This window comes from Pseudomonas sp. OTU5201 (genome assembly GCF_038440135.1).
Taxonomy (GTDB): Bacteria; Pseudomonadota; Gammaproteobacteria; order Pseudomonadales; family Pseudomonadaceae; genus Metapseudomonas; species Metapseudomonas resinovorans.
Genome location: NZ_JASATC010000021.1, coordinates 1 through 100,215 on the forward strand (window position 1 = coordinate 1; position 100,215 = coordinate 100,215).

A 100,215-nucleotide genomic window follows, 5' to 3' on the forward strand; every position below is an offset into this window, starting at 1 on the left:
GGATTCAGCAGTGTGGGCTATCTCAGTCCTCACGGCATTTGGCGTTTGTAGTGGTCTACTGATCCCGGACACCGATTTAGGCGAGAATCCTCGCCGTTAGAGAGTAAGCGCTCTGAGCAGATAGCTGAGTTGCTGGACGCGATCAGAGACTGGTGCGAGAACCTGAATACCGAGCTTATGATGCTGATTTGCCTTGCCACCGGAGCGAGGTGGTCCGAGGCCGAGAACCTGACTCCGAATCGACTCCAGGGCAACATCGTTACCTTTGCTCAAACCAAGTCGGGCAAGGTCCGCTCGGTGCCGATCGCGGCAGACCTGGCTGAATGACTCAGGAAGCATTGGCGAGCTGAAGGACATTTCACCTCCTGCATCACCTCTTTCCGCCGTGCACTGGAGCGAACCACCATCCAGTTACCGCAAAGCCAAGCCAGCCATGCCCTGCGGCACTCCTTCGCCAGTCACTTCATGATGAATGGTGGGAACATACACACGCTGCAAAAAAACCTGGGGCACTCCACGCTGGCGATGGCGATGGCGATGGCGATGGCGATGCGGTATGCGCACCTGTCGCCTGATCATTTGCAAGATGCCGTCAAGTTCGGTCCGTTGAGTGATAGCCGCGTTAGCTGAAGGTAAGCTTCCAGAGGCTCAGTGCAAAGAAGCCTATTAGCGTAAAGGCTGCACCGAGACCGGTAAGGACCGTTGGAATTAGGAAGAATATCCAGACGGTACCCGTTCGCTGCTGGTTTGAGGCGTATGCAGCTTGGTACTGCGCGACGATATGAGGGCCTTTCTGCCCCTGTAGCAGCTTGTCGATGCGTCGCATGTGAATGGCACCCCACACCATCTTGCTGATTTCCCAGCCGATGAACAGGGTCAGGGAGGTCAGGATCAGAAATCCGGTGAGGGAAAAGAGCCAAGCTGGCACCTTGCCTGATACGGTCGCCCAAAATGCCAAGTAACCACCGTATCCGGCGGCCAGGATCAAGTTGGTATAGCTAATGGCGCTGCTTGCCAGCTTCTCGTAGAGCTGTTGGATCGCTTCGATTTGCTTATCGATTTCGTGGCTTTGCTGGAAGCGCTGGAGCTTCTGCATTTGACGGTTCATCTCGTTGACGTTGTCGGTCACAGCGTTACACCACCTTTCCATTTCCCTATCCAAGGTTGCTGCTCCAGCGTACGAGGTTACTTCGAATGTTAGGGGCTTGGTGTGCGCTGGTCGAATCGATCGAACCTAGGCGGGGGATTCGACACTTCTTCGACACATCAAGGCAGAAAAGAAAAAGCCCCCGAAATTCGCTAGGAAAATCAGGGGCTTAGTCTTGTTTTTTGGTGGAGCCGGGGGGATTTGAACCCGATTTCCCCGCTATCCATTAATGACCTTTGCCGGCCAACGCCAGCCAATGCACGCCTTTTGGATTGATCGACTTGGCTAATGCTGGTCATTGTCGGCCCGTGGCTTCGACACTTTTTCGACTGCTTGTGTCGTGTACCCAAGGTTCGGTTATGCGAATTTGCGTGATACCTGAAACGCCATAGGCTCAGATACCCAATCATCAATGTCCCAGTAGAGCAGGGCCTCGACTTCGCCATCGCTAGCTGAGGGGGTATCGCTGTCACGGAAAAGCTTGATCCTGGAAACGATTAGCAGACCGGTTTTCCCTTTGTGTTCTCGGTGAAGGTCCACTTCATTTTTGGTCATCAGTACCGAGTTGCATAGGTCGCTAGTCGTCCCCTTCACCTCAACCATCATCTCCTCATCCGCCTTTGTGGCGAGGACGTCGAATGACTGAGTAGCCGAAGTGTCCTTGCAGTTGTAACCCAGCCCTTTCAGATATTGCATGGCCATGAACATTGCTTGCCGGTCGACTGCCTGTCGCTCCTTTGCAGTGAGCCCGAAGCCTTGCTTTCCTGACCGTGCTTTCAATGGCTTAGCAATGGCAACAACTGATGCGGCGTCCTGGTCACCTGGTGACACGTCGCGCTGTTCCCGCTGAGCAAGATAGATTTCATTGAGGCGCTCAGCAGCACTGAACAGCAATTGGTCCAAATCAGCGTTTGGTAAGTCTGAGGCGGGGATGCGCTTCGCGAATGCTGTCGCCTTTTCGAACGTTCGTGGTAACGGTGCTTTCGCGCCTAAGACAATTTCGTCCTCAAACGGACTCAGTGTTTTCCATCTCTGCTGAACGACGAAGCGAGCCCATGACGTTCGTGCCTTAAGTTCATCGTCAGACACCGCTCGAAGGTCACCCCCCCGCCAAATGGTGCTTCCACAACCAACCGTAAGGAAAACGGTGGAGCCGTCAGCTGCAAAGTGAATCACCAAGTAGAACCCTTCTCTCGGGTTCGGTGACATCGCCTTTGAGAATAGGCGTACCCAAGGTGCTTCTGTTTTTCTGCCTATGCCATCTGATCCCTCAACGGCGAGGTCGTCAAAAATGCTATCAAACGCCTGCTGTAGGGATGGCAATCGAACACGTAGTTCCTCTGCCAACTTTGACCGAATAAGGTACCCCCGTTCCTGCATTTCGGGGGTGTTGGTCGAAGAATACATTGGCTGCAATTTGCATATTTTTCGGAGGATGTCTTGCACCAACGCGGGCTCCCAGTTTTTATGTGCGCTCTCTAGGTTTTACTGCACGCAAGGCAGATAGTTGCTCGTGGAGTTTGGTTAGAGTGGCGATAATGAAATAATCCCCATTTTTGATTTTCGCGCGCCTTGCTAACCATTCTAGAGATCGCTTATTAGAGATATATGAATGTCCCATGTTATTTGAGGTTATTGCTCTAGGAGGTTTTCTATTTCTAAAGCGATATCGGGATCAATAGCGCTGGAGATGTCTACGTGTCCTAGTGCTCCTTGCGATTTATTGAACGAGTCTACTTCAAGTTCATTTAATCTGAAATAGTTGTAAGTGAAGTGTCCTTTGTTGCTGTCTCCAGATATTGTGTATTTGATCATGGTTTCAAGGTTTCTAATGCTAGCGTCGTAATGTAGATGGTGGAAGTAGTTGTCTACGTTTGGATGTATTAGCTTGTAGTTGTCGCTTAGGAAGGGGTCTTTAGAAAAATCCGCAGTGTCCGAAATAAAAGATATGTCGTCCTTCTTTACTAGCATGTTGCATCTTTTGCATGCCACGCTTAGGTTTGTAATGGTGAACATGAATTTTTTGAATTTTGAATTTCCTTGTGGTAAGACGTGTTCGATGTCTAGAACCATGTTGAATTCGCCTTTAAAGTTTTTTCGGCAATAGCAGCATTGCTCTCCCTGTATTGCTCGATAGTGATCTTTTATTTTTCTTTTTACATCTGAAACGTGTTTTGATTCCCATATCTTGCCTCCCTCTTTTATTGCTAGCTTTATTGCGTCAAAGTCCTTGCTGGTGAAATTTAGCCCCTTCATTATTGTTCTTTCCTGGACTCAATTTTATTGGCAATCTCTCGGACGCCTGCAAGGGTTTCCTTTTGCTTTTGATCGTAACTGCTTTCTTCGAAGTGGGAGACTATTTTTAGTACTTCGTTGATGCTTATTTTGTTTTCTGACAGGTCGTTAAGTGTTCTTACAAAGAAGCTTGATACGTAATTGCTCTCGGGGGTCGCTACGCCAAACAAAGACCACAGTAAAGACTCTAGGTTATTGGATTTATGATCAATTTTATCAATTATGCTGTTCTCTGATTTAAATATGGTTATTGATTTTTCCGTGCTTGTTGCTCCAGAAACGATAAGCGGGGAGTGTGTGGCTATTATTATTTTTGGTTCGTAGAGGTAGAATAAGTCCAATATTTTTTCTAGGTACTCTTTTTGCCATGAAGGGTGGAGGCTGTTCTCTGGTTCGTCAATCAGTATGACTGTTTCTTCATCTATTGCTGTGGAGAGATAGATCATTGAAGTTATAAATGACAGCTCTCCGGAACTGGCGTGAGATAGAGGTATTACATTGCCATTCTTTCTTAGAAAAATATCAACTGATTTTAAGAATCCGATCTCCTTGAGTTGTGGTTCATGCGCAAGTAGTCTGGGAAAAGTGGATTTATTAATTCTGTCAAAACTAACTTCTTCGGTTTCTAGCCATAGTGTATCGCTATCTATTAGGCGGCTTCGTTTGGCCATGCTTAAATATTTTTTGATTAGTGATTCAATATCATTTTTGACGTGTGTGGATAAATATTCAGCTTCGTGAAGGTCCTGGAGAGCGGTCGTATTTACTCCTGATAGTCGAATGCCAATTTCGCCAGAATACCCAACGTATTTTAGTATTTGCGATATTCTCTTGATTTGTATCGGGTCGGTGCCTGAAGTGTTTTCAATCGCTTTTTTTATCGTCTTCTTTGGTGAGTTTTTTCCGTGGCGAGCTCCGAGTAAATGGAATTTTTTGCTCCTTAGGTTGAATTTGTCATAAATCGAACTGGCAATGCCAATTACATTTCTACCGGAAGAGGTGTGTAGTTTGGCTAGTGTGTTTAATAAATTGCTTTTTCCACTTCCGTTCTTTCCGATTATTATTGAGGTTCCAGCTTCGTTGTCTGACAGCCCGGCCGGGATTTCATGCATAAATTTCAAGTCTCTAGAATGTTTAGGAGAAAAATAATTAGCTTGCCAGAGGGAGATTGCCCCATGTGGCCGACTGTTTCTGAGCCCGTCACGAGTGCTAACCCATAGGGCTAAAACTACTCGCCGCCGAGCAATACCTCTGCTTCATACGGTCGCTTCGAGGCTCTCGGTCGTTCTGCGATCGCTCCCCCCAAACACGGCATTCATCTTTGAAGAACTGCTTAGCACCCTTGCGGCACTCCCGATAATCAATCGACCCACGCTTGTGGTTGCCGCACACACTGCCGCCGTCGATGTAGTTATTCACAATGGTCCAGGTGGCGTAGTAGCGGGCACCGCCGCTCCACTTGTCTATCCACTCGCCATGCTTCTCGATGGTTCGGCTGCGTGTGGTTGTCTGTTGGGTGGGTTGTTGATAGGCAGATGACTGCCGCACGCCCTCCATGCTCACCACATTGTCGGGCTGGCGCGGTGTGTAGTTTTGGTCGTTGTAGTCGGTTTGCTTGGTGCGAGCTTTCTGTTCTTCTTCTCGCTGCTTGACGCTGGACCAGAACATTTCTTCAGCGGTCGGCTGATTCGGGTCCGGTTCTTCGAATGGAGGGAGGGAGGACGGTTCATCCTGCAGCTGCTCAAGCTGCGCCGTTGGGCTGGAATCCTGTAGGAAGGGAATTCGGGCGTCGGCAAGGTGAAGCAGACCTGCCGTGATGCTGGTGCCGATGAGGCCGGCAATAATCCACTTCCCGATTTCACTGGAGCCCTTGGAAGCCTTCAGGCGAGGCGGGGCGTCATCCCAATCCGATTTCATGTTGAGCTCCTTGCTATTTCTCTCTGACGCTAGATGTCAGGCAAATAAATCTGTCCCCTTTGCACAGGAAAGTGGCCCACTAGTCCGCTTGGCTAGTAGCGCTATTATCTTTTTCGGTTTTTTCAGGCCCGCTGTTCCTCAGTTCCCACCACGCTGAAAATTTCTTTGTTTGATCTTTCATTATTTTCTCAACCAAACCATGGACATCCGGAGAAACTAGCCCGCCAATATAGAATATTCTTTTGAAGACTTCATATGCTAAATAGAGAGAACCACCGAAAAAGGCTGCCAGAAGCTGCGGCCTTGCAAGCTCATGTACCACGTAAGTGGTAATGGCTGCTCCTACCATGGCGACAAAGAATACTGAGGAGAAAACCAAGAAAGCTGCGCTAACAATCACGTAAGAAATGTATTTCTCACTTTCCTTTCCCATTAGGGAGATTCTTAATTTTTCTCCTTGCTCATAATGTAGTGCAAGTGGGAAGAGTGCTCTGATTATTATTTTTTCTTTGCTTTCGGATAATTTATGCCATATCCGCTTTAGGAGAAATATTAAGATGGAACCTATGATGCTGCCAATCACGCCTAACAGTAAGACTCCCCAAATGGTTCCGAGAAGCCATCTCTGAATGCTTTCATAGTCATACAATTTACACCCCCTCTCCCTACTGTCCTTGAAAATCCTTCTTGACTTCCTGTGCTCGGGCAAACCAGCGCCTAGTCACTTCCGTTGTGATCGCTATCCCGCGTTTTGTTCGGTCAAGTTTCGGTTCGCGTCTTCGTAATCGGGGCTTACCTGGCCTATCTCGGGCATTACTTCGCCTGTAAGGAGCCACCAGCGGAACTGCGGAAAAACCTTTGCGATCGCCAAGATTTCCTCCTCCTTAATTTCCCTGCTCTTGGAGGGATTCTTAAGGTTGCTCCAGGTGTAACGGCTAATGCCGGTCAGCTCCTCAAGCTTCGGCAGCCTGATGTCCGACCACGACAGGATGGTTATAACGCGCTCTTTGATCATTCCAAATGCATCTAAATGGACTATAGTCAATATGACTCAAGTCAAATATGCTTCAAACCAGCTAGAGTCAAATTGACTTTAGCTGATGACCAGTAATGACCAACATAGTGCAGCAAAGGCCATGGATGTGGAAGGAATCAACCTGTCGCTTAAAGACCTGCTCAGCCCGCCCCCTGTAATGCCCTGGCGAGAGTTCGCGGACTGGATTCGCATGGGCAATGACCACGATGTGGTGTGGGGCTGGATTCGCAACGGCTACATCCCGTCCCACAAGGTGGGGAAGTACGTGATGGTCAACGTGGCGCTCCTGACTCAGCAGATGCTGGAGAAGGAATGGGCGGTATGAACCATGAACACACTCGACCTCTACCGCCGCCTCGCCCACGCCGACAACTGCGACTGCTCTGTCTGCTGGTCCCGTCGCGAACTGGCGAACAGCGCGCCCTCCCGGTCCACGTCTTGCGAGCACTGCCGCCCCGCGCAGATATCCAAGGTCGCTGGGCGGTGGGTCTGCCAGCCGGCCTCGTTCTGCGAGAAACACAGGCCCGCCCGCCGCGCCCCGACGTACTGGAACGTTGTGTACGACAGCGGCAAGCCCACGCCCTTCGTGCCCATCTACGAACCCTTCGAGGACTGAGCCATGACTGACGCCCAATTCATCGCCGTAGTCCTGGCCCTGATTGGCTACCTGACCTTCCGGTTGGCCAAGGCCCTCGGGCTTCTCCCACGCCGCCGCCCCCACACCGGCCCCGCCCCGGTCCAGGGCCGCCGCACCGGCTTGTCCGAACACGCTTCACCGTTCGGTCAAACGGAGCGCCGGGCGAAGCGAACCCTTGACCGCGCACCACCCTGAAAAGCCTCGGCTTGGGAGAGAGGGGCAGCTCCACCGCCCCGCGCTCCCGAGCCCTCGGCGGCAAGAGCGGGATGACAAGGGCAGAGCCCTTGGTGTTGACCAACTGACCGGCCGCGCAGGCCCACGTTTTTAACCCCTCGGTAGACCGAGACAGCACTCGGGCGAAAACAAGAGTTCGCCCGTGTGGGATCGCTCGGCCTACCGAAAGGCAAACCGCGCATATCGCGCACCTAAGTGAGGAAACACAAATGGCACGTTCGACTATGGAAGTTGCATTCCTGGGCACCCAGAAAACTGAGATGGAAGGCGCCAAGTACGTGAAGGTCTTCTACGGCGATGAGCCGGACGGCAAGACCGAGCACGGCCTCTCCATCATCGGCATGGCGGTCGCCGACGACTTCGCGGATGAGGTGTTCGCCTCCGGCGCCCAGTTCTCCCCGCTGGAAATGGTCCGCATCACCTTCGAAGTGGACCGAGGCGGCCAGAACAAGGGCAAGAACCTCGCCCTGCACATCGAGTCGGCCAAACCGCGTCCGGCTTCCCAACCGTCCCGCCAGTCGCAGGCTGCCGCTCAGCCCTCGGGCGAGCCGGCCAAGTCCTAACCAGCCGCCGCCTGCCTAGGGAGATAAGCCCATGCGCGCAGTCTTCTTCGCCGCCGCCCTGGCCTTCGCAGGCGGCTACATGACCGGCGTCTCGGAGTCGATCACCGTGATCACTCCGGTCGCCCAGCAAGCTTCGGTCGGTGTCCGCTGATGGTCACCGCTGAGGGTGTCGCGTCGGTATACGGCCTCGGGTTCTCCATGACCCTCGGCATCTACCTGATCGCGCTTAAGGTCGGTATTGCCGTCTCGGCAGTCCGGAAAACGTAACCAACTGGAGTAAGAGCGATGGAAGCAATCTTCGCCGCAGTCGACTTCGCAGGGGTGAACACTCAGGTCGTGGCCTGGGGTGTCCTGATCGTCGGGATCGCGATGGCCTTCAAGGGCATCGACCTCAGCAAGCGTGGTGTACGCAAGGCCTAACGGCCGGGAGGGAGGGGCCGAAAGGCCCCTTCAACTTTATGGAACAGATTGCATTCACTTCCGAAGACCTCGCCATGCTCGTGTACGCGTTGGTCTTCCATGCAGGAGTCCTGGGCGGATGGGCAGCTATCGCTGGGTACAGGTCGCGGTTCTGACCGCACTGATGATCGGGGCGGGTGCGGTCCAGGCGGCCACTCGGGTGCCGGTTAAACCGCTGTCCCACGACGTGGCGGTGTCGAACAAGTCGGTCGTAACCAAGGGCACCGACACGGTGAAGTTCACCGTCCATGAAGGCGAGTACATCCCTGGTGTGAATGGGCGGAAAACGCCGGTGCCGGTGAGCAAGAGCCTGATTCAGTCGATCCCGCGCACCATCGAGCACACACGCAAACTCGTCTCTCTGCCCGACATTCTGTTGACCGGCACCATTGCGGGCCTGATCGCTGGCCTCGACTGGGTGATGGATGAAGGCGGGGAGATCAAGAAGAGGGAAGACACCTACCAGAATCTGCCAGTAGCTGGAGAAGGCACGTTCAATCCGCAGAGCATCTGCGCGCTCTATCCCGCTTCGCAGACGATGAACAAGATCACCGTGACCAACCAAGGCGGCATCATCTACGCGGTCGGCGTATGGCCGTCCACTGACGTGCCGGGTGGAGGACGCCCTGCGGATTTCAACCAGGCCGTGAACAACTGCACCCAGCGACACCTGGGGTACACCTATAACCAGTACGGCTACTGGCCGCAGTCCGGGGCCAAGGTCATCAGCCTGGCAGATATCGAAACCACCCTTACGCCGCTGACCACCCTCGACCTCGATCGTATTGCTCCCTATGTGAACGGCCAGACCGGGGAGTGGATTCGCGACCTGATGCGCGAAAGCTGCGCTCAGTCACCAAGCCCCGGAGCCTGCCTGGAAAGCTTGCAGGAGGGCGGCCCTCAACTCAGCGGTCCCGCCAGCGTCCAGGGTCCAAAAGAAGTCACTACCGGCACCTATACGCGCCCGGATGGCACCACCGGCACGACCAAGACCGAAACCAGCACCACCTACAACATCAAGTACGGCCCGACCTACATCGACATCACCAATAACAAGACGGTGACCACCTACAAGGACGACCAAAAAGTCGGTGAAGAAACCAGCACGGATGGTGAAGAGGTCACCGAGGAAGTCCCGCAGGAAGAGAACGAGCAGGACTACAGCTTTCAGGATGCCACCTTCCCCGAGGTCGAACCGTTCTACGAGCAGCAGTACCCTGACGGCCTGAACGGCGTGTGGAATCAGCGCAAGCAGGATTTCGACAACAGCGCCTTTCTGGCCTTTCTACGCTCATTCATCCCCAGCTTCTCCGGTAGCTGTCCGGCCTGGGCGATGTCGTTCGATCTGCGGGCATTCGGCAACTTCTCGTCGCACGGTTTCAACGTCGGCTGCTACGTCTTCGACTTCATCGGCGTGGTGATTCTGGTAACGGCGCTGTTCACCGCCCGCATGGTCACCTTCGGGGGTTGATGCCATGGCCGGAATCTTCCAGTTCTTCACCTCTCTGCTGGCCAAGATCGCGGCGTTCGCCCAATGGCTGCTGGCGGTTGTCACGCGCATCTTCAAAGACCTGTGGAACATGTTCACCGACGTGTTCTGCTGGGCTTTCGATTCGATCCTGGGCATGGCTGCTGCCGCTCTGAACGCCATTGATATCCCGTTCAACCCCAGCACCTACTACGCGATGATCCCGCCCGAGACGGCCAACATCCTCGGCCTGATCAAGCTGCCGCAAGCGATCTCCATCATCGTCGCCGCCCTGGTGATCCGCTTCATCCTCCAGACCATACCGTTCGTGCGCTGGGGGTCGTAAATGCAGAACCTGCTGATCGGCCCATCCGGTGGCGGCAAAAGCTATGAGGCGGCGGCCTTCCACGTCCTCCCAGCGGTGAACAAGGGGCGCAAGGTCGTCACCAACATGCCGCTCAACGTGGACTACTACAACGCCCTGTGCCCGGGTGCTTCCGACCTGATCGAGATCCGTCGCGACACGGGCGGCCAGCGTTACTTCGCCACCGTCGATGCCTTCGGTGATCCCTGGCGGCATCCCGAAACCGGCGCCGGTCCGCTGTACGTGATCGACGAATGCCACAAGTACTTCCCGCGCGGGAAAACCAACGTGGCGGTGGAAGAGTGGTTCGCCGAACACCGCCACGAAACCGCCGACATCCTGCTGATCACGCAGAGCTACGGCAAGATCAGCAAAGCCATTGTCGACAACATGCAGCTCGTCTACCGGGTGCGTAAACGCACGGCCTTCGGCGACAACCACAAGTACGTCAGGAAGGTGCAGGACGGCATCCGGGGCGAGGTGGTGAACACCGATATCCGCACCTACGACCCGAAGTACTTTGGCCTCTATCGCTCGCACACCAAGGGCGGTGGCGAAGAGTACGGCGCCTCGGACGTTAAACCGCTGTGGCAGCACTGGACCTTCAAGGGTGCGGCGCTGATGGTCGGCCTGTTCGTGGTTCTCCAGCTCTGGGCGGTTTTCGGTGGCGAGAAGGAAGAACCCAAGCCCAGGCCTGCCCCCGCGGTGAAAGTCGTTGAAACCGCAGCCGCGGAACAGACCCCTTCCCCGACACCGGCTCCGGAAGTCGCAGAGCCTCGCGGCCCGGAAGCCAAGCTGCATCCCTATCAGGGTTACTCCCTGCACCTTGCTGCACTGGCGACCGGAAGCAAGACCTACCCCGGCGAAGACAGCCCCCGGCCCTACCTGAACGGCTTCATTGTCATTGCGAAGGACGGCAACCCCATGAACCGGGTGTCATTTCAGGAGCTGCGGGAGGCGGGTTACCAGATCGACTACGTGTCGCTTGGCGTGGTGTCAGTGACCTACAAGGGCCTCGACATCGGCTATGTGATTTCCGACATCCCCAAGGTATCGTTGGTGAAGGCGGTATCCAAGGATGGCTAAGGAGGGCGTATGGGTCTCGAAGACCGCGACTGGTTGCACGAAGAGCGTGCCAAGAAGGAAGGCAAGACCTGGAAGCGTCCGGGTCGCTTCATGCCGCCGTCATCTATCCCTCAAGACAGCAGCTCGGTTGAACGTATCAGCCGCCCGGTCAAGCCTCGCACTTCGCCGTCCTACGTGCACCTGCAAGCCCAGGAAATTCTCGACGCCCGCAACCGCAAATCTCCGCCGCCTATCTCCCTGGCCGTCTTGCTGTTCGTGTGCCTCTCCGTCGCTGTCGTGGCGCTCTACCTCTACTTCTAACGATTTCTATCGCCTCCAGCTCCATGGCCACACATGCCATGGGGTGAGGCTTTCTGCCGTCTTCACACAACGTTTTGCCGGGCCGGCGCACAAGCGGGAGGGCTCCCGCGCGCGGGAGGGACCCGCTGGGCGCCGGCGCGCTGACGTCCCTGTAACACGTCAGATAAACCAAGTTCGAATCGGCAAATACAGGCAAGTAATGGAGATTGGGAAATGAAGGCTAAGGACCTGTTGCGGGTTGATCCGCTTTTCAATGAAGACCCGAAAGGGCGTGTCTTTTTCGATGCACACACCATGCGAATGGTCGATCTGAGCAATGTCCGTTTGCTGCGTTGTGGCGTGGATACCGTGCGTCAGCTCTATCGCGGGTTGATCCGCCCTGGTGTGATTGAGCTGTTCGACAACCCGGGCACCATCGTGGATTTCGCGGGTGAGCGTTGGCACTCCGGGCGAGTGGGCAAGGACTCGGGCTACCAGTACAAGCTCCAGAATGCTGACCTTGGGTTCATTCTGCTGGTGAAGAACTTCAACGTGAAGGTGGATGCGATTGGCCCACACGTGAAGATCGAGGTGTCTCCTCACGCCATCGACGCCCTGAGCCCTGAACGCCTCCAGGCCCGCATGGATCGCTACGCCGAACACCTGCTCTCCCATGTCGAGGTGAACCAGTGCGCGGTCCATCTGGCCCTCGACCTCCAGAACTGGACCCCACCCGCCGACTTCGTTGCCCGCATGCATTGCCGTGCCCGGACGCGCCGTGACATTTCCGGCATCAACGAGATTCAGTGGGACACCAAGTCCTCCGTCTACGGGCGTGGCGAAACCTACATGTTCGGCTCGGCCAGCGGTATTCAGCTGTGCATCTACAACAAGACCGAGCAGGCCAGGGCGACCGACAAGCTGGATTACTGGGAGAGCGTCTGGAAGCGTCGAGACTCCTTTTGTGACGACGACCCGTACAACTACAGCCCGGAGCAAGACGTGTGGCGGATCGAGCTGCGTTATCACCACTCCATCGTCCAGCAGTTCGCGTCTGGTTCGATTGACGCCCGTTCCGGCCAGGCCATTGAAACCAAGACCTTCGAAGCCTTCTGCGGGCATCTGGACGGCCTGTGGCGGTACGGCCTGGGGCAATTCAAGCTGCTGGCTCGGCCTGGCTATTTCGAGCCGATCTGGTCGCTGATCCGCAATGACGTGGTGGTCGATCTGCCGGTGGATTCACTGCTGGAGGAAACCGAGTACAAGCGCTACCACAAGACCAGCCGGGGCTTCTCCGGAAAGAACGTGGAGCTGTTCCTGGGAAACTTCGTGAGCCTGCTGGCAAGGGAGCGGGTGGGCGCAAAAAAGGCATTTGATCGGCTGCAAACCTGGGAATGCTGGCCGGTCATTCGGGATCACTACGCCGCCAAGGAGATGAGCGAGCACGACATCTACAAGCACATCAAGGACCTGCTGGAGGAACGTCATGTCCGGTGGGGGAGGGCGGTGTAGGTGGCCATCGTCCAGTTGCCCGATGGTCGTTGGCACGTCGATGTGGAGCCAATCAAGGGCAAGCGATTCCGCAAGACGCTGAAGACCAAGGGCGAGGCCCAGCGCTTCGAGGCTATATGCCGGTCCAAGTGCATCGAGACGCCTGCCTGGAACCCAATACCGAAAGATCGTCGCCGCCTCTCCGAGCTGATTCGTCTCTGGTTCAACCTGCACGGCCACTCGCTGCGTGACGGCAAACGTCGCCTCTCCAAGCTGGAGAAATTGGCCAAGCGGTTACGTGATCCGGTGGCAAGGACACTCGATCCGTCCTCCTACTCGACCATGCGGCGCAAGCGCCTGGATGCCGGTGTGTCACCCAAGACCATGAACAACGAGCTGGGCTATATCCGGGCCGTGTTCAATGAGCTGCGGGACCTGGGGCAAGTCGATTTCGAGAACCCATTGGTTGGCGTGAAGCCGCTGAAGCTGCAAGAGCGGGAATTGTCCTGGCTGACGAATGAGCAGATAGCTGAGCTGTTGGAGTCGATCAGGAATGGCTGTGAGAACCCGCATACCGAGCTTGTGACGCTGATTTGCCTTGCCACTGGTGCCAGGTGGTCCGAGGCCGAGAAGCTGACGCCAAACCGGCTCCAGGGAAACATAGTCACCTACGCGGGGACGAAATCGGGAAAGGTCCGTTCGGTGCCGATTCCCAAGGAGCTAGCTGACAGACTTAGGAAGCACTGGCGAACCAACGGGCAGTTCACCTCCTGCATCACCTCCTTCCGCCGTGCCCTGGAGCGCACCACAATTCAGCTACCGAAAGGACAAGCTGCCCATGCTCTCCGGCACACGTTTGCCAGCCATTTCATTCAGAACGGCGGCAACATCGTGACCCTCCAGAAGATCCTGGGGCATTCCACTTTGGCGATGACCATGCGTTACGCACACTTGGCGCCTGATCACCTACGAGATGCTGTGCGATTCGGACCGCTTACGGTGATGCAGGGTAGCGACACTAGATGTAGTGAGTAGGAGTTATCCCCAGAGCGTCTGTTCAAATAATGATCAATGATGTAATTCTTGAATCGCACTTCACTGAAAGCCGCGCCGCTGGAGGCTTAGACTACTAAAGGGATTCGAGGATGATGCACAAAATACTCACAACTTATCCACAGGTTGTGCGCATTCGGTTGTCTTGCATTATCCAAAATGAGGGCATATCTTGTGCCCAGCTTTGATCGATATGGCAATTTGCTGGCGATCAACAAAGGGAATTGTGTTGGGAAATGCCCTATGCCCATGTAGGGATTAGGCACTCAATCTGCAGGGTAATGCTTGACTGCCCTTTTTTGGGGCTTTAGCATGTAAATTGCTGGATTTATATCCAGTAGAAGAACGCCCTTGCTACCTTTCGGTAACAAGGGCATCCAGATCGCTCTGACGGGTCGGCCTAGGAAACTGAGCCCTTCAGCGCGTGATCCTCAAGCCAGCTAGGACAGGAGGTGGGGCACTAATATACGGATCAGCGCGCAGTTACACAATCCACTTGTAGGCCCTTTGGGCCTGAGTGGTCAAGTGTGCTGACCATTTTTTTGCTCTGCCTCTCGTCCTAGTGGGCTTCTCGCTAGGAGACGTCCAATGGACATCAGCGACGACGAGTTTGAGTACGTATTCTGCCGTTATAGGAAGTGCGGCAATCGCATCCTGGATGCTCGGGCTTACGGCCTGAAGGCTTGGAAGCTCCGCGTTCGCCGGAAGAAGGAGAAGTGACTATGAGTGCTTCTCGTCTGCGGTTCCAGCGACTCAGGGCTGTATACGTGCATCAATACCGGAGGTTCCGCTTTGGGCAGTGGGAGAATGTGTGTGCCCACTACAGGAGCCACCCCGGTCAGCTAGCGTTTGATTTCTAGCTGCTCAAATAAGGAAAGGAGATGGGAAACCATCTCCTTTTTTTGTTCGCCATTTTCGACACTTTGTCGACAGTACAGCTTGAAAAGCAGAAAGCCCCTGAAATTCGCTAGGAAAATCAGGGGCTTACCTTTTGGTTTTGGTGGAGCCGGGGGGATTTGAACCCCCGTCCGCCAGCTCTCCGCTTTCGGGACTACATGCTTAGCCAAGTCTACTGAGTTAGCTCTTTGCGGCCCGACTGGCAGGGTGCTCAGAGCGAGCTGTATGAGTTTTAGCCGTTACGTCTACAGCGAACTTGGCGGCGATCCTGTTCTATCTGACAGTCGTTTCGGGTTTACAGGCATCCCCTAATGACTGCTGGCAGCCGAAGCCGCCAGAAGGGTTAGGCCGCGAGGGCCGCCCCGTAGTTGTCGTCGTTGGCAACTAATGGTTTGCAGCAACTGATTTACGAGGTTTGCTGCCAGCTCGGCATGCCCCTAGAGTTTTGTTACCGGCGTCGAATCCTAATCGGCCCCAAATACTGCAGGGTGTACAACGGAGCGTAGTCTACGGCAAAGGGGCCAAAGCGTCGACCACGCTTTTGACCTAATGTCATGGGTGCTTGCTATATGATTGCAGGCTATTGTCAGGAAGACCTTTGAGCCGAGACGTCGCCATGCCGCGTTCTGCCCGAACCCCCTTGCGCCAGTGGATCTGGCGTGCCTTCGTACAGAGTGCCTTGATCCCGCTGATTCTGGTCGAATCGGTGTTGATCACGGCTTATCTGTTGACCAACAGTGCGATACGCGATGCCCAGGTGGACTACCTGCAGCAGAGCGCTCTGGAAGACCTTAGCAGCGCAGTTGTGCGCGAAGGCAAGGTGATTGATATGCGCCTGCAGGGCATCGAGGTGCCCACGCGGCTATTCCGCGACGCGGTGGGCCGGGCGTTGCAGGATCGCAGTTTCAAGCCTGATGAGCTGGAGCGTCAGCGACATGTGCTGAGCTCCGACGGTGTCTACTACACGCGCACCGACGACGGCCGTGCCGCGTCCTTCTATGCCAGCAGCACACCGGTAGAGCGCCAGGACCACGAGAAGGCTCTGCGCCTGTCCCAGGTCGACCCGCTGATGCGCTCCATACGAGAGTCGAACCCATTGGTGGCGGCGGTCTACTTCAACAGCTGGGACAGCTACAACCGCATCTATCCCTTCTTCATGACGCCTGAGCAGTATCCCCATGACATGGTGATACCCAACTACAACTTCTATTACCTCGCTGATGCCAAGCACAACCCGCAGCGCAAGACGGTATGGACTGACGTTTACCTGGATCCGGCCGGCCTTGGCTGGATGATGTCAGCCATTACACCTGTCTACCGCGGCGACTTTCTCGAAGGGGTGGTGGGCCTGGATATTACCGTGGGGCAGATGCTCGGCGAGATCGGTAGCCTCAAGGTGCCCTGGCAGGGCTACGCGATGCTGGTGAGCCGCGACCACAGCATCATGGCGCTGCCGGAGGCGGGCGAGCGTGACTTTGGCTTGCGTGAGCTGACCCGTTTCTCCTACGACGAGGCGGTGCGTCGCGAGGTGCTCAAGCCCGAAGACTTCAACCTGGCTCGCCACCGCGAGATGCAGCCGCTGCTGGAGGCTATGGCTGTCGGCAAGGGCAATGTGCAGGAAGTGGAGTTGGGTGGACGCAAGCAGTTGGTGGCCTGGGCCGAGATTCCGCAGACCGGCTGGCGGCTGATGATGGTGGTGGACGAGGCCAACATCTTCAAGGAAACCAATCGCCTCGCTGAGCGTTACCAGCAGATCGGTTACCTGCTGATCGCCGGCCTGGGCTTCTTCTACGCACTGTTCTTCGCCTGGATGTGGTCGCGTTCGCGGCGCCTCAGCGGCGAACTCGCAACGCCCATGGCCGCCATCATGGGCATGATGAAGCGTATCGGGCAGGGCGACTTCCGCCCGCCTGCGCCGAGCAGTCGCATTGCCGAGCTGCAGGCCCTGGCGGAGGCGGTTCAGCTCAGCGGCGCCCAGCTGCAGGCGAGCGAGGAGGAACGGTTGGAGGCCAGGCGCAACCTTGATCTGGTGCTGGAGAGCACCACGGAAAGCCTCTGGGAAGTAGACGCCATCACCCTCTCCATCAAAATGAGCGGGCGCTTCGTCAAACGCTTCGGGTTGCGCAGCGACAGCATCACCTTCGCCGAATTCAACGAGCGCGTGCACCCGGATGACGTGGAGCGAGTGCGCCGCCTGCGCATGTTGTTCTCGGTGAGTGACCAGGACAACTTCGACGCCGAATACCGCTTTGCCGATGTCGAGGGCCGTTACTCCTGGCTGCTCAGCCGCGGCAAGGTACTGGAACGGGACTCCGACGGCCGTGCCCTGCGGGTGGCCGGCACTCATGTGGACATCACCCGGCTCAAGCAGGTGGAGGAAGAGCTGCGCGTTGCCAGTCGCGAAGCCCAGGCTGCCAGCCAGGCCAAGAGCCGCTTCCTCTCCAGCATGAGCCACGAGCTGCGTACGCCGCTCAATGCCATCAATGGTTTCGCTCAGCTGATCGCTCTGGAAGCAGAGGGGCAAGAGGACCGTAAGGTGGAGGGCGATTACGCTCAGGAGATCGTCAACGCCAGCCGTCACCTCACCTCGCTGGTGGACGACATCCTCGATTTGTCGAGCATCGAGAATCGGCGCCAGAAGCTGCAGCTCAAACCCGTGGATATTGGCCCACTGCTGGCTAGCTGTGCTGAGCTGATCCAGCCCGAGCTGCAGGCTCGTCACCTGCAGTTGCAGCTGGCGCCTCCACCTTCGCCGACGCTGCATGTGATGGCCGATGCCCGACGTCTGCGCCAGGTGATGCTGAACCTGCTGTCCAACGCGGTGAAGTACAACAGCCCCGAAGGGATGGTGAGCATGGGTTACGAGATACGCCCGGCCGCCGTGCGCCTCTGGGTGGCCGACAGTGGTCCGGGCCTCAGTCAGGAGCAGCAGGCCATGCTGTTCCAGCCCTTCCAGCGACTGGGCCGGGAGAATTCCACCATTCCGGGCACTGGCATCGGCCTGGTGCTGTGCCGCGAGCTGGCGGAGTTGATGGGCGGCGAGATGGGCTTCAGCAGCGCGCCCGATATCGGTAGTCGCTTCTGGATTGACCTGCCAAGCATCGCTGCGTCGGATGACTACGAGCCACCGGTGCTGGCCAAACTTGAGGTGGAAGAACCGCAGGTACTGCCGAAGGTGCTCTGCGTGGAAGATCACCCGGCCTGCCTCAAGGTGCTGCAGGAGGGCCTGCGGGACATGGCCGACGTGCGTGGAGCGGGTTCGGTGGGCAAAGCGCTGGGACTTCTGGCGGACATCACCCCGTCTCTGTTGCTGCTGGACCTGGATCTGCCCGATGGCGATGGTCTGGATGTGCTCGACTTCGTGCGCTCCAGCCCCCGTCTGGCAATGACGCCGGTGCTGGTAGTGAGTGCGGCGGTGGATGAAAAGATCCTGGCCGAAGCACGTCGTCGCGGTGCCGACGCCTGCCTGAGTAAACCTGTGGACCTGAAGCAGGTACGCCGAATGGCACTCTCGCTGCTTGGCCAGGAGGCGTGACGCTCAGGATCCAGCTTGCGCTGGATCCTGAGCTGCTTTCTATTCGCTGGACTGCAGCAGGTTCAGTGCTTCAGCCAGCACCTTCTCGGACTCGGCGTGATCGCCGGACTTATGTAGCTCCTCGCCCTCGACGCGAAGTTTTTTCACTTGCTCGAGTACGGTGGGGTCTGCGGGTGGATCGGTTTTCAGTATCTGGTCGATCTTCGCCATGTCCGCTGGGCAGTGTGAAGCGAGAACCGGGGCACTGAGCAGGGCGGCAGCAAGCAGAAGGGCAATACGGCGCATGTCGGACCTCCTTTTCGGGTTGACCGCTGGAGTATAGGAAAGCTCCAGCTTATGAGGTGGACTGCCCTGATGCGAGTGGGGTTCAGCCTATATGGCGCCGCGGTGCGCTGAAGGCCTCACCACAGGTGGAGGTCCGGTTTTCGCCTTAGAACGCTGTGCGAGCACGTGTCACGCGGTCCACCAGGTAGACCAGTCCGTGGTAGTCGATACCGCCGTGCTGTGTCAGGCCGACTTCGCAGGTGCGGCTGGTCGAGATGCCTTCCTCGCAGATTTGTACTGCGTCTTTCAGCGAGCGCAGCGAATGCGCGTTCAGTTCTGGTGTGGTGAAGCCTTTGTCGCCTGCGAAACCGCAGCAGTGGATGCCTTCCGGCACCACCACTTCCCTGGTGCAGCGCTTGACGATGTCGATCAACCCTTGAGCTTCCCCCAGGTGCTGGGTGCTGCAGGTGACGTGGATGGCCACTGGTTTGTCCTGGGGAGTGAACTCCAGCCGGTCCATCAGGTAGCTGCGGATGAAACGCACCGGATCGAACAACTGCAGTCGCGAGTCCAGGCCGTCCTGCACCAGGCGCAGTGTGCAAGGGCTGGTATCGCAGTAGATGGGGTCCAGGCCGCCACGGCTGGCAGTCAGGAGCGCGTCCACCAGTTCGCGGCGCTTGTTTTCCGCTTGTTCGGCGTACCCCTTGGAGGCGAAGGGTTGACCACAACAGAGGCTGTCAAGGTTTTCGGGGAACACCACCTGGTAGCCCGCCTTCTCCAGCAGCATGCGGGTCTTGTCGATAAGCGGCACCTGTTCGCGGTCACCCGCGGAGGGGCCCATGGCGCGAGAGACGCAAGCTGCGAGGTAAACCACGCGAGGTCGTGCATCGGCGCTCGGCGGCGTGAAGTGGATGGGCGCTGCGGCCTGGGGCAGGGCGGGCGTCCATTGTGGCAGACGGTTGCCTGAGAGGTGGCGCAGGGCGCCGGATGTCTTCTCCAGCAGCGGCGCTCCGAGTACCTTGCGTGCGCCATTGGCGATCCGCAGGGTCAGGCGTGCGCCCTTGAGGGCGGTGGAAAAGTGGTCGGCCAGCCAGGTCGCGCTACCTGCATGGTGGGCGCTTTTCGCGCGCAGCTTGCGCACAAGGTCGCCCGTGTTGATGCCCACTGGGCAGCGCTGGGCGCAGAGACCAGTGGCGGCACAGGTGTCTATGCCCTGGTACTGATAGGCCTGTTCCAGCTCCTCGGTATCGACCCCAGCGCGTTGCTTGGCCTGGATGTCGCGCCAGATCACGATGCGTTGGCGGGGGCTCAGGGTCAACCCTTTGGACGGGCAGACCGGTTCGCAGAAACCACACTCGATGCACTTGTCGACGATCTCGTCCGCGGCCGGCAGCGGTTTGAGATTTTTCAGGTGGATGTCGCGGTCGTTGCTGAGGATCACGTCCGGGTTGAGGATGCCGCGTGGGTCCAGCAGGCGCTTGATCTGCCACATCAGCTGGTAGGCATCGCTGCCCCATTCCAGTTCGACGAATGGCGCCATGTTGCGGCCGGTGCCGTGTTCGGCCTTGAGCGAGCCGCCGAACTCCACCGCCACCAGTTGTGCCACGTCATGCATGAAAGCTTCGTAGCGGGCGACCTGTTCGGGGCTGTCAAAGCCCTGGGTGAAGACGAAGTGCAGGTTGCCTTCCAGAGCATGGCCGAAAATGATCGCCTCATCGTAGCCGTGCTTGTCGAACAACTGGATGAGGCGATTGACCCCTTCGGCCAGTTGTTCGATGGGGAAGGTGACGTCTTCGATGATCACGGTGGTGCCGGTCTGGCGCACGGCGCCGACGGCGGGGAAGGTGTCCTTGCGGATTTTCCACAGCAGGTTGTAGACCGCCGGGTCTTCGCTGAAATCGACCTTCTGTTCCAGTGGGAAGTGGGCGATGGACGCCATGATCCGGGACAGCTGTTCGCGCAGAAGGCTCTGGCTGGCTGCGCGCGACTCGATCAGCAGGGCGCAGGCGTTGGTCGACAGGCCCTTCACCCACTCGGGCATGCCAGGCTTGTTTTCCACCGAGCGCAGGCTGCGACGGTCCAGCAGTTCCACCGCTGACACTGGCTGGCTCTTCAGCAGGGTAACGGCCTTGCAGCAGCTTTCCACGTCGGGGAAGACGATCAGCGCGCTGGCCTTGTGCGGGTGGTCGGGCACGGTGTCGTAGGTCACCGCACTGATGAAGCCGAGGGTGCCTTCGGAGCCCACCAGCAGGTGGCTGAGGATGTCCAGTGGTTCGTCGAAATCCACCAGGGCGTTGAGCGACAGGCCGGTGGTGTTCTTCAGCCGGTACTTGTGGCGGATTTTCGTGGCCAGCTCGGTGTTGGCGCGGGTCCGGCGGCCCAGCTCGGCCAGCTCGGCCAGCAGCGGGCCCTGGCTCTGGCGGAAGGCGGCAACGCTGGCAGCGTCTTCGGTGTCCAACAGAGTGCCGTCGGCCAGTACCAGACGCAGACCAGCAAGGGTGTGGTAGCTGTTCTGGGCGGTGCCACAGCACATGCCGCTGGCGTTGTTGGCGACGATGCCACCGATCTTGCAGGCGTTGATAGACGCCGGATCGGGGCCGATCTTGCGACCGAAGGGTGCCAGCCAGGCGTTGGCCTGGGCGCCGATCACGCCGGGCTGCAGGCGGATCTGTGCGCCTCCCTGGCGGATGTCGCGGCCGTTCCAGTTGTCGCCCAGCACCAGCAGGACAGAGTCGCTGATGGCCTGGCCGGAGAGGCTGGTGCCGGCGGCGCGGAAGGTCACCGGCACCAGCTCGGCGTGGGCGGCCTTGAGCAGGGCGATGACTTCGGCCTCGCTCTCGACACGGATTACCAGCTTGGGAATCAGCCGGTAGAAGCTGGCATCGGTGCCGAAGGCCAGGGTCGATAGCGGGTCGTCGAAACGCCGCTCATGGGGGATCAGGTGCTCGACGGTATTCAGGAAGGGGATCGGCAGGCTCATACGGTGTCCCGTCTATTGTTGCAGGCCGCGGTCGGCCCGCCGGGTTGTGTCGACCGGTCAGCGACCGAGTTCGCGTACCAACGAGTCGGCGCTGATGTCGCCAATGGACTTGGCGCCGGTGAGCACCATGGCCACGCGCATTTCTTTCTCGATCAAGTCCAGCAGGTTGCTCACGCCTGCGCCACCGGCCGCGGCCAAGGCATAGACGAAGGCGCGACCGAGCATCACGGTGTCGGCGCCGAGCGCGAGCATGCGCACTACATCCAGGCCGGTGCGGATGCCGGAGTCGGCGAGGATCTTCAGTTCGCCCTTCACGGCGTCGGCAATGGCTGGCAGTGCACGGGCGCTGGAGAGCACGCCGTCGAGTTGGCGGCCGCCGTGGTTGGAGACGACGATGCCGTCGGCGCCAAACTTCACCGCATCCTTGGCGTCTTCCGGGTCGAGGATGCCTTTGATCACCATCGGGCCTTCCCAGAAATCGCGGATCCATTCCAGGTCTTTCCAGGAAATCGATGGATCGAAGTTGGCTCCCAGCCAGCCGATGTAGTCCGCCAGTCCAGTCGGGTTACCGCGATAGGTGGAGATATTGCCCAGGTCGTGAGGTTTGCCGAGCAGGCCGACGTCCCAGGCCCAGGCCGGGTGGGTCATGGCTTGCAGTACACGGCGCATCGCCGCGTTGGGCCCGCTCATGCCGGAATGGGCGTCGCGGTAGCGGGCGCCCGGTACCGGCATGTCGACGGTGAAGACCAGGGTGGTCACGCCGGCGGCCTTGGCCCGTTCCAGGGCGTTCTTCATGAAGCCGCGGTCTTTCAGCACATAGAGCTGGAACCACATGGGCCGGTTGATGGCCGGTGCCACTTCTTCGATCGGGCAGACCGAAACGGTGGAAAGCGTAAAGGGAATGCCTTTGGCTGCGGCCGCCTTTGCCGCCTGCACCTCGCCACGGCGGGCGTACATGCCAGTCAGGCCGACCGGGGCCAGCGCCACGGGCATGGACAGGGTCTCATCGAACAGCTTCGTCTCCAGGCTCAGCTCAGACATGTTCCTGAGCACGCGCTGGCGCAGGGCGATGCTGGCCAGGTCTTCAACGTTGCGGCGCAGTGTGTACTCGGCATAGGCGCCGCCATCGATGTAGTGGAACAGGAAAGGCGGAAGCTTACGCTGGGCGGCGGCGCGGTAGTCGGTGGAGGCAGAGATGATCATGGATTCGAACCGATTATTGGCTTCAGGGCAGCGAGAAGAGACCGGGCTGCACCATTGCGCAGCCCGGAGAGGCCATTAGTGCACCAGCATGCCGGTGAACACGTAGGCCTGGGCCAGGGTGATCAGGCCGACCATGGCGGCGAAGATCAGGCTGTGTTTCAGGGTGAAGCGGAACAGGTCGGATTCCTTGCCGACTATGCCGGTGGCGGCGCAGGCGACGGCGATGGATTGCGGCGAAATCATCTTGCCGGTCACGCCACCACTGGTGTTGGCGGCGACCAGCAGGGTGTCGTTGACGCCGATCTGGTGTGCGGTGGTGGCCTGCAGGGAACCGAACAGGGCGTTGGAGGAGGTGTCCGAGCCGGTCAGGAACACGCCCAGCCAGCCGAGGAAGGGTGAGAAGAACGGGAAGGCTGCACCGGTACCGGCCAGGACCAGCGCCAGCGTGGTGGACATGCCGGAGAAGTTGGTAACGAAGGCGAACGCAAGCACCATGCCGATGGACAGGATCGGCCACTTCAGCTCGACGAAGGTCTCCTTCAAAGTGGTCAGACCAGTTTTTAGGTGGATTGAAAGAATGGCCATGGAGATCAGCGCCGAGAAGAAGATCGCGGTGCCGGTGGCCGATACCGGGTCGAACTTGTACACGGCCGGGATGGCGGTGGCGGCGGCGACGATCGGCGCGCCCTTCATCACCAACTGGTCCAGGTGCGGGATGGCGAACAGGAAGACGAACTGCTCCAGCGCGCCGCCCGGGGCGAACAGGGCCTTGAAGGGCTTCAGGGTCCAGATGGTCACCAGCACGGTGAGCACCAGGAAGGGCGACCAGGCCTTGAGGATCTCGCCGAAGCTGTAGGGCGAGGGGGTGGTGCTGCGCGGGCCGCCGAAGCCGCCCATTACCGCTGTTCCGCCGGATATGCCGACCACGTCGGTGTCTTCGGCGCGCTTGGGATGCCAGACCTTGAGGAACAGGGTCAGGGACACCAGGCTCACCAGGGCGGAGGTGATGTCGGGCAGTTCCGGGCCAATGAAGTTGGAGGTGAAGTACTGGGTTACGGCGAAGCTGGCGCCGGCTACCAGGGCTGCCGGCCAGGTTTCCTTGATGCCGCGCCAGCCATCCATCATGGCCACCAGCCAGAAGGGCACGATGATCGACAGGAACGGCAGCTGGCGGCCGGTCATTGCGCCGATCTTGAAGGCGTCGATGCCGGTCACCTGGCCGGCGACGATGATCGGGATGCCCAGCGCGCCGAAGGCCACCGGCGCGGTGTTGGCGATCAGGCACAGGCCGGCCGCGTAGAGGGGGTTGAAGCCAAGGCCGACGAGCAGGGCGGCGGTGATGGCCACCGGCGCACCGAAGCCGGCCGCGCCCTCGAGGAAGGCGCCGAAGGAGAAGCCGATCAGCAGCACCTGCAGGCGCTGGTCGTCGGTGATGGACAGCACTGAACTGCGGATCACCTCGAACTGGCCGCTCTTGACCGTGAGTTTGTAGAGAAACACCGCCGCGACGATGATCCAGGCGATCGGCCAGAGGCCATAGGCGAAGCCGTAGCCGGCGGCGGCGAAGGCCATGTCGGCGGGCATCTGGAAGGCGAAGATGGCGACTGCGATCGACAGCGCCAGGGTGATAGTGCCGGCGATATGGCCCTTCATGCGGAACACCGCCAGGGCCAGGAAGAAGAACACGATGGGGATCAGTGCGACGAGCGCCGACAGCCCGAGGCTGCCGAGGGGGGTATAGAGCTGCTGCCAGGTTTGCATCGTGGGGTGGCTCCCTAATTGTTTTTGGAGTGCCTGTTAGCCGGATCGGGCGAAAACCGCAGCGCTTGTGGCGTGGCGGCAGGCGAAGACCGAGTCGGCGCTGCTTGTCGATTAAATTGGTAAGACCAATTTACAAAAGCGACGGCTCAGGGTAAAAGCCGAGCTATCCTTGTGTCAATTTGCCGCGTTGCGACTTTGGTCGATGGGCGGGTGAAATCTGTGCTTCTTGTGCAGGGCGGGCGGGGTGGTTAGGCTGCCGCGTCACGCGCCGCAGGCGCCGTTCCAGAAGGCCGCGCGAGGTGGCGTGAAAGGGTGGGTACAGCTATGGGATTCGGTCAGGTACGTCAGCGCCGTTTGTCGGACGATATTGTCAGTCAGCTGGAAGCGATGATCCTTGAGGGCACCTTGAAGGCGGGTGAACGGTTGCCGGCTGAGCGCGCGCTTGCCGAGCAGTTCGGCGTGTCGCGCCCCTCGTTGCGCGAAGCGATCCAGAAGTTGGTGGCCAAGGGCTTGCTGGTGAGTCGGCAGGGCGGCGGCAACTATGTGGCCGCCGAACTCGGGGCGACCTTCAGCGATCCGCTGCTTCAGCTACTGGAAAGCAATCCGGAAGCTCAGCGTGACTTGCTGGAGTTTCGTCACACACTGGAAGGTTCCTGCGCCTACTACGCGGCGCAGCGGGCGACGCCGGTGGATCATGAGCGGCTGACCGAGGCCTTCGAGACCCTACAGGCCTGCTACGCGCCGGGTAGCAAGGCAACTCGCGCAGAGGAGGGGGCGGCGGACGCGCGCTTCCACCTGGCAATTGCCGAAGCCAGCCACAATGCCGTGCTGCTGCACACCATTCGTGGGTTGTTCGACCTGCTCAAGCACAACGTCGTGACCAACATCGGCGGGATGTACCTACAAAGGGGCGAGACCCGCGAGATGCTGACCAAGCAGCACCTCGCGCTTTACGAGGCGATCATCGAGCGGCGCGCCGAGGAAGCGCGGGAGATTTCCCATCTGCATATTCAATATGTGCAGGAGGTGCTGGAGGAGAGTCAGCTCGAGGTTCAACGGCTGGCGCGTTCACAGCGACGGCAGGGCATCTGAGGCAAAAAAACGCCGGGCATTGCCCGGCGTTTCTTGGGGGGCTTATTCCTTGCCCTTGGTGCGCATGGCTCGCGCAATTTCGCGGTCGGAGTCGCGTTCCTTTTCCGTGGCGCGCTTGTCGAACTCCTTCTTGCCCTTGGCCAGGGCGATCTCGCACTTGATCAGGTGCTTCTTCCAGTAGATCGACAGCGCCACGCAGGCGTAGCCCTTCTGTTGCACCGCGCCGAACAGCTTGCCCAGCTCGCGTTTGTGCAACAGTAGTTTGCGGGTACGCACCGGGTCGGCAATCACGTGAGTGCTGGCGGTCTTCAGTGGGGTAATGTGGCTGCCGAGCAGCCAGGCTTCGCCGTCCTTGAGGAGCACATAGCTGTCCACCAGCTGTGCTTTTCCGGCGCGCAGACTTTTCACTTCCCAGCCGGCGAGAGCCAGCCCGGCTTCGAATTTCTGTTCGATGGAATAGTCGTGCAGCGCCTTCTTGTTGAGGGCGATGGTGCCTTCCGGATGTTTCTTTTGCTTAGCCATAGGCGGCGCATTATAGGGAGTCGCAGACGTCGCGGCTACGGCGGCGTAGGCTTGAGCGATGTTGGCGAATCCCTGACAATGCGGCACTTTTTTGACCGGTCCGGCCCGACGCATCCTTACGCTGTGCGGCTCGGAACCCTGTTCGAGGCCAAGATGACAACGCATATCCAGCGCTCCGCCCTGTTGCCGTTTCCTGCCAAGGCGCTCTACGACCTGGTCAACGATGTGGCGCGTTACCCGGAGTTCCTGCCCTGGTGCTCGTCTGCAACCGTGATGGAAGTGAGCGAGAGTCATATGCTCGCCAGTCTCGAAGTCGCCAAGGGCAGCCTCAGCCAGCGCTTCGTCACCCGCAACAAGCTGGACAACGGGCAGGCCATCGAGATGAACCTGGAGGAAGGCCCTTTCACTCAGTTGCACGGTGTCTGGCACTTCAAGGCGCTTGGGGACAAGGCCTGCAAGATCAGTCTGGATCTGCGTTTCGATTACGCCGGCCCGATCATCAAGGCCACCTTGGGGCCCTTGTTCAATCAGGCCGCCAACACCTTGGTGGACGCGTTCTGCCAGCGGGCGAAGCAGCTTTATGGCTGATGTGATCCAGGTCGAGGTGGTCTATGCGCTGGCGGGCTGTCAGCATTTGCTGCGCCTGACCTTCCCGCGCGGCATCAATGCTCGCGATGCGGTCACGCACTCGGGGATGGAGCTGCATTTTCCCGAGCTGGACCTGGCCAGCTGTCCGCTCGGTATCTTCGGCAAGGCACTGCCCAAGCCGGAGGAGCGTCTATTGGATGAGGGTGATCGGGTGGAGATCTACCGGCCTCTGATTGCGGACCCCAAAGAGGTGCGCAAACAGCGTGCGGCGAAGGCCGCCCAGGTTCGTGCGGGTGAGCGGGACGCTTGAGTCCCGCTCATGAAAAAGCCCGGGACCAGCCCGGGCTTTTTTGTTGCCGCAGGTTATTGCGGCGAGGTTTCCAGTGGTTCCGGAATCGGGACTGGTACAGGTTCTGCGCTATCCACTTCTTTCTGGATTTTCTCCAGCAGGGAGCCAGGTGTTGCCGGCTCTTCAGCCTTGGGCTGCGCTTGCTGCTCAGGTTTGGCTGGGGTGGTCGTGGTAGAGCTTTCGCCGCCGAGAATTGCTTCATCACGGCTCACGCCGGGCATGAAGTCGCCGGCCAGGCCGATCAATTGGTCGTTGCTGTCGAACGCCAGGCTGACGCGTTCCTGGAAGCGTTGGCCGCCACCCGGCTGGATGCTGTAGAGGTAATCCCAGCGTTTGGCGTGGAACGTGTCGGTGATCAGGGGGTTGCCCATGATAAACCTCACTTGACGCCGGGTCATTCCGGGCTTCAACTGGTCTATCATGTCCTGCGTAACGACGTTGCCCTGCTGGATGTCGATTTTGTAGACCCCGGGGAACGAGCAACCGGCGAGTGCGAGCAAGCCTGCGAAGGAGAGGCTGGTCAGCAGGAGCTTGGTGTTTTGCATCGGTGGGAGACTTCCACTATCTTGGACGGGCATCAAAAGTCCCGATCATACCTGCATTAAGGGAAGCTGCGAAAGCTGCATTCCTCGAGAAAGCTGACCATGGTTGAAAACAACGAACTGCGTAAAGCCGGCCTGAAGGTGACCTTGCCTCGGGTCAAGATCCTCCAGATGCTCGACTCCACCGAGCAACGCCACATGAGCGCGGAGGACGTTTACAAGGCCCTGATGGAAGCTGGCGAAGACGTCGGCTTGGCCACTGTCTACCGGGTTCTGACCCAGTTCGAGGCGGCGGGCCTGGTAGTGCGCCATAACTTCGACGGCGGTCATGCGGTGTTCGAGCTGGCTGACAGCGGCCACCACGACCACATGGTGTGCGTCGATAGCGGCGAAGTGATCGAATTCTTCGATCCGGAGATCGAGAAGCGCCAGAAAGAGATCGTCAAGGAGCGTGGCTTCGAGTTGGTCGACCACAATCTGGTGCTCTACGTGCGCAAGAAGAAGTAAGCAATTCGCGCACAAAAAGGCGACCTCCGGGTCGCCTTTTTCGTTTCGGGGATCAGCCCTGAGCGCTAGTCACCATCTTTCTCGCGTGGGCCAGGGACTCCTCGGTGAGGTCGACGCCGCCCAGCATGCGGGCGATCTCTTCGATGCGTGGTGCTTCCTGGAGCTTGGCCACCGCCGTGCGGGTTTCCTGGGTGCCACGTTCCTTGTGTACGAAGAGGTGGTGATGCCCCTGGGCGGCCACCTGCGGCAGGTGGGTAACAGTGAGTACCTGGCCGCGCTCACCCAGCCGGCGCAGCAGTTGGCCTACCACTTCGGCTGTTGGGCCGCCGATGCCCACGTCCACTTCGTCGAAGACCAGGGTGGGCACTCGTGAAGTCTGCGCAGTGATCACCTGGATGGCCAGGCTGATGCGGGACAGCTCGCCGCCCGAGGCGACCTTGGCCAGTGCCTTCAGTGGTTGGCCGGGGTTGGCGCTGACCAGGAACTCCACCTGCTCCAGGCCATATTGTTGAGGTTCATCGACCTGGCTGGAATGCAGCTGGATGTTGAAGCGTCCGCCCGGCATGCCCAGGCGCTGCATTTCGGTTTCCACTGCGCCTGACAGGCGGCCGGCCGCCTCGCCGCGCAGCCTGCTCAGTTCCGCGGCTTTCTCTTGATAGTGACGTGCGTAGGCGGCCAGCTCCTCGGCCAGGCGTTCAGCGGCTTCGTCGTCGGCATTGAGGGCTTCCAGTTCGTCCAGTAGCTTCTGCTGCAGCTCGGCCAGCTCGCCCGGCTGTACCCTGTGCTTGCGCGCCAGGGTGTAGATGGTGTCGAGGCGCTCTTCCAGTGCCTGCTGGCGCTCGGGGTCGGCGTCGAAGTGATCGAGAAAGCGGTTCAGCTCTCCCATGGCTTCCTCGACCTGGATCTGCGCGCTGGACAGCAGGTTGACCGCTTCGGCCAGGGCGCCCGGCTGAGAGTGGAAGGCAGTGAGGCGGTTGAGGCTGGCGGTCAGCGCACTGAGCACGTTGCCGGCATCGCTCTCGCTGCACATGTCCGTGACCTGCCGGCAGGCAGCCAGCAGGCTTTCGGCATTAGTCAGGTTCTTGTGCTCCTGCTCCAGCTGGTCCAGCTCGTTCTCGCCCAGGGCAAGGTTTTCCAGTTCGTCCAGTTGATAGCTGAGCAGTTGGTGGCGGGCGCGCTGTTCGTCGCCGGCACGGGACAGGCGTTCCAGCTCCTGGCGGGTTTGTCGCCAGCGCTGGGCCGCTAGCTGCACCTGGCGAGCCAGGTCGCTCGCGCTGGCGAACTCGTCCAGCAGGCGACGATGGGTGTCGGCTTTGAGCAGGGACTGGTGTTCGTGCTGGCCATGGATATCGATCAGGAGCTCGCCGAGGCTCTTCAAGTCACCGAGCGGGCAAGGGGTGCCGTTGATATACGCGCGTGAACGACCCTCGGCTGTGATCACACGGCGCAAGATGCAGGGGCCGTCCTGCTCGAGGTCGCGTTCATCCAGCCAGTCGCGGGCTTCGGCAATGTTACTGACATCAAAGCTGGCGAGGATGTCCGCCTTGTCGGCGCCGGGGCGCACGACGCCGCTGTCGGCGCGATCACCCAGGGTCAGGCCCAGCGCATCGAGCATGATCGACTTGCCGGCACCGGTTTCGCCGGTGATCACGGACATGCCGCCCTCGAGCTCCAGGTCCAGGTGCTCGACGATGGCGTAGTTATGGATCGACAGATGTACCAGCATGGTGCGACTCCCGCGCTGAGGTGGCTGTGTATTTATACAGTGTTTGTTTTCTGGCTGACAATTGCCTCTCCCCCTTGAACCGACAAATTGCGGCCCCATATAGGCGGACATATCAGCGGGTCTTTACCCGCAGCTGTCTTGTATGAGGAGGAAGGCATGGCCGACGAACAGACCCTGGATAACCAGACCCCCGAAGCGAATCCCGCTGCCGAAACCGCATCCGGTGACGATCTCGCCACCCGTGTGCAGGTGCTGGAAGAGCAACTGGCCGCGGCCCAGGATCAGTCGCTGCGTGTTGCCGCCGAGCTGCAGAACATCCGCCGCCGCGCCGAACAGGATGTAGAGAAGGCACACAAGTTCGCCCTGGAGAAATTCGCCAACGACCTGCTACCGGTCGTCGACAGTCTCGAGCGCGGCCTGGATTTGACCAGCGCCACCGATGACTCGATCAAACCGGTGCGCGAGGGCATGGAACTGACCCTGAAGCTGTTCCACGACACGCTCAAGCGTTACCAGTTGGAAGCTGTCGATCCGCACGGTGCGCCCTTCAATCCTGAACACCACCAGGCCATGGCCATGGAAGAAAGCACCCATGTCGAGCCGGGTAGCGTGCTGAAGGTGTTCCAGAAGGGCTACCTGCTCAACGGCCGTCTGCTGCGTCCCGCCATGGTGGTGGTCAGCAAGGCGCCGAGTGCGCCGCCGCCGTCGATTGACGAGCAGGCTTGAAATCCGGGCTCGGGCCCCCATCTGTTAGATCAAGCGTTTATGTGCTGCCGCGGTCCGTGAAAAACGAGGCCGCGGAGAATCCAAAGTTTCGGGAGAGAGAATATGGGCAAAATCATTGGTATCGACCTGGGGACCACCAACTCCTGCGTGGCCATCCTGGAGAACGGCAACGTCAAGGTGATCGAGAACGCCGAAGGCGCTCGCACCACGCCGTCCATCATCGCCTACACCAACGACGGCGAGACCCTGGTGGGTCAGTCCGCCAAGCGTCAAGCGGTTACCAACCCGCAGAACACCCTGTATGCAGTGAAGCGTCTGATCGGTCGCCGCTTCGACGAAGACGTCGTGCAGAAAGACATCAAGATGGTTCCCTACAAGATCGCCAAGGCCGATAACGGTGACGCCTGGGTTGAGGTGAAGGGCCAGAAGATGGCGCCGCCGCAGATTTCCGCGGAAGTGCTGAAGAAGATGAAGAAGACGGCCGAAGACTACCTCGGCGAGCCGGTGACCGAAGCGGTGATCACCGTTCCGGCCTACTTCAACGACAGCCAGCGCCAGGCCACCAAAGACGCCGGTCGCATCGCCGGTCTGGACGTCAAGCGCATCATCAACGAACCCACCGCGGCCGCACTGGCTTACGGCATGGATAAGGCCAAGGGCGACCATACCGTGATCGTCTATGACTTGGGCGGCGGTACCTTCGACGTGTCGGTGATCGAGATCGCCGAAGTCGATGGCGAGCACCAGTTTGAAGTGCTCGCCACCAACGGTGACACCTTCCTAGGTGGTGAAGACTTCGACCTGCGTCTGATCGACTACCTCGTTGACGAGTTCAAGAAAGAGTCCGGAATGGACCTGAAGGGCGATCCCCTGGCGATGCAGCGCCTGAAGGAAGCCGCCGAGAAGGCCAAGATCGAGCTGTCCTCCGCTCAGCAGACCGACGTCAACCTGCCGTACATCACTGCAGACCAGACCGGTCCGAAGCACCTGAACGTGAAGATTTCCCGCGCCAAGCTGGAAGCCCTGGTGGAAGACCTGGTTGCTCGTACCATCGAGCCTTGCCGCATTGCCCTGAAGGACGCCGGCCTGGACGTATCCGACATCCAGGAAGTGATCCTGGTCGGTGGCCAGACCCGTATGCCGCTGGTGCAGAAGCAGGTTGCTGACTTCTTCGGCAAGGAGCCGCGCAAGGACGTGAACCCGGACGAAGCCGTTGCCATTGGTGCTGCCATCCAGGGCGCCGTACTGGCCGGTGACGTGAAGGATGTGCTGCTGCTTGACGTATCCCCGCTGACCCTGGGTATCGAAACCCTGGGGGGCGTGATGACCGCGCTGATCGAGAAGAACACCACCATCCCGACCAAGAAGTCGCAGGTGTTCTCCACTGCTGACGACAACCAGTCCGCCGTGACCATTCATGTGCTGCAGGGTGAGCGCAAGCAGGCTGGTCAGAACAAGTCCCTGGGCAAGTTCGACCTGGCCGAGATCCCGCCGGCTCCGCGTGGCGTACCGCAGATCGAAGTGACCTTCGACATCGACGCCAACGGCATCCTGCACGTGTCCGCCAAGGACAAGGCTACCGGCAAGCAGCAGTCCATCGTGATCAAGGCCAACTCCGGTCTGTCCGAGGAAGAAATCCAGCAGATGGTGCGTGATGCCGAGGCCAATGCCGAGGAAGACCGCAAGTTTGAAGAGCTGGCTGCTGCTCGTAACCAGGGTGACGCGTTGGTCCATGCCACTCGCAAGATGATCGCCGAAGCTGGCGACAAGGCCACTGCCGAGGAGAAGGCTGCCATCGAGAAGGTGCTGGGCGAGCTGGAAGTGGCTGTGAAGGGCGATGACAAGGCTGAAATCGAAGCCAAGATGAACGCCCTGTCCCAGGCTTCCACCCCGCTGGCACAGAAGATGTACGCCGAGCAGCCCCAGGCGGGCGAGCAGCCGCAAGCCTCTACTGCGGACAAGGCTGGCGACGATGCCGTCGACGCCGAGTTCGAAGAGGTCAAGGAAAACAAGTAAGTGTCACGCTTGCTTCCGCTCCAGCGTGCGGGGCTAGTCGCCCCGTACGCCTGATCCGCCACGCGGGAGCTTGCTCCCGCGTTGGCGTGTCTGGGGCTGGTGAATTTGAGAGTGCAGGAAACCTATGGCTAAACGTGACTTTTACGAGATCCTCGGTGTCGAGCGTGGCGCCAGCGAAGCCGACCTGAAGAAGGCCTATCGCCGTCTCGCCATGAAATACCACCCGGACCGCAACCCGGGCGACAAGGCTGCGGAAGAGCAGTTCAAGGAGGCCAACGAGGCCTACGAGATCCTTTCCGATGCCAGCAAGCGTGCTGCGTACGACCAGTACGGCCACGCCGGCGTCGACCCGCAAATGGGGGCGGGTGCTGGCGCCGGTTTCGGCGGTGCCAGCTTCTCCGATATCTTCGGCGACGTGTTCAGCGATTTCTTCGGTGGTCAGCGTGGCGGTCAGCGTGGCGGTCCGCAGCGCGGCAGCGATCTGCGCTACACCCTGGAACTCGACCTGGAAGAAGCGGTGCGCGGGACTACCGTGACCATTCGTGTGCCGACCCTGGTCAACTGCAAGACTTGTGAAGGCTCGGGTGCCAAGAAGGGCACCAGCCCTGTCACCTGTACCACCTGTGGCGGCATAGGTCAGGTGCGCATGCAGCAGGGCTTCTTTTCGGTCCAGCAGACCTGTCCGCGCTGTCACGGCAGCGGCAAGATGATCAGCGACCCCTGCGGCAGCTGCCATGGTCAGGGGCGCGTGGAAGAGCACAAGACCCTGTCGGTGAAGGTGCCGGCTGGTGTCGATACCGGCGACCGCATCCGCCTCTCTGGCGAAGGCGAGGCCGGTGCGCTGGGTGGTCCGGCCGGCGACCTCTATGTGGTGGTCAATGTACGCGAGCACCCGATCTTCCAGCGCGACGGCAAGCACCTCTACTGTGAAGTGCCGATCAGCTTCGCGGATGCGGCCCTGGGCGGCGAGCTCGAAGTGCCGACCCTTGATGGTCGGGTCAAGTTGAAGATTCCCGAAGCGACCCAGACCGGCAAGTTGTTCCGGCTGCGTGGCAAGGGCGTCGCTCCGGTGCGTGGCGGCGGTGCCGGCGACCTGATGTGCCGGGTCGTGGTGGAAACGCCGGTCAACCTGGACAAGCGCCAGCGCGAGTTGCTTGATGAGTTTCGCAAGACGCTACAGAGCGACGGCTCCCATTCGCCCAAGGCCAGCAGTTGGTTCGAGGGCATGAAGCGCTTTTTCGGCGATCTTTAAACGACGAGCTGGAAGGGGGCGGTGAAGTGCTTCAGGCTTTCCATGCCGCCTTCCAGCTCCAGGCTTACAGCTTGGAGCTTTTTTATGCGACGTATTGCTGTGGTGGGCGCCGCCGGGCGCATGGGCAAGAACCTGATCGAGGCAGTGCAGCAGGCGCAGGGCGCTGGCCTGACCGCCGCCATTGATCGTCCGGATAGTACCTTGGTCGGCGCCGATGCCGGTGAGTTGGCCGCGCTGGGTCGAATTGGCGTGCTGCTGTCGGGCGATCTGGCCAAGGTTGTCGATGATTTCGATGTGCTCATCGATTTCACTCACCCATCCGTGACCCTCAAGAACCTGGAAGTCTGCCGCCAGGCGGGCAAGGCTATGGTGATCGGCACTACCGGTTTTTCCGCTGAGGAAAAGGCCTTGCTGGCGACTGTTGCCAAGGAAATCCCGATCGTCTTCGCCGCCAACTTCAGTGTCGGCGTGAATCTTTGCCTCAAGCTGCTGGATACCGCCGCCCGCGTGCTGGGTGATGAGGTGGATATCGAGATCATCGAGGCTCATCACCGTCACAAGGTTGACGCGCCGTCCGGTACCGCGTTGCGCATGGGTGAAGTGGTGGCTGATGCACTCGGCCGCGACCTGTCCAGGGTGGCCGTCTACGGTCGCGAAGGCCAGACCGGCGCCCGCGCTCGCGAGACCATCGGCTTTGCCACCGTGCGTGCTGGCGACGTGGTGGGTGATCACACGGTGCTGTTCGCTGCGGACGGCGAGCGCGTTGAGATTACCCACAAGGCCTCCAGTCGTATGACCTTCGCTCGTGGCGCTGTGCGTGCGGCGCTATGGCTGGAAGGGAAGGAGGCGAATCTGTACGACATGCAGGACGTGTTGGGATTGCACTGAGTCGTTATTCGGGATGTCTTTCGGGTGGACCGAAATGACGCATTCCTGTAAACTGCAGCTTTAGTGTGTCCACTAAAAGTTACGCAGAAATGGCTCAGATAAAAAAGCGGGGTGACGGTATCAACGTCATCCCGCTTTTTTACAACCTGCGTTTGCTTCAGCCTTGATCTACGGGAGGTCTTCTTGACTAAGCCAGCCATACTCGCGCTTGCCGACGGCAGCATTTTTCGCGGCGACGCCATTGGGGCCGATGGCCATACCATCGGTGAGGTAGTGTTCAACACTGCCATGACCGGCTATCAGGAAATCCTTACCGATCCTTCCTATGCCCAGCAAATCGTTACCCTGACCTATCCGCACATTGGCAACACCGGCACCACGCCGGAAGACGCCGAAGCCAATCGCGTATGGGCCGCCGGCCTGATCATTCGCGACCTGCCGCTGCTGGCCAGCAATTGGCGTAACAAGCAGTCGCTGCCGGATTACCTGAAAGAGAACGGCACCGTTGCCATTGCCGGCATCGATACCCGCCGCCTGACCCGCATTCTGCGTGAAAAGGGCTCCCAGAATGGCTGCATCCTCGTCGGTGACGACGCCACTGAGGAGAAAGCACTGGAGCTGGCGCGCAGTTTCCCCGGCCTGAAAGGCATGGACCTTGCCAAGGTGGTGTCCTGCGAAAAACGTTACGAGTGGCGTTCCAGCGTATGGAACCTGGAATCCGACAGCCATCCGGAAATCGCTGCCAGCGAGCTGCCCTACCACGTGGTGGCCTATGACTTCGGCGTGAAGCTGAACATCCTGCGCATGCTGGTCGCTCGCGGCTGCCGCCTGACGGTAGTGCCGGCGCAGACTCCGGCAAGCGAAGTGCTGGCGCTGAATCCGGATGGCGTATTCCTCTCCAACGGCCCCGGTGACCCCGAGCCGTGCGATTACGCCATCCAGGCCATCCGCGAATTTCTCGATACCGAGATCCCGGTCTTCGGCATTTGCCTTGGCCACCAGTTGCTGGCCCTGGCCTCCGGCGCCAAGACCGTGAAAATGGGCCATGGCCACCACGGTGCAAACCACCCGGTGCAAGACCTGGATTCCAGCGTGGTGATGATCACCAGCCAGAACCACGGATTCGCTGTGGATGAGTCGACCCTGCCGGCCAATCTGCGTGCCACCCACAAGTCGTTGTTCGACGGTACCCTGCAGGGCATCGAGCGCACCGACAAGGTCGCCTTCAGCTTCCAGGGGCACCCGGAAGCCAGCCCTGGTCCGCACGACGTGGCGCCGCTGTTCGACCGCTTCATCGCGGCTATGGCCGAGCGTCGCTGAGACCGCTGAAGAGGCTAGCGAAGATGATGCCGACCCTGGGAATCACCGACCTCTGGACCTACGTTCTGGGCACGCTGTTCATCGTTCTGCTGCCGGGGCCGAACTCGCTGTTCGTGCTCGCCACCGCCGCCCAGCGCGGCGTGGGCGCCGGCTACAGGGCTGCCAGCGCGGTGTTCCTGGGCGATGCGATCCTGATGCTGCTGTCGGCACTGGGGATCGCCTCGCTGCTCAAGGCCGAGCCGATGCTGTTCCTCGGCCTGAAGTACGTCGGCGCGGCCTACCTGTTCTATCTGGGTGTCGGGATGCTTCGGGGTGGCTGGCAGAAGTTGCGCCAACCGGTCGAGCAAACCGTTCCAGTGAAGGACCTGGACGTCAATCAGCCGTTCCGTAAGGCGCTGCTGCTGAGTCTGTCCAACCCCAAGGCGATCCTCTTCTTCGTGTCCTTTTTCATCCAGTTCGTCGACCCGGGATACGCCTACCCCGGAGTGTCGTTCCTGGTACTGGGTGTGATCCTCGAAGTCATCAGCGCCCTTTACCTGAGTTTCCTGATTTTTTCCGGTGTGCGTCTGGCGGCTTGGTTCCGCCAGCGGCAACGGTTGGCTGCCGGCGCCTCAAGCGGCGTTGGCGCCCTGTTCGTCGGCTTTGGCGTGAAGCTGGCCACCGCAACCTTGTCCTGATTATTGCAACGAGAGTCCCATGCCCAAGCGTACAGACATCAAGAGCATCCTGATCCTCGGTGCCGGCCCCATCGTGATCGGCCAGGCCTGCGAGTTCGACTACTCCGGCGCTCAGGCCTGCAAGGCCCTGAAGGAAGAAGGCTTCCGCGTCATCCTGGTGAACTCCAACCCGGCCACCATCATGACTGATCCGTCCATGGCCGATGCTACCTACATAGAGCCGATCAAGTGGGCGACCGTCGCCAAGATCATCGAGAAGGAGCGCCCTGACGCCCTGCTGCCCACCATGGGTGGCCAGACCGCGTTGAACTGCGCCCTCGACCTGGAGCGTCACGGTGTGCTGGCGAAGTTCGGTGTGGAAATGATCGGCGCCAATGCCGACACCATCGACAAGGCCGAAGACCGCTCGCGCTTCGACAAGGCCATGAAAGATATCGGTCTGGCCTGCCCGCGCTCCGGCATCGCCCACAGCATGGAAGAGGCCTACGGCGTCCTCGAGCAGGTTGGTTTCCCTTGCATCATTCGTCCGTCCTTCACCATGGGCGGCACTGGCGGCGGTATCGCCTACAACCGTGAAGAGTTTGAAGAAATCTGCGCTCGCGGCCTGGATCTGTCCCCAACCAACGAGCTGCTGATCGACGAATCCCTGATCGGCTGGAAGGAATACGAGATGGAGGTTGTCCGCGATAAGAAGGACAACTGCATCATCGTCTGCTCCATCGAGAACTTCGATCCCATGGGCGTGCACACCGGTGACTCCATCACCGTCGCGCCGGCCCAGACCCTAACCGATAAGGAATACCAGATCTTGCGCAACGCCTCGCTGGCGGTGCTGCGTGAGATCGGTGTCGAGACTGGTGGTTCCAACGTGCAGTTCGGTATCTGCCCGGACACCGGCCGTATGGTCGTGATCGAGATGAACCCGCGCGTATCGCGCTCCTCGGCCCTGGCTTCCAAAGCCACCGGCTTCCCGATCGCCAAGATCGCCGCCAAGCTGGCCGTCGGCTACACCCTCGACGAGCTGCAGAACGACATCACCGGTGGTCGTACCCCGGCGTCCTTCGAGCCGGCCATCGACTACGTGGTGACCAAGGTTCCGCGCTTCGCCTTCGAGAAATTCCCGAAGGCCGATGCCCGCCTGACTACCCAGATGAAATCCGTGGGCGAGGTCATGGCCATCGGCCGTACCTTCCAGGAGTCCGTGCAGAAAGCCCTGCGTGGCCTGGAAGTGGGCGTTGCCGGCTTTGATCCCAAGCTGGACCTGAGCGATCCGGAGGCTGAAGGCATCCTCAAGCGCGAGTTGACCGTGCCCGGCGCCGAGCGTATCTGGTACGTCGCTGACGCCTTCCGCGCCGGCAAGACCATCGAGCAAGTGTTCGAGCTGACCAAGATCGACGAGTGGTTCCTTGTGCAGATCGAGGACCTGGTCAAGGACGAAGAGAAAGTCAAGACCCTCGGCCTGTCCGGCATCGACGCCGACCTGATGCGCAAGCTCAAGCGCAAAGGCTTCTCCGATTCGCGCCTGGCCAAGCTGCTCGGTGTGACCGAGAAGAATCTGCGCAGCCACCGCCACAAGCTGAAGGTACTTCCGGTATTCAAGCGCGTTGATACCTGCGCTGCAGAATTCGCCACCGACACCGCCTACATGTACTCGACCTACGAGGAAGAGTGCGAAGCCAATCCGTCGACTCGCGACAAGATCATGATTCTCGGCGGCGGTCCCAACCGCATCGGCCAGGGCATCGAGTTCGACTACTGCTGCGTACACGCGGCGCTGGCGATGCGCGAAGACGGCTACGAGACCATCATGGTCAACTGCAACCCGGAAACCGTTTCCACTGACTACGATACGTCCGACCGCCTGTACTTCGAGCCGGTCACCTTGGAAGACGTGCTGGAAATTGTCCGCGTCGAGCAGCCGAAGGGCGTGATCGTCCAGTACGGCGGCCAGACCCCGCTGAAACTCTGCCGAGCGCTGGAAGAGGCTGGTGTGCCGATCATTGGTACCAGCCCCGACGCGATCGACCGCGCCGAAGACCGCGAGCGCTTCCAGCAGATGGTGCAGCGCTTGAACCTGCGCCAGCCTGCCAACGCCACCGCGCGCAGCGAAGACGAAGCCCTGGCCCTGTCGAAGGGCATCGGCTACCCGATGGTGGTGCGCCCGTCCTACGTACTGGGCGGTCGCGCGATGGAAATCGTCTACCAGGAAGAAGAGCTCAAGCGCTACATGCGCGAAGCGGTGAAGGTGTCCAACGACAGCCCTGTGCTGCTTGACCGCTTCCTCAATTGCGCTATCGAAGTCGATATCGATGCAGTGTGCGACGGCGAAACCGTGGTGATCGGCGCGATCATGCAGCACATTGAACAGGCTGGCGTGCACTCCGGTGACTCCGCCTGCTCGCTGCCGCCGTATTCGTTGCCGCAGCACATCCAGGATGAGATCCGTGATCAGGTCAAGAAAATGGCCCTGGAGCTCGGCGTGGTCGGCCTGATGAACGTGCAGATGGCCGTGCAGGGCGAGGACATCTACGTCATCGAGGTCAACCCGCGCGCGTCCCGTACCGTGCCGTTCGTTTCCAAGTGCATCGGCGAATCGCTGGCCAAGGTTGCTGCCCGCGTAATGGCTGGCAAGAGCCTCAAGGAAATCGGCTTCACCAAGGAAATCATCCCGCCGTTCTTCAGTGTCAAGGAAGCGGTGTTCCCGTTCGCCAAGTTCCCGGGTGTCGACCCGATCCTCGGCCCGGAAATGAAGTCCACCGGTGAGGTTATGGGTGTCGGTGACACCTTCGGCGAAGCCTTCTCCAAGGCCCAGCTGGGTGCCAGCGAGATCCTGCCGAACTCCGGCACCGTGTTCATCAGCGTGCGCGAAGACGACAAGCCGATGGTCACCCAGGTCGCTCGCGATCTGATCGAGTTGGGCTTCGAGGTGGTCGCCACCTCCGGCACCGCCAAAGTGATCGAGGCGGCTGGTCTGCCGGTCCGTCGCGTGAACAAGGTGACGGAGGGCCGTCCTCATGTCGTTGACATGATCAAGAACGATGAGGTTACCCTCATCATCAACACCACTGAGGGGCGTCAGTCCATTGCTGACTCCTACTCAATCCGTCGTAACGCCCTGCAGCACAAGATCTACTGCACCACCACCATCGCGGCTGGTCAGGCGATCTGTGAGGCGCTCAAGTTCGGTCCCGAGAAGACCGTGCGCCGCTTGCAGGATCTCCATGCAGGAATCAAGGCATGACCAAATTTCCAATGACCGTCCAGGGCGCTCGCGCCCTGGAAGACGAACTCAAGCATCTGAAGACCGTACTGCGTCCGCAGATCACTCAGGCTATCGCCGAGGCGCGTGAGCTGGGCGACCTGAAGGAAAACGCCGAGTATCATGCCGCTCGCGAACAGCAAGGCATGGTCGAAGCGCGCATCCGGGACATCGAGGGGCGTTTACAGAACGCCCAGGTCATCGACGTCGCGGCGCTGCCGCGCACCGGCAAGGTGATCTTCGGTGTGACCGTGGACATTGCCAACGTCGAAACCGACGAAACCGTGACCTACCAGATCGTCGGCGACGACGAAGCAGACATCAAGCAAGGCAAACTGTCTGTCAGCTCTCCCATCGCCCGCGCCCTGGTGGGCAAGGAAGAAGGGGACGTGGTGACCGTCAAGACTCCGAGCGGCATCGTCGAGTACGAGATTGTCGAAGTCCGCCACGTTTAAGTCTTCGCCTTTCAGGGCTGGCGCCATCGCCTGGCAGCTGGCCCAGACCTTCTGGGTTGGCGGCCTCTGGCTGCTGCACTTCGTCATGTTGCCGGCGTTGGATCAAATCGGTCTGGCGCCGATGCTGGTGGAGGAGGTGGCTGCCAGTCTGCGGCCACTGCTGGTAGCTTTTGCTGGTTTCTGTGCCTTGCTTCAGGCCCTGCTGCTGATCCAGCATGCAGGGCTTGCGCGCCTTTGGCGCGATGCGCGTGCGCAGTTGCTGGCCGCGGTGCTGGCCCTGGTGGTGGTATTTCTGCTGGTGCGCTTCTGGGCGCCGGAAGCCTTGTACTGGCTGAACTTCAGTTATCTGTTGCTGGCCTTTTGTGGCCTGCTGCTGGTGATCCAGCCTTTGCCAGCAAAGCCGGTGGAGGGACGGGCGCGCTGAGCGCGCGCCCTTGGCGGGAGACTCAGAGACCGCTGAAGCGGCTGATGTTGGAGAGGTTGCGGTTCGGCTTCGGATTGCGGCGATAAACCAACGCCATCTTGCCGATGATCTGGACCAGCTCGCAGTTGCCGGCGGCGCAGAGTTCATCGATCAGGGCTCGGCGGTCATCACGTTCAATGATGCGGAACTGGACCTTGATCAGTTCGTGATCATTCAGCGCACGCTCCAGTTCGGCCAGCACACCTTCGGTCAGACCATTTTCGGCCACCGTCAATACCGGTTTCAGGTGATGACCGATAGATTTGTATTGCTTCTTGTGCTCCGGTGAAAGCGCCATAATCAGACCCTTGCGAAAAAAGGCTGGTAGTTTACCCGAGTGATTCCGGGGCGCACAGCCGAACACGAGGTATCCCGTGGCCAGCTCCAAGACTAGTCGTCGTTGGCCGAAAGAACACTTCGACGACCTGTGGGTCAGATGGCGCAGCTTCATTCGGGGCGACTTCACCGAAGGCGCGGTTGGTGATCGCCCGGTGGGCCTTGTGATTTCCGATATGGCCCCAATATGAATGGGGTAGGTGCGGCCGACCAACCGCCTGCCATGTTCTACAAGGTGCAGATGCGCAAGCCGCTTTCGTCGCGTGACCGCTCCCGCGAGCAATACCTGCTCGCACGCGGCTTCCGTCGGGAATAGACTGCAACGGATACCTGCTTCGCCGGTCCCATGAGTTGGGCCCGTCGCTGCGGGGAGGCTTCGATGCCTCATAAAGGGTTACAGACGGCGCCTGCCAGGGGTGGGGGTTGTGTAGTAAGTTAGGCCGGTTAACCACCAGCCGTCATGCGGGGTGCGCTCCAGGAAGGGGCCCGTTCCAGAGGGTAGCTAATTGAACGATATGGCAAAAAATCTGATCCTGTGGCTGATCATCGCTGCCGTGCTTGTCACGGTGATGAACAATTTCTCCAGCCCGAGCGAACCGCAGACTCTTAACTACTCGGAATTCATCGAGCAGGTTAAAGAAGGCAAGGTCGAGCGTGTTACCGTCGATGGCTTCGTCATCACTGGCAAGCGCAACGACGGCGAATCATTCAAAACCGTTCGTCCGGCAATTCAGGATGGTGGCCTTATCGGCGACCTGATCGATAACAATGTGATCATCGAAGGCAAGCAGCCTGAGCAGCAGAGCATCTGGACCCAGTTGCTGGTTGCCAGCTTCCCGATTCTGGTGATCATTGCAGTCTTCATGTTCTTCATGCGCCAGATGCAGGGCGGTGGCGGCGGCCGCGGTGGCCCGATGAGCTTCGGCAAAAGCAAGGCGCGCCTGCTTTCTGAAGACCAGGTCAAGACCACCTTTGCTGACGTTGCCGGTTGCGATGAGGCCAAGGAAGAAGTCAGCGAGCTCGTGGAGTTCCTTCGCGATCCGGGCAAGTTCCAGCGTCTGGGGGGCCGTATTCCGCGCGGCGTGCTGATGGTCGGCCCGCCCGGTACCGGTAAGACCCTGCTGGCCAAGGCTATTGCCGGCGAAGCCAAGGTGCCGTTCTTCACCATTTCCGGTTCCGACTTCGTCGAAATGTTCGTTGGTGTTGGCGCATCCCGTGTTCGCGACATGTTCGACCAGGCGAAGAAACATGCTCCTTGCATCATCTTCATCGACGAGATCGACGCTGTGGGTCGCCATCGTGGCGCCGGCCTGGGCGGCGGTCACGATGAGCGCGAGCAGACCCTCAACCAGTTGCTGGTTGAGATGGACGGTTTCGAGATGAACGACGGCATTATCGTGATTGCTGCGACCAACCGTCCTGATGTTCTGGACCCGGCACTGCTGCGTCCGGGGCGCTTCGACCGTCAGGTGGTGGTTGGCCTGCCGGATATCCGCGGTCGTGAGCAGATCCTCAAGGTACACATGCGCAAGGTGCCCATGGGTGACGACGTCGATCCGGGCGTGATCGCACGGGGTACCCCCGGCTTCTCCGGCGCTGACCTGGCCAACCTGGTCAACGAAGCGTCCCTGTTTGCCGCCCGCGTCAACAAGCGCCTGGTGGAAATGAAAGAGTTCGAGCTGGCCAAGGACAAAATCATGATGGGCGCTGAGCGCAAATCCATGGTCATGTCCGAGAAAGAAAAGCTCAACACGGCATTCCACGAGGCAGGCCATGCCATCGTCGGTCGTCTGGTGCCTGAGCATGACCCGGTCTACAAGGTCTCGATCATTCCCCGTGGCCGTGCTTTGGGCGTGACCATGTTCCTCCCCGAGGAGGATCGTTACAGCCTGTCCAAGCGTGCGCTGACCAGTCAGATCTGCTCGCTGTTCGGTGGCCGTATCGCCGAAGAGATGACCCTGGGCTTCGATGGCGTCACCACGGGCGCCTCCAACGACATCATGCGTGCCACCCAGATCGCCCGGAACATGGTGACTAAGTGGGGCCTGTCCGAGAAGCTTGGCCCGCTGATGTATGCGGAAGAGGAGGGTGAGGTGTTCCTGGGTCGCAGCGCCGGAGCCCAACACGCCAATGTTTCCGGCGAAACTGCGAAGCTGATTGATCAGGAAGTGCGCCGTATCATCGACGAGTGCTACAGCACCGCGAAGAACCTTCTGACCGAGAATCGCGACAAGCTCGACATGATGGCTGAGGCCTTGATGAAATACGAGACCATCGATTCCGAGCAGATCGATGACATCATGTCCGGCCGCGTTGCGCGCGAGCCAAAGGATTGGCAGGGCGGTTCCGGCACTTCTTCCGGTACTCCTGCTCCTCGCGAAGAAGTCGATCGCCCTGAAACCCCCATTGGTGGGCCGGCTGGCGAACACTAAGGCTTGTAGATGAAGTCAGTGCAGTACCCGACCCGGTTGCCTTGCGGCAACCGGGTTCTTGATTTGGCCCAGCCGCACGTTATGGGCATCCTGAATGTCACCCCTGACTCTTTTTCTGATGGCGGGCGCTTCAATGCGCGCGAAGCCGCGCTGCGTCACGCCGCGGAGATGGTGGCTGCCGGTGCGACCCTGATCGATGTCGGTGGCGAATCGACGCGGCCAGGTGCCCGGCCGGTCTCCCCGACCGAAGAACTGGAGCGCGTGGCTCCGGTGGTGGAAATCCTCGCCCGCGAGCTGGATGTGGTGATCTCGCTGGATACATCTACGCCCGCTGTCATGCGTGAAGGCGCTCGCCTCGGCGCCGGGTTGATCAATGATGTGCGTGCACTGCGTCGTGATGGCGCGCTGGACGCCGCCGCCGATACAGGGTTGGCGGTTTGTCTGATGCACATGCTCGGCGAGCCGGGCAACATGCAGCAGGATCCGCACTACCGGGATGTCGTACGTGAAGTCGGGGATTTTCTCACGGAGCGTACGCAGGCGTGCCTGGCTGCCGGGGTTCAGGGTGATCGGATCATCCTGGATCCGGGCTTCGGCTTCGCCAAGACCCTCGCGCACAACCTCAGCCTGTTCAAGCATCTGGAGGCGCTTCACGAGCTGGGGCGCCCTTTGCTGGTTGGGGTTTCGCGCAAAAGCATGATTGGTCAGGCGCTGGGGCGGGAAGTCCATCAGCGGCTGTCTGGCGGCCTCGCCCTCGCCGCACTCGCTGTGGCCAAGGGCGCCTGCATTCTACGCGTACACGATGTCGCGGAAACCGTTGACGCCGTCCGCATGATCGCCGCGGTGCAAGCGGCGGAATAAGAAAACACGGAGCACCCTCTCATGAGCAGAAAGTATTTTGGCACCGACGGTATTCGCGGGCGTGTCGGGCAGTTCCCGATTACTCCGGATTTCATGCTCAAGCTTGGCTGGGCCGCCGGTACGGCATTTCGTAAGCAAGGCAAATGCCGCATCCTCATCGGTAAGGACACGCGAATCTCCGGCTACATGTTCGAGTCTGCCCTTGAGGCCGGCCTGCTGGCAGCTGGCGCCGATGTGATGCTGCTCGGCCCTATGCCAACCCCGGCCATCGCGTACCTGACCCGCACCTTCCTGGCGGATGCGGGTATTGTCATCAGCGCCTCGCACAACCCGCACGACGATAACGGCATCAAGTTCTTCTCCGGCAAAGGCACCAAGCTCTCGGACGAGGTGGAGCTGATGATCGAGGGTCTGCTGGATCAGCCGATGACGGTGGTCGACTCTGCCCAGTTGGGCAAGGTGTCCCGCATCAACGATGCCGCGGGCCGTTACATCGAATTCTGCAAGAGCACCACGCCAATCAGCACCGACTTCGCCGGCCTCAAACTGGTAGTCGACTGTGCCCACGGCGCTACCTACAAGGTCGCCCCGAACGTGTTCCGCGAGCTCGGCGCCCAAGTGAGCGTGCTGGCGGCGCAACCTAACGGCCTCAACATCAATCACGACTGTGGTTCGACTCATATGGCCAGCCTGCAGGCTGCTGTTGTGGAGCAGAACGCGGATGTCGGTATCGCCTTCGATGGTGATGGCGATCGTGTTCTGATGGTCGATCACACCGGTGCGGTAGTGGACGGCGACGAGTTGATCTACCTGATCGCCCGAGACCTGCATGGTCGGGACAGGCTGAATGGCGGTGTGGTTGGCACGCTAATGAGTAACCTGGGCCTGGAGTTGGGTCTCAAGGAGCTTGATATTCCCTTCGTTCGAGCGAAGGTTGGCGACCGCTACGTGATGAGTGAACTCCAGGCCAATGACTGGACGCTGGGGGGGGAGAATTCAGGCCATATCGTTTGCAGCCATTTCACCACTACCGGGGACGCCATTGTCTCCGCCCTGCAGGTGCTGCTGGCCTTGCAGCGCAGTGGTCAGTCCCTGGCAGAAGCGCGTCAGCGCATGCGCAAGTGCCCGCAAGTGCTGATCAATGTGCGCTATGCCGGTGGTGATGTAGACCCCGTCAATCATCCGGCTGTGCAGGACGCTTGTGCTCGCGTCACGAACCAGATGGCCGGTCGTGGTCGCGTTCTGCTGCGCAAGTCTGGTACGGAGCCGTTGGTGCGTGTGATGGTCGAAGGCGACGACGAGAAGCTGGTGCGCAGCTATGCAGAAGAGCTGGCGAAAGTCGTGACTGAGGTATGTGCTTGATTTGTCTTGCTAGTTGGATTTCTCTTGGGTAACATCTGCGCCCACTTTGATCGACGAGATAAAGCATGCGCCGACCTCTGGTAGCCGGTAACTGGAAAATGCACGGTACCCGCGCCAGCGTCGCAGAGCTGATCAAAGGCTTGCGCCAATTGGCCTTGCCTGCTGGCGTCGAAGTCGCGGTAATGCCGCCCTGTCTGTACATCAATCAGGTCATTCAAGGCCTGGACGGTAAGTCGATTGCCTTCGGTGCGCAGAATTGTGCGGTAGAGCCGGTGCAGGGAGCCCTCACCGGAGAGATCGCGGCCAGTCAGTTGGCAGACGTAGGTTGCAGTCTGGTTCTGGTTGGTCATTCGGAGCGTCGCCTGATTCTGGGTGAAAGCGACGAAGTCGTGAGTCGCAAGTTTGCTGCTGCTCAATCCTGTGGTTTGATTCCGGTGCTTTGCGTCGGTGAGACCCGGGAGCAGCGCGAAGCTGGTAAGACGCTTGAGGTTGTTGGGCGTCAACTGGGTAGCGTGATCGAAGAGCTTGGTGTGGGCGCATTTGCGCGGGCGGTAATTGCCTATGAGCCGGTTTGGGCGATAGGTACGGGGCTGACAGCTTCGCCGCAGCAAGCGCAAGAAGTCCATGCGGCGATTCGGTCGCAGCTCTCGGCGGAGAATGCCGAAGTTGCTCGCGGCGTCAGAATTTTGTATGGCGGCAGTGTGAAGGCGGCCAGTGCGGCCGAGTTGTTCGGCATGCCGGATATCGATGGGGGGCTCGTTGGTGGAGCTTCCCTGAATGCGGATGAGTTCGGTGCGATTTGTCGCGCCGCAGGAAGCTGACAAGATGCTGGAAACTGTCGTAATTGTGGTGCATCTGCTGGGCGCGCTGGGTGTTGTTGGTCTGGTGTTGGTTCAGCAGGGGAAGGGTGCAGATGCTGGTGCATCGTTTGGCTCCGGTGCTTCGGCAACCGTATTCGGGAGCCAAGGTTCTGCTACCTTTCTGAGTAGAGTTACTGCTATACTCGCCGCGGTTTTTTTCATTACCAGCTTGGGTTTAGCGTACTTTGCTAAAGATAAAGCTGATGCGCTGAGCAACGTAGGCCTGCCGGATCCGGCGGTTCTCGAAGTTCAGCCAAGCAAGCCGGCAGCTGACGATGTGCCGGTGCTCGAAGAGCAGAAGCCAGCCACCCAGTCGGGTGATGTGCCTCAGGCTCCAGAGCAGAAGTAAGGCAAGTTTTGCCGAGGTGGTGGAATTGGTAGACACGCTACCTTGAGGTGGTAGTGGCCATAGGCTGTAGGGGTTCGAGTCCCCTCCTCGGTACCATACAAAGAGATGCCCGCAGCGATGCGGGCTTTCTTCTTAGTGGGATGTTCGGTTGACCATGCAAGGTGCTGGCCGTATACTCTCGCACCAGCTTTGACGCGGGGTGGAGCAGTCTGGTAGCTCGTCGGGCTCATAACCCGAAGGTCGTTGGTTCAAATCCAGCCCCCGCAACCAGTAGTCGCGAAGCCCCTTTTTAGGGGCTTTTTGCTAGCTGGACAGTTGACCTCCGATCACGGATCAGGTGGTTTGAATGGATGGGCGTTTCGCCCATTTTTTATTTGCACAGCATGCGAGAGGCAATCAGGTGTCGAGCAAGCTAGAACAGTTGCAGGCCTTGTTGGCCCCGGTAGTCGAAGCGCTCGGTTATCAGTGCTGGGGCATCGAGTTCCTGTCTCAAGGGCGGCATTCACTGCTGCGGATCTACATCGATCACGAAAACGGCATTCTCGTCGACGATTGCGAGAAGGTTAGCCGGCAGATCAGTGGTGTTCTCGATGTCGAGGACCCGATCAGCAGTGAGTACACCCTCGAAGTATCGTCACCGGGTATGGATCGACCGCTGTTCACCCTTGAACAGTTCGCGGCCCATGCTGGTGAGCTGGTTAAGATCAAGCTGCGTTCGCCCTTCGAAGGACGACGCAATTTTCAGGGGCTTCTCCGCGGGGTGGAGGAGCAGGACGTGGTGGTTCTTATTGAAGACCGCGAGTTCCTCCTGCCGATCGAACTGATCGACAAGGCCAACATCATTCCCCGTTTTGACTGAGACGCGGATCCCGCGGATCCAATGGATTGCGAAAGGCGAGGCGTACGATGAGCAAAGAAGTACTGCTGGTTGTTGAGTCGGTATCCAACGAAAAGGGTGTACCGGCTGGCGTGATTTTCGAGGCGCTGGAGCTGGCCCTGGCCACTGCTACCAAGAAGCGTTATGAGGACGAAGTCGACCTGCGTGTGGAAATCAACCGCCACAATGGTGTTTACGACACCTTCCGACGCTGGACTGTTGTCGAAGAAGACGATTTCGAGGACCCGGCTATCCAGCTGACCCTTGATCAGGCCCAGGAACGGGATGAACACGCCAAGATCGGCGACGTTATCGAAGAGAAGATCGAGTCTATCGAGTTCGGCCGCATCGCCGCGCAGACCGCCAAACAGGTCATCGTGCAGAAGGTGCGTGAAGCTGAGCGTGCTCAAGTGGTTGAAGCCTACCGCGAGAAGCTGGGCGACATCATCTCTGGCACCGTGAAGAAGGTCACTCGTGACAACGTGATCGTTGATCTGGGCAACAACGCCGAAGCCCTGTTGGCTCGCGAAGACATCATCGCCCGTGAAACCTTCCGTGTAGGGGCCCGTGTGCGCGCCCTGCTGAAGGAGATTCGCACCGAGAACCGTGGCCCGCAATTGATCCTGTCGCGCACTGCGCCACAGATGCTAATCGAGTTGTTCCGCATTGAAGTGCCGGAAATCGCCGAAGAACTGATCGAAGTGATGGCCGCCTCCCGCGACCCGGGTTCCCGCGCCAAGATCGCTGTCCGTTCGAAGGACAAGCGTATCGATCCGCAGGGTGCCTGCATCGGTATGCGCGGCTCCCGCGTCCAGGCCGTATCCGGCGAACTGGGTGGAGAGCGCGTCGATATCGTTCTGTGGGATGACAATCCTGCGCAGTTCGTGATCAACGCCATGGCTCCGGCCGAAGTGGTGGCGATCATCGTCGACGAAGATGCCCACGCCATGGACATCGCCGTTGCCGAAGACAATCTGGCCCAGGCTATTGGCCGTGGTGGCCAGAACGTGCGCCTGGCTAGCCAATTGACTGGCTGGACGCTGAACGTGATGACCGAAGCGGATATCCAGGCCAAGCAGCAAGCCGAAACCGGCGACATCCTGCGCGCCTTTGTCGATGAGTTGGAAGTGGACGAAGAGCTGGCTCAGGTACTGGTTGAAGAAGGCTTCACCAGCCTGGAGGAAATCGCCTACGTACCCATGGAAGAAATGCTCAGCATTGAAGGTTTCGACGAAGAAATCGTCAACGAGCTGCGTGCCCGTGCGAAGGACCGCCTGCTGACCAAGGCCATCGCGACCGAAGAGAAGCTGGCGGATGCCCAGCCTGCCGAAGACCTGCTTTCCCTGGAAGGCATGGACAAGGACCTGGCTGTTGAACTCGCTGTACGTGGCGTTATTAACCGCGAAGACCTGGCCGAGCAGTCGATCGACGACCTGCTCGACATCGACGGCATGGACGAAGAGCGTGCCGGCAAGCTGATCATGGCCGCCCGAGCCCACTGGTTCGAGTAAGTATCGCGGCCTGAGGAGAGAAGTGCATGACGCAAGTCACGGTGAAAGAACTGGCCCAAGTGGTCGATACACCGGTGGAGCGCCTGCTGCTGCAGATGCGCGAGGCGGGATTGCCGCACACCAGCGCCGAGCAGGTTGTAACCGACAATGAGAAGCAGGCGCTGCTGGCTCATCTCAAGAGCAGCCACGGCGAGCGCGTAGAAGAACCGCGCAAGATTACCCTGCAACGCAAGACCACCACCACGCTGAGGGTCGCCGGCAGCAAGACCATCAACGTCGAAGTACGTAAGAAGAAAACGTACGTCAAACGTAGCCCCGACGAGATCGAGGCAGAGCGTCAACGCGAGCTCGAAGAGCAGCGCGTGGCGGAGGAAGCTGCTCGCCTGAAGGCCGAAGAGGAAGCTCGTCTGCGCGCCGAAGAAGTTGCCCGTCGCGAAGCTGATGCGCGTGCGAAGGACGCCGTTGATCCTGCCAGGGCCGATGCCCCGGTTGCGGCTGCCGAGCCTGTTGCCACTCCGGCGACTGCCCCGGTAACCGCTCAGGTCGGTGCTGCCACACCAGCCGCTGCCGCTGCCGCTGCTGCCGCTGATCGCAAGAAGGAAGCGCCGCGTCCGGAGCGCGCTCGCGACGAGGATGATCGCCGCGACCGCAAGCACGCACAGCACCGTCCTTCGCTCAAGGAAAAGGAAAAGGTTCCGGCTCCCCGCGTTGCCCCGCGCAGTACCGAGGAGGAAAGCGATTCCTTCGGTCGTCGCGGTGGACGCGGCGGCAAATCCAAGCTGAAAAAGCGCAACCAACATGGGTTCCAGAGCCCAACAGGACCTATCGTGCGTGAAGTCAGCATTGGCGAGACCATTACAGTGGCCGAACTGGCCGCTCAGATGGCCGTCAAGGGTGCCGAAGTCGTCAAGTTCATGTTCAAGATGGGCACTCCCGTGACCATCAACCAGGTGCTCGATCGCGAGACCGCTCAACTGATCGCCGAAGAACTCGGCCACAAGGTCAAGCTGGTCAATGAGAACGCCCTGGAAGATCAACTGGCTGCGTCCCTGAAGTTTGAAGGCGAGGTGCTGACGCGTGCGCCGGTCGTGACCGTCATGGGTCACGTCGACCACGGCAAGACTTCGCTGCTGGACTACATCCGCCGTACCAAGGTGGCCAGCGGTGAAGCCGGCGGCATCACCCAGCACATCGGTGCTTACCACGTCGAAACCGATCGTGGCATGGTGACCTTCCTCGACACCCCGGGCCACGCTGCGTTCACCGCTATGCGTGCTCGTGGCGCCAAGGCTACCGACATCGTCATCCTGGTGGTGGCGGCTGACGACGGCGTGATGCCGCAGACCATCGAAGCGGTGCAGCACGCGAAAGCGGCTGGTGTACCGATCGTGGTAGCGGTCAACAAGATGGACAAGCCCGAAGCCAACCCGGACAACATCAAGAACGGCCTGGCCGCGTTGGATGTGATCCCGGAAGAGTGGGGCGGCGATACCCAGTTCGTACCTGTGTCGGCCAAGGCTGGTACGGGTGTCGACGAGCTGCTTGAGGCCGTACTGCTGCAGGCTGAAGTACTGGAACTCACTGCAACTCCGTCGGCCCCTGGCCGTGGCGTTGTGGTCGAGTCTCGTCTGGACAAGGGCCGTGGCCCGGTGGCTACCGTGCTGGTCCAGGACGGTACCTTGCGTCAGGGCGACATGGTTCTCTGCGGCGTCAACTATGGCCGCGTCCGCGCCATGCTCGACGAGAATGGCAAGCCGGTGAAAGAAGCTGGCCCGTCCATCCCGGTCGAGATCCTCGGCCTGGACGGTACGCCGGACGCCGGTGACGACCTGACCGTGGTCGCTGATGAGAAGAAGGCCCGCGAAGTTGCCCTGTTCCGTCAAGGCAAGTTCCGCGAAGTCAAACTCGCGCGCCAGCAGTCCTCCAAGCTGGAGAACATCTTCGAGAACATGGGGCAGGACGAGAAGAAGACCCTCAACATCGTGCTCAAGTCCGATGTGCGTGGTTCTCTCGAAGCCCTTCAGGGCGCCCTGGCCGACATCGGCAACGAGGAAGTTCAGGTGCGTGTGGTCGGTGGCGGTGTCGGTGGTATCACCGAGAGCGACGCCAACCTGGCGCTGGCGTCCAACGCCGTGCTGTTCGGCTTCAACGTGCGTGCTGATGCCGGCGCGCGCAAGATCGTCGAGCAGGAAGGTCTGGACCTGCGCTACTACAACATCATCTACGACATCATCGAAGACGTTAAGAAAGCACTGTCCGGCATGCTGGGCAGCGAAGTCCGGGAGAACATCCTGGGTATCGCCGAGGTGCGCGACGTGTTCCGCTCGCCAAAGTTCGGCGCGGTTGCCGGCTGCATGGTTACCGAGGGTCTGGTACACCGCAACCGTCCGATCCGCGTACTGCGCGACGATGTAGTGATCTTCGAAGGCGAACTGGAGTCCCTGCGCCGCTTCAAGGACGACGTGTCCGAGGTGCGTGCCGGCATGGAGTGCGGTATCGGCGTGAAGAGCTACAACGACGTCAAGGTCGGCGACAAGATCGAAGTCTTCGAGAAGGTCCAGGTGGCGCGCACGCTGTAAGTGTCGCGCTTGCCACAAGCCCGGAGCCAGGAGCTGGAAGCCATCGCTTTCTACTCCTGGCTTTTGGCTTTTTAAGTGTTCATGAGTGAAACGAAATGGCTAAAGACTACAGCCGTACCCAACGCATCGGTGATCAGATGCAGCGTGAGCTGGCGCTGCTGATTCAGCGTGAGATCAAGGACCCGCGCTTGGGTCTGGTGACCATTACTGCGGTGGACGTGAGCCGCGACCTGTCCCACGCCAAGGTGTTCATCACCGTGATGGGCCAGGACGACAATGCCGAGAAGGTCGAGTTGAACCGCGACATCCTGCAGGATGCCGCCGGATTCCTGCGCATGCAGCTGGGCAAGGCCATGAAGCTGCGCAGCGTACCGCAACTGCACTTCCACTACGACGCCAGTATCCGTCGCGGTGCTGAGCTGTCGGCGCTGATCGAGCGCGCCGTGGCGGAAGATCGCAAGCACCCGGGCAACGACGAGGAGTAATGGCGTGGCCCAGGTAAAACGTATCCGCCGTAACATCAGCGGCGTGCTGATTCTCGACAAGCCGCGCGGCATGAGCTCCAACGCTGCGCTGCAGAAAGTGCGCTGGCTGCTCAATGCCGAGAAGGCTGGTCACACCGGCAGCCTCGACCCGCTCGCGACCGGCGTTCTGCCCTTATGTTTCGGTGAGGCGACGAAGTTCTCCCAGTACCTGCTGGATGCCGACAAGGGTTACGAAACCCTGGCCCAGCTAGGGGTTACTACTTCCACCGGCGATGCCGAGGGTGAGGTGATCGAGCGTCGCGAGGTGACCGCCGGTCGCGAGGATATCGAAGCCCAATTGCCGCGTTTTCGCGGCGAAATCAAGCAGATACCACCGATGTACTCGGCTCTGAAAAAGGACGGTCAGCCGTTGTACAAGCTGGCGCGTGCTGGTGAAGTAGTGGAGCGCGAGGCGCGTTCTGTTACTATTGCGCGCCTGGATTTGCTGGCGTGTGAGAACAGCCAGGCAAGACTGGCCGTAGCCTGCAGCAAGGGCACCTATATCCGTACCCTGGTCGAGGATCTCGGCCAGGCTCTGGGATGCGGAGCCCACGTAGCAGAACTGCGCCGGACCCAGGCAGGCCCCTTCGGGTTGGACCAGGCGATCAGTCTGGAGACACTGGAGAAGGCCCACGCCGAAGGCGGCAACGAGGCACTGGACCAGTTCCTCCTGCCGGTCGACAGCGGATTGGAACACTGGCCGCTGATCCAGCTGACAGAGCACAGCGCCTACTACTGGCTTCACGGCCAGCCGGTGCGGGCTCCGGAAGCACCGAAGTTCGGCATGATGCGAGTGCAGGATCATACCGGTCGCTTCATCGGTATCGGTGAAGTGAGCGACGACGGGCGCGTAGCGCCGCGTCGACTGATTCGGTCGGAATGACCGATCCGAGGATGGCTGTCAATAGGCACGGTCAATCCTCTTTTTTGAACACGGGACACAGGTCCCGGCCTATTACTCTCAGAGGAAGCCCATCATGGCACTGAGCGTTGCTGAAAAAGCCCAGATCGTTAACGAGTACAAGCAAGCTGAAGGCGATACCGGTTCTCCGGAAGTGCAGGTTGCCCTGCTGACCGCCAACATCAACAAGCTGCAGGATCACTTCAAGGCCAACGGCAAAGACCACCACTCCCGTCGTGGTCTGATCCGCATGGTTAACCAGCGCCGCAAGCTGCTGGACTACCTGAAGGGTAAGGACACCACTCGTTACAGCGCCCTGATCGGTCGTCTGGGTCTGCGTCGCTAAGCGACACAGATGAGCTGGAAGCTGGAAAACCGGAAGCTGGACATCGTTCCAGCTTTCGGCTTTCCAGCTTCTGGTTTTTTAGGGGATTGAAACGGGTCCGACTCCCGACACTCCCACCATTTCCCCCAAGGCAACACAGAGAAGGAAAACACCGTGAACCCGGTAATCAAGAAGTTCCAGTTCGGTCAATCGACCGTTACCCTCGAGACTGGCCGTATCGCCCGTCAAGCCTCCGGTGCCGTTCTGGTCACCATGGACGAAGATGTCACCGTACTGGTGACTGTGGTTGGCGCCAAGCAAGCCGACCCGGGCAAGGGTTTCTTCCCGCTGTCCGTTCACTACCAAGAGAAAACCTACGCTGCCGGTCGTATCCCCGGTGGTTTCTTCAAGCGTGAAGGCCGTCCTTCCGAGAAGGAAACCCTGACCTCGCGCCTGATCGACCGTCCGATCCGTCCGCTCTTCCCGGAAGGTTTCCTGAACGAAGTGCAGGTTATCTGCACCGTGGTTTCCACCAACAAGAAGACCGATCCGGATATCGCCGCCATGATCGGTACCTCTGCCGCCCTGGCTATCTCCGGCATCCCGTTCAGCGGCCCGATCGGCGCTGCTCGCGTGGCCTACCACGAAGAGACCGGCTACCTGCTGAACCCGAACTACGAGCAGCTGAAAGCTTCTGCCCTGGACATGGTCGTTGCCGGTACCGAAGACGCCGTGCTGATGGTTGAGTCCGAAGCGCAAGAGCTGACCGAAGACCAGATGCTGGGCGCCGTGCTGTTCGCCCACCAGGAATTCCAGTCCGTGATCAACGCGGTCAAGGAATTTGCTGCCGAAGCCGGCAAGCCGACCTGGAACTGGAGCGCTCCTGCCGAGAACACCGCCCTGCTCAGCGCCATCAAGGCCGAGTTCGGCGAAGCCATCTCCCAGGCTTACACCATCACCATCAAGCAGGATCGCTACAACCGTCTGGACGAGCTGCGTGACCAGGTCATCGCCCGCTTCGTTGGCGAGGAAGACGGTCAGTTCCCGGCTGGTGAAGTGAAGGATGCCTTCGGCCTGCTGGAATACCGCACCGTTCGCGAGAATATCGTCAACGGCAAGCCGCGTATCGACGGCCGTGACACCCGCACCGTACGTCCGCTGAAGATCGAAGTCGGCGTGCTGGACAAGACCCACGGTTCTGCCCTGTTCACCCGCGGCGAAACCCAGGCCCTGGTCGTTGCCACCCTTGGCACCGCACGCGATGCCCAGCTGCTGGACACCCTGGAAGGCGAGCGCAAGGACGCCTTCATGCTGCACTACAACTTCCCGCCCTTCTCGGTGGGTGAGTGCGGCCGTATGGGCAGCGCCGGTCGCCGTGAAATCGGCCACGGTCGTCTGGCCCGTCGTGGCGTTTCCGCCATGCTGCCGAAAGGCGACGAGTTCCCCTACACCATCCGCGTGGTTTCCGAGATCACCGAATCCAACGGCTCCAGCTCCATGGCTTCCGTCTGCGGCGCCTCCCTAGCCCTGATGGACGCCGGTGTGCCGATGAAGGCCCCGGTTGCCGGTATCGCCATGGGTTTGGTCAAGGAAGGCGACAAGTTTGCCGTCCTGACCGACATCCTCGGTGACGAAGACCACCTGGGCGACATGGACTTCAAGGTAGCCGGTACCGCCAAGGGCGTGACCGCGCTGCAGATGGACATCAAGATCAACGGCATTACCGAAGAGATCATGGAGATCGCCCTGGAGCAGGCTCTGGAAGCGCGCCTGAACATCCTCGGCCAGATGAACCAGATCATTGCCCAGTCCCGCAGCGAGCTGTCGGCCAACGCTCCGACCATGATCGCGATGAAGATCGACACCGACAAGATTCGTGACGTCATCGGCAAGGGCGGCGCCACCATCCGTTCGATCTGCGAAGAGACCAAGGCCTCCATCGACATCGAAGACGATGGCAGCGTGAAGATCTTCGGCGAGACCAAGGAAGCTGCCGAGGCTGCGCGTCAGCGCGTTCTGGGCATCACCGCTGAAGCCGAAATCGGCAAGGTGTACGTCGGCAAGGTCGAGCGCATCGTTGACTTCGGTGCCTTCGTCAACATCCTGCCGGGCAAGGACGGTCTGGTGCACATCTCGCAGATCAGCGACAAGCGCATCGACAAGGTTACCGACGTGCTGCAGGAAGGCCAGGAAGTCAAAGTCCTGGTTCTCGACGTCGACAACCGCGGTCGCATCAAGCTGTCGATGAAGGACGTGGAAGCTGCCGAGGTTTCCGGCGTCTGATAATCGCCAGCCGATAAAAGAGAGGGCCCCTTGCGGGCCCTCTTTTTTTGCCAGGAGAATGGCGAACCGCCATCGTGCCTGGAACAGTCATGGACAAGACGCTCTGCCAGTATCACCCCGCCCAACCCGCGACTTGGCACTGTGTGCCCTGTCAGCGCCATTTCGGCGACTGCTGCATCCCACTCAATGCCGACGCCCCGGATGACAGCCCGGCGTGTCCGCTCTGTCGTAGTCAGTTGACCTTCCTCGGCGCTGCCAATACTGCCCAGCCCTTCTGGGAACGTCTGCCTCAATTCTTCGGCTATGGCATGCAGGCGGGGCCGCTGGCGTTCAGCGCGCTACTGGCCCTGGCCGGCCTGTTCATGCCGCGCTCGCTCATTCTCTGGGTTGCCCTGTTGAGTGTCGCCACCAAGTACTTCCACAGTGTCATCGAGGCCAGTAGCGAAGGCGAGCGCGAGGCGCCGAGCCTGATCAGTGCCTTCAGCGGCGAAGGCTTCTCCCTGTTCTTCAAGCAGATGCTGGTGTTTGCCATCGCCTTCGGTGCGCTCTGGCTGGCCGGGGACTTCAACAGCGAGACCCTATTCTGGGTGGTGAACATCGCCATCGTGCTCATGCTGCCGGCCAGCATCATCCGGCTGGCGTTGAGCAAGGAACTGGGGGCGGCGCTTAGTCCCGACCAGGTTGGCGAGGTGATCAAGGCGATGGGCTGGCGTTACCTTATTCTCTGCGCCTTCCTGTTCATCCTCTGGCAGTCCCCCGGCTATGTGGCCTGGATGCTCTCCAGCGGTCTGCCCAAGGTGGTGCTGATGCCCATCGCCACGTTCCTGTTCGGTTACTTCGGCGTGGTGATGTGCAGCATGATGGGCTACGCCGTGTTCCAGTATCAGGGCGCCCTGGGTTTCGCAATTGCTGAAGAAGGCACCCAGCAGGGAGTGCCGGAGAACGAGTGGCGCCGTCGCAAGGCGCTGGCCGAAGCCGAGATTCGCCTGAAGGAAGGGCAGAGCGACGGCGCGCTGGAAACGCTCGCCAACGCGCTGCACCGAGATCCTGATGATCTGCGTCTGAACGAGCGCTACCACCAGTTGCTGTTTGGCTTGGGTGCCCAAGAGCGCTGCCTGCGCCACCTGGATCATTATCTGCCACTGGCCGCCCGGCAGAATCCGGCCCTGGCCGCCACCGCGCTGCTCAATGCCCGCCAGTTCAAAGCCGACTTCCTGCCGGCTGACGCCCTGGTCTGCGAGCAGGTCGCCGCGGCGCTGCTGGATCGTCACAAGGTGCGCGAGGCCCTGAGCCTGTTGCGCAATCTCCACCAGCGCTTTCCCGATTACCCGCACATCCCTCGCGCCTACTTGCTCGCGGCCCGTGGCTTCGCTGAGGGTCTGGGGCAATTGGAGTCTGCGCAGAAGCTGCTGGCCTATGTTCGCGCGCGGTATCCCGCCTCGCCGCTGCTCGACCAGATCAGTGCGCTAGAAACCACCATTGCGCGGTTGAGCAGTTCTGGCTGATGAGACAGGCTTCATCGTGCAGTCTGCAAGGCGAACGGGCGGCGAACTTGCAGACTGCATGCAGGTAGATCCTGATTGATGAGCTTATGCTGTTGTTTTTAAGAGGTTTTTCTGTACTTCGGGAACTGGCACAGGCCTTGCGGTATTTCTGGTGACCCTGCAGCCGGGAGTTTGCTGCAGATGTTCCGAAGAAGAGAGGAGGCCCACCTCATGAAACAGTCTTTCACCCAGTGGACCTTTGCCGCTGTCACGGCTGCCGCCCTGAGCCTGCCGTTCGCGGCGGGCGTCCATGCAGAAACCAGTGGTCACACGATGTTGGCAGCCAGCGAGACCATGCAGAAAGCCGAAGAGGCGGTCTCCGATACCTGGATCACCAGCAAGGTCAAATCCACCTTCCTGGCCGACAAGAACCTCAGTGGCATGGATATCAAGGTTGAAACCAATCAGGGCGTGGTCGCACTGTCCGGAATGGTGAGGTCCGATGCCGAGCGTGATCTGGCCATCGAGACGGCCAAGAACATCAAAGGCGTCACCGCGGTTTCCGCCGACGGCCTGAAATCCGCCGAGTAATTCCGGGCAGGCCGGGTAGGAAGACAAGGCCCCGCAGTTGCGGGGCCTTGTCGTTGGTGGCGATTAGCGCGCCAGGTGCTGCTGGTAGAGCGCTAACTTGTGGGTCTGTTCCGCTTCGGGGAAGGCTTTGCGAAGGTACTGGCCGAGCTCGCCCACACCGCGCAGGTCTTGGCGCTGACCCAGCTGCTTGGCCAGTTGCAGCGTCAGGCTTGGGAGCAGAGACGGCACTGGGCTTGCCTGGCAAAGCCGGCGCCAGGGCGCCAGGGCGCGGGTGCTGTCGCCGGCCTTGATCAGTCGCTGCAGCAGGTGCAGGAGCACGGCGGGGTGCTGCAGCAGGCGTTGTTGCGGGTCGGCGACATCGTCCGCCAGTTTCTGCAGCAGCGGCAGAGCGGCGGTTTGCTCCGGCAGGTTGAACAGCTGCTTCAGTACGGCAGTCAGCAGCGGCTTGTCCTGGCGGCTCTTGGCGAGCGGATAGAGGCGTTCCAGCAGTGACAGCCGGCCGGGATAGCGCTGCAACAGGTCGAGCCCACGGGGGGCGGCCTGATCAAGGGCGAAGCGACTGATCAGTTGATCCAGAGCGGCGAGCTCCCGCTTGAAGGGGGCGTCCGGGTCCTCCTTGTTCAGGTACGCCTCATCCACCGTGAGCAGACCCGCGAGGCGCAGCAGCCAGGTGGCGAGGAAGCCGAAGGCGAGGCCTCCGAGGTGGGCGTAGTAGTTCACGTGATCGTCGGCCGACAGCACGCCATACAGCTCCTTGCCGAGCCAGGCGGGCAGTATCCACAGGGCGGGCGCCTTGAAGTAACCGATTAAAGGGCCGAGCCAGTAGAAGAACCTGATCTTGCGCAGGCCGTAGACGCCGATGGTCATGCCCATCAATCCTGAGACCGCTCCCGAGGCGCCGATACCTGCTACCCAGACCGGGTCCAGGGCCCACCAGAGCAGGTGCGAGGCGAGGCCGCTGGTCAGGTAGAGGCCGAGGTAGACCCAGCGCCCCAGGGCCGCTTCCAGCGCGAAGCCACAGATGAACAAGAAGATCATGTTGCCCAACAGGTGATCGAAGCTGCCGTGCAGGAACATGGCGCCGAACAGTCCCTGAACGCTGAACTTGTTGGGGATGAAGCCGAAGCGCTGTGCGCTGATTCTGTCCCGTGCCGCCTCGGCCTTCTGCCGCGCTTGCTGCCAGTCAGCGTCAGCTTGATAGGCTGGGGAGCGGTGCAGCCAATCCTCGAATTCCAGGTCGCGGAGGATGATCGTCGCGAGGTCCTGGCGGCGCATGGCGTCGATGGTGCGGCGCTGGTCCGGGTCGAACTTCTCGCGTTCCACCAGGTGACCGACGAACAGTGCGCGCTCTCGATTGAGCAAGCCGCCATCCAGATAGAGCTGTTGCGCCTCTTGTCCCCGCGCCTGGTCGCCGCCCTGGTAGACGACGTAGATCAGCGTATTGAGCAGGATCAGCAGCAGTGTGATGACCGGCGGTCGTCGCCAGTCCAGGGGTTGATCGGCAGGGAGAATGATCATCGCGCGCCTCAGTCGCGCTTGCTATCGATCTGGTTGAGGCGGCCGCCAACGAATCTCAGGTAGTAGTACATGCCGTTGCTGGGACCGTAGACCCACTCTTCCGTCTGCATTTCCTGGCGTCCGCTGCTGGTTTCCGTGTAGCCAATAAAGCTGCGCGAAGCGGGGTCGCCGCACTTGCGCTGGACCTCGACGCTACGGTCGCCGAGGCTGACCAGTTTGCTTTCGCAGCGGAAGGTGCCGGCATTGGCCTCTGAGGCCAGGAGAAGGGCGGTTGTGAAGAGGCACACGAGGGCTTTCATATGGCGGGCATCCTGTCCTGAGCTAATCAGCCGCAGAGCCTAACATCCTGTCTGAGAGCCTGTCAGTTGCTCCGTTTGCTGCTGATATTACGCAGGCGATTGCCCTCGAAACGGAGGAACTGGTACATGCCGTTGCGCGGCCCGTAGACCCATTCTTCCACTCGCACCTCGTTGCGCATGTTGTACTCGTCGACCACTTCCCGGAAGCCCAGATCGGCGCGGTTGACTGGCTCGCCGCACTTTTCCAGTACTTCGCTGGTCGTGTCGTCGAGGCTGATGAGGTTGCTGTTGCAGCGCAAGGTTGACGATGCCTGGGCGTTGCCCAGCGCCAGCAGCAGGGGTAGGCAGAGCAGGAGGCGGAGTTTCACGGGGATGTCCGAGATTGTGGAGGTGGTTAAAGCCTACACCGGGTGGCCTTGTGACGTCAGCGGCTGCGCCGTGTTTCGATGCGCACCAGGCGATTGCCCTCGAAGGTGAGGATGCTGAGCATGCCGTTGTTGGGCCCGTAGACCCACTCTTCCACACTGAACTCGCGTCGGTCGTAGGAGCCCAGGGTGTAACCGACGAGGTCGCGATGCACCGGCTCGCCGCACTTCTGCAGGACTTCGAAGGTGCGGTCGCCGATGCTGATCAGCTTGCTGCCGCAGCGCATGGTCTCTGCCCCGGCCGGAGTGGCCAGGACGAGCGCCAGCAGGGCGAACGGCAGCGTGCGCATGGGGCCTCCTATTCACTGTCCAGATGCAGGGGCGAGATCACCTCTCCTGCCTGGTTGGGCTCCACCAGGCTGACGTCCAGCAGGAAGATGCGGTCGTCTGCGAGGCCGCCGCGATCCACCAGGTAATCCTTGATGCTGACGGCGCGAGCCTGGCCCAACTGGCGGAGCAGCAAATCGCTCTGTGCCCAGGAAACCAGAACGGCCTCGCGCAGTTTGGCGGCGCGCTGGTCGCTGTCCAGGTCTTTCCACTCGGCCGGCGGCTGCTGCTTCAGGCGGGTGCGGTAGATACCTTCCAGCATAGGCGCCTTCTCGTCGTCCGGGACTTCGATCTGGCTGGCCTCAGCAGGAACCTTGTCGCCCCGGCGCTGGGCGATCTTGTAGTAGGTGCTCTGGAACTCCCGATTCAGGCGTTGCTCCGCCAGCAGGGGACCGTCGGCGGTCTTGGCGCTGGTGCCTTCCACCTCCAGGCGCAGGGTTGGACGTTTTTTCAACGCGTCGGCCAGGGTATCCAGCGACTTCTGTGCCTCGGCGTCCAGCTCGCTGCTGCCGGCCGGGAAGGGCACCTGGCCGAGGTCTTCGCTGCTGCCGCCCACCAGACCGGCGACAAAGTTGAAAGGCGCCTGCACGGCGCGCAGCACCAGGTTGCGCAGGGTCTGCCAGACGATGGGGGCGACGCTGAATTGCGGATCGTTGAGGTTGCCGGCCACCGGAAGCGAGATATCGATCTTGCCTTCGGTGTCCTTGAGCAGGGCCACGGCCAGGCGCACCGGCAGGTCGACTGCGTCGGGACTGGAGACCTGCTCACCGAGCTGCAGCTGTTCCAGCACCAGATGGTTTTCGGCCTTCAGCTGGCCCTTCTCGATCTGGTAGTGCAGGTCCAGGTTCAATCTGCCCTTTCGGATGCGGTAGCCGGCGAACTTGCCGGAATAGGGCGTCATGGTGGTCAGCTCAACTCGCTTGAAGCGGGTGGCGATGTCCAGGCTGTCCAGCGGGTTGAAGGGGTTCAGGCTGCCCTTGATGGTCACTGGCGCATAGCGGTCCACCTTGCCGTTCACCGCTACCTTGGCGGGCTTGGGATTCCGGTTGTCGAGGGTGCCGATTTCGCCATTGAGCTGCTGGATGGCGGTGGCGAAGTTAGGCGTCAGGCTGAAGTCGGCGAAGTTCGCCGAGCCGTCCTTGATGTCGATGCCACCGATACGAATACCCAGGGGCTTGCCGACGGATTCCGGTTTGGCAGGGGCGGTGGCTTGGGCGCCGGCTTCGGTGGGTTGCTTGATCACCAAGTCGCTGGCGTTGGTGGTCAGGTCTTCGTTGATGATGAAGCGCGCGTAGGGCTGGTTCAGGCTCACCTTGTCGATGTTCAGGCTGTCGCCATGCTGGTAGTTGAGGCCATCCACCAGCAACTGCTGCCATCTGACGAAATCGCGTTCCTTGATCGTATCCAGCGTATGCAGCTGGTTGACAGTCGCCCGGCCGGTGATGCCCAGGGCTAGCGGCTCGGTGCTCTTGAGGTCGACGTTGAGGTCGCTGTCGAGCATGCCGCTGCGCAGTTCCAGGCGGACGAAGGGACTGAGGTAGGCCTGGGCGATCCGCAAATCGACGTCGCGGGTCTGCACCTGCAGCTTGGCAGAGGTCGGCTTGAGCTGGACCTGGCCAACCGCCTGCACCTTGCCCTGCTTGCCGAGTCCGGTGTCGAGGCTAAGGTTGAAGGGTGTTTCGCCGCGACTGTCGAAGTCCTTGAGGTCGAGGTTCAGCGGGCCGAGCTCCACTTGTACCGGGTCCTTGGGTACCCGGTCGGCGAGGTGGACCTTGTAGCCGCGCAGCTGGGTTTCACGCAATTTCACCACCCAGGGTTTGCCGGGTTCGTCCTTGGACTCGGCCTGATCAGGTGCGGGCTTTTCTTCGGCCTTGGGCGCGGGCTTGGCCTCACTGGCGAAGAGCTTCTGCCAATCGAGCTGGCCGTCCGACTCTCGGGCAGCCCAGGTCTCCAGATTCTGGCTGTGGATCTTGCCGATCAGCACTTCCTGCTTGACCAGGTCCAGGGTGCTGTCGCTGACCTCCAGCACGTCCAGGTTGACCAGCGGGCGATTGTCCGGCGCCTTGATGGCGAAGGGCGCGACCTTGATCCAGATCTTGTCCAGATTCAGCTGGGTGCCCTCGGCCAGGCTCAGCCTGTAGTCGGTGGACAGGCTTACTACGCCCTTTTCCAGCACCAGCGGCACAGCATCGCGGACATAGGGCCAGACGCCCTTGAGATTACCTTCGGTAAGCTTGAGCGTACCGCTGGAACTGAAGGGCACCAGGCTGATCCGGCCTTCCCAGTCGATCCGCCCACCGTATGGCCCGGTGGCGACCAGGGACATCTCGGAACTGTCGTCGGGCAGGGTGCTGAGATTGCGCAGTTCCAGATTCAGGGAGTCGTAGACGAACTCGATGGGTTCGCTCGGACGAAGGTCCTGGAAGTGCAGGCCCCCCTCGCTCAGCTCGATGCGGTCGATACGCAGCGGAAAGGGACCTCCCGCGGGTTCCTCTGGCTTGGGTTCGCTGGGTGGCAGCTTGAACAGCTGGGCCAGGTTGAGCTTCCCATCCTTGGCAAACAGCACCTCGGTGGTGGACTTGTCCAGCTCCACGTCCGCCAGGTGCAGGGCGTTGGACCAGAGGCTGTCCAGTTGCAGGTTGGCGTAGAGGCGCTCGAAGCCGAGATGCTCGGTCTTGTCATTGCCGATGTGCAGGCCCCAGAGCGTCAGCTCCAGGCTGAAGGGGTTGAGCTGGATGCGTTCCAGCCGCGCGGGGACGGTGGCGTACTGGGTCAGTTGCTGGTTGGCCACCCGCAGGGCGATCCCCGGGATGATCAGAAAACCAAGCAGACTGTAGAGGGCTACGACGATCAGCAGGGCGCAGGCGGCCCGTTTCAATCCTTTGTACATGAGGCGTCAACTATCCCGGCAAAGAGTGCCTTGGATTATGGCACGGCCTCAGGGTTCCGCCTGACGGTTGGCTCTCGTTGTCGCAGAGCCTTCAGAGTTGAAGAACCAGGGTCTTGAGCGGTGGGCGCCCATCGCTTGAGGGGAAGTCGGAAGCGGGCGCCAGCTGCTGGCAATCGCGCACCGGTCGACCCAGTTTGCTGGCGCAGCGCAGCACTTGCTCGCGCCAGTCCTCCATGGCCACCCTGGCCAGGTTGTTGTTGCACACCAGCACGCCATTCTCGGCGGTCGCCAGCAGGGCAGGCTTGAGGAGGCTCTGGTAGTCGCGTAGCAGGTCCACGGTACCGAAGGCGCTCTTGGCCCAGGCCGGCGGATCGAGGAACACCAGGTCGAACTGGCGCTGTTCCAGGCGTATGTAGCTGGGCAGGCGCTGGCCGTGGCGGCGGGCGATGGGCTGCCCGGCCAACTGGCGGATGGCGGGGAAGTAATCGGACTGGATGAAGTGCATGGGCGCCAGCTCGGGGTTCAGCGCACCATTCTCGCGGCCGACGGCCAGGTTGCCCTCGGCGAAGTCCAGGTTCCAGACCTCGCTGGCGCCACCGGCGGACGCACACAGGCCGACGCCACAGGTGTAGGCGAAGAGGTTGAGGACTGATTTTCCGGCACTGTTGTCCTTGACCCAGCCTCGGGCGTTGCGCAGGTCGAGGAATAGCAGTGGGTCCTGGCCGGGATGGCGGCCGCGTATCCGGTAGTTCAGGCCCCACTCGCGACCCACGAGGTCTTCCAGCGCTGCGGCGTCAGCCTGGTACACCGGGTCCCGGCGGTCGACGCGCGAATTACCTTGGGAGCGGTCGTTGTAGACCAGCATCAGTTTCTCGCCGAGGAACGCGTCCACCGCGGCGGCCAGTGCCAACAGCGGCTCGCGTTCCAGGGGCTGGTGGAAGCTCTGCACCATCAGCTGCGGGCCGTAGCGGTCGACGGTCAGGCCGGGGACGCCTTCCTGGCTGCCATGGAACAGCCGGTAGCAATCGGTGCCTTGGGCATGGAGTTCGGCCAGCAGCGGCTGACGGGCGTCGAGGGCGGCGCGCAGCGCCTGGGAGAGAGCGGATGACATGCGCGGCGTCTCGCAAAAAGGGGCGCGCAGTTTAACAAAGCGAGTCTGTTGTGGCGCGGTGCCGGTCGACGCGGATCGTTGCCCGGCCCACCGCTCAGTGGGGCGGCAGCCCCATGCGGCGGCGCGCGCGATGGACGGCGCCATTGCGCATTGCCCAGCGCAGCAGCGGTGCCACCTGCCAGACCAGATCGCGTACCACGCGCCGCTGCCAGGGGCGCTGGTGCAGGCCGAGCATAGCGCTGGCCCAGTCCGGCAGCAGGTCGATTCCCGCCTGCATCATCAGGACGCCGAACGGCTTGGCCATGGCGCTGGGTGCCGGGGCACCGAGAAGGAGGCGCACCACCTCCAGGCTGCGCTCGTCGCAGAGTAGCTGTGGACGCATGGCGTTCAGGTAGTCCGCTACTTCCTGGCGGGACTTCGGTACGTCTTCGGCGCCTAGGCGTTCGGCGACAAGGGCGATTTCGGCGTAGTAGCGGTCCTGGTCTTCGCCCGAGAGGTGTGGGTTGAGGTAGCGCAGATGAGCCTTGAGAAAGCAGCTGACCTCGGCCACGTGAACCCAGGTCAGCAGGGCTGGGTCGCTGGCGGCGTAGGGCCGGCCGTCAGGGGTGGTGCCAACCACCTGCAGGTGGATGGTGCGCACCTTGTCAATTAGCCAGTCGGCGTCCTTGCCCGTGCCATAGGTGGTGCCGGAGATGAATTGGCCGGTTCGGCGCAGGCGACCGAGCATGTCCTCGCGAAAATTGGAGTGGTCCCATACACCGGAGAGCGCCAAGGGATGCAGCATTTGCAGGAGCAGCGCGCTGATGCCGCCGACCATCATCGAGGTGAAGTCGCCATGGACTTTCCAGGTTACCGAGTCCGGGCCGAACAGGCCGGGGTCGCCCTTGGGGTTCTCGAAGTCGAGCTGGCCGAGAGCAAGGCCGGTCAGGCCGATGATCTGGTTTTCGATGCGGCGGCGAATGAATTCCATGGGCGAAGCGTTTCCAGGCGAAAGGCGCCAGCCCCCGCAGGGAGCTGGCGCCATGGCGGGTCTTACTGGTTGAGGCGCTTGTCGATCAGGTTCTGCACCACCGACGGGTCGGCCAGGGTAGAGGTGTCGCCGAGATTGTCCAGCTCGTTGCAGGCGATCTTGCGCAGGATGCGGCGCATGATCTTGCCCGAGCGGGTCTTCGGCAAGCCCGGCGCCCACTGGATCAGCTCGGGCTTGGCGAAGCTGCCGATTTCCTTGCTGACCAGTGCCAGCAGTTCTTTCTTCAGCGCTTCGGAGGGTTCCAGACCCTTCATCGGCGTGACAAAGGCGTAGATGCCCTGACCTTTTAGGTCATGCGGGTAACCCACCACGGCGGCCTCGGCTACGGCGTCGTGCAGTACCAGCGCGCTCTCCACCTCGGCCGTGCCGATGCGGTGGCCGGAGACGTTGATCACGTCATCCACGCGGCCGGTGATCCAGTAGTAACCGTCCTCGTCGCGTCGGGCGCCGTCGCCGGTGAAGTAATAGCCGGGGTAGGCGGAGAAATAGGTATCGATCATCCGCTTGTGGTCGCCATAGACGCTGCGAATCTGGCTCGGCCAACTGGCCTTGATCGCCAGGACGCCGCTTCCGGGGCCGTCGATCTCCTTGCCTTTATCGTCCAGCAGTGCCGGTTGCACACCGAAGAACGGGCGGGTGGCCGAACCGGGTTTCAGCATCGTGGCGCCGGGCAGCGGGGTGATGAGGATGCTGCCGGTCTCGGTCTGCCACCAGGTGTCGACGATGGGGCAGCGTTTGTCGCCAACCACGTTGTAGTACCACTCCCAGGCTTCCGGGTTGATCGGCTCGCCGACACTGCCGAGCAGGCGCAGGCTGGTGCGAGCGGTCTTCCTCACCGGATCTTCGCCTTCTCGCATCAGTGCGCGGATGGCGGTGGGGGCGGTGTAGAAGATGTTCACCTGGTGCTTGTCGATCACCTGCCAGAAGCGAGAGGCGTCCGGGTAGTTGGGTACGCCTTCGAACATCAGGGTAGTGGCGGCGTTGGCCAGGGGGCCGTAGACGATATAGCTGTGGCCGGTGACCCAGCCCACGTCCGCGGTGCACCAGTAGATGTCACCATCGTGATAGTCGAACACGTACTTGTGGGTCATCGCCGCGCCCAGCAGGTAGCCACCGGTGGTGTGCAGCACGCCCTTGGGTTTGCCGGTGGAGCCGGACGTGTAGAGGATGAATAGCGGGTCTTCGGCGTCCATCCATTCCGGCGGGCAGTCTTCGCTGGCCCCGTGCAGGGCTTCGTGATACCAGAGATCGCGTCCTTCGACCCAGTCGATCGTGCCCTGGGTACGCTGGACCACCAGCACCGAGGACACCTTCGGGCAGTCCTTCAGGGCCTTGTCGACGTTCTGCTTCAGCGGAACGTACTTGCCACCGCGTACGCCTTCGTCGGCTGTGATCACGGTGCGGCAGTCGGCGTCGAGGATGCGGTCACGCAGGGCGTCAGGGGAGAAGCCGCCGAACACCACCGAATGCACCGCGCCGATACGTGCGCAGGCGAGCATGGCGTAGGCCGCTTCAGGAATCATCGGCATGTAGATGCAGACCCGGTCGCCCTTTTTCACGCCACGGCTCTTGAGGACGTTGGCCAGGCGCGCGACATGGCTGTGTAGCTTGCGGTAGGTGATGTGCGCGGATTCGCTGGGGTTGTCGCCTTCCCAGATGATGGCGACCTGTTCGCCGCGCTGCTCCAGGTGGCGATCGATGCAGTTGTAGGCGACGTTCAACTTACCGCCTTTGAACCATTCGGCTTCGCCCTTCTTCAGGTCGCTGTGATGCAGTTGCTCCCAGGGCTTGAACCAGGTGAGAAAGCTGGTTGCCTGCTCGCCCCAGAACAACTCGGGCTGCTCGATGGACTGCTGGTAGAGACGCAGGTAGGCATCGTTGTCGATAAGGGCGTGCTTGCGCACGGCATCTGGCACGGGGTGAAGGCTGATCTCGTACATGGCGGGGTCCTTGTTGTTGTGTAGCCGAGATGGCGACAAGGGTGCATCCAAGCCGTCGCTGGGTTCAAGGGTTGTCCGCTGAGTTTTGAACCCAAGGCCCGCCGGATCGTTCAGCGCCGCGGATACTCGAGCTGGATGGCCCCCCTGGCGACGAAGGCGGTGAGAACAGGGACGTCGCAGTGGTGCAGGGCGGAAAAGACCAGGTTCGGTAGCGCATACAACCTGCGCCAGGCGTTCGTTCCGGAGATGGGGCTAACGCCTTGCGCCTACCGGCAGCGGTTCTGTCGGTAGGCGCAAGGGTTGTTGAGGGCCAAGTCATTCGAAGGGTGCGCGTCGTGCCCTCTGCAGAAATCGGGGGCCTACCTGCGGGCCGGCCAGGGAAGGCATTCGCCCCCACAGGCCCTTGGATGCGCCCGTGGGGTGACGATCAGCCGCGATGGCGCGCGCGGAAGAAGTCGATCAGGCCCTGGGTCGAGCCGTCTTCGGCTTGGGCTTCGTCCTGGCCCGTGAGGCGCGAGTAGACGGCCTTGCCGAGTTCCTTGCCCAGTTCCACGCCCCATTGGTCGAAGGCGTTGACGCCCCAGAGCACGCTCTGCACGTAGACCTTGTGCTCGTACATGGCGATCAGTGCACCCAGGCGGCGCGGGCTGATGCGCTCCACCACCAGGGTGTTGCTTGGGCGGTTGCCGGGCACCACCTTGTGCGGCGCCAGGCGCTGCACTTCGTCCTCCGGCAGGCCCTTGGCGCGCAGTTCGGCTTCGGCCTCTTCGCGAGACTTGCCGAGCATCAGGGCCTGGCTCTGAGACAGGCAGTTGGCGAACAGCCACTGATGGTGGTCAGCCACCGGGTTGTAGCTGGACACAGGGACGATGAAGTCTGCTGGGATCAGTTGAGTGCCTTGATGCAGTAACTGGTGATAGGCGTGCTGGCCGTTGCAGCCGACGCCGCCCCAGATCACCGGGCCAGTGCCGGCGGTCACCGGAGTACCGTCTTGGCGCACGCTTTTGCCGTTGGACTCCATGTCCAGCTGTTGCAGGTGGTCGGTGAAGTTACGCAGGTAGTAGTCGTAGGGCAGGATCGCGTGGCTGTGTGCGCCCCAGAAGTCGCCATACCAGACACCGAGTAGGCCGAGGATCACCGGGATGTTGCGGTCGAACGGCGTGCTCTGGAAGTGCTGGTCCATGCTGTAGGCGCCGGACAGCAGCTCCTTGAAGTTGGAGATGCCAATGGACATGGCGATCGGCAGGCCGATGGCGGACCAGAGCGAGTAGCGACCGCCGACCCAATCCCACATGGGGAAGATGTTCTCTTCGCGAATACCAAAGGCGATAGCCGCTTCCTTGTTGCTGGATACGGCAATGAAGTGCCGGTACAGCTCTTCCTCGCTGCCGCCCTGGGCCAGGTACCAGGCGCGGGCGGCCTGGGCGTTCTTCAGTGTTTCCAGGGTGCCAAAAGACTTGCTGGAAACGATGAACAGGGTGGTTTCGGCGTTCAGGCGGCAGGCCAGTTCGCGGAACTCGCTGCCATCGATGTTGGCCAGGTAGTGGCAACGCACGCCCTTCTGGGCGAAGGGCAGCAGCGCTTCGGAAACCAGTTGCGGGCCGAGGAAGGAACCGCCGATGCCGATGTTCACTACATCGGTGATGGGCCGCTCGGTGTAGCCGCGCCACAGGCCGTTGTGCACGTAACCCACCAGCTCGGTCATCTGGTGCAGGACGCGGTGTACTTCGGGCATCACGTCGATGCCGTCGACCCGCACCTTGTCTCCGATAGGGCGGCGCAGCGCGGTGTGCAATACCGGGCGGCGCTCGGAGGCATTGATCACGTCGCCACGGAACATGGCCTTGATGGCGTCGCCGAGCTGGGCTTCTTCCGCCAGCTTGACCAGAAGGTCCAGGGTGTCGGCGCGGATCAGGTTCTTCGAAAAGTCCAGCAGCAGGCCACAGGCGCTGTGGCTGAATTGCTTGAAGCGCTCGGGGTCTTCGGCGAAGGCCTGGCGCAGGCTGAAGCCGGCAAGTTCCTGGCGATGCTGGTGGAGCGCAGCCCAGCTGGGCAATTGGGTGACATCGAGCGGCGTCAGGTGGTGGTCCATGGCGTACCTGTGTGCGACGTATGAAAAAGCCCGGAAAGGTCCGGGCTTCGGGTCATGCAGCTGTCCGGTCTCAGGCGACCTGTACCGGAATCGCGTTGCTGGTGTGGCTGAGTTCGTTGCCCGGAGCCATGTACAGCATACGCGGTTTGAAACTGGCCAGTTCGGCCTCGCTATAGTGGGCGTAGGCGCAGATGATCACGCGATCACCTACCTTGGCCTTGTGCGCCGCGGCACCGTTCACCGAGATCATCCGGGAACCGTTTTCAGCGCGGATGGCGTAGGTGGTGAAACGCTCGCCGTTGTCGACGTTGTAGATCTGGATCTGCTCGTACTCGCGGATACCGGAGAGGTCGAGCCATTCACCATCGATGGCGCAGGAACCTTCGTAATCGAGCACGGCGTGGGTGACTTCGGCGCGGTGCAGTTTGGCCTTGAGCATGATGGCGTGCATGGCATTTTCTCGTCGTGGCGCGGGCGGCGGCTGAGTTTGCCCGAACCCCCGAAGGGGTTCAAGGCTGCGGCGGGAGTTGGTCAGGCTTGCGCTTCGAGGGTGAAGGCAAGGTTGTCGATCAGTCGGGTGTTGCCCATGTAGGCGGCACCGAGGATCACCAGTTGCTGGTCCTGGCTGCCTGCGGGGCGCAGGTTCAGGGCCTCGCGGACTTCCAGGTAATCAGGGCGGAATCCAGCCTTGGCCAGTTCGGCCTGGCCTTCCTGTTCCAACGTGGCGAAGTCGCGGCGGCCCGCGCGGATGGCCGAGGCCAATTGCTGCAGGGTACGGTACAGGGCTGGTGCGGCGGCGCGCTGGGTGTCGTCCAGGTAACCGTTGCGCGATGACAATGCGAGGCCATCGTCAGCGCGAACCGTGGGCTCGCCGATGATCTGGATCGGCATATTCAGGTCTCGCGCCAGCTTGCGGATCACCGCCAACTGCTGGAAGTCTTTCTCGCCGAATATCGCAAGGTCGGGCTGGACCATGTTGAACAGCTTGCTGACCACAGTGGCAACGCCTTCGAAATGGCCAGGGCGGCTACCGCCGCAGAGCCCCTCGGATACCAGCGGGACGTTGACGCGGGTCTGACCTTCCATGCCGTCCGGGTACATTTCTTCCACGTCCGGGTGGAACAGCAACTGGCAGCCCGCGGCGACCAGTTGCTCCTGGTCGGCCACCAGGGTGCGTGGATACTTGGCCAGGTCTTCGCTGGGCCCAAACTGCAGCGGGTTGACGAAGATGCTGGCGACCACGAAATCGGCGCGTTGGCTGGCTTTTTCCACCAGGGCGATGTGCCCGGCATGGAGGTTGCCCATGGTCGGCACGAAACCGATGCGCTTGCCTTCGCTACGCGCACGGGCGACGGCGGCACGCAGTTCGCGGACGGTTTTAACGGTGATCATGCGGAGAATCCGTGTTCGGCGGCAGGGAAGGTAACGTCCTTGACGGCTTGTACGTAGGCAGCCAGGGCAGCCTGGATACTGGCCTGGCCTTCCATGAAGTTCTTCACGAACTTGGGCGCGCGGCCGGTGAGGGAGAGTCCCAGCATGTCGTGCAGGACCAGCACCTGACCATCAGTGGCGCTGCCGGCGCCGATGCCGATCACCGGAATTTTCACCGACTGGGTGATTTCGGCGGCCAGCTCACTGGGGACGCACTCCAGCAGCAGCATGGCGGCGCCGGCCTGCTCGAGGGCCATGGCGTCGGCTCGCAGCTGGCGCGCCTGGGCTTCCTGTCGGCCCTGGACCTTATAGCCGCCGAGGATGTTCACGGCTTGCGGGGTCAGGCCCAGATGGGCGCAGACCGGGATGCCGCGCTCGGCGAGCAGGCGGATGGGCTCGGCCAGCCAGGCGGCACCTTCCAGCTTGACCATGTGGGCACCGGCCTGCATCAGGGCGGCACAATTGACAAAGGTCTGTTCGAGGTTGGCGTATGCCATGAACGGCAGGTCGCTGATGATCAGCGCGCCCTGGTTGCCGCGCTTCACGGCAGCGGTGTGGTAGACCATGTCGGTCACACTGACCGGCAGGGTGCTGTCATGGCCTTGCAGGACCATGCCGAGGGAGTCGCCCACCAGCAGCACATCCACGCCGGCCTGGCAGGCAGCCTGGGCAAAGGTGGCGTCGTAGGCTGTCAGCATGGCGATCTTATCGCCTCTCAGCTTGAGCTCTTGCAAGGTGGTCAGGGTCACATCAGGCATGAAAACGTCCTCATCGGCGCCGTTTTGCACCGGCACGGGGCAACGGGACGCTTATAGTCCCGATGGGGGGGCATGAAGTCAATTGCAGGTGTTACCGACCTGTTACGGCGTTACCGCCAGGTCGGGAAGGCGCTCGAGGCCTTCGAAGGCACAGGCGTCCAACAGGGCCTGCAGCCGGCGGCCATCGGGCAACTGCAGATCGCCAGCGATCTCTGCCAGGGGATAGAGCACAAAGGCGCGGGCGTGCATGTGGTAATGCGGAACCTGCAGCCTGGGTTCATCGATCCGGCGTTGGCCGAACAACAGGATATCCAGATCCAGAGTCCGCGGACCCCAGCGCTCATCCTTGCGTACACGGCCCTGGGCGAGCTCGATGCGCTGCAGGGCGTCCAGCAGGTCCAGGGGCGCGAGGTCGGTATCCAGGGCCGCCACGGCGTTGACGTAGCGGGGTTGGTCCGGCGGGCCGAGAGGGTCGCTGGCGTAGAGCGAGGATACCGATGCGAGGCGGGTCCGGGGCAGTTCGCCCATTGCCGCGAGCGCTCCGCGTAGCTGGGTAACAGGCTCGGCGAGGTTGCTCCCGAGACCGATGTACACGCGTTCCATGATCAATCGCCCGAGGTGCCGGGAGCGCCGTCGCTGCGTGGGCCGCGCCGGCGGCGACTACCGCCACGCCTGCGGCGCTGTCCGGAGGGCTGGTCGTCCTTCGTGTTGAGCTCGCGAATCATGTTACGGCGCTGGCTGTCGCTGGCGTCCTGGTAATCGGTCCACCAGTCGCCGAGGCCATCGGTTTCTTCGCCGGCACTTTCGCGCAGCAGGAGGAAGTCGTAGCCGGCGCGGAAGCGCGGGTTCTCCAGAAGCAGGTCGGCGCGTTTGCCGTTACGGCGTGGCAGGCGTTCCTGCATGTCCCAGATTTCGCGGATCGGAATGCTGAAGCGCTTGGGAATGGCAGTGCGCTGGACCTGTTCCATGATCAGGCCGTGTGCCGCTTCCTGCATGGCCGGAATCGGCGGCATGCCGCGCTCCTGCAGTTGCGCCGCGCGGGCGGGCATGGCCGGCCAGAGCAGTGCGGCAAACAGGAAGGCGGGAGTAACCGGCTTGCCTTGGCGAATGCGTTCGTCGGTGTTGATCAGCGCCTGGCGGATCAGGCGGCCGGTGTATTCCGGGTCGCGTTCCAGGGCTTCGGCGCTGGCCGGGAATAGCGGGGCGAAGAGGTCGTACTCCACCAGCAATTCGAAGGTGCGTTCGGCCTTGCCGCTGAGGAACAATTTGAGCACTTCGTCGAACAGGCGTGCCGAGGGAATCTCTCGCAGCATGTGGGCCAGGCTGCGAATGGGCGCCGCGCTGTGCTTCTCGATCTCGAAGTCGAGCTTGGCGGCGAAACGCGCGGCCCGCAGCATGCGGACCGGGTCTTCCTGGTAACGCTGCTCGGGTATGCCGATCAGGCGCACCAGGCGGTTGCGAATGTCGTGCACGCCATGGGCGTAGTCGAGGATGCGCTCGGAGGTCGGATCGTAGTACAGCGCGTTGATGGTGAAGTCACGGCGCTGGGCGTCATCTTCCAGGCTGCCGTAAACATTGTCGCGTAGGATGCGGCCGCTTTCGTTGCGGGCGGCCTGATTGCTGTCTTCTTCTTCCTCGCCTTGTGGATGATTGGCGCGGAAGGTGGCGACTTCGATGATCTCCCGACCGAACTGCACGTGGGCCAGCTTGAAGCGGCGGCCGATCACCCGGGCGTTACGGAATTCGGCGCGGACTTGTTCCGGGGTGGCATTGGTGGCCACATCGAAGTCCTTTGGACGCAGGTTCAGCAGCAGGTCGCGTACGCAGCCACCGACCAGATAGGCCTGGTAGCCGGCTTTCTGCAGGCGTTCGACGACTATGACGGCATTGCGGCTGATGTCCCCACGGCGCAGCGAATGCTGATTGTTGCCCAGTACTTCGGGTGTGCTGCGCGGATGTTGGGCACGGCGAAGGGGAGAGCGGAAAGACTGGAACAGCTTCTTCAGCATGGGATGCACTGTTTTGCGGAATGGACGGCCAGAAAAGGATATGGGCGCACGATGGCCGCGAATTCTAGCACTGGGAGGGGGGATGTAGAAGGAAAGGTCTGAAAGGAGTCAAAGCTACTGGGGGAGCCGAAGCTCCCCCCCAAATTAGTGCGTGCTTTGTTTTTATTGTATCGGGCTTGGTGTTTTTGTTGTTCGACCCGCTCCAGCAGGCTTTTAGCCTCTGGAAATGCCCTCCAAACGAGGGTTAATAGCAAACGGATTGCTTTGGACGCTGATGGTGCCGTGATCATTCCATGACCCAACCAGTACGGGTGCTGTCTGATGACAGTTTTATTGTTCTCGGTCTGGCTGTGGGGCAAGCCCCAAAGGCAACTCCTCTCCAAAAGAATCAGTTAGCTGCGCCTCCGCTGTTTTGTTTTTGTTGTGCTGGAGTCGATACGTCTTGTTTTTATTGTGGGGTTCAGCATTTGTTATTGTTGTTGTACCGCAGATAAAGCAGATGCCGTGCCAACTTTTGCGGTTCCTTGTAAATCAAGGGCTTGCGAGGGTGGCGGGCTGAATGAAGGGCAAAAAAAAGCCGGGTTTTCGTTACCTTTAAACCCGGCTTTGTTACGTGATGTTAGGCGGGGTAACAGCTTGGGGAACTGAATGTGTTCCCGGCTTGTCACCCTCGCCCGGCGCTCAATGCCCGGCAGCGGCGCCCGATTTACGGCGGGGAATGCCCAGGCGCTGACGGCGCTCCCACAGGCATTTGCGGCTGATGCCCAGCTTGCGGGCCAGCTCGGTCTCGGTCATGTGGTCCTGGTGCTCCAGCACGAAGTGCTGGAAGTAGTCTTCCAGGGACAGGTCCTCGGTGGGCTCATGAGCTGTGTTGTTGGCCTGGCTAGGGGCGATGGCATCGTTGAAGTCATCGTCGTCCAGGTCGTCCAGCTCGATGTCGATGCCCAGCAGGTCTGCCGAGATATCCGGGCTCTCGCATAGGATCACCGCGCGCTCGATGGCGTTCTCCAGTTCACGCACGTTACCTGGCCAGTTGTAGTGGCGGATTGCCTGTTCGGCGTCAGCAGCGAAGCGCAGGCTGTCGCGTCCCATTTGTGCGCACTGGCGCGCCAGGAAGGAGCGGGCGATTTCCAGCACGTCGCTACCGCGCTCGCGCAGTGCGGGCAGCTTCAGGGAGATGACGTGCAGGCGGTAATAGAGGTCTTCGCGAAACTGGCCGGTCTTGGCCAGGGTCTTGAGGTCGCGGTGGGTCGCGGCGATCAGGCGCACATCGACCTTCTGCGACTGCACGGACCCAACACGGCGAATCTCGCCTTCCTGCAGGACGCGCAGCAGGCGCGCCTGAGCTTCCAGGGGCAGTTCGCCAATTTCGTCGAGGAACAGGGTGCCGCCATCAGCCGCTTCCACCAGGCCGGCGCGGCCAGCGGTAGCGCCGGTGAAGGCGCCTTTCTCGTGGCCGAAAAGCTCGGACTCGATCAGGGTTTCCGGGATCGCCGCGCAGTTCACCGAAATCAGCGGCGCCTTGGCGCGGCGGGACAGATTGTGCAGGGCTCGCGCCACCAATTCCTTACCGGTACCGGACTCACCCTGGATCAGTACGGTGGAGTCAGTCGGGGAGACTTTGCGGATCTTGCTGTAGAGCTCGAGCATCGGTGGGCAGGAGCCGATGATGCCGATTTCGCCGTCGGCGTTGGCGGCTGTTGCCTTGTCACCGCCTCGACCGGCACTGGGGCGATCGTTCGGCGCCGACTTGGCGTCCTGGCGCTCCTTGAGAATGCGCGAGACCGCCTGGAGCATTTCGTCATGGTCGAAGGGCTTGGCGATGTAGTCCACCGCGCCCATCTTCATCGAGTCCACCGCCGAACGCAGGCTGGCGTAGCTGGTCATGATCAGCACCGGGGTGCCTTGGGCCAGCTTGATCAGTTCGGTACCGGGAGCGCCAGGCAGGCGAAGGTCGCTGATGATCAGGTCGAAACCGGGAATGCTGTAACGCTCCTGGGCTTCCTGTACGGAGCCCGCTTCGCTGACCTGGTACTGGTTGCGTTCCAGTAGGCGGCGCAAGGCCGAGCGAATGATGGTTTCGTCTTCGACGATCAGAATGTGTGGCATTAATTCGGCTCTCTAGACGGTCTCAGCTCACGGCGGATGTTGCTTCGACAAAACGAGGCAGCGTCACCCTGATTCGGGTGCCGCGCTGGTGCTCGGAGTCGGCCGGGCTTTCGATGGTTATCTGTCCATAATGCTCTTCCACGATCGAATAGACCAGTGCAAGGCCAAGGCCGGTCCCTTTCCCTGGGTCCTTGGTGGTGAAGAAGGGTTCGAACAGGCGATCGATGATCGCCTTCGGAATGCCGCTGCCTTCGTCTTCGACGACGAGGTCGACGGTGTGCTCCGAAGCTTCGCTGCGCACGCGGATGGCGCTGCCCACGGGGGAGGCATCGCGGGCGTTGGACAACAGGTTGATCAGCACCTGGGCGAGGCGCTGGGGGTCGCCTTCGACAATGTGCTGCGGATCGCAGAGGTTGAAGAAGTTCACCTCGATGCTGCGCTTGTTCAGTGAGAGCAGGCCGATGGCGTCCTGCGTGACCTCGGCCAGGCATACCGGTTCGCTGGCCTGCTGACGGCCGCCAGCGTGGGCGAAGCTCATCAGCGACTGGACGATGCGAGTGACGCGCTTGGTCTGTTCGAGAATCTGGCTGCTGAGTTCCTTGATCTCGCTATCGCCCTCGCGCTCCTCGCGCAGGTTCTGCGCCAGGCAGGCAATGCCGGTGATGGGGTTGCCGATTTCGTGGGCGACGCCGGCGGCCAGGCGGCCGATGGACGCCAGGCGTTCGGAGTGGACCAGCTTGTCTTCCAGTAGCTGGGTGTCGGTCACATCCTCCACCAGCAGTACCAGGCCGCTGCTGCCCGGGGCCAGGGGCTCTTCGATCGCCGCCTTATGCAGGTTGAGCGCGCGGGCCTGGCCGTCCAGGGTCAGGCGCTGCTTGTGCAGGTGTTCGTCAGGGAGGTTGATGAAGCCTTCCAGCAGGCCCTTCCAGGGATCGGTGATGGTCGACAGGCGCGAGCCGACGACACGCTGCGCCGGAATCTCGGTCAGTTCCTCCATGGCGCGGTTCCACATGAGGATTTCCTGGTCCTTGGCCAGTGAGCAGACCCCCATGGGCAGCTCCTGCAAGGTCTGGCGGTGGTAGCGACGCAGGGCGTCCAGTTCCGCAGCGAGGCCGGTGAGGCGCGAGTGATAGTCCTCCAGCCGGCTTTCGATGAAGTGAATGTCTTCGGTGACGTAACCCTCGCTGCCAGACTTGTAGGGCAGGAAGGTTTCCACCATGTCCTGGGCCACGCTGGGTCCCATCAGGCCAGAGAGGTTGGCTTCGATGCGATCCCGCAGGCGGCGCAGGGCGTAGGGGCGGCGTTCATCGAAGGGCAGGTGGAGGTCGCGCAGGGCCTGCTCCACTTCCTTCTGCGCGGTCTTGGCGCCCAGGGGTTTGGCCAGTTGAGTGGCAAATTCCTGGGGCGAGCTGGCCATCAGTTCACGGCGTTGCGGCCGGCGCACGTTGTCAACCGTGCAGGCTTCGGCGGCGCTGCGTTCTTCCGGGCTGGCTTCGGTGAAGAGCGAGACCAGGGTGAAGATCAATACGTTGGCCGCCAGGGAAGCGATGGCTGCGATGTGCCAGCTGGTGTCATCGAGCACGTAGATGGCATTGAACAGTGGCAGGTAGATGCCCTGCAGGTTGCCCACAAGTGGCAGCAGCATGGCGAATAGCCAGACGAGGAAGCCTGCCAGCAGGCCCGCAATGAACCCACGGCGGTTGGCGGTCGGCCAGTAGAGCACGGAGAGCGCGCCGGGCAGGAACTGCAAGGTGGCGACGAAGGCGACGATACCGAGGTTGGATAGGTCTTGCTCGGCACCTAGCAGCAGGTAGAAGCCGTAGCCGGCCATGATGATGAAGGCGATCAGGGCGCGGCGGGTCCATTTCAGCCAGCGGTAGATGTTGCCTTCGGCGGGTGGCTGATACAGCGGCAGCACCAGGTGGTTGAGGGCCATGCCGGAGAGGGCCAGGGTCAGCACGATGATCAGGCCGCTGGCGGCAGACAGGCCGCCGACGTAGGCAAGCAGGGCGAGCACCGGGTTGTCGACGGCGATCCCCAACCCCAGGGTGAAATACTCCGGGTTGGTGGTGGCGCCGAGTTTGAGGCCGGCCCAGAGGATCAGCGGGATGGCCAGGCTCATCAGCAGCAGGAACAGCGGCAGGCCCCAGCTGGCGCTGACCATGGCGCGCGGGTTGAGGTTCTCGGTGAAGGTCATGTGGTACATGTGCGGCATGACGATTGCCGAGGCAAAGAACACCAGCAGCAGGGTGCGCCAGGGGCCTTCCTGCAGTGGTGTGTGCAGCGTGGAGAGTGCGGCCTGGTTCTGCAGCAACCAGAGCTCCAGCTCCCGCGGGCCGTCGAACACGCCATAGAGGGCGTAAAGGCCGATGCTGCCCAGGGCCACCAGCTTGACCACCGATTCGAAGGCGATGGCAAACACCAGGCCGGCGTGCTTCTCGCGGGTGGCGATGTGGCGCGCGCCGAAGAGGATGGTGAACAGGGTGATCAGGGCGCAGAAGCTCAGGGCGACGCGGTTGTGTACCGGCTCGCGGGTAAGAATGCCGATGGAGTCGGCCACCGCCTGGATCTGCAGGGCCAGCAGCGGCAGCACGCCGATGATCATGATCACCGTGGTCAGCGCGCCGGCCCAGGTGCTGCGGAAGCGGAAGGCGAAGAGGTCGGCCAGCGATGACAGCTGGTAGGTACGGGTGATGCGCAGGATCGGATAGAGCAGTACCGGCGCCAGCAGGAAGGCCCCCGATACGCCCAGGTAACTGGCGAGGAATCCGTAGCCGTACTGGTAGGCCAACCCGACGGTACCGTAGAAGGCCCAGGCACTGGCATACACGCCCAGGGACAGGGTGTAGGTCAGCGGGTGACGGACGATCCAGCGCGGTACGAAGCCGCGGTCACTGAGCCAGGCCACGCCGAACAGGGCCAGGAGATAGGCAGCGCTGATCAGGATCAGCTGGGTGAGGCTAAAGCTCATCAGCATCGCGTTGACTCTGGAGAATGAAGGTCACCACGATCAGGATCAGCCACAGCAGGTAGGGGCGGTACCAAGCGCCGTTGGGGTCGATCCACCAATCCATGATGGCGGGGGAGAACAGGTAGATTCCCACCACCAGGAGCAGGACCAGCCGATAGATGTACATGCCATAAATCTCGTCGTGTCTGCCGCGATGGTAGCGAATGCCCAGAGGTGCCGCGAGTGGCTAGCGAAGCTGCGCTTCGGCCAGTGTTCGGGTGCCTGGAATTCGCCGTGCGTCCCAGTGTGCGATGCCCCAGTTCAGCACATCATGGGGGTGGTTGTCGGCCAGGTCGGCTGGCGGCTCCTGGCCCAGGGCTCGCAGTGCGCGTACCAGCAAGGGGCCGGCGGAGTCTGCCGGCAGCGGCGGTGAACGGTAGGACTTGCCCAGCTTGTGGCCGTCCGGCTGGATGATCAGCGGCACATGCAGATAGCGCGGTTGGCTGAAGCCCAGCAGTTCCTGCAGATAGAGCTGGCGTGGGGTGGAGTCCAGCAGGTCGGCACCCCGGACGATGTCGGTTATGCCTTGCCAGGCGTCGTCCAGCACCACGGCCAATTGATAGGCATAGAGGCCGTCGCGACGACGGATGACGAAGTCGCCCACTTCTCGCCCCAGATGCTGGCGGTACTCGCCCTGTACGCGGTCGATGAAGTGGTACTCGAGCTCCGGCACGCGGATGCGAATGGCTGCGTCGTGCTGCGGGTGCTGGGCGTTGCGGCAGAAGCCCGGATAGATGCCCTGGTGGCCTTCCAGCTGCTTGCGCGAGCAGGTGCAGGCGTAGGCGAGCCCCATCTCGTAGAGACGGTCGATCACCTTGGCGTAGTCCTCGTGGCGGTCGCTCTGACGAACCATCTCGCCATCCCATTCGAAACCGTAGTTTTCCAGGGTATGGAGAATCGCCGCTTGGGCACCTTCGACTTCCCGCGGCGGATCGAGGTCTTCCATGCGCAGCAACCAGCGGCCGCCGGCAGCGCGGGCGTCAAGGTAGGAGGCAAGGGCAGCGACCAGCGAACCGAAATGCAGAAAGCCGCTGGGCGTAGGGGCGAAGCGCCCGATATAGGCAGGGGAGGTCATGGAGCAGGACCCTGTAACGCGACGGGGCGCCGTTGGCGCCCCGTTTCGGCATCAGGAGCCGAGCTGCTTTTCTTTGATTTCGGCCAGGGTCTTGCAGTCGATGCAAAGGGTGGCGGTGGGGCGTGCTTCCAGACGGCGGATGCCAATCTCGACGCCGCAGGAGTCGCACCAGCCGTAATCGTTGTCTTCGATCAGTTGGAGCGTTTCGTCGATCTTCTTGATCAGTTTGCGCTCGCGGTCACGGGCGCGCAGCTCGAGGCTGAACTCTTCTTCCTGGCTGGCACGGTCGGCCGGGTCAGGGAAGTTTGCGGCTTCGTCCTGCATGTGGTGCACGGTACGGTCCACCTCTTCCATCAACTCCTGCTTCCATTTGTTGAGGATGTTGGTGAAGTGAGCGCGCATGCGGTCGCTCATGTACTCCTCGCCCTTGGTCTCTTGGTAGGGCACGAAGCCACGAATCAACTGGCTGTTCTGTTGTTTTGCATTGGTGGGCATGGATGGCCGCCTCTCACTTTCTTAATCCATTGCGCAGGATTATGGTCCATCGCCGGCGATGCCGGCCCTGCGGCTGCAAGCGGGCGAACTTACCAGATCAAATCCGGGTACGCCACTCCCCAGCGTCGTACATGCTGCAGCGTCCAGGGACCATTGGTTAGAATCCTCTCTTTGCCTAAATAAAGGAAGGCCAATGGCCCAGTCCTACAGTGCGCGCAGCCGCGCCATCGAACCCTTCCACGTCATGGCCCTGCTGGCTCGTGCCAACGAACTCCAGGCGGCGGGTCACGATGTGATCCACCTGGAAATCGGCGAGCCGGACTTCACCACTGCCGAGCCCATCGTCCAGGCCGGACAGGAAGCCCTGGCCGCCGGGCATACCCGATACACCGCCGCTCGCGGCGTGCCGCAGTTGCGCGAAGCCATCGCTGGCTTCTACGCATCGCGCTATCGGTTGAACATAGACCCTGATCGCATTCTCATCACCCCCGGCGGTTCCGGAGCGCTGCTGCTGGCCAGCAGCCTGCTGGTAGATCCGGGGCGGCATTGGCTGCTGGCCGACCCCGGCTACCCCTGCAACCGTCACTTCCTGCGCCTAGTGGAAGGCGGTGCGCAGCTAGTGCCGGTAGGCCCTGAGACCCGCTATCAGTTAACCCCGCAATTGGTCGAACGGCACTGGGACGCCGACAGCGTGGGTGCCCTGGTCGCCTCGCCGGCCAACCCGACCGGCACCGTGCTGCACGCCGACGAGCTGGCAGCCCTGTCGCAGACCCTCAAGGCCCGCGGTGGCCATCTGGTGGTGGACGAGATCTACCACGGCCTGACCTATGGCATGGACGCCAGCAGCGTGCTGGAAGTGGATGACGACGCCTTCGTGCTGAATAGCTTTTCCAAGTATTTCGGTATGACCGGCTGGCGGCTCGGTTGGTTGGTGGCGCCGCCGGACGCGGTGCCCGAGCTGGAAAAACTGGCGCAGAACCTCTATATCAGTGCGCCTTCGATGGCCCAGTATGCCGCCCTGGCCTGCTTCCAGCCGCAGACCCTGGAAATCCTCGAGCGGCGTCGCAACGAGTTTGCCCGTCGTCGCGATTACCTGTTGCCGGCCCTGCGTGAGCTGGGCTTTCGCATCGCCGTCGAGCCGGAAGGTGCCTTCTATCTCTATGCGGACATTTCCGCCTTTGGTGGCGATGCCTACGCCTTCTGCCGCCATTTCATCGAAACCGAACATCTGGCCTTCACGCCGGGCCTGGACTTCGGTCGCAATCATTCCGCTCAGCATGTGCGCTTCTCCTATACCCAGAGCCTGCCGCGTCTGGAAGAGGCCGTGCAGCGCCTGGCCCGCGGTCTGAAGACCTGGTCCGGTCAATGAGGTTCGCCCCCGCCCTGGAGGAGGGCAGGCTGCTCAAGCGTTACAAGCGCTTTCTCGCGGATATAGAAACGTCATCAGGGGAGCAGATGACCATTCACTGCCCCAATACCGGCTCGATGCTGAACTGCATGAGCGAGGGCTGCCGGGTCTGGTTCAGTCGCTCCAACGATCCCAAGCGCAAGTTGCCCGGTACCTGGGAAATCGCCGAGACGCCCCAGGGTCGCTTGGCCTGCATCAATACCGCACGGGCCAATGCCTTGGTGGAAGAGGCGCTGCAGGCGGGCATTATCAGTGAGCTGGCGGGCTTCAACGCCCTCAAGCGCGAAGTGGGCTATGGGCTGGAAAACAGCCGTGCCGATTTCCGTCTCGATTACCCCGCGGGTCCGGCCTTCATCGAGGTGAAGAGCGTCACCTTGGGCTTCGATGGTACGCAGGTCGCAGCATTCCCCGACGCGGTGACCGAGCGTGGCAGCAAGCATCTGCGCGAGTTGGCCGCGCTGGCGCGAGAGGGCGTGCGCGCTGTGCAGCTCTATTGTGTGAATCTTTCGGGTATCGATGCGGTGCGTCCAGCCGAGGAGATTGATCCGGCTTACGCGACAGCCCTGCGTGAGGCTGTTGCTGTGGGTGTGGAAGTGCTGGCCTATGGGGTGGCGCTGACGCCGGAAGAGGTTCGCATCTGTCGTCGTCTCGAGGTGAAGCTCTGAGGCTCAGGCGTCGATGAGCAACCAGATGCCGTCGGCGTCTTCGCGGCAGTCCAGAGGTTGCAGCACGTCGCCGGCGCAGGGACCGGTCACGCATTCGCCCGACTCGATCAGGAACAGCGCGCCGTGGGTGGCGCACTGAATCAGGCTGCCGCTGTGATCGAGGAACTGACCTGGCACCCAGTCGAGCGGAATTCCCCGGTGCGGGCAGCGATTCTCATAGGCGTGGATCTGCCCATGCCGGCGCACCAGCAAGAGTTTCAGACCATCAACGACAAAGCCCCGACTTTGGCCTTCAGCCAGTTCAGAGGGACGGCAAAGCAGGATCATCGGCATCTCCACGGCAGACGTGCATTATCGCGCGCCACCGTGGCTTGCCAAGAGGGGCACATTCGTGTGCTGAAAGGAATCGGATCTCCCAGATCAGGTTGACCGAGGGATTGCGGCCCGGCTGGACGTCGCCGCACTGCCAGTACTCCTTGTCGGTCAGGTTGAACAGGCCGGCGTTCACCGAGAAGGCATCGGTCAGACTGCCGGCGTTACCGAGCTGTGGCGCGTGCGCAAGCCCCGCACCGATGGCGTGATCACCAGTTGGGAAGCCTTCGATGCCGAAGGACAATGGGTCGTGCAATTGTTCGGCGCGCGCAAACCCGGTATTCCTGAGTGCGAGGACTGGCGAGCACTGACGGAATCCGCACCGGCGCTTTGAGGTCGTGCAGCCTGAGGCGCCTGGCGCCCTGATCCAGGCCAACGCACTGTCAGAGCAGGGCGTTGGCTTTTCCCGCATTCAGCGATGGAGTTGTTTTCGATGCGTGTTGCCGCTCTAGCCAGCCTTTGCGCGGGCATCCTGCTTTCTCACGAGGCCGCTGCGGCCGAGACCCGGGGAGGCCTTGGGCCGCGCCTGCCTGATGCCCTGGCCGCGCTGTCCGCAGGCTTCTATCCTTCGGCTCCCGCGCTGACCGAGATAAGCCTGAGCCAGCCATGACTGCATCTCTTCACTCCCGCCCACTGTTCATCGCACTGGGCGTCCTGCTGTTGTTAGCGCTTTGGCTGTCGCTGGCGCTGGGACCGGTCAGCCTGCCACTGGACGCGACCGTACGTGCGGCAATGCGCCTGGCTGGCCTGCCGTTATCCGGTGAAGGGCTGGAGCAGGCCGAGTTGATCCTTGGGCAGATACGCCTCCCGCGCACCCTGCTCGGGCTTGCGGTGGGCGCCGTGCTGGCGTTGTCCGGCGTTGCCATGCAGGGCTTGTTTCGCAACCCGCTGGCTGACCCGGGGCTGGTTGGGGTGTCCAGCGGCGCGGCATTGGGTGGAGCGGTGGCCATTGTCGGTGGCACTGCGTTGGGTGGATTGCCAGAGGCTTTTGCCCCCTACCTGCTGTCCATTTTTGCCTTTGCCGGCGGGCTGGGCGTGACGTTGCTGGTCTATCGCCTGGGGCGTCACGACGGGCAGACCAGCGTGGCGACCATGCTGCTCGCCGGGATCGCCCTGACCGCACTGGCCGGAGCGGTGATCGGCCTGCTCACCTATCTGGCCGAAGACGCCACCCTGCGCAGCCTGACCTTCTGGAACATGGGCAGCCTCAACGGTGCCAGTTATTCGCGGCTCTGGCCGCTGCTGATCGTGACCCTGTTCGTGGTGTTCTGGCTGCCGCGTCGTGCCAAGGCACTGAATGCCTTGCTGCTGGGGGAGTCCGAGGCCCGTCACCTGGGCTTCGATGTGGAGCGACTGAAGCGCGAACTGGTGCTCTGCACTGCCCTGGGTGTGGGGGCTGCGGTGGCGGCGGCTGGGTTGATCGGCTTCATCGGTCTGGTTGTGCCGCACCTGGTACGCCTGGTTGCCGGGCCGGATCACCGGGTCCTGCTGCCGGCTTCGGCCCTGGCCGGGGCTAGCCTGATGCTGCTGGCCGACCTGGCGGCACGCCTGGTACTGGCGCCAGCCGAACTGCCCATCGGCATCGTTACGGCACTGATCGGCGCGCCGTTCTTCCTCTATCTGCTGGTGCGAGGTCGCCCCTGATGCTGCGCGTGGAACAACTGGACGTGCTGCGAGGCAGCAAACAAGTACTCGCAGGCGTCGATCTGGCGCTGCAGCCCGGCGAGGTGCTTGGGGTGCTCGGCCCCAATGGCGCTGGCAAGAGCACCTTGCTAGGGGCTTTGTGTGGTGAAGTGCCGGTTGCCGCGGGAACGGTCAGCCTGGAGGGCCGTGCCCTGAACGACTGGAACGGGCCGCAGCGTGCGCGACGCCTGGCCGTTCTGCCACAAAGCTCGACTCTGAACTTTGCGTTCCGCGTCGAGGAGGTCGTGGCCATGGGGCGCATGCCTCACGACACCGGACGAGAACGGGATGCCGGAGTCGTCGCGGAGGCGTTGCACGCTGCGGATGCCAGCCACCTGGCCGGTCGCAGCTACCTGGCGCTCTCCGGTGGTGAGCGTCAGCGCGTGCACCTGGCAAGGGTGCTGGCGCAGCTCTGGCCTGGGGGCAGCGGGCAAATACTGCTGCTGGACGAACCCACCTCAATGCTTGATCCGCTGCACCAGCACACCACCTTGCAGACCGTGCGGACTTTTGCCGAGCGTGGCGTGGCAGTGCTGGTGATTCTCCATGACCTGAACCTGGCCGCGCGCTACTGCGATCGGCTGCTGTTGCTCGCCGATGGTCGCCCCTATGTGCTGGGCACGCCGGAGCAGGTGCTCCAGGCTGAGCCGCTCAAGGCCGTGTTCGGACTGGAGGTGCTGGTGCAGCGCCATCCGGAACGCGGCCATCCCCTGATCGTTGCACGTTGATCGAACAAGGATTTTCCATGCGTCTTCTCCTGCTTTCCCTCTTCGGCCTGCTGGCCGCCTGCCAGAGCCTGCCGCCACTGCCCGAGTGGCAGAGTCCCGAGGGCCGGGACAACCCTGAACTGGGCGTGATCCGCGACCTGCGCAGCGGCGAGCAATTGACCCCGGAGCAACTGCTGGAACGGCTTGCCACCCAGCCCCGAGTGCTGGTCGGCGAGCAGCACGACAACCCGGACCATCATGCCCTGCAGCTCTGGCTGCTGCAGGGGCTGGAAGCTCGCCGGCCCCAGGGCAGTCTGTTGCTGGAAATGCTCGAGCCCGAACAGCAGGCCAAGGTGGATGCTGTGCGCAAGGGCTCACTGCCGGCGGATTTGTCCCAGGCCCTGGCCTGGCAGAAAAACTGGAACTGGGAGCTTTATGGCCCGATCGTCCGTCATGCCCTGGCTCAACCCTATCCGCTGCTCGCGGCCAATCTCGACCGCAGCGAAATCATGCGCATCTACAAGGAGCGTCCAGTCCTGCAAGGCGAGCAGTCCACCGCGGAGACGGTGCGCGGGTCACTGCTGGAGCAGATCCGGGAGTCCCACTGCGGACTGCTGCCGGAATCCCAGATGCCGGCAATGCTTGCGGTGCAGCAGCAACGTGATCGGCGCATGGCGGAACGGTTGTTGACGGCGCCCACCCCGGCAGTGCTGTTCGCTGGGGCTTTCCATGTGCGTCGTGATCTGGGAGTGCCTTTGCACTTGGCCGACCTGGGCAAGGCCGAGGGGAATGCGGTGTTGATCCTCTCCGAGGTGGGCAAACCGGTGGAGCAGGGCGCGGCCGACTACGTCTGGTACACCGCCGCTATGCCGCCCATCGATCACTGCGCGGGTATGCGCCAGAAACTTCCGGCCGCGCGCTAGGCGCCGACAAGCAGGTTGCATTCGGATGTGCCGAATCACAGGTAAAAAAAGACCCGGCAATTTGCCGGGTCTAAAACCGTGATTAGCCTGATGAGGAGATAACCTGAAGAGTCCGACTGCTTGGTCTCCCAGCTTACCGGCTGATCTCGCGACCAGTTGCGATAATAATAACAATTCTCATTTTCAAGTCAAGCGCCGATTCGACGTTTTCTTTTCGTCTCGTTTGCCGGACCCTGAAAGCAAAAAACCGGCTTTGCGCCGGGTTCTTGCGGGGATCAAGCCCTTTCGGGGGACAACCGTAGCTGGGTGACCTCTTTATTCAGCAGGTCGATGCGCCGCGCCATGCTCTCGATCAGGCTGTGAGCAATGCGTGGATTGCTTTGCATCAGGCTGAGGAACTGCTCCTTGGGAATTACCATCACGGTGCAGGGCTCGCTGGCCACCACCGTGGCGCTGCGTCGCTCCCGGGTGAATACCGCCATGGCCCCGAAGATCTCATCCTTCTGTACATCGCCCACCTTTTGTCCATCGACGAAGGCCTCCGCATGACCCTCGATGATGATGAAGACATGGTCAGCCTTGTCCCCCTGTTGGATAAGCTCCTCTCCCGCGGAGAAGTGCTGGAAACCGGTGGAGGGGCGTACGTCCGGTTGCTTCAGGCGAGCGACGGCGTCCGAGAGCAGGGCTGTATGGCCCACCAGGTACTGGATGAACAGTTCCTGGCGCTTTTCGTTGCCATAGATGTGTTTGAACACTTCGTTGCGGCTGAACGGCATCAGGCTGATGGGTTCGTCACTGCTGTAGCGGCAGGAAGGCAGGTCGATGCCCTGACGCAGGCCGACCAGGTCGCCCTCCTGCAGGTAGAAAAGGGGACGTTCATCGACGATGGCGTGAATCAGGCCGTTTTCAATCAGGAACAGCTGGTTGGCAGGCAGCAATGGTGAGAGGTCTTCGACCTGTTCCAGGCGTACCGCGGGGCCGCTTGGTTCCAGACCATCGAGCAGTTGCCCGGGGATGCTCTGCAGTCTGTTGATCAGCTGGTCGGCGTAGGCCGGTTGCTCCCCGAGTAGGTACATGGCAGTAATTCCTTGAACTGACTGGAATGGCGTCGCGCACGAAGGTCCCTGAAACAATAGGGACCTTGGTCTGGCTCGTAAATCTCTCTTGGTGGAGGTTGTGAGCTAGCTCTTGTTGTGGACGCCCGGAGTGTCCAGTTGGTGGTTCAATTCTGCCTTGTGGCCGGGTGTCAGGTCGTTCCAGTGGATATCCAGCAGGGCACCTTCGATGGCATAGAGCAGCACTTTGGAGGCTCTGAAACCGCGTGCCCGAACGGCCTTGTAGGCACTGACGGCACCGAGCCGGCGCAGGTCCGAAGCGCTGTGTATGCCGACGGCATGCAGCCATTGTGCTGAAGTCTTGCCCAGATTTTTCATGTGTTGCAGTTCGTCGTTCATCGAGCCTCCTTGCGATGGATTGGGCACGAGAGGGACAGTGCTGTGGATAAGTGTAGCGGCCATTCGCAGTGCGTGGCCTTGTGCTATCGCTGCATCCTCGCGCGCTCCCTGCACGGAAAACGATCACTGCTGATGCGATAGGGGCATTCCTGTTCGCGCCTTCCGGGCACAGGCATGACCTGGCCGGTGAGAAAGTGTCGGCGAATGGGAGATGGACTCCGGCTGCTCGGCTGAGAGTGACTCAGCCGGCAGTATAGAAGCCGCGACGGATGTTGCCCGGCGCGATGGAGGCGGGGTCAGACGCCTGGCAGGTGCTGGCGGATGAGCTCCACCAAGCCGTCCAGGCTGGCCGCCTGGTTGGTGTCGATGCGCTTGCTCTGGAGCAGCTCGCTTGCATCCAGGGGCTCGCGGCTGGCCAGTTGTGCGCGTACCACGTCCATGGTGGCATCGGACGGGTCGCCGCCTTGGGCTTGGCGTTGCGCCAGCCAGACTTCGATCACCGCTTCTGGTGCGTGGCAGTCGAGGATCAGGAAAGGCGTACCGGTTTCTTCGGCGACCTTGCGCGCTGCCTGGCGTTGTTCCTGCTTGAGGAAGGTGGCGTCGATGACCACGGGGAATCCGGCATGCAGCGCGACCTCCGCCAACTGGTTCAGGCGCTCGTACGTGGCGATGCTGGCGTCCGCGTTATAGATGCCGCTCTGCAGGCCTTCGATGCCTTGCTGCTGCTCGCCGAACAGGCGCTTGCGTTCGATGTCCGAGCGCAGGCGTATGGCGCCAAGGGCTTCCACCAGACGCAGCGCCACATGGCTCTTGCCCGAGGCGGATACACCACAGGTGATGGCCAGGAAGGGCGAAGGGATGGCGCTGTAACTTTCGGCCAGGCCGGCATAGTTGCGGTATTGGCGGACGGTGGCGGCCTTCTGCACTGCATCGGCCTGGTGGGCCAGGCTGAACAGGGCGATCTTGGCACGCACAAGGGCGCGATAGGCCTTGTAGAAGTTGAGCAGCTCCAGACCTTGGTAATCGCCGGTGAGCTCCAGGTAGTGGCTGACCAGGCGACGGGAAAGGGATTTGAGCCCGCGATCTTCCAAGTCCATGGCGATGAAAGCGATATCGGCGTAGACGTCAGTGAAGCGGAAGGGCTCGTTGAATTCGATGCAGTCGAACACCACGACTTCATCGTTGATCAAGGTGGCATTGCCCAGGTGGATGTCACCGTGGCACTCGCGAATGAATCCCTCTTGCTTGCGTCGCGCCAGCAGCGGCTTGAGTCGCTCGTGGCTGCTTACAGCCCAGGCCTCCAGCGCGTCCAGCTGTTGCAGATCGGCCTTGTCGCGCAACAGCGGACGGATCTGCTCGAAGTTCTGGCGAACCGGCATCATGACAGCGTCAGGAGTGCCCAGCGGGTGGTCGATGGCCACTTTCGGAGCTGCCAGGTGGAAGCTGGCGATCTGCTCGGCCAATGCATCGATGTGGGCTGGGCTCAGTTCGCCGCGGGCCTGCAGCGCGCTGAGCAGGTTTTCCTGCGGGAACTGGCGCATCTTGAGCACATACTCGATGGCCGGGCCCTCTCCTCCGATCTGCGGGGATTCGACGCTGCCGGTGATTGGCAGTACTTCCAGGTAGAGGTCGTGGGTCAGGCGCTGATTGAGGCGCAGCTCTTCTTCGCAGAAATGCCGGCGGTCTTCGAGGTTGGTGAAGTCGAGGAAGCCGAAGTTCACCGGCTTCTTCACCTTGTACACATAGCTGCCGGTCAGCAGTACCCAGGATATGTGCGTCTCGATCACCTGGAACCCGTCCACCGCGTGGGGGTATAGGGCGGGATTCTGCAGGGCGGCTAGCAGGGACTGGCTCACGGGCATTCCTTGTTCTGTCTCTGTGGAAGGCCGGCATTATCGCCTCTGTGCGCCGGCCTGCAAACCGTCAGGGCGTGCCTGTTGGCTGTGGGTAAAGTGCGTATAATGCGCCGCCATGACACGTCCCCGATCCCCAAAATCCCGCTCCAAACGCCGCTCTAGCGGCCTTAGCCCATGGCTGGGCTGGGCCTTCAAACTGGGTCTCGTAGGCCTGGTGGTGCTGGCCGGTTTCGCTATCTACCTCGATGCCGTGGTGCAGGAGAAGTTCTCCGGCAAGCGCTGGACGGTGCCGGCCAAAGTCTATGCCCGTCCGCTGGAACTGTTCGTCGGGCTGAAGCTGTCCAAGGATGACTTCCTGAAGGAGCTGGACGCCTTGGGCTATCGCCGTGAGAGCCTGTCCAATGGACCGGGTGCCGCTTCGGTGTCGGGTAACAACGTCGAGCTGAACACCCGCGGCTTCCAGTTCTATGAAGGCGCCGAGCCGGCCCAGCGTGTGCGCGTGCGTTTCTCCGGCGACTACGTGGCAGGCCTGACCCAGGCCAGCGGCGCCGATCTGGCAGTGGCCCGCCTGGAGCCCCTGCTGATCGGCGGTCTCTATCCCGCCCACCATGAAGATCGTGTGCTGATCAAGCTGGACCAGGTGCCGGCGTACATGGTGGAAACCCTGGTGGCGACCGAAGACCGCGAATTCTTCAACCACCACGGTGTGTCGCTCAAGTCCATCGCCCGCGCCTTCTGGATCAACGCGACCGCCGGCGAGCTTCGCCAGGGCGGGAGTACCCTGACCCAGCAGTTGGTCAAGAACTTCTACCTGACCAGCGAGCGCAGCATCTCCCGCAAGGCTACCGAAGCCATGATGGCCGTGCTTCTGGAGCTGCATTACGACAAGCGTGAAATCCTCGAAGCCTACCTCAACGAGGTGTTCCTCGGTCAGGATGGCCAGCGCGCCATCCATGGCTTCGGCCTTGCCAGCCAGTACTTCTTCAGCCAGCCGCTGGCGGAGCTCAAACTGCACCAGATCGCTCTGCTGGTGGGCATGGTTAAGGGGCCGTCCCACTACAACCCACGTCGATTCCCGGAACGCGCGCTGGAGCGCCGCAATCTGGTGATCGATCTGCTGGCCGAGCAGGGGGTGGTCACCCCCGAGGAGGCTGCTGCCGCCAAGCAGAAGCCGCTTGGCGTGACACAGCGCGGCAGTCTGGCTGACAGCTCCTACCCAGCCTTCCTCGACCTGGTGAAGCGCCAGCTGCGTGAGGACTATCGCGAGGAAGACCTGACCGAAGAGGGGCTGCGCATTTTCACCAGCTTCGACCCCATCCTGCAGTCCAAGGCGGAAACCGCACTGAGTGAGACCCTGAAGCGCCTTTCCGGGCGCAAGGGCGTGGACCAGGTGGAATCGGCCATGGTCGTGAGCAATCCGGAAACCGGTGAGATCCAGGCGCTGATCGGCAGCCGCCAGCCACGCTTCGCTGGCTTCAACCGCGCGGTGGATGCGGTGCGGCCCATCGGTTCGCTGATCAAGCCGGCCGTGTACCTCACTGCTCTGGAGCGCCCAAGTCAGTACACCCTGACCAGCTGGGTTGCCGACGAACCCTTCTCTGTGAAAGGGCAAGACGGCCAGGTGTGGCGTCCGCAGAACTACGATCGCCGCGCCCACGGCACCATTTACCTGTATCAAGGGCTGGCCAATTCCTACAACTTGTCGACCGCCAAGCTCGGCCTGGAACTGGGCGTGCCCAATGTGCTCAAAACCCTTGAGAGGCTGGGTGTTTCCCGCGAGTGGCCGGCTTATCCCTCGATGCTCCTCGGCGCTGGCGCGCTGAGCCCGATGGAAGTGGCGACCATGTACCAGACCCTGGCAAACGGTGGTTTCAATACGCCGTTGCGGGGGATTCGCAGTGTGCTGACTGCCGAGGGTGAGCCGCTCAAGCGCTATCCCTTCCAGATCCAGCAACGCTTCGATCCGGGTGCCATCTATCTGGTGCAGAACGCCATGCAGCGGGTCATGCGCGAAGGTACTGCGCGGTCGGTGTACAGCCAGCTGCCATCGTCCCTGACACTGGCGGGCAAGACCGGCACGACCAACGACTCGCGGGACAGTTGGTTCGCCGGCTTCAGTCAGGATCTGCTGGCAGTGGTCTGGCTGGGGCGCGATGATAACGGCAAGACGCCGCTGACCGGCGCCACCGGTGCGCTGCAGGTCTGGACCAGCTTCATGCGCAAGGCCGACCCGCTGCCACTGGATATGCCGATGCCAGACAACGTGGTGCAAGCGTGGATTGACCCGCACAGTGGCCAGGGTTCGGACCCGAGTTGCCCGGGCGCAGTCCAGATGCCCTACATTCGTGGCAGTGAACCTGCCCCTGGCGCAGCTTGCGGCATGGGCGCACCCGTGGACTCGGTCATGGACTGGGTTCGTGGTTGGATGCAATGAACCGAGAGGATGAAAAGTGAGTAAAGCCTGGATTCCCGCCCTTGCGGCAGCCGCTCTGCTGGCAGGTTGTGCCACCCCGCAGCGAGGCGCCATTCCCGTGGTTGACTCCGGTGCGCCCTTGTCCGAACTGGAGCAGGGAACCACTAACCGTGGTGGCTACAATCAGACGCCCGCGGCTCCGCGCAGCGTGCCCGAAGATTCCGGCGTGGTGGTGATGGTGCCAGGTGCCGCCGCCGGCGCACCCATTGCGGCGCCGGCGTCCAGCGCGCCCATCAGCGGCAGTATTACCAGTGGCGGTGTTACCCCCGGTCCAATAACCACTGGCCCGGCAGCGACGGCACCCAGCGCACCAGTCTATGGCTCTCCGAGCTATAGCGCGCCAGCGCCCATCGCTCCAAGTGGTATTCCCAGCAACGGTGGTGGATTGGCCGCCGACGAGCAGCTCGATGGCCCGGTGCTGGCGCTGCTGACCACTGCCCAGCAGCAACAAGGCGGTGGTGACCTGAACGGCGCCGCCGCCAGCCTGGAGCGTGCCCAGCGCATTGCGCCGCGTGAGCCCCAGGTGCTCTATCGCCTGGCTGAAGTACGCCTGGCCCAGGGGGATGCGGCACAGGCTGAACAGTTCGCACGTCGCGCCATGACCTATGCCAATGGTCGGCCGGCTCTGCAAGCCAGTCTGTGGGACCTGATCGCACGTTCCCGCGACCGTCTGGGCGACCCGTCCGGCGCGGCGCTTGCGCGTGACAAGGCCAAGGTCAATCTCTAGTGGACCCGCGTTGCGTCGAAGTGGCTGACCAGCTCCTGCTCATCGAGCGGGAGTTACGCGGTCTTGGCTGGTGGGCAGAGGTTTCGCCCAGTGCGGATGCCCTGGCCAGTCAGGCGCCGTTCTGCGTGGACACGCTGGCCTTCGAAGAGTGGCTGCAGTGGATTTTCCTGCCCCGCATGAAGGTCATTCTGGAGAATGACCTGGAGCTGCCTCAAGCATCTGGCATCCGTGCCATGGCGGAAGAGGCTTACCGGGAGCGGCTCACCGAGGTGAGTGCGTTGCTCGACGCTTTGGGCGCCTTCGACCGGTTGATAGGTGGGATGAACTGAGGCACTGCCTCAGTTGCAATTCTCGCTGATGGCTTTTTCGGCCTCTTTCATCCGGGACTGTCGCTCTTCCTCGCTCAGGCGGCGTACCTCCCCATTAACTTCCGCACGTAGTCGTGGATTGTTCTGTAGTTGCGCCAGATTGGTGCGTATGTTTTCGCAGTACTTACGACGCTCCGCTTCCTGAGTCGCGACTTCCGCCTTCACTTTTTCGTCGATGGCTTTCTGGTCGCCCACTGGCTTGCTCTCGGGCAGCGGCGCCGCTGGCTGAGCAATTTCGCTGTCCAGGCGCGGCAGGGCAGGACGCGGCTTTGGCACTGAGGTATTCACGCTGGTGGCTTCCTGGCCTTCAGGCGGATGGGCGCCAAAGTGGGTGACACCCTGGGCGTCCACCCATTTATAGACCTGGCCAGCCATGGCGGACGTGCTCAATGCTAGCAGCAGGCTGGCGGCAAGAATCATGCGGTGCATGCGGTTTCCTTTTGATGACGGAGAATCCTGCGCTAACTATAACCAAAAGCCGCCGGCCTTGATCCTGCGTCGCGTCACAGCAATCCATGCAAGATTCCGCAACGGATTACTTGACTTGTCCCGCGCTAATCCGAAGAATCCAGGGTTCGCTGTTCCAGTGGGCCGGCCGCAAGTCGGAAGCTGTAGCAGTCGATGAGGTGCATACCCGCGCCGACCTGTAACACCCGCAACGCGTTACCTCGCGCTGGGTGGGAAAGCCCCGCAACAACTCTCAGGGGCCGACCCGATGCTTGTTCAGTCAGCAGCTGACGTAGTCGGCGACCACCAGTCGCTCACGCGCTGCCTGCAAGCAAACCTATTCAGGCCGTCCGGTCGCGGGCGGTTATCTGGCGTTCTAGAGGTGAAAAACGTGGAGCTTTTATCTGGCGCTGAAATGGTCGTCCGCTCGCTGCGTGACGAAGGCGTTAAGTACATCTATGGGTACCCGGGTGGTGCCCTCCTGCATATCTACGACGCCCTGTTCAAAGAAAACGATGTGACCCACATCCTGGTCCGTCATGAGCAGGCTGCTACCCATATGGCCGACGGTTACGCCCGCGCCACCGGCAAGCCTGGTGTCGTGCTGGTGACCTCCGGCCCTGGCGCAACCAACGCCATCACCGGCATCGCCACTGCCTACATGGACTCCATCCCGATGGTGATCCTGTCCGGTCAGGTGCCCAGCAACATGGTCGGTACCGATGCCTTCCAGGAAACCGACATGGTCGGTATTTCCCGCCCGATCGTGAAGCACAGCTTCATCATCAAGCATCCCTCGGAAATTCCCGAGGTGATCAAGAAGGCCTTCTACATCGCCCAGTCCGGCCGTCCCGGTCCTGTCGTGGTCGACATTCCGAAAGACATGGGCGATCCGACCCAGAAGTTCGAGTACAGCTACCCGAAGAAGGTCAAGCTGCGTTCCTACAGCCCCGCAGTTCGTGGACACTCCGGTCAGATCCGTAAGGCTGCCGAGATGCTGCTGGTCGCCAAGCGCCCGATCCTGTACGCCGGCGGTGGCGTCATCATGGGTAACGCATCTGAGCAGCTCACCGAGCTGGCCAAGATGCTCAACCTGCCGGTCACCAACACCCTGATGGGGCTGGGCGCTTTCCCGGGTTCCGATCACCAGTTCGTTGGCATGCTCGGCATGCACGGTAGCTACACCGCCAACCTGGCGATGCACCACGCCGACGTGATCCTTGCCGTTGGCGCGCGTTTCGATGACCGCGTCATCAACGGCGCCGCCAAGTTCTGCCCGAACGCCAAGATCATTCACATCGACATCGACCCGGCCTCGATCTCCAAGACCATCAAGGCCGATATCCCGATCGTGGGTCCGGTGGACAGCGTGCTGTCCGAGATGGTCGCCATCCTCAAGGAAATCGGCGAGACCCCGAACAAGGATACTGTCGCGGCCTGGTGGAAGCAGATCGATGAGTGGCGCGCCGGCGGCGACCTGTTCCCCTATGACAAGGGCGACGGCAGCATCATCAAGCCGCAGAGCGTGATCGAGACACTCTGGGAAGTGACCAAGGGCGATGCCTACATCACCTCCGACGTAGGTCAGCACCAGATGTTCGCGGCCCAGTACTACCGCTTCAACAAGCCTAATCGCTGGATCAACTCCGGTGGTCTGGGCACGATGGGCTTCGGCTTCCCGGCGGCCATGGGCATCAAGCTGAACTTCCCGGAAACCGATGTGGCCTGTGTGACTGGCGAAGGCAGTATCCAGATGAACATCCAGGAGCTGTCCACCTGCCTGCAATACGACCTGCCGGTGAAAATCGTCAACCTGAACAACGGTACGCTGGGCATGGTCCGCCAGTGGCAGGACATGCAGTACAACAGCCGTTACTCGCACTCCTACATGGAATCGCTGCCTGACTTCGTCAAGCTGGCCGAAGCCTATGGCCACGTCGGCATTCGCGTGACCGATCCGAAGGATCTGAAGGCGAAGATGGAAGAGGCGTTCTCGCTGAAGAACCGTCTGGTGTTCCTCGACATCCAGGTCGACTCCAGTGAACACGTCTACCCGATGCAGATTCGGGATGGCGCCATGCGCGACATGTGGCTGAGCAAGACGGAGCGGACCTGAACATGCGACACATCATTTCCCTGCTGCTGGAGAACGAGCCGGGCGCATTGTCCCGCGTGGTTGGCCTCTTCTCCCAGCGCAACTACAACATCGAAAGCCTGACTGTGGCTCCGACCGAGGACCCGACCCTGTCGCGTCTGACCCTGACCACCATCGGGCACGATGAGGTGATCGAGCAGATCACCAAGAACCTCAACAAGCTGATCGAAGTGGTCAAACTGGTGAACCTGTCGGAGAGCGCCCACATCGAGCGCGAACTGATGTTGGTCAAAGTCAAGGCTACCGGCGCCCAGCGCGCCGAGGTCAAGCGCACCACCGACATCTTCCGCGGCCAGATCGTCGATGTGACGTCCAGCGTCTATACGATCCAACTGGCGGGTACCAGCGACAAGCTTGACAGCTTCATCCAGGCCATCGGCACCAGCTCGATCCTGGAAACCGTACGCAGTGGCGTCACTGGGATTTCCCGTGGCGACAAAGTGCTGACTATCTAATATTGCGATAGGCCCGAGGGGCCCAGTTAATAGGGGTGTTTCCATGAAAGTGTATTACGACAAAGACTGTGACCTCTCGATCATCCAGGGCAAGAAAGTTGCCATCATCGGTTACGGTTCCCAGGGCCATGCTCATGCCTGCAACCTGAAAGACTCCGGTGTCGACGTAACCGTCGGCCTGCGCGCTGGCTCTGCCACCGTTGCCAAGGCCGAAGCCCATGGCCTGACAGTCAAGAGCGTGCCTGAAGCCGTTGCTGCCGCTGACCTGGTGATGATCCTGACCCCGGACGAGTTCCAGTCCAAGCTGTACAAGGAAGAAGTCGAGCCGAACCTGAAGAAGGGTGCCACCCTGGCCTTCGCCCACGGCTTCGCCATTCACTACAACCAGGTCGTACCGCGTGCCGACCTCGACGTGATCATGATTGCGCCGAAAGCTCCGGGCCACACCGTTCGCTCCGAGTTCGTCAAAGGCGGCGGCATCCCTGACCTGGTAGCCGTTTACCAGGACGCCTCCGGCAACGCCAAGAACGTTGCTCTGTCCTACGCTTGCGGCGTGGGCGGCGGCCGTACCGGCATCATCGAAACCACCTTCAAGGACGAGACCGAAACCGACCTGTTCGGTGAGCAAGCTGTTCTGTGTGGCGGCTGCGTAGAGCTGGTGAAAGCCGGTTTCGAAACCCTGGTAGAAGCCGGTTACGCGCCGGAAATGGCCTACTTCGAGTGCTTGCACGAACTGAAGCTGATCGTCGACCTGATGTACGAAGGCGGCATCGCCAACATGAACTACTCGATCTCCAACAACGCCGAGTACGGTGAATACGTAACCGGTCCGGAGGTTATCAACGCTGAATCCCGTCAGGCCATGCGCAACGCTCTGAAGCGCATCCAGGATGGTGAATACGCGAAGATGTTCATCCAGGAAGGTGCCTCGAACTACGCTTCGATGACTGCCTACCGTCGTAACAACGCCGCTCACCCGATCGAGCAGGTCGGTGAGCGTCTGCGTGCGATGATGCCGTGGATCTCTGCCAACAAGATCGTCGACAAGACCAAGAACTAAGGTCTTATCCTGATCAGAAAGAACGCGGCCTCGGCCGCGTTCTTTCGTTATGGCGCCGGGGTTCTGGTATAAAGCCTGTTTGCCGGGCGGCGCATTCCTGAGCCCGTCCACCTCATTCCGTACTCGTTGCAAGGATGTTGTTCATGAGTGAACGTCCCGAAGAGCCGCACCAGCCCACCGAAAACGACAGCCTGCTGCCGATCGACGAACACGTCGAGGAAGGCCAGGACGCAGAAGGGCGCAAAGTCCGGCATCGTGGCATCTACCTGCTGCCCAACCTGTTCACCACTGCCAACCTGTTCGCCGGCTTCTATGCCATCGTCAATGCCATGAGCGGCAACTACTCGGTGGCGGCTGCCACCATCTTCGTCGCCATGGTGCTGGACAGCCTCGATGGCCGCGTCGCCCGCCTGACTAACACACAGAGCGCCTTCGGCGCTGAGTACGACTCTTTGTCAGACATGGTGGCCTTCGGCGTGGCTCCTGCCCTGCTGGCTTTCGAATGGGCCCTGAGCGGCCTGGGCAGCGTCGGCCTGACCGTCGCCTTCATCTATGTCGCCGGTGCGGCGCTACGTCTGGCGCGCTTCAACACCCAGATCGGCAAGGTGGACAAGAAATGGTTTATCGGCCTGGCCAGCCCCGCCGCCGCGGGCGTAGTGGCTGGCACCGTCTGGGCCTTCAGCGATTTCGGCATCAAGGGCTCGAACATGTCGTTCATCGTTGCCCTGTTGGTCGCCCTGGCCGGCATGCTGATGGTGAGCAACATCAAGTTCTACAGCTTCAAGGACCTGGACCTGAAAGGGCGCGTACCTTTCGTGGCTATCCTGATCGTCGTGCTGGCCTTCGCCGTGGTGTTCAGCGACCCGCCGCGCATCCTCCTGCTGATCTTCCTGGCTTACGCCGCATCCGGCCCGGTGCAATACTTGCTCCAACTGCGTCGTCGCAAGCAGGTCGAGTGATGTAATTTCCTCGCGGCTCCGCAGTCTACTGGGCATCCTAGCCCGAGTTGCGGAGCCGCTATGCTGATCCAGATCCCCCCTTCGTCCGTATGCCGCGAGCACGAAGTTACGCCCGAATCCGTCTATCTCTCCCGACGCCAACTGCTTTCCGCAACTGGTGGCCTGTTGGCCATGACTTCGTTGCCGCTCCATGCCTGGGAAGCATCGGCCTATCCCGACGTTGAGGCTGCCCAGGCACCAGTCTGGTTCAGCGAGAAACTCGCGACTACCCATTGGAAGGCCGTTACTCCGGCGGATGAGGCGATTACACCGTTTCAGGATGCAACCCACTACAACAACTTCTACGAGTTCGGGACCAACAAGGGGGACCCAGCGCGTTACGCGGAGAAGATGCAGGTTGAACCCTGGACGGTGCGTATCGATGGTGAAGTGGGTAAGCCTGGTACCTACTCGGTAGAGGACTTGGTCAAACCCCAGGGTCTGGAAGAGCGCATCTATCGGCTTCGTTGCGTCGAGGCCTGGTCCATGGTCATTCCTTGGCTGGGGTTCCCCTTGGCGAATTTGCTCAAGCGTGTGGAGCCGACCAGCAAGGCCAAGTTTGTCAGCTTCGAGACCCGTCTCGCGCCAGAGGAGATGGCAGGAGTGCGCTCCGGCTTCTCCCTGATCGATTGGCCCTATGTAGAAGGTTTGCGCCTGGATGAGGCGATGCATCCTCTTACCCTGCTTGCCGTGGGAATGTATGGTCGCGTGCTGCCGAACCAGAATGGCGCGCCACTTCGCCTTGTAGTTCCGTGGAAGTACGGTTTCAAGAGCATCAAGTCCATCGTGCGGATAAGTCTAGTCAGCGAGCAGCCTCCTACTACGTGGCAATCCATCGCCCCGGAGGAGTATGGCTTCTATTCGAACGTCAATCCTGAGGTGGATCATCCCCGTTGGAGCCAGGCCCACGAACGACGCCTTCCCAGTGGGCTGTTCAGCCCGAACATCGTGCCGACTCGTATATTCAACGGCTATGACGAAGTGGCCAGCCTTTATAGCGCGCTGGATTTAAGGAAGTACTACTGATGCGGTTCAAACTCTGGAGGCTGTTCGTATTCCTGGTGGCGCCGATTGCGGTTGGCCTGTGGCTTTATCAGGCCTGGATTTTCGCGTTGGGGCCGGACCCAGGCAAAGTACTGGTTGATCGTCTGGGGCTGGGGGCTCTCTGGTTGCTGCTCATTACCTTGTCCATGACGCCATTGCAGAAGCTGACCGGCTGGGGAGGGTGGATTGCGGTTCGCCGGCAACTCGGGCTCTGGTGCTTCACTTATGTAGTGCTGCATATTACTGGCTATGCCGTGTTCCTTCTCGGTCTCGATATGCAGCAACTGATAATCGACCTCGGCAAACGCCCTTATATATTCGTAGGTGCCTTGGGTTTCACTGGATTACTGGCGTTGGCGGTCACCTCCAACCGCTTCAGCATCCGCCGGTTGGGCAAGCGCTGGAAGCAGTTGCACCGTCTGGTCTACGCCATCCTGGCAATAGCGTTGCTGCATATGCTCTGGGTCGTGCGGGCGGATATGGCTGAGTGGGTTGGGTACGCCACGGCTGGCGCTGTGCTGATGCTGCTGCGGTTGCCGATGGTGGAACGGTTTCTGCCCAAGGTTTTCGAGATG

The 100,215-nt window shown here is 61.1% G+C and carries 93 protein-coding genes, 2 tRNA genes, 1 other RNA gene and 4 pseudogenes; 60 read left to right on the forward strand and 40 right to left on the reverse strand.

Annotated features, from left to right (window positions below):
* Window positions 1-120: 120 nt before the first annotated feature.
* Window positions 121-630, forward strand: a pseudogene (locus tag AAHM40_RS14520) (tyrosine-type recombinase/integrase).
* Here the strand turns inward: AAHM40_RS14520 and AAHM40_RS14525 are convergent.
* From AAHM40_RS14525 to AAHM40_RS14555, 7 genes are all read right to left on the reverse strand, one after another.
* Complete coding sequence (locus AAHM40_RS14525) at window positions 623-1,129, reverse strand: hypothetical protein (RefSeq protein ID WP_342245280.1); 507 nt, start codon at window positions 1,127-1,129, stop codon at window positions 623-625. The pseudogene AAHM40_RS14520 and the gene AAHM40_RS14525 sit on opposite strands and share 8 nt — an antisense overlap.
* Before the next feature lie 375 nt (window positions 1,130-1,504).
* Entirely contained in the window at window positions 1,505-2,593 is a 1,089-nt protein-coding gene (locus AAHM40_RS14530) for an MrcB family domain-containing protein (RefSeq protein WP_342245281.1), read from the reverse strand.
* Window positions 2,594-2,779: 186 nt separating this feature from the next.
* A complete protein-coding gene (locus AAHM40_RS14535; RefSeq protein ID WP_342245282.1) occupies window positions 2,780-3,403 on the reverse strand; it encodes an HNH endonuclease in 624 nt (207 codons plus the stop codon).
* On the reverse strand, window positions 3,403-4,554 hold the full coding sequence (locus AAHM40_RS14540; protein WP_342245283.1) for an AAA family ATPase: 1,152 nt from the start codon (window positions 4,552-4,554) through the stop codon (window positions 3,403-3,405). The genes AAHM40_RS14535 and AAHM40_RS14540 overlap by 1 nt, the downstream gene beginning before the upstream one ends.
* 97 nt (window positions 4,555-4,651) lie before the next feature.
* Complete coding sequence (locus AAHM40_RS14545; RefSeq protein ID WP_342245284.1) at window positions 4,652-5,359, reverse strand: hypothetical protein; 708 nt, start codon at window positions 5,357-5,359, stop codon at window positions 4,652-4,654.
* A 79-nt stretch (window positions 5,360-5,438) separates the two neighbouring features.
* On the reverse strand, window positions 5,439-6,008 hold the full coding sequence (locus tag AAHM40_RS14550) for a hypothetical protein (RefSeq protein WP_342245285.1): 570 nt from the start codon (window positions 6,006-6,008) through the stop codon (window positions 5,439-5,441).
* Between the two features lie 90 nt (window positions 6,009-6,098).
* Window positions 6,099-6,374, reverse strand: coding sequence for an XRE family transcriptional regulator (locus AAHM40_RS14555; RefSeq protein ID WP_342245286.1), 276 nt, complete (start codon window positions 6,372-6,374; stop codon window positions 6,099-6,101).
* Window positions 6,375-6,495: 121 nt separating this feature from the next.
* On the opposite strand from AAHM40_RS14555, the gene AAHM40_RS14560 reads away from it, so the two are divergent.
* From AAHM40_RS14560 to AAHM40_RS14615, 12 genes are all read left to right on the forward strand, one after another.
* Entirely contained in the window at window positions 6,496-6,720 is a 225-nt protein-coding gene (locus AAHM40_RS14560; RefSeq protein ID WP_342245287.1) for a DNA-binding protein, read from the forward strand.
* A 3-nt stretch (window positions 6,721-6,723) separates the two neighbouring features.
* Window positions 6,724-7,011, forward strand: coding sequence for a lysogeny maintenance protein PflM (gene pflM, locus AAHM40_RS14565; protein ID WP_342245288.1), 288 nt, complete (start codon window positions 6,724-6,726; stop codon window positions 7,009-7,011).
* 3 nt (window positions 7,012-7,014) lie between these two features.
* Entirely contained in the window at window positions 7,015-7,227 is a 213-nt protein-coding gene (locus AAHM40_RS14570; protein WP_342245289.1) for a hypothetical protein, read from the forward strand.
* A gap of 248 nt (window positions 7,228-7,475) precedes the next feature.
* On the forward strand, window positions 7,476-7,829 hold the full coding sequence (locus AAHM40_RS14575) for a hypothetical protein (protein ID WP_342245290.1): 354 nt from the start codon (window positions 7,476-7,478) through the stop codon (window positions 7,827-7,829).
* A gap of 285 nt (window positions 7,830-8,114) precedes the next feature.
* Window positions 8,115-8,249, forward strand: a complete 135-nt coding sequence (locus AAHM40_RS14580; protein WP_342245291.1) for a hypothetical protein — start codon at window positions 8,115-8,117, stop codon at window positions 8,247-8,249.
* A 118-nt stretch (window positions 8,250-8,367) separates the two neighbouring features.
* On the forward strand, window positions 8,368-9,759 hold the full coding sequence (locus tag AAHM40_RS14585) for a hypothetical protein (protein ID WP_342245292.1): 1,392 nt from the start codon (window positions 8,368-8,370) through the stop codon (window positions 9,757-9,759).
* Window positions 9,760-9,763: 4 nt separating this feature from the next.
* Window positions 9,764-10,102: a DUF2523 family protein gene (locus tag AAHM40_RS14590; protein WP_342245293.1), complete on the forward strand. Its 339-nt coding sequence runs from the start codon at window positions 9,764-9,766 to the stop codon at window positions 10,100-10,102.
* Complete coding sequence (locus AAHM40_RS14595) at window positions 10,103-11,206, forward strand: zonular occludens toxin domain-containing protein (protein ID WP_342245294.1); 1,104 nt, start codon at window positions 10,103-10,105, stop codon at window positions 11,204-11,206.
* A gap of 9 nt (window positions 11,207-11,215) precedes the next feature.
* A complete protein-coding gene (locus AAHM40_RS14600) occupies window positions 11,216-11,506 on the forward strand; it encodes a hypothetical protein (RefSeq protein WP_342245295.1) in 291 nt (96 codons plus the stop codon).
* 213 nt (window positions 11,507-11,719) lie between these two features.
* Window positions 11,720-12,997, forward strand: a complete 1,278-nt coding sequence (locus AAHM40_RS14605; protein ID WP_342245296.1) for a hypothetical protein — start codon at window positions 11,720-11,722, stop codon at window positions 12,995-12,997.
* On the forward strand, window positions 12,998-14,011 hold the full coding sequence (locus AAHM40_RS14610; RefSeq protein WP_342245297.1) for a phage integrase: 1,014 nt from the start codon (window positions 12,998-13,000) through the stop codon (window positions 14,009-14,011). It abuts the gene before it with no gap.
* Window positions 14,012-14,617: 606 nt separating this feature from the next.
* A complete protein-coding gene (locus tag AAHM40_RS14615; RefSeq protein ID WP_342245298.1) occupies window positions 14,618-14,749 on the forward strand; it encodes a hypothetical protein in 132 nt (43 codons plus the stop codon).
* A gap of 278 nt (window positions 14,750-15,027) precedes the next feature.
* Here the strand turns inward: AAHM40_RS14615 and ssrA are convergent.
* Window positions 15,028-15,402: a transfer-messenger RNA gene (ssrA, locus tag AAHM40_RS14620) on the reverse strand.
* Window positions 15,403-15,542: 140 nt separating this feature from the next.
* Here ssrA and AAHM40_RS14625 point away from each other — a divergent pair.
* Complete coding sequence (locus AAHM40_RS14625; RefSeq protein ID WP_342245299.1) at window positions 15,543-18,461, forward strand: ATP-binding protein; 2,919 nt, start codon at window positions 15,543-15,545, stop codon at window positions 18,459-18,461.
* A gap of 39 nt (window positions 18,462-18,500) precedes the next feature.
* On the opposite strand, the gene AAHM40_RS14630 is transcribed toward AAHM40_RS14625, so the two are convergent.
* From AAHM40_RS14630 to AAHM40_RS14645, 4 genes are all read right to left on the reverse strand, one after another.
* On the reverse strand, window positions 18,501-18,746 hold the full coding sequence (locus AAHM40_RS14630; RefSeq protein WP_342245300.1) for a hypothetical protein: 246 nt from the start codon (window positions 18,744-18,746) through the stop codon (window positions 18,501-18,503).
* 145 nt (window positions 18,747-18,891) lie between these two features.
* Window positions 18,892-21,705 (reverse strand): FAD-binding and (Fe-S)-binding domain-containing protein, encoded by a 2,814-nt coding sequence (locus AAHM40_RS14635; protein WP_342245301.1) that lies wholly within the window; start codon window positions 21,703-21,705, stop codon window positions 18,892-18,894.
* 57 nt (window positions 21,706-21,762) lie between these two features.
* Window positions 21,763-22,908 carry an FMN-dependent L-lactate dehydrogenase LldD gene (gene lldD, locus AAHM40_RS14640; protein ID WP_342245302.1) on the reverse strand — a complete coding sequence of 382 codons (1,146 nt, stop codon included), beginning with the start codon at window positions 22,906-22,908 and terminating at the stop codon, window positions 21,763-21,765.
* A gap of 75 nt (window positions 22,909-22,983) precedes the next feature.
* Window positions 22,984-24,669, reverse strand: coding sequence for a lactate permease LctP family transporter (locus tag AAHM40_RS14645; RefSeq protein ID WP_342245303.1), 1,686 nt, complete (start codon window positions 24,667-24,669; stop codon window positions 22,984-22,986).
* A 324-nt stretch (window positions 24,670-24,993) separates the two neighbouring features.
* Here AAHM40_RS14645 and AAHM40_RS14650 point away from each other — a divergent pair, with 324 nt between their 5' ends.
* Window positions 24,994-25,761 (forward strand): FCD domain-containing protein, encoded by a 768-nt coding sequence (locus AAHM40_RS14650; RefSeq protein ID WP_342245304.1) that lies wholly within the window; start codon window positions 24,994-24,996, stop codon window positions 25,759-25,761.
* A gap of 42 nt (window positions 25,762-25,803) precedes the next feature.
* Here AAHM40_RS14650 and smpB read toward each other — a convergent pair whose 3' ends face one another.
* Window positions 25,804-26,283, reverse strand: a complete 480-nt coding sequence (smpB, locus tag AAHM40_RS14655; RefSeq protein WP_028629989.1) for an SsrA-binding protein SmpB — start codon at window positions 26,281-26,283, stop codon at window positions 25,804-25,806.
* Window positions 26,284-26,436: 153 nt separating this feature from the next.
* On the opposite strand from smpB, the gene AAHM40_RS14660 reads away from it, so the two are divergent.
* Window positions 26,437-26,871 (forward strand): type II toxin-antitoxin system RatA family toxin, encoded by a 435-nt coding sequence (locus tag AAHM40_RS14660; RefSeq protein WP_342245305.1) that lies wholly within the window; start codon window positions 26,437-26,439, stop codon window positions 26,869-26,871.
* Window positions 26,864-27,181 carry an RnfH family protein gene (locus AAHM40_RS14665; RefSeq protein WP_342245306.1) on the forward strand — a complete coding sequence of 106 codons (318 nt, stop codon included), beginning with the start codon at window positions 26,864-26,866 and terminating at the stop codon, window positions 27,179-27,181. Before AAHM40_RS14660 ends, AAHM40_RS14665 begins: the two co-directional genes overlap by 8 nt.
* Window positions 27,182-27,234: 53 nt before the next feature.
* On the opposite strand, the gene AAHM40_RS14670 is transcribed toward AAHM40_RS14665, so the two are convergent.
* A complete protein-coding gene (locus AAHM40_RS14670) occupies window positions 27,235-27,765 on the reverse strand; it encodes an outer membrane protein assembly factor BamE (RefSeq protein ID WP_342245307.1) in 531 nt (176 codons plus the stop codon).
* A gap of 99 nt (window positions 27,766-27,864) precedes the next feature.
* Here AAHM40_RS14670 and fur point away from each other — a divergent pair, with 99 nt between their 5' ends.
* Window positions 27,865-28,269, forward strand: coding sequence for a ferric iron uptake transcriptional regulator (gene fur, locus AAHM40_RS14675; RefSeq protein WP_028629993.1), 405 nt, complete (start codon window positions 27,865-27,867; stop codon window positions 28,267-28,269).
* Between the two features lie 52 nt (window positions 28,270-28,321).
* Here fur and recN read toward each other — a convergent pair whose 3' ends face one another.
* On the reverse strand, window positions 28,322-29,995 hold the full coding sequence (gene recN, locus AAHM40_RS14680; RefSeq protein ID WP_342245308.1) for a DNA repair protein RecN: 1,674 nt from the start codon (window positions 29,993-29,995) through the stop codon (window positions 28,322-28,324).
* A gap of 156 nt (window positions 29,996-30,151) precedes the next feature.
* Here recN and grpE point away from each other — a divergent pair, with 156 nt between their 5' ends.
* From grpE to AAHM40_RS14725, 9 genes are all read left to right on the forward strand, one after another.
* Window positions 30,152-30,721, forward strand: a complete 570-nt coding sequence (grpE, locus tag AAHM40_RS14685; protein ID WP_342245309.1) for a nucleotide exchange factor GrpE — start codon at window positions 30,152-30,154, stop codon at window positions 30,719-30,721.
* A 102-nt stretch (window positions 30,722-30,823) separates the two neighbouring features.
* Entirely contained in the window at window positions 30,824-32,737 is a 1,914-nt protein-coding gene (dnaK, locus tag AAHM40_RS14690; RefSeq protein WP_342245310.1) for a molecular chaperone DnaK, read from the forward strand.
* Window positions 32,738-32,861: 124 nt separating this feature from the next.
* Window positions 32,862-33,989 carry a molecular chaperone DnaJ gene (dnaJ, locus tag AAHM40_RS14695; RefSeq protein WP_280282080.1) on the forward strand — a complete coding sequence of 376 codons (1,128 nt, stop codon included), beginning with the start codon at window positions 32,862-32,864 and terminating at the stop codon, window positions 33,987-33,989.
* Between the two features lie 84 nt (window positions 33,990-34,073).
* Window positions 34,074-34,877, forward strand: coding sequence for a 4-hydroxy-tetrahydrodipicolinate reductase (gene dapB, locus AAHM40_RS14700; RefSeq protein WP_342245311.1), 804 nt, complete (start codon window positions 34,074-34,076; stop codon window positions 34,875-34,877).
* Between the two features lie 183 nt (window positions 34,878-35,060).
* Window positions 35,061-36,197, forward strand: a complete 1,137-nt coding sequence (gene carA / locus AAHM40_RS14705; protein ID WP_342245312.1) for a glutamine-hydrolyzing carbamoyl-phosphate synthase small subunit — start codon at window positions 35,061-35,063, stop codon at window positions 36,195-36,197.
* 26 nt (window positions 36,198-36,223) lie between these two features.
* Window positions 36,224-36,874, forward strand: coding sequence for a leucine efflux protein LeuE (gene leuE / locus AAHM40_RS14710; protein ID WP_342245358.1), 651 nt, complete (start codon window positions 36,224-36,226; stop codon window positions 36,872-36,874).
* A 19-nt stretch (window positions 36,875-36,893) separates the two neighbouring features.
* On the forward strand, window positions 36,894-40,115 hold the full coding sequence (carB, locus tag AAHM40_RS14715) for a carbamoyl-phosphate synthase large subunit (protein ID WP_342245313.1): 3,222 nt from the start codon (window positions 36,894-36,896) through the stop codon (window positions 40,113-40,115).
* Entirely contained in the window at window positions 40,112-40,588 is a 477-nt protein-coding gene (gene greA, locus AAHM40_RS14720) for a transcription elongation factor GreA (RefSeq protein ID WP_028630002.1), read from the forward strand. Before carB ends, greA begins: the two co-directional genes overlap by 4 nt.
* The gene (locus tag AAHM40_RS14725; protein ID WP_342245314.1) at window positions 40,566-41,012 is read left to right on the forward strand and encodes a DUF4149 domain-containing protein; all 447 of its coding nucleotides are present in this window, start codon (window positions 40,566-40,568) and stop codon (window positions 41,010-41,012) included. Before greA ends, AAHM40_RS14725 begins: the two co-directional genes overlap by 23 nt.
* A 22-nt stretch (window positions 41,013-41,034) precedes the next feature.
* On the opposite strand, the gene AAHM40_RS14730 is transcribed toward AAHM40_RS14725, so the two are convergent.
* A complete protein-coding gene (locus AAHM40_RS14730) occupies window positions 41,035-41,349 on the reverse strand; it encodes a YhbY family RNA-binding protein (RefSeq protein ID WP_028630004.1) in 315 nt (104 codons plus the stop codon).
* 145 nt (window positions 41,350-41,494) lie between these two features.
* Here AAHM40_RS14730 and AAHM40_RS14735 point away from each other — a divergent pair.
* The 17 genes and pseudogenes from AAHM40_RS14735 to AAHM40_RS14815 all read left to right on the forward strand — a co-directional run.
* Window positions 41,495-41,703: pseudogene (locus AAHM40_RS14735) on the forward strand (23S rRNA methyltransferase); the annotation flags it as partial.
* Between the two features lie 199 nt (window positions 41,704-41,902).
* The gene (gene ftsH / locus AAHM40_RS14740) at window positions 41,903-43,819 is read left to right on the forward strand and encodes an ATP-dependent zinc metalloprotease FtsH (RefSeq protein ID WP_342245315.1); all 1,917 of its coding nucleotides are present in this window, start codon (window positions 41,903-41,905) and stop codon (window positions 43,817-43,819) included.
* A gap of 9 nt (window positions 43,820-43,828) precedes the next feature.
* Complete coding sequence (gene folP, locus AAHM40_RS14745) at window positions 43,829-44,680, forward strand: dihydropteroate synthase (protein WP_342245316.1); 852 nt, start codon at window positions 43,829-43,831, stop codon at window positions 44,678-44,680.
* A gap of 21 nt (window positions 44,681-44,701) precedes the next feature.
* On the forward strand, window positions 44,702-46,042 hold the full coding sequence (gene glmM, locus AAHM40_RS14750) for a phosphoglucosamine mutase (RefSeq protein WP_342245317.1): 1,341 nt from the start codon (window positions 44,702-44,704) through the stop codon (window positions 46,040-46,042).
* A gap of 65 nt (window positions 46,043-46,107) precedes the next feature.
* Entirely contained in the window at window positions 46,108-46,863 is a 756-nt protein-coding gene (gene tpiA, locus AAHM40_RS14755; RefSeq protein WP_342245318.1) for a triose-phosphate isomerase, read from the forward strand.
* Between the two features lie 4 nt (window positions 46,864-46,867).
* Window positions 46,868-47,251, forward strand: coding sequence for a preprotein translocase subunit SecG (gene secG / locus AAHM40_RS14760; protein WP_028630010.1), 384 nt, complete (start codon window positions 46,868-46,870; stop codon window positions 47,249-47,251).
* A gap of 10 nt (window positions 47,252-47,261) precedes the next feature.
* Window positions 47,262-47,347 (forward strand) — tRNA-Leu (locus AAHM40_RS14765).
* A gap of 97 nt (window positions 47,348-47,444) precedes the next feature.
* Window positions 47,445-47,521: transfer RNA gene (locus AAHM40_RS14770), tRNA-Met, on the forward strand.
* A gap of 130 nt (window positions 47,522-47,651) precedes the next feature.
* Window positions 47,652-48,110, forward strand: coding sequence for a ribosome maturation factor RimP (rimP, locus tag AAHM40_RS14775; protein WP_028630011.1), 459 nt, complete (start codon window positions 47,652-47,654; stop codon window positions 48,108-48,110).
* 47 nt (window positions 48,111-48,157) lie between these two features.
* The gene (nusA, locus tag AAHM40_RS14780) at window positions 48,158-49,639 is read left to right on the forward strand and encodes a transcription termination factor NusA (RefSeq protein ID WP_342245319.1); all 1,482 of its coding nucleotides are present in this window, start codon (window positions 48,158-48,160) and stop codon (window positions 49,637-49,639) included.
* A gap of 26 nt (window positions 49,640-49,665) precedes the next feature.
* A complete protein-coding gene (gene infB / locus AAHM40_RS14785) occupies window positions 49,666-52,218 on the forward strand; it encodes a translation initiation factor IF-2 (RefSeq protein WP_342245320.1) in 2,553 nt (850 codons plus the stop codon).
* Window positions 52,219-52,313: 95 nt separating this feature from the next.
* Complete coding sequence (rbfA, locus tag AAHM40_RS14790; protein ID WP_028630014.1) at window positions 52,314-52,703, forward strand: 30S ribosome-binding factor RbfA; 390 nt, start codon at window positions 52,314-52,316, stop codon at window positions 52,701-52,703.
* A 4-nt stretch (window positions 52,704-52,707) separates the two neighbouring features.
* Window positions 52,708-53,625, forward strand: coding sequence for a tRNA pseudouridine(55) synthase TruB (truB, locus tag AAHM40_RS14795; RefSeq protein ID WP_342245321.1), 918 nt, complete (start codon window positions 52,708-52,710; stop codon window positions 53,623-53,625).
* 94 nt (window positions 53,626-53,719) lie between these two features.
* Window positions 53,720-53,989, forward strand: coding sequence for a 30S ribosomal protein S15 (gene rpsO, locus AAHM40_RS14800; RefSeq protein ID WP_215379404.1), 270 nt, complete (start codon window positions 53,720-53,722; stop codon window positions 53,987-53,989).
* 153 nt (window positions 53,990-54,142) lie between these two features.
* A complete protein-coding gene (pnp, locus tag AAHM40_RS14805; RefSeq protein ID WP_342245322.1) occupies window positions 54,143-56,251 on the forward strand; it encodes a polyribonucleotide nucleotidyltransferase in 2,109 nt (702 codons plus the stop codon).
* Window positions 56,252-56,340: 89 nt separating this feature from the next.
* The gene (locus tag AAHM40_RS14810) at window positions 56,341-57,756 is read left to right on the forward strand and encodes a hypothetical protein (protein ID WP_342245323.1); all 1,416 of its coding nucleotides are present in this window, start codon (window positions 56,341-56,343) and stop codon (window positions 57,754-57,756) included.
* A 210-nt stretch (window positions 57,757-57,966) separates the two neighbouring features.
* Window positions 57,967-58,326, forward strand: coding sequence for a BON domain-containing protein (locus AAHM40_RS14815; protein WP_342245324.1), 360 nt, complete (start codon window positions 57,967-57,969; stop codon window positions 58,324-58,326).
* A gap of 63 nt (window positions 58,327-58,389) precedes the next feature.
* On the opposite strand, the gene AAHM40_RS14820 is transcribed toward AAHM40_RS14815, so the two are convergent.
* From AAHM40_RS14820 to dksA, 19 genes are all read right to left on the reverse strand, one after another.
* Window positions 58,390-59,844, reverse strand: coding sequence for a rhomboid family intramembrane serine protease (locus AAHM40_RS14820; protein ID WP_342245325.1), 1,455 nt, complete (start codon window positions 59,842-59,844; stop codon window positions 58,390-58,392).
* 8 nt (window positions 59,845-59,852) lie between these two features.
* Entirely contained in the window at window positions 59,853-60,143 is a 291-nt protein-coding gene (locus tag AAHM40_RS14825) for a DUF2845 domain-containing protein (RefSeq protein ID WP_342245326.1), read from the reverse strand.
* Window positions 60,144-60,205: 62 nt separating this feature from the next.
* Entirely contained in the window at window positions 60,206-60,511 is a 306-nt protein-coding gene (locus AAHM40_RS14830) for a DUF2845 domain-containing protein (protein WP_342245327.1), read from the reverse strand.
* Between the two features lie 56 nt (window positions 60,512-60,567).
* Complete coding sequence (locus AAHM40_RS14835) at window positions 60,568-60,858, reverse strand: DUF2845 domain-containing protein (protein ID WP_280282061.1); 291 nt, start codon at window positions 60,856-60,858, stop codon at window positions 60,568-60,570.
* An 8-nt stretch (window positions 60,859-60,866) separates the two neighbouring features.
* Window positions 60,867-63,785, reverse strand: coding sequence for a DUF748 domain-containing protein (locus AAHM40_RS14840; protein WP_342245328.1), 2,919 nt, complete (start codon window positions 63,783-63,785; stop codon window positions 60,867-60,869).
* Window positions 63,786-63,876: 91 nt separating this feature from the next.
* Window positions 63,877-64,896 (reverse strand): class I SAM-dependent rRNA methyltransferase, encoded by a 1,020-nt coding sequence (locus tag AAHM40_RS14845; protein ID WP_342245329.1) that lies wholly within the window; start codon window positions 64,894-64,896, stop codon window positions 63,877-63,879.
* 94 nt (window positions 64,897-64,990) lie between these two features.
* Complete coding sequence (locus tag AAHM40_RS14850; RefSeq protein ID WP_342245330.1) at window positions 64,991-65,866, reverse strand: oxygenase MpaB family protein; 876 nt, start codon at window positions 65,864-65,866, stop codon at window positions 64,991-64,993.
* Between the two features lie 62 nt (window positions 65,867-65,928).
* Window positions 65,929-67,866 carry an acetate--CoA ligase gene (gene acs / locus AAHM40_RS14855; protein WP_342245331.1) on the reverse strand — a complete coding sequence of 646 codons (1,938 nt, stop codon included), beginning with the start codon at window positions 67,864-67,866 and terminating at the stop codon, window positions 65,929-65,931.
* Window positions 67,867-68,293: 427 nt separating this feature from the next.
* The gene (gene pgi / locus AAHM40_RS14860) at window positions 68,294-69,958 is read right to left on the reverse strand and encodes a glucose-6-phosphate isomerase (protein WP_342245332.1); all 1,665 of its coding nucleotides are present in this window, start codon (window positions 69,956-69,958) and stop codon (window positions 68,294-68,296) included.
* A 70-nt stretch (window positions 69,959-70,028) separates the two neighbouring features.
* Window positions 70,029-70,409, reverse strand: a complete 381-nt coding sequence (gene panD / locus AAHM40_RS14865; RefSeq protein WP_342245333.1) for an aspartate 1-decarboxylase — start codon at window positions 70,407-70,409, stop codon at window positions 70,029-70,031.
* Window positions 70,410-70,489: 80 nt separating this feature from the next.
* The gene (panC, locus tag AAHM40_RS14870; protein WP_342245334.1) at window positions 70,490-71,350 is read right to left on the reverse strand and encodes a pantoate--beta-alanine ligase; all 861 of its coding nucleotides are present in this window, start codon (window positions 71,348-71,350) and stop codon (window positions 70,490-70,492) included.
* Window positions 71,347-72,147 carry a 3-methyl-2-oxobutanoate hydroxymethyltransferase gene (gene panB / locus AAHM40_RS14875; protein WP_342245335.1) on the reverse strand — a complete coding sequence of 267 codons (801 nt, stop codon included), beginning with the start codon at window positions 72,145-72,147 and terminating at the stop codon, window positions 71,347-71,349. The genes panC and panB overlap by 4 nt, the downstream gene beginning before the upstream one ends.
* Before the next feature lie 102 nt (window positions 72,148-72,249).
* The gene (gene folK, locus AAHM40_RS14880) at window positions 72,250-72,750 is read right to left on the reverse strand and encodes a 2-amino-4-hydroxy-6-hydroxymethyldihydropteridine diphosphokinase (RefSeq protein WP_342245336.1); all 501 of its coding nucleotides are present in this window, start codon (window positions 72,748-72,750) and stop codon (window positions 72,250-72,252) included.
* 2 nt (window positions 72,751-72,752) lie between these two features.
* The gene (locus tag AAHM40_RS14885; RefSeq protein WP_342245337.1) at window positions 72,753-74,156 is read right to left on the reverse strand and encodes a polynucleotide adenylyltransferase PcnB; all 1,404 of its coding nucleotides are present in this window, start codon (window positions 74,154-74,156) and stop codon (window positions 72,753-72,755) included.
* Between the two features lie 681 nt (window positions 74,157-74,837).
* Complete coding sequence (locus tag AAHM40_RS14890; protein WP_342245338.1) at window positions 74,838-76,265, reverse strand: sigma-54-dependent transcriptional regulator; 1,428 nt, start codon at window positions 76,263-76,265, stop codon at window positions 74,838-74,840.
* A gap of 22 nt (window positions 76,266-76,287) precedes the next feature.
* Complete coding sequence (locus AAHM40_RS14895; RefSeq protein ID WP_342245339.1) at window positions 76,288-79,242, reverse strand: sensor histidine kinase; 2,955 nt, start codon at window positions 79,240-79,242, stop codon at window positions 76,288-76,290.
* The gene (locus tag AAHM40_RS14900; protein ID WP_003095129.1) at window positions 79,226-79,402 is read right to left on the reverse strand and encodes a hypothetical protein; all 177 of its coding nucleotides are present in this window, start codon (window positions 79,400-79,402) and stop codon (window positions 79,226-79,228) included. Before AAHM40_RS14900 ends, AAHM40_RS14895 begins: the two co-directional genes overlap by 17 nt.
* Window positions 79,403-79,462: 60 nt before the next feature.
* Window positions 79,463-80,350, reverse strand: coding sequence for a tRNA glutamyl-Q(34) synthetase GluQRS (gluQRS, locus tag AAHM40_RS14905; protein ID WP_342245340.1), 888 nt, complete (start codon window positions 80,348-80,350; stop codon window positions 79,463-79,465).
* 51 nt (window positions 80,351-80,401) lie between these two features.
* A complete protein-coding gene (gene dksA, locus AAHM40_RS14910; RefSeq protein WP_028630036.1) occupies window positions 80,402-80,845 on the reverse strand; it encodes an RNA polymerase-binding protein DksA in 444 nt (147 codons plus the stop codon).
* A gap of 193 nt (window positions 80,846-81,038) precedes the next feature.
* Between dksA and AAHM40_RS14915 the strand changes: the two genes are divergently transcribed.
* Both AAHM40_RS14915 and sfsA read left to right on the forward strand, forming a co-directional pair.
* On the forward strand, window positions 81,039-82,214 hold the full coding sequence (locus tag AAHM40_RS14915) for a pyridoxal phosphate-dependent aminotransferase (protein WP_342245341.1): 1,176 nt from the start codon (window positions 81,039-81,041) through the stop codon (window positions 82,212-82,214).
* Window positions 82,211-82,918: a DNA/RNA nuclease SfsA gene (sfsA, locus tag AAHM40_RS14920; RefSeq protein WP_342245342.1), complete on the forward strand. Its 708-nt coding sequence runs from the start codon at window positions 82,211-82,213 to the stop codon at window positions 82,916-82,918. The genes AAHM40_RS14915 and sfsA overlap by 4 nt, the downstream gene beginning before the upstream one ends.
* 3 nt (window positions 82,919-82,921) lie before the next feature.
* Here the strand turns inward: sfsA and AAHM40_RS14925 are convergent, their stop codons facing one another.
* Complete coding sequence (locus tag AAHM40_RS14925) at window positions 82,922-83,245, reverse strand: Rieske (2Fe-2S) protein (protein ID WP_342245343.1); 324 nt, start codon at window positions 83,243-83,245, stop codon at window positions 82,922-82,924.
* 196 nt (window positions 83,246-83,441) lie between these two features.
* Between AAHM40_RS14925 and AAHM40_RS14935 the strand changes: the two are divergent.
* The 5 genes and pseudogenes from AAHM40_RS14935 to AAHM40_RS14955 all read left to right on the forward strand — a co-directional run.
* Window positions 83,442-83,624, forward strand: a pseudogene (locus tag AAHM40_RS14935) (hemin-degrading factor); the annotation flags it as partial.
* 174 nt (window positions 83,625-83,798) lie between these two features.
* A pseudogene (locus tag AAHM40_RS14940) lies at window positions 83,799-83,900 on the forward strand (hemin ABC transporter substrate-binding protein); the annotation flags it as partial.
* Window positions 83,901-83,950: 50 nt separating this feature from the next.
* Window positions 83,951-84,934 carry a FecCD family ABC transporter permease gene (locus tag AAHM40_RS14945; protein ID WP_342245359.1) on the forward strand — a complete coding sequence of 328 codons (984 nt, stop codon included), beginning with the start codon at window positions 83,951-83,953 and terminating at the stop codon, window positions 84,932-84,934.
* Window positions 84,934-85,701, forward strand: coding sequence for a heme ABC transporter ATP-binding protein (locus AAHM40_RS14950; RefSeq protein WP_342245345.1), 768 nt, complete (start codon window positions 84,934-84,936; stop codon window positions 85,699-85,701). Before AAHM40_RS14945 ends, AAHM40_RS14950 begins: the two co-directional genes overlap by 1 nt.
* A 17-nt stretch (window positions 85,702-85,718) precedes the next feature.
* On the forward strand, window positions 85,719-86,603 hold the full coding sequence (locus AAHM40_RS14955) for a ChaN family lipoprotein (RefSeq protein ID WP_342245346.1): 885 nt from the start codon (window positions 85,719-85,721) through the stop codon (window positions 86,601-86,603).
* 275 nt (window positions 86,604-86,878) lie between these two features.
* Here AAHM40_RS14955 and AAHM40_RS14960 read toward each other — a convergent pair whose 3' ends face one another.
* From AAHM40_RS14960 to AAHM40_RS14970, 3 genes are all read right to left on the reverse strand, one after another.
* Complete coding sequence (locus AAHM40_RS14960; RefSeq protein WP_342245347.1) at window positions 86,879-87,679, reverse strand: Crp/Fnr family transcriptional regulator; 801 nt, start codon at window positions 87,677-87,679, stop codon at window positions 86,879-86,881.
* A 105-nt stretch (window positions 87,680-87,784) separates the two neighbouring features.
* Window positions 87,785-88,057, reverse strand: coding sequence for a TfoX/Sxy family protein (locus AAHM40_RS14965; protein ID WP_028630044.1), 273 nt, complete (start codon window positions 88,055-88,057; stop codon window positions 87,785-87,787).
* 296 nt (window positions 88,058-88,353) lie between these two features.
* Window positions 88,354-89,913, reverse strand: coding sequence for a bifunctional aminoglycoside phosphotransferase/ATP-binding protein (locus tag AAHM40_RS14970; protein ID WP_342245348.1), 1,560 nt, complete (start codon window positions 89,911-89,913; stop codon window positions 88,354-88,356).
* A gap of 115 nt (window positions 89,914-90,028) precedes the next feature.
* On the opposite strand from AAHM40_RS14970, the gene mrcB reads away from it, so the two are divergent.
* From mrcB to AAHM40_RS14985, 3 genes are read left to right on the forward strand one after another with little or no spacing between them, the layout of a single operon-like run.
* Window positions 90,029-92,347, forward strand: a complete 2,319-nt coding sequence (gene mrcB, locus AAHM40_RS14975; protein ID WP_342245349.1) for a penicillin-binding protein 1B — start codon at window positions 90,029-90,031, stop codon at window positions 92,345-92,347.
* A 16-nt stretch (window positions 92,348-92,363) separates the two neighbouring features.
* Window positions 92,364-93,113, forward strand: a complete 750-nt coding sequence (locus tag AAHM40_RS14980) for a tetratricopeptide repeat protein (protein WP_342245350.1) — start codon at window positions 92,364-92,366, stop codon at window positions 93,111-93,113.
* Window positions 93,113-93,442 carry a YqcC family protein gene (locus tag AAHM40_RS14985; RefSeq protein WP_342245351.1) on the forward strand — a complete coding sequence of 110 codons (330 nt, stop codon included), beginning with the start codon at window positions 93,113-93,115 and terminating at the stop codon, window positions 93,440-93,442. Before AAHM40_RS14980 ends, AAHM40_RS14985 begins: the two co-directional genes overlap by 1 nt.
* Before the next feature lie 9 nt (window positions 93,443-93,451).
* Here the strand turns inward: AAHM40_RS14985 and AAHM40_RS14990 are convergent, their stop codons facing one another.
* Complete coding sequence (locus AAHM40_RS14990; protein WP_342245352.1) at window positions 93,452-93,910, reverse strand: DUF4124 domain-containing protein; 459 nt, start codon at window positions 93,908-93,910, stop codon at window positions 93,452-93,454.
* 409 nt (window positions 93,911-94,319) lie between these two features.
* On the opposite strand from AAHM40_RS14990, the gene AAHM40_RS14995 reads away from it, so the two are divergent.
* The 6 genes from AAHM40_RS14995 to msrQ form a co-directional block, all read left to right on the forward strand.
* Window positions 94,320-96,044, forward strand: a complete 1,725-nt coding sequence (locus tag AAHM40_RS14995) for an acetolactate synthase 3 large subunit (RefSeq protein WP_342245353.1) — start codon at window positions 94,320-94,322, stop codon at window positions 96,042-96,044.
* Between the two features lie 2 nt (window positions 96,045-96,046).
* The gene (gene ilvN / locus AAHM40_RS15000; protein WP_028630051.1) at window positions 96,047-96,538 is read left to right on the forward strand and encodes an acetolactate synthase small subunit; all 492 of its coding nucleotides are present in this window, start codon (window positions 96,047-96,049) and stop codon (window positions 96,536-96,538) included.
* Window positions 96,539-96,581: 43 nt separating this feature from the next.
* The gene (gene ilvC, locus AAHM40_RS15005; RefSeq protein WP_342245354.1) at window positions 96,582-97,598 is read left to right on the forward strand and encodes a ketol-acid reductoisomerase; all 1,017 of its coding nucleotides are present in this window, start codon (window positions 96,582-96,584) and stop codon (window positions 97,596-97,598) included.
* Between the two features lie 143 nt (window positions 97,599-97,741).
* On the forward strand, window positions 97,742-98,557 hold the full coding sequence (pssA, locus tag AAHM40_RS15010) for a CDP-diacylglycerol--serine O-phosphatidyltransferase (RefSeq protein WP_342245355.1): 816 nt from the start codon (window positions 97,742-97,744) through the stop codon (window positions 98,555-98,557).
* Between the two features lie 60 nt (window positions 98,558-98,617).
* Entirely contained in the window at window positions 98,618-99,622 is a 1,005-nt protein-coding gene (msrP, locus tag AAHM40_RS15015) for a protein-methionine-sulfoxide reductase catalytic subunit MsrP (RefSeq protein WP_342245356.1), read from the forward strand.
* A partial coding sequence (gene msrQ / locus AAHM40_RS15020; RefSeq protein WP_342245357.1) for a protein-methionine-sulfoxide reductase heme-binding subunit MsrQ occupies window positions 99,622-100,215 on the forward strand: 594 nt, incomplete at its 3' end. The genes msrP and msrQ, both read left to right, overlap by 1 nt.

What these genes read in the sequence shown, in the direction of transcription:
- AAHM40_RS14535 (WP_342245282.1), bottom strand. Translation starts at nt 3,403, where the DNA reads ATGAAGGGGCTAAATTTCACCAGCAAGGACTTTGACGCAATAAAGCTA.
- AAHM40_RS14540 (WP_342245283.1), bottom strand. Translation starts at nt 4,554, where the DNA reads ATGCATGAAATCCCGGCCGGGCTGTCAGACAACGAAGCTGGAACCTCA.
- AAHM40_RS14545 (WP_342245284.1), bottom strand. Translation starts at nt 5,359, where the DNA reads ATGAAATCGGATTGGGATGACGCCCCGCCTCGCCTGAAGGCTTCCAAG.
- AAHM40_RS14555 (WP_342245286.1), bottom strand. Translation starts at nt 6,374, where the DNA reads ATGATCAAAGAGCGCGTTATAACCATCCTGTCGTGGTCGGACATCAGG.
- AAHM40_RS14560 (WP_342245287.1), top strand. Translation starts at nt 6,496, where the DNA reads ATGGATGTGGAAGGAATCAACCTGTCGCTTAAAGACCTGCTCAGCCCG.
- pflM (WP_342245288.1), top strand. Translation starts at nt 6,724, where the DNA reads ATGAACACACTCGACCTCTACCGCCGCCTCGCCCACGCCGACAACTGC.
- AAHM40_RS14570 (WP_342245289.1), top strand. Translation starts at nt 7,015, where the DNA reads ATGACTGACGCCCAATTCATCGCCGTAGTCCTGGCCCTGATTGGCTAC.
- AAHM40_RS14575 (WP_342245290.1), top strand. Translation starts at nt 7,476, where the DNA reads ATGGCACGTTCGACTATGGAAGTTGCATTCCTGGGCACCCAGAAAACT.
- AAHM40_RS14580 (WP_342245291.1), top strand. Translation starts at nt 8,115, where the DNA reads ATGGAAGCAATCTTCGCCGCAGTCGACTTCGCAGGGGTGAACACTCAG.
- AAHM40_RS14585 (WP_342245292.1), top strand. Translation starts at nt 8,368, where the DNA reads ATGGGCAGCTATCGCTGGGTACAGGTCGCGGTTCTGACCGCACTGATG.
- AAHM40_RS14590 (WP_342245293.1), top strand. Translation starts at nt 9,764, where the DNA reads ATGGCCGGAATCTTCCAGTTCTTCACCTCTCTGCTGGCCAAGATCGCG.
- AAHM40_RS14595 (WP_342245294.1), top strand. Translation starts at nt 10,103, where the DNA reads ATGCAGAACCTGCTGATCGGCCCATCCGGTGGCGGCAAAAGCTATGAG.
- AAHM40_RS14600 (WP_342245295.1), top strand. Translation starts at nt 11,216, where the DNA reads ATGGGTCTCGAAGACCGCGACTGGTTGCACGAAGAGCGTGCCAAGAAG.
- AAHM40_RS14605 (WP_342245296.1), top strand. Translation starts at nt 11,720, where the DNA reads ATGAAGGCTAAGGACCTGTTGCGGGTTGATCCGCTTTTCAATGAAGAC.
- AAHM40_RS14615 (WP_342245298.1), top strand. Translation starts at nt 14,618, where the DNA reads ATGGACATCAGCGACGACGAGTTTGAGTACGTATTCTGCCGTTATAGG.
- AAHM40_RS14625 (WP_342245299.1), top strand. Translation starts at nt 15,543, where the DNA reads ATGCCGCGTTCTGCCCGAACCCCCTTGCGCCAGTGGATCTGGCGTGCC.
- AAHM40_RS14630 (WP_342245300.1), bottom strand. Translation starts at nt 18,746, where the DNA reads ATGCGCCGTATTGCCCTTCTGCTTGCTGCCGCCCTGCTCAGTGCCCCG.
- AAHM40_RS14635 (WP_342245301.1), bottom strand. Translation starts at nt 21,705, where the DNA reads ATGAGCCTGCCGATCCCCTTCCTGAATACCGTCGAGCACCTGATCCCC.
- lldD (WP_342245302.1), bottom strand. Translation starts at nt 22,908, where the DNA reads ATGATCATCTCTGCCTCCACCGACTACCGCGCCGCCGCCCAGCGTAAG.
- AAHM40_RS14645 (WP_342245303.1), bottom strand. Translation starts at nt 24,669, where the DNA reads ATGCAAACCTGGCAGCAGCTCTATACCCCCCTCGGCAGCCTCGGGCTG.
- AAHM40_RS14650 (WP_342245304.1), top strand. Translation starts at nt 24,994, where the DNA reads ATGGGATTCGGTCAGGTACGTCAGCGCCGTTTGTCGGACGATATTGTC.
- smpB (WP_028629989.1), bottom strand. Translation starts at nt 26,283, where the DNA reads ATGGCTAAGCAAAAGAAACATCCGGAAGGCACCATCGCCCTCAACAAG.
- AAHM40_RS14660 (WP_342245305.1), top strand. Translation starts at nt 26,437, where the DNA reads ATGACAACGCATATCCAGCGCTCCGCCCTGTTGCCGTTTCCTGCCAAG.
- AAHM40_RS14665 (WP_342245306.1), top strand. Translation starts at nt 26,864, where the DNA reads ATGGCTGATGTGATCCAGGTCGAGGTGGTCTATGCGCTGGCGGGCTGT.
- AAHM40_RS14670 (WP_342245307.1), bottom strand. Translation starts at nt 27,765, where the DNA reads ATGCAAAACACCAAGCTCCTGCTGACCAGCCTCTCCTTCGCAGGCTTG.
- fur (WP_028629993.1), top strand. Translation starts at nt 27,865, where the DNA reads ATGGTTGAAAACAACGAACTGCGTAAAGCCGGCCTGAAGGTGACCTTG.
- recN (WP_342245308.1), bottom strand. Translation starts at nt 29,995, where the DNA reads ATGCTGGTACATCTGTCGATCCATAACTACGCCATCGTCGAGCACCTG.
- grpE (WP_342245309.1), top strand. Translation starts at nt 30,152, where the DNA reads ATGGCCGACGAACAGACCCTGGATAACCAGACCCCCGAAGCGAATCCC.
- dnaK (WP_342245310.1), top strand. Translation starts at nt 30,824, where the DNA reads ATGGGCAAAATCATTGGTATCGACCTGGGGACCACCAACTCCTGCGTG.
- dnaJ (WP_280282080.1), top strand. Translation starts at nt 32,862, where the DNA reads ATGGCTAAACGTGACTTTTACGAGATCCTCGGTGTCGAGCGTGGCGCC.
- dapB (WP_342245311.1), top strand. Translation starts at nt 34,074, where the DNA reads ATGCGACGTATTGCTGTGGTGGGCGCCGCCGGGCGCATGGGCAAGAAC.
- leuE (WP_342245358.1), top strand. Translation starts at nt 36,224, where the DNA reads ATGCCGACCCTGGGAATCACCGACCTCTGGACCTACGTTCTGGGCACG.
- carB (WP_342245313.1), top strand. Translation starts at nt 36,894, where the DNA reads ATGCCCAAGCGTACAGACATCAAGAGCATCCTGATCCTCGGTGCCGGC.
- greA (WP_028630002.1), top strand. Translation starts at nt 40,112, where the DNA reads ATGACCAAATTTCCAATGACCGTCCAGGGCGCTCGCGCCCTGGAAGAC.
- AAHM40_RS14730 (WP_028630004.1), bottom strand. Translation starts at nt 41,349, where the DNA reads ATGGCGCTTTCACCGGAGCACAAGAAGCAATACAAATCTATCGGTCAT.
- ftsH (WP_342245315.1), top strand. Translation starts at nt 41,903, where the DNA reads ATGGCAAAAAATCTGATCCTGTGGCTGATCATCGCTGCCGTGCTTGTC.
- folP (WP_342245316.1), top strand. Translation starts at nt 43,829, where the DNA reads ATGAAGTCAGTGCAGTACCCGACCCGGTTGCCTTGCGGCAACCGGGTT.
- glmM (WP_342245317.1), top strand. Translation starts at nt 44,702, where the DNA reads ATGAGCAGAAAGTATTTTGGCACCGACGGTATTCGCGGGCGTGTCGGG.
- tpiA (WP_342245318.1), top strand. Translation starts at nt 46,108, where the DNA reads ATGCGCCGACCTCTGGTAGCCGGTAACTGGAAAATGCACGGTACCCGC.
- secG (WP_028630010.1), top strand. Translation starts at nt 46,868, where the DNA reads ATGCTGGAAACTGTCGTAATTGTGGTGCATCTGCTGGGCGCGCTGGGT.
- nusA (WP_342245319.1), top strand. Translation starts at nt 48,158, where the DNA reads ATGAGCAAAGAAGTACTGCTGGTTGTTGAGTCGGTATCCAACGAAAAG.
- infB (WP_342245320.1), top strand. Translation starts at nt 49,666, where the DNA reads ATGACGCAAGTCACGGTGAAAGAACTGGCCCAAGTGGTCGATACACCG.
- rbfA (WP_028630014.1), top strand. Translation starts at nt 52,314, where the DNA reads ATGGCTAAAGACTACAGCCGTACCCAACGCATCGGTGATCAGATGCAG.
- rpsO (WP_215379404.1), top strand. Translation starts at nt 53,720, where the DNA reads ATGGCACTGAGCGTTGCTGAAAAAGCCCAGATCGTTAACGAGTACAAG.
- AAHM40_RS14810 (WP_342245323.1), top strand. Translation starts at nt 56,341, where the DNA reads ATGGACAAGACGCTCTGCCAGTATCACCCCGCCCAACCCGCGACTTGG.
- AAHM40_RS14815 (WP_342245324.1), top strand. Translation starts at nt 57,967, where the DNA reads ATGAAACAGTCTTTCACCCAGTGGACCTTTGCCGCTGTCACGGCTGCC.
- AAHM40_RS14820 (WP_342245325.1), bottom strand. Translation starts at nt 59,844, where the DNA reads ATGATCATTCTCCCTGCCGATCAACCCCTGGACTGGCGACGACCGCCG.
- AAHM40_RS14825 (WP_342245326.1), bottom strand. Translation starts at nt 60,143, where the DNA reads ATGAAAGCCCTCGTGTGCCTCTTCACAACCGCCCTTCTCCTGGCCTCA.
- AAHM40_RS14835 (WP_280282061.1), bottom strand. Translation starts at nt 60,858, where the DNA reads ATGCGCACGCTGCCGTTCGCCCTGCTGGCGCTCGTCCTGGCCACTCCG.
- AAHM40_RS14840 (WP_342245328.1), bottom strand. Translation starts at nt 63,785, where the DNA reads ATGTACAAAGGATTGAAACGGGCCGCCTGCGCCCTGCTGATCGTCGTA.
- AAHM40_RS14845 (WP_342245329.1), bottom strand. Translation starts at nt 64,896, where the DNA reads ATGTCATCCGCTCTCTCCCAGGCGCTGCGCGCCGCCCTCGACGCCCGT.
- AAHM40_RS14850 (WP_342245330.1), bottom strand. Translation starts at nt 65,866, where the DNA reads ATGGAATTCATTCGCCGCCGCATCGAAAACCAGATCATCGGCCTGACC.
- acs (WP_342245331.1), bottom strand. Translation starts at nt 67,866, where the DNA reads ATGTACGAGATCAGCCTTCACCCCGTGCCAGATGCCGTGCGCAAGCAC.
- pgi (WP_342245332.1), bottom strand. Translation starts at nt 69,958, where the DNA reads ATGGACCACCACCTGACGCCGCTCGATGTCACCCAATTGCCCAGCTGG.
- panD (WP_342245333.1), bottom strand. Translation starts at nt 70,409, where the DNA reads ATGCACGCCATCATGCTCAAGGCCAAACTGCACCGCGCCGAAGTCACC.
- panC (WP_342245334.1), bottom strand. Translation starts at nt 71,350, where the DNA reads ATGATCACCGTTAAAACCGTCCGCGAACTGCGTGCCGCCGTCGCCCGT.
- panB (WP_342245335.1), bottom strand. Translation starts at nt 72,147, where the DNA reads ATGCCTGATGTGACCCTGACCACCTTGCAAGAGCTCAAGCTGAGAGGC.
- folK (WP_342245336.1), bottom strand. Translation starts at nt 72,750, where the DNA reads ATGGAACGCGTGTACATCGGTCTCGGGAGCAACCTCGCCGAGCCTGTT.
- AAHM40_RS14885 (WP_342245337.1), bottom strand. Translation starts at nt 74,156, where the DNA reads ATGCTGAAGAAGCTGTTCCAGTCTTTCCGCTCTCCCCTTCGCCGTGCC.
- AAHM40_RS14890 (WP_342245338.1), bottom strand. Translation starts at nt 76,265, where the DNA reads ATGCCACACATTCTGATCGTCGAAGACGAAACCATCATTCGCTCGGCC.
- AAHM40_RS14895 (WP_342245339.1), bottom strand. Translation starts at nt 79,242, where the DNA reads ATGCTGATGAGCTTTAGCCTCACCCAGCTGATCCTGATCAGCGCTGCC.
- AAHM40_RS14900 (WP_003095129.1), bottom strand. Translation starts at nt 79,402, where the DNA reads ATGTACATCTATCGGCTGGTCCTGCTCCTGGTGGTGGGAATCTACCTG.
- gluQRS (WP_342245340.1), bottom strand. Translation starts at nt 80,350, where the DNA reads ATGACCTCCCCTGCCTATATCGGGCGCTTCGCCCCTACGCCCAGCGGC.
- dksA (WP_028630036.1), bottom strand. Translation starts at nt 80,845, where the DNA reads ATGCCCACCAATGCAAAACAACAGAACAGCCAGTTGATTCGTGGCTTC.
- AAHM40_RS14915 (WP_342245341.1), top strand. Translation starts at nt 81,039, where the DNA reads ATGGCCCAGTCCTACAGTGCGCGCAGCCGCGCCATCGAACCCTTCCAC.
- sfsA (WP_342245342.1), top strand. Translation starts at nt 82,211, where the DNA reads ATGAGGTTCGCCCCCGCCCTGGAGGAGGGCAGGCTGCTCAAGCGTTAC.
- AAHM40_RS14925 (WP_342245343.1), bottom strand. Translation starts at nt 83,245, where the DNA reads ATGATCCTGCTTTGCCGTCCCTCTGAACTGGCTGAAGGCCAAAGTCGG.
- AAHM40_RS14950 (WP_342245345.1), top strand. Translation starts at nt 84,934, where the DNA reads ATGCTGCGCGTGGAACAACTGGACGTGCTGCGAGGCAGCAAACAAGTA.
- AAHM40_RS14955 (WP_342245346.1), top strand. Translation starts at nt 85,719, where the DNA reads ATGCGTCTTCTCCTGCTTTCCCTCTTCGGCCTGCTGGCCGCCTGCCAG.
- AAHM40_RS14960 (WP_342245347.1), bottom strand. Translation starts at nt 87,679, where the DNA reads ATGTACCTACTCGGGGAGCAACCGGCCTACGCCGACCAGCTGATCAAC.
- AAHM40_RS14965 (WP_028630044.1), bottom strand. Translation starts at nt 88,057, where the DNA reads ATGAACGACGAACTGCAACACATGAAAAATCTGGGCAAGACTTCAGCA.
- mrcB (WP_342245349.1), top strand. Translation starts at nt 90,029, where the DNA reads ATGACACGTCCCCGATCCCCAAAATCCCGCTCCAAACGCCGCTCTAGC.
- AAHM40_RS14990 (WP_342245352.1), bottom strand. Translation starts at nt 93,910, where the DNA reads ATGCACCGCATGATTCTTGCCGCCAGCCTGCTGCTAGCATTGAGCACG.
- ilvN (WP_028630051.1), top strand. Translation starts at nt 96,047, where the DNA reads ATGCGACACATCATTTCCCTGCTGCTGGAGAACGAGCCGGGCGCATTG.
- ilvC (WP_342245354.1), top strand. Translation starts at nt 96,582, where the DNA reads ATGAAAGTGTATTACGACAAAGACTGTGACCTCTCGATCATCCAGGGC.
- pssA (WP_342245355.1), top strand. Translation starts at nt 97,742, where the DNA reads ATGAGTGAACGTCCCGAAGAGCCGCACCAGCCCACCGAAAACGACAGC.
- msrP (WP_342245356.1), top strand. Translation starts at nt 98,618, where the DNA reads ATGCTGATCCAGATCCCCCCTTCGTCCGTATGCCGCGAGCACGAAGTT.